Source organism: Microbacterium sp. ANT_H45B (assembly GCF_008369345.1).
Classification (GTDB): domain Bacteria; phylum Actinomycetota; class Actinomycetes; order Actinomycetales; family Microbacteriaceae; genus Microbacterium.
Genome location: NZ_VOBK01000001.1, coordinates 680032 through 794148 on the forward strand (window position 1 = coordinate 680032; position 114117 = coordinate 794148).

The 114117-nt window shown below is 70.0% G+C and carries 102 protein-coding genes (2 of these 102 cut by a window edge); 62 read left to right on the forward strand and 40 right to left on the reverse strand.

Annotated elements, in window-relative coordinates; translation table 11 throughout:
• On the reverse strand, positions 1-53 hold the beginning of the coding sequence (locus tag FQ142_RS03300; RefSeq protein ID WP_235564059.1) for an SDR family NAD(P)-dependent oxidoreductase. It extends 721 nt beyond the left edge of the window; only the first 53 of its 774 coding nucleotides appear in the window; the start codon lies at positions 51-53; its stop codon lies beyond the left edge, outside the window.
• Complete coding sequence (locus tag FQ142_RS03305; RefSeq protein ID WP_149422191.1) at positions 50-910, reverse strand: fumarylacetoacetate hydrolase family protein; 861 nt, start codon at positions 908-910, stop codon at positions 50-52. Before FQ142_RS03305 ends, FQ142_RS03300 begins: the two co-directional genes overlap by 4 nt.
• Before the next feature lie 136 nt (positions 911-1046).
• Here FQ142_RS03305 and FQ142_RS03310 point away from each other — a divergent pair, with 136 nt between their 5' ends.
• Positions 1047-2342, forward strand: coding sequence for an L-fuconate dehydratase (locus FQ142_RS03310; protein WP_149422192.1), 1296 nt, complete (start codon positions 1047-1049; stop codon positions 2340-2342).
• A gap of 145 nt (positions 2343-2487) precedes the next feature.
• Positions 2488-3459, forward strand: coding sequence for an aldo/keto reductase (locus tag FQ142_RS03315; RefSeq protein WP_262492040.1), 972 nt, complete (start codon positions 2488-2490; stop codon positions 3457-3459).
• 116 nt (positions 3460-3575) lie between these two features.
• Here FQ142_RS03315 and FQ142_RS03320 read toward each other — a convergent pair whose 3' ends face one another.
• The gene (locus FQ142_RS03320; RefSeq protein ID WP_149422194.1) at positions 3576-4577 is read right to left on the reverse strand and encodes a LacI family DNA-binding transcriptional regulator; all 1002 of its coding nucleotides are present in this window, start codon (positions 4575-4577) and stop codon (positions 3576-3578) included.
• Between the two features lie 215 nt (positions 4578-4792).
• On the opposite strand from FQ142_RS03320, the gene FQ142_RS03325 reads away from it, so the two are divergent.
• The 4 genes from FQ142_RS03325 to FQ142_RS03340 all read left to right on the forward strand — a co-directional run bounded on the left by FQ142_RS03325 (position 4793) and on the right by FQ142_RS03340 (position 9477).
• Positions 4793-5662, forward strand: a complete 870-nt coding sequence (locus FQ142_RS03325) for a sugar phosphate isomerase/epimerase family protein (RefSeq protein ID WP_149422195.1) — start codon at positions 4793-4795, stop codon at positions 5660-5662.
• A 177-nt stretch (positions 5663-5839) separates the two neighbouring features.
• Positions 5840-7342, forward strand: a complete 1503-nt coding sequence (locus tag FQ142_RS03330; RefSeq protein ID WP_149422196.1) for a sugar ABC transporter ATP-binding protein — start codon at positions 5840-5842, stop codon at positions 7340-7342.
• Positions 7342-8373 carry an ABC transporter permease gene (locus tag FQ142_RS03335; RefSeq protein ID WP_174233215.1) on the forward strand — a complete coding sequence of 344 codons (1032 nt, stop codon included), beginning with the start codon at positions 7342-7344 and terminating at the stop codon, positions 8371-8373. Before FQ142_RS03330 ends, FQ142_RS03335 begins: the two co-directional genes overlap by 1 nt.
• A gap of 102 nt (positions 8374-8475) precedes the next feature.
• Entirely contained in the window at positions 8476-9477 is a 1002-nt protein-coding gene (locus FQ142_RS03340; RefSeq protein WP_045252554.1) for an ABC transporter substrate-binding protein, read from the forward strand.
• Between the two features lie 84 nt (positions 9478-9561).
• Here the strand turns inward: FQ142_RS03340 and FQ142_RS03345 are convergent, their stop codons facing one another.
• The 8 genes from FQ142_RS03345 to FQ142_RS03380 all read right to left on the reverse strand — a co-directional run bounded on the left by FQ142_RS03345 (position 9562) and on the right by FQ142_RS03380 (position 16684).
• Complete coding sequence (locus FQ142_RS03345; protein WP_149422197.1) at positions 9562-9858, reverse strand: putative quinol monooxygenase; 297 nt, start codon at positions 9856-9858, stop codon at positions 9562-9564.
• A gap of 184 nt (positions 9859-10042) precedes the next feature.
• The gene (locus FQ142_RS03350) at positions 10043-11008 is read right to left on the reverse strand and encodes a phosphotriesterase (protein WP_149422198.1); all 966 of its coding nucleotides are present in this window, start codon (positions 11006-11008) and stop codon (positions 10043-10045) included.
• The gene (locus FQ142_RS03355) at positions 11008-11952 is read right to left on the reverse strand and encodes a shikimate dehydrogenase family protein (RefSeq protein ID WP_149422199.1); all 945 of its coding nucleotides are present in this window, start codon (positions 11950-11952) and stop codon (positions 11008-11010) included. The genes FQ142_RS03350 and FQ142_RS03355 overlap by 1 nt, the downstream gene beginning before the upstream one ends.
• 12 nt (positions 11953-11964) lie before the next feature.
• Positions 11965-12921 carry an NAD(P)-dependent oxidoreductase gene (locus tag FQ142_RS03360; RefSeq protein ID WP_149422200.1) on the reverse strand — a complete coding sequence of 319 codons (957 nt, stop codon included), beginning with the start codon at positions 12919-12921 and terminating at the stop codon, positions 11965-11967.
• The gene (gene xylB, locus FQ142_RS03365; RefSeq protein ID WP_149422201.1) at positions 12921-14435 is read right to left on the reverse strand and encodes a xylulokinase; all 1515 of its coding nucleotides are present in this window, start codon (positions 14433-14435) and stop codon (positions 12921-12923) included. The genes FQ142_RS03360 and xylB overlap by 1 nt, the downstream gene beginning before the upstream one ends.
• A 10-nt stretch (positions 14436-14445) precedes the next feature.
• A complete protein-coding gene (locus tag FQ142_RS03370) occupies positions 14446-15036 on the reverse strand; it encodes a glucose-6-phosphate isomerase family protein (protein ID WP_056415269.1) in 591 nt (196 codons plus the stop codon).
• 112 nt (positions 15037-15148) lie between these two features.
• A complete protein-coding gene (locus FQ142_RS03375) occupies positions 15149-16132 on the reverse strand; it encodes an acetylxylan esterase (protein WP_149422202.1) in 984 nt (327 codons plus the stop codon).
• A 15-nt stretch (positions 16133-16147) separates the two neighbouring features.
• Positions 16148-16684 (reverse strand): CGNR zinc finger domain-containing protein, encoded by a 537-nt coding sequence (locus FQ142_RS03380; protein WP_149422203.1) that lies wholly within the window; start codon positions 16682-16684, stop codon positions 16148-16150.
• A 39-nt stretch (positions 16685-16723) separates the two neighbouring features.
• Here FQ142_RS03380 and FQ142_RS03385 point away from each other — a divergent pair, with 39 nt between their 5' ends.
• The 7 genes from FQ142_RS03385 (at position 16724) to FQ142_RS03415 (ending at position 23495) form a co-directional block, all read left to right on the forward strand.
• Complete coding sequence (locus FQ142_RS03385; RefSeq protein ID WP_149422204.1) at positions 16724-17701, forward strand: EamA family transporter; 978 nt, start codon at positions 16724-16726, stop codon at positions 17699-17701.
• Between the two features lie 28 nt (positions 17702-17729).
• Complete coding sequence (locus FQ142_RS03390) at positions 17730-18182, forward strand: hypothetical protein (RefSeq protein WP_149422205.1); 453 nt, start codon at positions 17730-17732, stop codon at positions 18180-18182.
• Complete coding sequence (locus FQ142_RS03395) at positions 18175-18546, forward strand: transcriptional regulator (protein WP_149422206.1); 372 nt, start codon at positions 18175-18177, stop codon at positions 18544-18546. Before FQ142_RS03390 ends, FQ142_RS03395 begins: the two co-directional genes overlap by 8 nt.
• Before the next feature lie 390 nt (positions 18547-18936).
• Positions 18937-19608 (forward strand): GntR family transcriptional regulator, encoded by a 672-nt coding sequence (locus FQ142_RS03400; protein WP_149422207.1) that lies wholly within the window; start codon positions 18937-18939, stop codon positions 19606-19608.
• The gene (locus FQ142_RS03405; protein ID WP_149422208.1) at positions 19605-21131 is read left to right on the forward strand and encodes an MmgE/PrpD family protein; all 1527 of its coding nucleotides are present in this window, start codon (positions 19605-19607) and stop codon (positions 21129-21131) included. Before FQ142_RS03400 ends, FQ142_RS03405 begins: the two co-directional genes overlap by 4 nt.
• Positions 21132-21378: 247 nt before the next feature.
• Entirely contained in the window at positions 21379-22287 is a 909-nt protein-coding gene (gene prpB, locus FQ142_RS03410; RefSeq protein ID WP_149422209.1) for a methylisocitrate lyase, read from the forward strand.
• Positions 22288-22361: 74 nt separating this feature from the next.
• Positions 22362-23495: a bifunctional 2-methylcitrate synthase/citrate synthase gene (locus FQ142_RS03415; protein WP_149422210.1), complete on the forward strand. Its 1134-nt coding sequence runs from the start codon at positions 22362-22364 to the stop codon at positions 23493-23495.
• A 247-nt stretch (positions 23496-23742) separates the two neighbouring features.
• On the opposite strand, the gene FQ142_RS03420 is transcribed toward FQ142_RS03415, so the two are convergent.
• The 5 genes from FQ142_RS03420 to FQ142_RS03440 all read right to left on the reverse strand — a co-directional run bounded on the left by FQ142_RS03420 (position 23743) and on the right by FQ142_RS03440 (position 29672).
• Complete coding sequence (locus FQ142_RS03420; RefSeq protein ID WP_149422211.1) at positions 23743-25266, reverse strand: alpha-N-arabinofuranosidase; 1524 nt, start codon at positions 25264-25266, stop codon at positions 23743-23745.
• 54 nt (positions 25267-25320) lie between these two features.
• Positions 25321-26226, reverse strand: a complete 906-nt coding sequence (locus tag FQ142_RS03425) for a carbohydrate ABC transporter permease (protein ID WP_149422212.1) — start codon at positions 26224-26226, stop codon at positions 25321-25323.
• Complete coding sequence (locus FQ142_RS03430) at positions 26226-27185, reverse strand: carbohydrate ABC transporter permease (RefSeq protein ID WP_149422213.1); 960 nt, start codon at positions 27183-27185, stop codon at positions 26226-26228. Before FQ142_RS03430 ends, FQ142_RS03425 begins: the two co-directional genes overlap by 1 nt.
• Positions 27182-28519 carry an extracellular solute-binding protein gene (locus FQ142_RS03435; protein ID WP_149422214.1) on the reverse strand — a complete coding sequence of 446 codons (1338 nt, stop codon included), beginning with the start codon at positions 28517-28519 and terminating at the stop codon, positions 27182-27184. Before FQ142_RS03435 ends, FQ142_RS03430 begins: the two co-directional genes overlap by 4 nt.
• Positions 28520-28625: 106 nt before the next feature.
• Positions 28626-29672, reverse strand: a complete 1047-nt coding sequence (locus FQ142_RS03440) for a LacI family DNA-binding transcriptional regulator (RefSeq protein WP_149422215.1) — start codon at positions 29670-29672, stop codon at positions 28626-28628.
• Positions 29673-29750: 78 nt separating this feature from the next.
• Between FQ142_RS03440 and FQ142_RS03445 the strand changes: the two genes are divergently transcribed.
• The 8 genes from FQ142_RS03445 (at position 29751) to FQ142_RS03480 (ending at position 42181) form a co-directional block, all read left to right on the forward strand.
• On the forward strand, positions 29751-31010 hold the full coding sequence (locus FQ142_RS03445) for a D-arabinono-1,4-lactone oxidase (protein WP_149422216.1): 1260 nt from the start codon (positions 29751-29753) through the stop codon (positions 31008-31010).
• Positions 31011-31482: 472 nt separating this feature from the next.
• The gene (locus FQ142_RS03450; RefSeq protein WP_262492041.1) at positions 31483-34383 is read left to right on the forward strand and encodes a family 43 glycosylhydrolase; all 2901 of its coding nucleotides are present in this window, start codon (positions 31483-31485) and stop codon (positions 34381-34383) included.
• A 254-nt stretch (positions 34384-34637) separates the two neighbouring features.
• A complete protein-coding gene (locus FQ142_RS03455) occupies positions 34638-35657 on the forward strand; it encodes a LacI family DNA-binding transcriptional regulator (RefSeq protein WP_149422217.1) in 1020 nt (339 codons plus the stop codon).
• On the forward strand, positions 35654-37201 hold the full coding sequence (locus FQ142_RS03460; protein WP_149422218.1) for a sugar ABC transporter ATP-binding protein: 1548 nt from the start codon (positions 35654-35656) through the stop codon (positions 37199-37201). Before FQ142_RS03455 ends, FQ142_RS03460 begins: the two co-directional genes overlap by 4 nt.
• Positions 37202-37381: 180 nt before the next feature.
• Positions 37382-38377, forward strand: coding sequence for a substrate-binding domain-containing protein (locus tag FQ142_RS03465; protein WP_149422219.1), 996 nt, complete (start codon positions 37382-37384; stop codon positions 38375-38377).
• A 92-nt stretch (positions 38378-38469) separates the two neighbouring features.
• Positions 38470-40077, forward strand: a complete 1608-nt coding sequence (locus FQ142_RS03470; RefSeq protein ID WP_149422220.1) for a sugar ABC transporter ATP-binding protein — start codon at positions 38470-38472, stop codon at positions 40075-40077.
• On the forward strand, positions 40074-41141 hold the full coding sequence (locus FQ142_RS03475) for an ABC transporter permease (protein WP_149422221.1): 1068 nt from the start codon (positions 40074-40076) through the stop codon (positions 41139-41141). Before FQ142_RS03470 ends, FQ142_RS03475 begins: the two co-directional genes overlap by 4 nt.
• Complete coding sequence (locus FQ142_RS03480) at positions 41138-42181, forward strand: ABC transporter permease (protein ID WP_149422222.1); 1044 nt, start codon at positions 41138-41140, stop codon at positions 42179-42181. The genes FQ142_RS03475 and FQ142_RS03480 overlap by 4 nt, the downstream gene beginning before the upstream one ends.
• Positions 42182-42261: 80 nt before the next feature.
• Here FQ142_RS03480 and FQ142_RS03485 read toward each other — a convergent pair whose 3' ends face one another.
• The 4 genes from FQ142_RS03485 to FQ142_RS03500 all read right to left on the reverse strand — a co-directional run bounded on the left by FQ142_RS03485 (position 42262) and on the right by FQ142_RS03500 (position 47305).
• Positions 42262-44130, reverse strand: coding sequence for a glycoside hydrolase family 127 protein (locus FQ142_RS03485; RefSeq protein ID WP_149422223.1), 1869 nt, complete (start codon positions 44128-44130; stop codon positions 42262-42264).
• The gene (locus FQ142_RS03490) at positions 44127-45017 is read right to left on the reverse strand and encodes a carbohydrate ABC transporter permease (RefSeq protein ID WP_149422224.1); all 891 of its coding nucleotides are present in this window, start codon (positions 45015-45017) and stop codon (positions 44127-44129) included. Before FQ142_RS03490 ends, FQ142_RS03485 begins: the two co-directional genes overlap by 4 nt.
• A 5-nt stretch (positions 45018-45022) precedes the next feature.
• Entirely contained in the window at positions 45023-45928 is a 906-nt protein-coding gene (locus tag FQ142_RS03495; protein ID WP_056419291.1) for a carbohydrate ABC transporter permease, read from the reverse strand.
• Between the two features lie 81 nt (positions 45929-46009).
• On the reverse strand, positions 46010-47305 hold the full coding sequence (locus tag FQ142_RS03500) for an ABC transporter substrate-binding protein (RefSeq protein WP_045253599.1): 1296 nt from the start codon (positions 47303-47305) through the stop codon (positions 46010-46012).
• Positions 47306-47494: 189 nt separating this feature from the next.
• Here FQ142_RS03500 and FQ142_RS03505 point away from each other — a divergent pair, with 189 nt between their 5' ends.
• Positions 47495-48517: a LacI family DNA-binding transcriptional regulator gene (locus FQ142_RS03505; protein ID WP_045253600.1), complete on the forward strand. Its 1023-nt coding sequence runs from the start codon at positions 47495-47497 to the stop codon at positions 48515-48517.
• Positions 48518-48566: 49 nt separating this feature from the next.
• Here the strand turns inward: FQ142_RS03505 and FQ142_RS03510 are convergent, their stop codons facing one another.
• Positions 48567-49412 (reverse strand): NAD-dependent epimerase/dehydratase family protein, encoded by an 846-nt coding sequence (locus FQ142_RS03510; RefSeq protein ID WP_149422225.1) that lies wholly within the window; start codon positions 49410-49412, stop codon positions 48567-48569.
• A gap of 57 nt (positions 49413-49469) precedes the next feature.
• Here FQ142_RS03510 and FQ142_RS03515 point away from each other — a divergent pair, with 57 nt between their 5' ends.
• The 5 genes from FQ142_RS03515 to FQ142_RS03535 all read left to right on the forward strand — a co-directional run bounded on the left by FQ142_RS03515 (position 49470) and on the right by FQ142_RS03535 (position 55617).
• A complete protein-coding gene (locus tag FQ142_RS03515) occupies positions 49470-50483 on the forward strand; it encodes a LacI family DNA-binding transcriptional regulator (RefSeq protein WP_149422226.1) in 1014 nt (337 codons plus the stop codon).
• 289 nt (positions 50484-50772) lie between these two features.
• On the forward strand, positions 50773-51492 hold the full coding sequence (locus tag FQ142_RS03520) for an L-ribulose-5-phosphate 4-epimerase (RefSeq protein WP_149422227.1): 720 nt from the start codon (positions 50773-50775) through the stop codon (positions 51490-51492).
• On the forward strand, positions 51489-53108 hold the full coding sequence (locus tag FQ142_RS03525) for a xylulokinase (protein ID WP_149422228.1): 1620 nt from the start codon (positions 51489-51491) through the stop codon (positions 53106-53108). The genes FQ142_RS03520 and FQ142_RS03525 overlap by 4 nt, the downstream gene beginning before the upstream one ends.
• Before the next feature lie 29 nt (positions 53109-53137).
• The gene (araA, locus tag FQ142_RS03530; RefSeq protein ID WP_149422229.1) at positions 53138-54661 is read left to right on the forward strand and encodes an L-arabinose isomerase; all 1524 of its coding nucleotides are present in this window, start codon (positions 53138-53140) and stop codon (positions 54659-54661) included.
• Positions 54661-55617: an aldose 1-epimerase family protein gene (locus FQ142_RS03535; RefSeq protein ID WP_149422230.1), complete on the forward strand. Its 957-nt coding sequence runs from the start codon at positions 54661-54663 to the stop codon at positions 55615-55617. Before araA ends, FQ142_RS03535 begins: the two co-directional genes overlap by 1 nt.
• A 608-nt stretch (positions 55618-56225) precedes the next feature.
• Here the strand turns inward: FQ142_RS03535 and FQ142_RS03540 are convergent.
• Entirely contained in the window at positions 56226-56813 is a 588-nt protein-coding gene (locus tag FQ142_RS03540; RefSeq protein ID WP_149422231.1) for an antibiotic biosynthesis monooxygenase, read from the reverse strand.
• A 277-nt stretch (positions 56814-57090) separates the two neighbouring features.
• Here FQ142_RS03540 and FQ142_RS03545 point away from each other — a divergent pair, with 277 nt between their 5' ends.
• Complete coding sequence (locus tag FQ142_RS03545) at positions 57091-58275, forward strand: thiolase family protein (RefSeq protein ID WP_149422232.1); 1185 nt, start codon at positions 57091-57093, stop codon at positions 58273-58275.
• A gap of 213 nt (positions 58276-58488) precedes the next feature.
• Here the strand turns inward: FQ142_RS03545 and FQ142_RS03550 are convergent, their stop codons facing one another.
• Positions 58489-60528: a beta-galactosidase gene (locus FQ142_RS03550; RefSeq protein ID WP_149422233.1), complete on the reverse strand. Its 2040-nt coding sequence runs from the start codon at positions 60526-60528 to the stop codon at positions 58489-58491.
• Positions 60529-60706: 178 nt separating this feature from the next.
• Between FQ142_RS03550 and FQ142_RS03555 the strand changes: the two genes are divergently transcribed.
• From FQ142_RS03555 to FQ142_RS03570, 4 genes are all read left to right on the forward strand, one after another.
• The gene (locus tag FQ142_RS03555; protein WP_149422234.1) at positions 60707-62209 is read left to right on the forward strand and encodes a CoA-acylating methylmalonate-semialdehyde dehydrogenase; all 1503 of its coding nucleotides are present in this window, start codon (positions 60707-60709) and stop codon (positions 62207-62209) included.
• A 29-nt stretch (positions 62210-62238) separates the two neighbouring features.
• Complete coding sequence (locus tag FQ142_RS03560) at positions 62239-63420, forward strand: acyl-CoA dehydrogenase family protein (RefSeq protein ID WP_149422235.1); 1182 nt, start codon at positions 62239-62241, stop codon at positions 63418-63420.
• A complete protein-coding gene (mmsB, locus tag FQ142_RS03565) occupies positions 63417-64316 on the forward strand; it encodes a 3-hydroxyisobutyrate dehydrogenase (RefSeq protein ID WP_149422236.1) in 900 nt (299 codons plus the stop codon). The genes FQ142_RS03560 and mmsB overlap by 4 nt, the downstream gene beginning before the upstream one ends.
• Before the next feature lie 306 nt (positions 64317-64622).
• Positions 64623-65399, forward strand: coding sequence for an enoyl-CoA hydratase-related protein (locus FQ142_RS03570; RefSeq protein WP_149422237.1), 777 nt, complete (start codon positions 64623-64625; stop codon positions 65397-65399).
• Between the two features lie 118 nt (positions 65400-65517).
• Here FQ142_RS03570 and FQ142_RS03575 read toward each other — a convergent pair whose 3' ends face one another.
• Genes FQ142_RS03575 through FQ142_RS03585 form a run of 3 tightly spaced genes read right to left on the reverse strand, consistent with a single transcriptional unit; the run spans position 65518 to position 66966 of the window.
• On the reverse strand, positions 65518-65961 hold the full coding sequence (locus FQ142_RS03575) for a YdeI/OmpD-associated family protein (RefSeq protein ID WP_149422238.1): 444 nt from the start codon (positions 65959-65961) through the stop codon (positions 65518-65520).
• Positions 65958-66428, reverse strand: coding sequence for an SRPBCC family protein (locus FQ142_RS03580; RefSeq protein ID WP_188042289.1), 471 nt, complete (start codon positions 66426-66428; stop codon positions 65958-65960). Before FQ142_RS03580 ends, FQ142_RS03575 begins: the two co-directional genes overlap by 4 nt.
• Position 66429: 1 nt before the next feature.
• Positions 66430-66966: a MarR family winged helix-turn-helix transcriptional regulator gene (locus tag FQ142_RS03585; RefSeq protein WP_149422240.1), complete on the reverse strand. Its 537-nt coding sequence runs from the start codon at positions 66964-66966 to the stop codon at positions 66430-66432.
• A gap of 131 nt (positions 66967-67097) precedes the next feature.
• Between FQ142_RS03585 and FQ142_RS03590 the strand changes: the two genes are divergently transcribed.
• From FQ142_RS03590 to FQ142_RS17645, 3 genes are all read left to right on the forward strand, one after another.
• Positions 67098-67874 (forward strand): electron transfer flavoprotein subunit beta/FixA family protein, encoded by a 777-nt coding sequence (locus FQ142_RS03590; protein ID WP_149422241.1) that lies wholly within the window; start codon positions 67098-67100, stop codon positions 67872-67874.
• Between the two features lies 1 nt (position 67875).
• Positions 67876-68847 carry an electron transfer flavoprotein subunit alpha/FixB family protein gene (locus FQ142_RS03595; protein WP_149422242.1) on the forward strand — a complete coding sequence of 324 codons (972 nt, stop codon included), beginning with the start codon at positions 67876-67878 and terminating at the stop codon, positions 68845-68847.
• A 758-nt stretch (positions 68848-69605) separates the two neighbouring features.
• Positions 69606-70664: a cytochrome b/b6 domain-containing protein gene (locus FQ142_RS17645; protein WP_262492043.1), complete on the forward strand. Its 1059-nt coding sequence runs from the start codon at positions 69606-69608 to the stop codon at positions 70662-70664.
• 112 nt (positions 70665-70776) lie between these two features.
• Here FQ142_RS17645 and FQ142_RS03610 read toward each other — a convergent pair whose 3' ends face one another.
• The gene (locus FQ142_RS03610) at positions 70777-71283 is read right to left on the reverse strand and encodes a GNAT family N-acetyltransferase (RefSeq protein WP_149422244.1); all 507 of its coding nucleotides are present in this window, start codon (positions 71281-71283) and stop codon (positions 70777-70779) included.
• A 130-nt stretch (positions 71284-71413) separates the two neighbouring features.
• On the opposite strand from FQ142_RS03610, the gene FQ142_RS03615 reads away from it, so the two are divergent.
• From FQ142_RS03615 to rocD, 5 genes are all read left to right on the forward strand, one after another.
• Positions 71414-71974, forward strand: a complete 561-nt coding sequence (locus FQ142_RS03615) for an acyl-CoA thioesterase (protein ID WP_149422245.1) — start codon at positions 71414-71416, stop codon at positions 71972-71974.
• Positions 71975-71978: 4 nt separating this feature from the next.
• Positions 71979-72803 (forward strand): SDR family NAD(P)-dependent oxidoreductase, encoded by an 825-nt coding sequence (locus FQ142_RS03620; protein ID WP_149422246.1) that lies wholly within the window; start codon positions 71979-71981, stop codon positions 72801-72803.
• Between the two features lie 134 nt (positions 72804-72937).
• The gene (locus FQ142_RS03625) at positions 72938-76642 is read left to right on the forward strand and encodes a proline dehydrogenase family protein (protein ID WP_149422247.1); all 3705 of its coding nucleotides are present in this window, start codon (positions 72938-72940) and stop codon (positions 76640-76642) included.
• Between the two features lie 391 nt (positions 76643-77033).
• The gene (gene ddaH, locus FQ142_RS03635) at positions 77034-77939 is read left to right on the forward strand and encodes a dimethylargininase (protein ID WP_149422248.1); all 906 of its coding nucleotides are present in this window, start codon (positions 77034-77036) and stop codon (positions 77937-77939) included.
• A gap of 1 nt (position 77940) precedes the next feature.
• Positions 77941-79140: an ornithine--oxo-acid transaminase gene (rocD, locus tag FQ142_RS03640; protein ID WP_149422249.1), complete on the forward strand. Its 1200-nt coding sequence runs from the start codon at positions 77941-77943 to the stop codon at positions 79138-79140.
• Between the two features lie 99 nt (positions 79141-79239).
• Here rocD and FQ142_RS17390 read toward each other — a convergent pair whose 3' ends face one another.
• The 3 genes from FQ142_RS17390 to FQ142_RS03655 all read right to left on the reverse strand — a co-directional run bounded on the left by FQ142_RS17390 (position 79240) and on the right by FQ142_RS03655 (position 81528).
• The gene (locus FQ142_RS17390; protein ID WP_188042333.1) at positions 79240-79668 is read right to left on the reverse strand and encodes a hypothetical protein; all 429 of its coding nucleotides are present in this window, start codon (positions 79666-79668) and stop codon (positions 79240-79242) included.
• A gap of 70 nt (positions 79669-79738) precedes the next feature.
• Positions 79739-81082 (reverse strand): MFS transporter, encoded by a 1344-nt coding sequence (locus tag FQ142_RS03650; protein WP_149422250.1) that lies wholly within the window; start codon positions 81080-81082, stop codon positions 79739-79741.
• 5 nt (positions 81083-81087) lie between these two features.
• Entirely contained in the window at positions 81088-81528 is a 441-nt protein-coding gene (locus FQ142_RS03655) for a MarR family transcriptional regulator (RefSeq protein ID WP_149422251.1), read from the reverse strand.
• A gap of 98 nt (positions 81529-81626) precedes the next feature.
• On the opposite strand from FQ142_RS03655, the gene FQ142_RS03660 reads away from it, so the two are divergent.
• The 8 genes from FQ142_RS03660 to FQ142_RS03695 all read left to right on the forward strand — a co-directional run bounded on the left by FQ142_RS03660 (position 81627) and on the right by FQ142_RS03695 (position 89283).
• Entirely contained in the window at positions 81627-82364 is a 738-nt protein-coding gene (locus tag FQ142_RS03660; protein WP_149422252.1) for a copper homeostasis protein CutC, read from the forward strand.
• Between the two features lie 32 nt (positions 82365-82396).
• Positions 82397-83251: an alpha/beta fold hydrolase gene (locus FQ142_RS03665; RefSeq protein WP_149422253.1), complete on the forward strand. Its 855-nt coding sequence runs from the start codon at positions 82397-82399 to the stop codon at positions 83249-83251.
• A 174-nt stretch (positions 83252-83425) separates the two neighbouring features.
• Positions 83426-84163 (forward strand): DUF1684 domain-containing protein, encoded by a 738-nt coding sequence (locus FQ142_RS03670; RefSeq protein WP_149422254.1) that lies wholly within the window; start codon positions 83426-83428, stop codon positions 84161-84163.
• Positions 84164-84220: 57 nt separating this feature from the next.
• Positions 84221-85270 (forward strand): biotin/lipoate A/B protein ligase family protein, encoded by a 1050-nt coding sequence (locus FQ142_RS03675; RefSeq protein ID WP_149422255.1) that lies wholly within the window; start codon positions 84221-84223, stop codon positions 85268-85270.
• Positions 85249-86238: a DNA-methyltransferase gene (locus tag FQ142_RS03680; protein WP_410477424.1), complete on the forward strand. Its 990-nt coding sequence runs from the start codon at positions 85249-85251 to the stop codon at positions 86236-86238. Before FQ142_RS03675 ends, FQ142_RS03680 begins: the two co-directional genes overlap by 22 nt.
• A gap of 78 nt (positions 86239-86316) precedes the next feature.
• The gene (locus FQ142_RS03685) at positions 86317-87168 is read left to right on the forward strand and encodes a hypothetical protein (RefSeq protein WP_149422256.1); all 852 of its coding nucleotides are present in this window, start codon (positions 86317-86319) and stop codon (positions 87166-87168) included.
• The gene (locus FQ142_RS03690) at positions 87165-87782 is read left to right on the forward strand and encodes a hypothetical protein (RefSeq protein WP_149422257.1); all 618 of its coding nucleotides are present in this window, start codon (positions 87165-87167) and stop codon (positions 87780-87782) included. Before FQ142_RS03685 ends, FQ142_RS03690 begins: the two co-directional genes overlap by 4 nt.
• Before the next feature lie 34 nt (positions 87783-87816).
• Positions 87817-89283, forward strand: a complete 1467-nt coding sequence (locus tag FQ142_RS03695) for a carboxylesterase/lipase family protein (RefSeq protein WP_149422258.1) — start codon at positions 87817-87819, stop codon at positions 89281-89283.
• A 91-nt stretch (positions 89284-89374) separates the two neighbouring features.
• On the opposite strand, the gene FQ142_RS17650 is transcribed toward FQ142_RS03695, so the two are convergent.
• Positions 89375-89509 (reverse strand): hypothetical protein, encoded by a 135-nt coding sequence (locus FQ142_RS17650; RefSeq protein WP_262492044.1) that lies wholly within the window; start codon positions 89507-89509, stop codon positions 89375-89377.
• 216 nt (positions 89510-89725) lie between these two features.
• Between FQ142_RS17650 and FQ142_RS17395 the strand changes: the two genes are divergently transcribed.
• Together FQ142_RS17395 and FQ142_RS03700 are read left to right on the forward strand one after the other, a co-directional pair.
• Positions 89726-89869, forward strand: coding sequence for a hypothetical protein (locus FQ142_RS17395; protein WP_188042334.1), 144 nt, complete (start codon positions 89726-89728; stop codon positions 89867-89869).
• Between the two features lie 98 nt (positions 89870-89967).
• Positions 89968-90288 (forward strand): TraR/DksA family transcriptional regulator, encoded by a 321-nt coding sequence (locus FQ142_RS03700; RefSeq protein ID WP_149422259.1) that lies wholly within the window; start codon positions 89968-89970, stop codon positions 90286-90288.
• A 52-nt stretch (positions 90289-90340) separates the two neighbouring features.
• On the opposite strand, the gene FQ142_RS03705 is transcribed toward FQ142_RS03700, so the two are convergent.
• Genes FQ142_RS03705 through FQ142_RS03715 form a run of 3 tightly spaced genes read right to left on the reverse strand, consistent with a single transcriptional unit; the run spans position 90341 to position 92588 of the window.
• Positions 90341-90688 carry a cupin domain-containing protein gene (locus FQ142_RS03705; RefSeq protein WP_149422260.1) on the reverse strand — a complete coding sequence of 116 codons (348 nt, stop codon included), beginning with the start codon at positions 90686-90688 and terminating at the stop codon, positions 90341-90343.
• Positions 90685-92091, reverse strand: a complete 1407-nt coding sequence (locus tag FQ142_RS03710) for an NAD(P)/FAD-dependent oxidoreductase (protein WP_149422261.1) — start codon at positions 92089-92091, stop codon at positions 90685-90687. The genes FQ142_RS03705 and FQ142_RS03710 overlap by 4 nt, the downstream gene beginning before the upstream one ends.
• Positions 92092-92120: 29 nt before the next feature.
• Positions 92121-92588 carry an Lrp/AsnC family transcriptional regulator gene (locus tag FQ142_RS03715; protein ID WP_056415446.1) on the reverse strand — a complete coding sequence of 156 codons (468 nt, stop codon included), beginning with the start codon at positions 92586-92588 and terminating at the stop codon, positions 92121-92123.
• Positions 92589-92688: 100 nt separating this feature from the next.
• Here FQ142_RS03715 and FQ142_RS03720 point away from each other — a divergent pair, with 100 nt between their 5' ends.
• The 4 genes from FQ142_RS03720 (at position 92689) to FQ142_RS03735 (ending at position 97609) form a co-directional block, all read left to right on the forward strand.
• Positions 92689-94122: a gamma-aminobutyraldehyde dehydrogenase gene (locus FQ142_RS03720; protein ID WP_149422262.1), complete on the forward strand. Its 1434-nt coding sequence runs from the start codon at positions 92689-92691 to the stop codon at positions 94120-94122.
• Positions 94123-94242: 120 nt separating this feature from the next.
• Positions 94243-95382 carry an ROK family transcriptional regulator gene (locus tag FQ142_RS03725; RefSeq protein WP_149422263.1) on the forward strand — a complete coding sequence of 380 codons (1140 nt, stop codon included), beginning with the start codon at positions 94243-94245 and terminating at the stop codon, positions 95380-95382.
• On the forward strand, positions 95379-96287 hold the full coding sequence (locus tag FQ142_RS03730; RefSeq protein ID WP_149422264.1) for a polysaccharide deacetylase family protein: 909 nt from the start codon (positions 95379-95381) through the stop codon (positions 96285-96287). The genes FQ142_RS03725 and FQ142_RS03730 overlap by 4 nt, the downstream gene beginning before the upstream one ends.
• On the forward strand, positions 96284-97609 hold the full coding sequence (locus FQ142_RS03735) for an MFS transporter (RefSeq protein ID WP_149422265.1): 1326 nt from the start codon (positions 96284-96286) through the stop codon (positions 97607-97609). Before FQ142_RS03730 ends, FQ142_RS03735 begins: the two co-directional genes overlap by 4 nt.
• Positions 97610-97616: 7 nt before the next feature.
• Here the strand turns inward: FQ142_RS03735 and galE are convergent, their stop codons facing one another.
• The 3 genes from galE to galT are packed head-to-tail and all read right to left on the reverse strand — an operon-like array spanning position 97617 to position 101068.
• A complete protein-coding gene (galE, locus tag FQ142_RS03740) occupies positions 97617-98594 on the reverse strand; it encodes a UDP-glucose 4-epimerase GalE (protein WP_149422266.1) in 978 nt (325 codons plus the stop codon).
• 33 nt (positions 98595-98627) lie between these two features.
• Positions 98628-99824 (reverse strand): galactokinase, encoded by a 1197-nt coding sequence (gene galK, locus FQ142_RS03745; protein WP_149422267.1) that lies wholly within the window; start codon positions 99822-99824, stop codon positions 98628-98630.
• Complete coding sequence (galT, locus tag FQ142_RS03750) at positions 99821-101068, reverse strand: galactose-1-phosphate uridylyltransferase (protein WP_149422268.1); 1248 nt, start codon at positions 101066-101068, stop codon at positions 99821-99823. The genes galK and galT overlap by 4 nt, the downstream gene beginning before the upstream one ends.
• 142 nt (positions 101069-101210) lie before the next feature.
• Here galT and FQ142_RS03755 point away from each other — a divergent pair, with 142 nt between their 5' ends.
• From FQ142_RS03755 to FQ142_RS03785, 7 genes are all read left to right on the forward strand, one after another.
• Positions 101211-102161 (forward strand): LacI family DNA-binding transcriptional regulator, encoded by a 951-nt coding sequence (locus tag FQ142_RS03755; RefSeq protein ID WP_149422669.1) that lies wholly within the window; start codon positions 101211-101213, stop codon positions 102159-102161.
• 892 nt (positions 102162-103053) lie between these two features.
• Positions 103054-104217 (forward strand): Gfo/Idh/MocA family protein, encoded by a 1164-nt coding sequence (locus FQ142_RS03760; RefSeq protein ID WP_149422269.1) that lies wholly within the window; start codon positions 103054-103056, stop codon positions 104215-104217.
• Positions 104218-104219: 2 nt separating this feature from the next.
• Positions 104220-105449, forward strand: coding sequence for a dihydrodipicolinate synthase family protein (locus FQ142_RS03765; RefSeq protein WP_149422270.1), 1230 nt, complete (start codon positions 104220-104222; stop codon positions 105447-105449).
• Positions 105446-106309: a sugar phosphate isomerase/epimerase family protein gene (locus FQ142_RS03770; protein WP_149422271.1), complete on the forward strand. Its 864-nt coding sequence runs from the start codon at positions 105446-105448 to the stop codon at positions 106307-106309. Before FQ142_RS03765 ends, FQ142_RS03770 begins: the two co-directional genes overlap by 4 nt.
• A 35-nt stretch (positions 106310-106344) precedes the next feature.
• Complete coding sequence (locus FQ142_RS03775; RefSeq protein WP_149422272.1) at positions 106345-107103, forward strand: sugar phosphate isomerase/epimerase family protein; 759 nt, start codon at positions 106345-106347, stop codon at positions 107101-107103.
• An 83-nt stretch (positions 107104-107186) separates the two neighbouring features.
• Entirely contained in the window at positions 107187-108245 is a 1059-nt protein-coding gene (locus tag FQ142_RS03780) for a LacI family DNA-binding transcriptional regulator (RefSeq protein WP_149422273.1), read from the forward strand.
• Positions 108242-109342: a glycerate kinase gene (locus FQ142_RS03785; protein ID WP_149422274.1), complete on the forward strand. Its 1101-nt coding sequence runs from the start codon at positions 108242-108244 to the stop codon at positions 109340-109342. Before FQ142_RS03780 ends, FQ142_RS03785 begins: the two co-directional genes overlap by 4 nt.
• Before the next feature lie 500 nt (positions 109343-109842).
• On the opposite strand, the gene pgm is transcribed toward FQ142_RS03785, so the two are convergent.
• Positions 109843-111486 carry a phosphoglucomutase (alpha-D-glucose-1,6-bisphosphate-dependent) gene (gene pgm / locus FQ142_RS03790; RefSeq protein ID WP_149422275.1) on the reverse strand — a complete coding sequence of 548 codons (1644 nt, stop codon included), beginning with the start codon at positions 111484-111486 and terminating at the stop codon, positions 109843-109845.
• A gap of 62 nt (positions 111487-111548) precedes the next feature.
• Between pgm and pheA the strand changes: the two genes are divergently transcribed.
• The gene (gene pheA / locus FQ142_RS03795) at positions 111549-112499 is read left to right on the forward strand and encodes a prephenate dehydratase (RefSeq protein WP_149422276.1); all 951 of its coding nucleotides are present in this window, start codon (positions 111549-111551) and stop codon (positions 112497-112499) included.
• 60 nt (positions 112500-112559) lie between these two features.
• Here the strand turns inward: pheA and FQ142_RS03800 are convergent, their stop codons facing one another.
• Together FQ142_RS03800 and FQ142_RS03805 are read right to left on the reverse strand one after the other, a co-directional pair.
• On the reverse strand, positions 112560-112766 hold the full coding sequence (locus tag FQ142_RS03800; RefSeq protein ID WP_235564067.1) for a methyltransferase: 207 nt from the start codon (positions 112764-112766) through the stop codon (positions 112560-112562).
• A 499-nt stretch (positions 112767-113265) separates the two neighbouring features.
• A protein-coding gene (locus FQ142_RS03805; protein ID WP_149422277.1) for an endonuclease domain-containing protein crosses the window boundary here: on the reverse strand, positions 113266-114117 show its 3' portion. It continues 69 nt past the right edge of the window; the window shows 852 of its 921 coding nt (coding positions 70-921); its start codon lies off the right edge, out of view; it ends in the stop codon at positions 113266-113268.

Sequence of the window (114117 nt, forward strand, 5' to 3'; positions counted from 1 at the left end):
GTGACGATCGCGACGAGCCCGTCGAGTGCCGGGGTGTGGATCTGCGTGCTCACTTCTGTGCCTCCCAGGCCACGAACTCCTGGCGCTGATGCCCCAGTCCTTCGATCTCGATCTCGACCACGTCGCCCGCCTTCAGGTACGGGAATCTGCCGCCGAACGCGACCCCCTGCGGGGTGCCGGTGAGGATCAGATCCCCCGGCTCGAGAGTGACGTACTGCGACAGGTGGTGCACGATCGTGCGCACGTCGAAGATCATGTCGTTCGTGTTCGAGTCCTGGCGGGGCTCGCCGTTGACCCAGCTGCGCAGCCGCAGCTCGTCGACGTCGACCTCGTCGGGGGTGACCAGCCACGGGCCGGTGGGGTTGAAGCCCGGGGCGATCTTGCCCTTGGACCACTGCCCACCCGAGACCTCCATCTGGAAGGCGCGCTCGGAGACGTCGTTCGCCACCACGTAGCCGGCGATGTGCGCGTCGGCCTCGTCGGGGGAGTCGAGGTAGGAGGCCCGGGCACCGATCACGATGCCCAGCTCCACCTCCCAATCGGTCTTCTCGCTGCCACGGGGGATCGTGACCGCATCATTCGGGCCGACGACCGTGTTCGGCGTCTTCAGGAACATGATCGGCACGGTGGGCGGCTCCGCCCCGGATTCCCTCGCGTGCGCGGCGTAGTTCTGCCCGATGCAGATCACGGCGCTGGGGCGGACGATCGGCGCGCCGATGCGCCGTGCGGCGGCATCCTCGAGCTCGGGAAGCTCACCGGCCGCACGGGCCGCCTCGACGCGTGCGACGACGTCTCCGGCGAGGAAGTCGCCGTTCACATCGGATGTCACGGACCGCAGATCGAGGTAGCGGTCACCCTCGACGAGGACGGGGATCTCGGCGCCGAGGCTGCCTAGACGTGCGAACTTCATGTCTCTCCTGATCAGTGCCGTTTCCGCCGGTGCGGCGGCGCGCTGTCGTAGCGCGGCTCGTTGACAGTATAGACATCGGATGTTTACACTCCAAGAGATCTGCACGAATCCTTCCCCCCGTGCACGAGAGGATCCCGTGAGCCGCATCGTCGCCCTCGACACGACCGACATCCGCTTCCCGACGTCGCTGAGTCTGGACGGCTCGGACGCGATGAATCCCGACCCCGACTACTCCGCCGCGTACGTGATCGTGCGCACGGATGCCGAGGACGGCGTCGACGGCCACGCCTTCGTCTTCACGATCGGCCGCGGCAACGACGTGCAGGTCGCGGCGATCGACGCGCTCGCCGGACACCTCGTCGGTCGTGAGATCGAGCCGCTCCTCGACGACATGGGCGGCACGTTCCGCGACATCATCGGGGACTCCCAGCTGCGCTGGCTCGGACCGGAGAAGGGCGTCATGCACATGGCGATCGGCGCCGTCATCAATGCGCTGTGGGACATCAAGGCCAAGCGCGCGGGGCTCCCGCTCTGGCAGCTGCTGGCGCGGATGACGCCCGAAGAGCTGGTGGACCTGGTGGACTTCCGCTATCTCACCAACGCCCTGACCCGCGACGACGCCCTCGAGATCCTGCGCGCTGCCGAGCCCGGCCGCGCCGAGCGCGAGCGCGAGCTGCTCGCCACCGGCTACCCCGGGTACACGACCAGCCCCGGCTGGCTCGGCTACTCGGACGAGAAGCTCGAGCGGCTCGCCCGCGAGGCGATGGCCGACGGCTTCACCCAGATCAAGCTCAAGGTCGGTGCCGACCTCGACGACGACATCCGCCGTTTCCGCAAGGCGCGTGAGGTCTGCGGACCGGACTTCCCGATCGCGATCGACGCCAACCAGCGCTGGGAGGTGTCGGAGGCGATCGAGTGGGTCACCGCGCTCGCCGAGTTCCACCCGGCCTGGATCGAAGAGCCCACGAGCCCCGACGACGTGCTCGGTCACGCCGAGATCGCGCGAGGCATCGCGCCCATCCGCGTCGCCACCGGCGAGCACGCGCAGAACCGGGTCATCTTCAAGCAGCTGCTGCAGGCCGAGGCGATCTCGGTCATGCAGATCGACGCCGTGCGGGTCGCCGGCGTCAACGAGAACATCGCCAACCTGCTGCTCGCCGCGAAGTTCGGGGTGCCGGTCTGCCCGCACGCCGGGGGAGTCGGTCTCTGCGAGGCCGTGCAGCACCTGTCGATGTTCGACTTCGTCGCCGTCACCGGCACCCGCGAAGGACGCATGATCGAGTTCGTCGACCATCTGCACGAGCACTTCGTGATCCCCACCGACATCAAGGGCGGCTCGTACATGGCGCCGACCGCGGCAGGGTCCGGCATGGAGATGAAGGCCGAGAGCATCGCCGCCTACACGTGGACGGGACGGCATGTCGGTGTCTGAGCCTGCGGAGTCCGTCCCGAGGTCCAACACGTCGGGGGCCGATGGGGTCGGGGCCGACGGGGCCGACGGGGCCGATGGGGCCGACGTTTCGGGGGCCGACACGCCACATGTCGGACGGATCCCGGAAAACGGTCCTACATCTGGCGTGTCGGCGGGCGGGCGGGCGCGCCTGACCGTGCCGGAGCTCGGCTACGGTGCCGCGAACGTCGGCAACCTCTTCCGGGCGCTGAGCGACGAGGAGTCGTGGGGGATCCTCGAGGCGGCGTGGGAGAGCGGCATCCGCTACTTCGACACGGCTCCGCACTACGGGCTGGGGCTCTCGGAGCGGCGCCTCGGCGCCTTCCTGCAGACGAAACCGCGCGACGAGTACGTGCTGTCGACGAAGGTCGGTCGGCTGCTGCGGCCGAACCCCGATCACGACGGCGGCCTCGACACCGCGAACGACTTCCACGTGCCCGACGACCTGCGCCGCGAGTGGGACTTCTCGGCCGACGGCATCCGCCGCAGCCTCGACGAGTCTCGCGAGCGCCTCGGCATCGAGCGCATCGACCTCGTCTACCTGCACGACCCCGAGCGGCACGACCTCGACCTCGCGCTCGCCGAGGCCCTGCCCGCGCTCGAGCAGGTGCGTGCAGGCGGCGAGGTGTCGGCGATCGGCGTCGGCTCGATGGTGTCGGACGCGCTCGCCGCGTCGGTGCGCTCGGCCGATCTCGACCTGATCATGGTCGCCGGGCGGTACACGCTGCTCGAGCAGCCGGCGGCCGAGGACGTGCTGCCGGCATGCCGGGCGACCGGAACGGGGATCGTCGCGGCATCCGTCTTCAACTCGGGCCTGCTCGCGTCGAACGAGCCGCGACGCGACGGCCGGTATGAGTACGGTCAGCTGCCGGATGAGCTGTGGGAGCGGCTGGTGCGTATCGCCGCGGTATGTGCGGCGCACGACGTGCCGGTGCCGGCAGCTGCGATCCAGTACCCGCTGCAGTCCGACGTCGTGCGCTCGGTCGTAGTGGGCGGCAGCCGCGCGGCGCAGCTGCGGCAGAACGCCGAGTACGCGGCGCGGGACATCCCGTCCGCGCTGTGGGAGGAGCTGGCGGCGGAGGGGCTGATCCCCGCCTGAGCGCGGCTGGGCGCGTTCACGATTCAGCAGCGGCGCGCGCGGCACGCGGATTCCGGATGCCCGGCATCGGTGTCAGCGCAACGTCGTGCTGAATCGTGCACGGGGCATCGGCGGGCTCAGGCGCCGACCGTCGACTCGCGGATCACGAGTTCGGCCGCGAACGGAGTCGGTGCGGGCAGCCCGCCCGTCGGATCGGTGAGCTGGCGGATCAGCGCCGCCCCGGCGGCGCGGCCGATCTCGTACCCCGGCTGCCGCACGCTCGTCAGCGGCACGACGCTCTGACGCGCCTGCGTGACGTCGTCGAAGCCCACGATCGCGACGTCCTCGGGAACGCGGATGCCGTGGCGCAGCAGCTGCGTGAGCACGCCGATCGCCACCATGTCGTTCGCGGCGAAGATCGCGTCGGGGCGCTCGGCCGCGGGCAAGGCGGCGACGCGCCCGCCGGCCTCGAGTCCGTCCTCGGTCGCGAGATGCGGCACGTCGATCACCTCGAGCGTGGCGTCGGTGCCCGCGACGGCATCCTCCAGCCCTCTCAGGCGATCGTTCGACTGGCTGACGCTGGGCGCTCCGAGAAAGAGGATGCGGCGACGGCCGAGAGAGAGCAGGTGCTCGCCGGCGAGGCGCCCGCCGCCGCGGTCGTCGAAGCGCACCGACCCGACGCTCGACGACTCGGGGATGGGCCCCACCACGACCGAGCGGATGCCGCGATCGGCGAGCTGTTCGAGTCGGGGCACCACGTCTTCGAGCGGATAGATGACGATGCCCTGCACGCGGTGTGCCTCGAACATGTCGATGTTGCCGCGCTCGGTGGCGGCGTCGCGGTTGCTGTTGCTGAAGAACAGCGACCAGCCGCCTTCGCGCGCGGCATCCTCGACGCCCCGGGAGAGCTCGTGGAAGTACGGCAGCCAGGCGTCGAGCAGGATCAGCGCGAGCGTCTTGCTCGACCCCGCACGCAGCTGGCGTGCCGATTCGTTCGGCACGTATCCCAGTCGATCGATCGCGTCCCTGACTTTCGCGGCGCTGGACTCTCCGAGCACATGCGGGTGGTTGAGGTAGTTCGAGACGGTGGATGAGGACACCCCGGCGAGGGCGGCGACATCCTTGACGCTGGCGGGCATGGAGCTCCTTGTCGACGGCGTCGGTGCGCGCATGCGCGGGGGCGACTGCGCGGCCGCGCGGCACCGACGACTCCACAGTATCCCAGCGATTGGCACGTGCCAAGAAAGTTCTTGACACCGCATCCGCCCTCCGCGTACGGTGACTGAACACGGAGTTGGCACGTGCCAAACCCGGCGAGGCGATGGTGCCCCACACCCGTCTTTCGAGAGGTCTCATGAACATCGGCTGCCACGGGCTCGTCTGGACCGGACACTTCGATGCCGACGGCATCCGTCTCGCGGTCGAGAAGACGAAGCAGGCGGGTTTCGACCTCATCGAGTTCCCGCTCATGGACCCGTTCTCGTTCGATGTCGCCGCCGCCAGAGACGCGCTCGAGGAGCACGACCTGTCGGTCAGCGCGTCACTGGGACTGTCCGAGGCCACCGATGTGACCAGCGCTGACCCCGCGGTCGTCGCGGCTGGCGAGGCGCTGCTGCTCAAGGCGGTCGACGTGCTGGCGGATCTCGGCGGGCAGCACTTCTGCGGCGTGATCTACAGCGCCATGAAGAAGTACATGGACCCGGTCACCGCCGAGGGCATGGCGAGCAGTCGGGCCACCATCGCACGGGTGGCCGACCACGCCGCCGAACGCGGGATCTCGGTGTCGCTCGAGGTCGTCAACCGCTACGAGACGAACGTTCTCAACACGGCGCGTCAGGCGATCGCGTTCGTCGACGAGGTGCAGCGGCCGAACGTCGGCATCCATCTCGACACGTATCACATGAACATCGAGGAGTCGGATATGTTCGCGCCGGTGCTCGATGCGGCACCGTCGCTGCGCTACGTGCACATCGGCGAGAGCCATCGCGGCTATCTCGGCACCGGCACGGTCGACTTCGACACGTTCTTCAAGGCTCTCGGACGCATCGGTTACGACGGGCCGATCGTGTTCGAGTCGTTCTCGTCGGCGGTGGTCGCTCCCGACCTCAGCCGGATGCTCGGGATCTGGCGCAACCTGTGGACCGACAACGTCGAGCTCGGAGTGCACGCGAACGCGTACATCCGCGACAAGCTCGTCGCGGTCGATTCGATCCGGCTGCACTGACGTCCTGTCGAGGGAACCTGTTGCCAACTTGTTATTACAGGCCTTCCCTTCACTCAGGCACTTAGTTACATTTAGATACAACTTGCGCAGAGCGGTGTGCAAGCCGCAGAATTGATCCGATGTTTCCGGTTCGACCGGAATCAGCGGATGACGACCTCCAAGGAAGCAGGTGAGCACATGAGTGACCCCATTCTCAGAGTCGACGGGATCAGCAAGGGATTCCCCGGTGTGCAGGCTCTCAAGCAGGTGCACCTCGAGGTGCGCGCCGGTGAGGTCCTCGTGCTCGTCGGTGAGAACGGCGCAGGCAAGTCCACCCTGATGAAGATCCTCTCGGGCATCTACACCAAGGACGAGGGCACGATCACCTTCGAGGGGTCGGAGGTGGAGCTCACCAGCCCGCTGCAGGCCCAGCAGCTCGGGATCACGATCATCCACCAGGAACTCAACCTGATGCCCGATCTCACCGTGGCGCAGAACATCTTCGTGGGGCGGGAGCCGACCACCGGTCCGTTCCTCTCGGAGCGCAAGCTCAACGCGCAGACGGCCGAACTGCTCCAGCGTCTCGGCATCGGGCTGAACCCGAAGCAGCTCGTGGGCGAGCTCACGGTGGCCGAGCAGCAGATGGTCGAGATCGCCAAGGCGCTCTCCTTCAATGCCAAGGTCCTGATCATGGACGAGCCCACCTCGGCGCTCACCGACTCCGAGACCGAGACGCTGTTCGTGCTGATCGAGCAGCTGCGGGCATCGGGTACCGGGATCGTCTACATCTCGCACCGCATGGACGAGTTGCGGCGTCTCGCCGACCGCGTCACGGTGCTCCGCGACGGCACATACATCGGATCACTGGACCGATCCGAGGTCAGCATCCCGAAGATCATCGAGATGATGGTCGGCCGCGTGATCGACGAGGGAACGCGCCCCGCGGCCCGTGAGCACGCCGACGACCCCATCGTCCTCGATGTGCGGGGGCTCTCGACCCGGAACCTCCTCAAGGACGTGTCGTTCCAGCTGCACCGGGGAGAGATCCTGGGCTTCGCGGGACTCATGGGGGCAGGGCGCACCGAGACCGCCCGTGCGATCATCGGCGCCGACCGCAGCGACGGCGGCGAGATCACGATCGGCGGACGTGCGGCCAGGATCACGCAGCCCGCGGATGCCGTCAAGCACGGCCTCGGGTACCTCTCGGAGGACCGCAAGCTGCTCGGGCTGATGCTCGAGCAGGATGTGACCTTCAACACCGTGCTCGCCTCGCTCGGCACCTACGCCAACGGCATCGGCTGGATGGGCGACAGCAAGGCCAAGAGCCGCACCAAGGAGTATGTCGAGCAGCTGCGGGTCAAGACGCCCTCGGTGAACCAGATCGTGAAGCTGCTGTCGGGAGGCAACCAGCAGAAGGTCGTCATCGCCCGGTGGCTGATGCGCGACTGCGACATCCTCATCTTCGACGAGCCGACTCGCGGCATCGACGTCGGCGCCAAAGAAGAGATCTACCGCCTCATGCAGCAGCTCGCGGATGCGGGCAAATCCATCATCGTCATCTCGTCGGAACTGCCGGAGATCCTCCGCGTCGCGAACCGCATCGCGGTCTTCGCGAACGGACGCATCACCGGCACCCTCCGCAACGAGGACGCCAGCCAGGAGAAGATCATGCAACTCGCAGCACACGGGGAGGAAGACTGATGAGCGCTCCGCAGAACGGGTCGTCCACGACGACGATCATCCAGACCGCCCTCGACGAGAACACCGACAAGCGCGACGTCGTCGGGTTCCTGAAGCGTCAGGTCCAGCAGTCGCTGGCATTCGGCACGCTCATCGTGCTGGTGCTGTTCTTCTCGATCGCCAGCCCCAACTTCTTCACCTTCAGCAACATCGCCACGGTGCTGCTGTCGACGGCGGTCATCGGCATCCTCGCCCTCGGCACGACCTTCGTGATCATCACCGGCGGCATCGACCTGTCGATCGGAACCGGCATGGCGCTGTGCGCCGTGATGACCGGCGTCATCGTCACGAACCTGGGCCTGCCGGTCTGGGTGGGTGTGATCGGCGGCGTCCTCACCGGTGTGCTGATGGGCCTGGTCAACGGCGTGAACATCACGTTCCTCCGGCTGCCCCCGTTCATCGCGACCCTCGCGATGATGATGATCGCCGGCGGTCTCGCGCTGGTGATCTCCAACGTCGCACCGATCTACTTCTCGACCTCGGCTCCCGATTTCAAGAAGATCGCCCTCGGCGTCATCATCCCCGGCATCCCGAACGCCGTGCTGATCACCGCCGCCCTCGCGATCGTGGCCTGGCTGGTGCTGTCGAAGACCCTGCTCGGTCGCTACACGTTCGCGATCGGATCGAACGAGGAGGCCACCCGCCTGTCGGGTGTGAACACCCGCCGCTGGACGATCCTCATCTACATGTTCGCCGGTGCCTTCACCGGGATCGCGGGCATCGTCATCGCCGCCCGCCTCGACTCCGCCCAGCCGCAGATCGGCACCGGCTACGAGCTGCAGGCGATCGCCGCGGTGATCATCGGCGGAACCTCGCTGCTCGGCGGACGCGGCTCGATCCTCGGCACCGTGATCGGCGCGCTCATCATGAGCGTGCTCGTCAACGGCCTGCGCATCCTGTCGATCCAGTCGGAGTGGCAGAACATCGTCGTCGGCGTCGTCGTGCTCCTGGCCGTCTTCCTCGACTCGCTGCGCAACCGCCAGCACACCTGACCCATCCACCACCCGAGAACGCAGCACCAGAGAACGCAGCACCAGCTGCGATCCGCACCACCTCACACGCAGTCCCATCCACCACAGAACAATGGAGTTTTCATGAAATTCGGCAAGAAAACCGCATTCGCGGCGCTCGTGGCCGCATCGGCCCTCGTCTTCGCAGGCTGTGCAGGCGGCGGCGGTGACGTCATCGAAGAAGGAAGCGGCGACGGAGGCAGCGGCGATGGCGAGATGTACATCGCGCTCGTGTCGAAGGGCTTCCAGCACCAGTTCTGGCAGGCCGTGAAGAAGGGCGCCGAGGACAAGGCCGAGGAGCTGGGCGTGCGCATCACGTTCGAAGGCCCCGCCGCCGAGACCGAGATCGCGCAGCAGCTCGAGATGCTCACGAGCGCCATCGACAAGAACCCCGACGCCATCGCCTACGCGGCCCTCGACCCCGAGGCGTGCGTCGCTCCGCTCGAGCAGGCCAAGGCCAAGGACATCCCGGTCGTCTACTTCGACGCCCCGTGCGACGGCGACGTGGGCCTGAGCCTCTCGGCCACCGACAGCAAGGTCGCCGGCGCGCTGGCGGCCGAGCACATGGCGGAGCTCATCGGCGGAAAGGGAGAGGTCGCGATCGTCGGCCACTCGCAGATCAACTCCACCGGTGTCGAGCGTCGTGACGGCTTCGTCGACAAGATCGAGGCCGACTACCCCGACATCGACATCGTCGACATCCAGTACGGAGACGGCGACCACCTGAAGTCGGCGGACATCGCGAAGACGCTGATCGCGGCGCACCCCGACCTCAAGGGCATCTACGGCACCAACGAGGGCTCGGCCATCGGCGTCGTGAACGCCGTGAACGAGCTCGGTCTCGAGAAGGGCAAGATCACGATCGTCGGCTTCGACTCGGGCGCGGCCCAGATCAACGCCATCAAGGACGGCACCATGGCCGGCGCGATCACGCAGGACCCGATCGGCATCGGCGCGCAGGTCGTGCAGGCCGCCTACGACGCCGCCAACGGCGAGTCGGTCGAGAAGTTCTACGACACCGGTTCGTACTGGTACGACAGCACCAACCTCGAGGACAAGGACATCGCCGCGGTCCTCTACGAGTGACCCGAGCAGATCGTCGGAAGCCCCTCGCCTTCGGGCGGGGGGCTTCTTCCGTGTCCGGCGGTGCGGCGGATCAGATGCGGCGGATCAGATGCGGCGGAGGAAGGTGAGGATCGACGACGGCTCGACGATGAGCTGCTGCAGCGCCTCGTTGAACGGCACTCCCGCAGGAGCGGCGATGTGCGACCGGAAGGCCGCCTCGTCGCGATAGACCTCGTAGACGAAGAACCGGTCGGGGTCGTCGACGAGACGGGTCGCATCGAACACGACGTTGCCCTCCTCGGCGCGGACGACATCGGCGAAGTCGCGCAGCAGCGCGGCGACCTCGTCGCCCCTTCCCGGGCGCGCGGTGAACACGGCGTGCAGGATGGTCGGTTCGGTCATGAGGTCTCCTCGGGGTTCGTGGTGCGGCGTTTCGTCTCGGTGCTTCGCTCCTCGCTCAACGGGCGGGGAGGGGCGGTGGGCGTTTCGTCTCGGTGCTTCGCTCCTCGCTCAGCGGGCGGGCGTTTCGTCTCGGTGCTTCGCTCCTCGCTCAACGGGCGGAGGCTGGGGGTGCTTCGCTCCTCGCTCAACGTGCGGGGGTCAGGGTGAGCAGCCGGGCGGGGTTGGCCACCAGCATCCGCTCGACGGCGTCGTCGCCGATCGCGGACCGCAGACGAGGGACGTAGCGCTCGCCGAGGTAGGCGAGGCCGGGCATGCCGCCGTACGAGATGTAGCGGGTGCGGCGGGCGACGTCTCCGCCGAGCACGATGCGATCGACGGCCCCGTACTCGACCACCCGCGCGGTCAGCGCGAGCAGCTCGGCATCGGAACGGGTGCGCGGACGGGCGAACCCGTCATAGCCCAGGTAGGCGCCGCGCTCGGCGAGAGACGCGTGCAGACCCGGATCCGGGTCGCGGTCGGCATGCGCGAGCACCACGCGGTCGGCGGCCACGCCCTCACGCTCGAGCAGATCGAGCACCTCGTGCGCGGCGGTGCAGAATTCCAGATGCACCATCACCGGCGCTCCGGTCATCCGCTGCGCCGCCGCGACCGCGAGCAGCGTCGTGTGCTCGAACGGGCTGATGCGCCAGTAGTCCACGCCGGCCTTCAGCAGACCGGCGCGCACGGGCGCCTCGCCGTCGGGGCCGAGTGCGCGCACACCCTCGGGATCGTCGTCGTGGCGCGGCATCCCCTCCTCGACCTCGCGGATGAAGCGCGCCGACAGCGTCTCGGCATCCGCCGAGCGCGTGGGGTGGTCGGGGCCATAGTGCGCCTCGCGGTGGCGTCCCGTCGAGGCGACGACCTGCACCCCGGTGCCGGCGCTGATGCGCGCGACCCCCTCCGGATCCCGGCCGAGCCCGAACGGGGTGGCGTCGACCATCGCCGTGAAGCCGCTGGCCTTCAGCAGCGCGGCCTCTCGACCCGAGAGGTCTTCGTCGTCGAGCTCGTCGCCGACCAGCAGCGGCGAGATCTGGAAGAGGTGCTCGTGGTAGTCCGTCGGCCCGAGCTGGGCAGGGTCGACGTCGCCGAGGACCGTGCGGACGACGGACATCAGCGCACCGATTCGGCGGCGTCGGCGAGACGCTCGACGATCTCGGGCGTGAGGTCGATCTCGAAGACGTCGGCGACCACCTGCGACCAGCCGTGGATGAAGTACCGCCAGCCGTCGACGACGTGCAGGCCCTGCGCGGCCTCCTGGGCGCGTGCCTGATGCAGGAACTCCAGCGAGCCGCGGTAGTTGAACTCCCACACCCAGGCGCCCTCGGGGAACACGACATCGTCGGGCAGCGGTGAACCGGGGCGATCCTTGCCGAGACCGGTGGCGTTCACGATCAGCGACCCTGTCGGCGCCGAGGCGACGATCGCGGCGGCATCCTGCACCGTGTCGGTGCGCACGTAGGTGATCAGTCCCTCGGGAGTGCCGTGCTGGCGGTGCACCTCGCGCAGGTGAGTGAGGGCGTCGTCGTCGCGGGCGGTCACGGTGATCTTCGCCGGAGCATCGGCCCGTTCCGCCAGCGCCCAGCTGAGGGCGGTGCCCGAGCCCCCGGCGCCGAGGATCACGACCTCGGCCCCCGTGCGGGCGAAGTGATCGGCGGGAAGGAAGTCGTTCAGCGCGAGGTCGACCGTGAGCGGATCCTTGGCCCGCCCGATCAGCCGGTCGCCGCGCTTCGAGATGCTGGAGATCTCGGCGCACGAGACGGCGAAGGGATCGAGCTCGTCGAAGAGGTCGGACGCGGCGGCGAACACGTTCATCTTGTGCGTCGTCACGAGCGCGCCGCGATGGCGGGGGTCGTCGCGGATCCGCTCGACCATCGCGACGTACTGCGCGGGCGTCGCATCCATGGGCAGGTCGTGGCCCACGAGATTCGCGGTGGGCAGGCCCAGCACCTCGGCCCACGCCGGGAACACCCTCATGATCGACGACGAGCCGGTGCTCACGCCGATGAAGCCCATGTAGCCGCCGGTCGTGGTGGCGGGAGTCTCGGTGAGTGTCATTGCCTGGGTCCTTCAGGATCGCGGGGAGACGGGATGCAGGGGAGGGCGGCCCGCGAGCACGCTGAGCACGTCGTCGAGAGACATGGATCCCATGGCGTCGACGGCCTGCGTGGTCTGGGCGCCGAGGTGGGGCGTGACGATCACGCGGTCGGCGAGGTCGTCGGCGAGCAGGGGGCTCGCGCTCGCCGCGGTGTCGCCGTCGAGCGTGTCGGCGGCGTACGCGCCGAGGCGCCCGTCGCGCAGCGCCTCGGCCAGCGCCGACTCGTCGACCAGATCGGGGCGCGCCGTGTTCACCAGGATCAGGCCGTGGCGGATGCCGTCGAGCCGCGCCCCATCGACGAGCGCTCGCCCGCCCGGAGCGTGCAGCGTGATGAGGTCGGCGGTGCGGAACAGGTCGTCGAGGTCGGCGGGTTCGGCGCCCGCGTCCGCGATCACGGCGGCGGGCAGGAACGGGTCGGTGGCGAGGATGCGCGGGCCGAAGCCGCTCAGCCGCCGCGCGACACCCTGCCCGATCCTCCCGAATCCGACGATGCCCACGGTCGCCGCGCCGAGCTCCCTGCCGCGGCGGACGCTCCAGTCGCCGCGGCGCACGCGACGGTCGCCGTCGGCGGTGTACCGGAGTGCCGAGAGCATGAGCCCGACGGCGTGGTCGGCGACGGCATCCGCATTCGCCCCGGGGGTGTTCGTCACCGGGATGCCGCGCCGCACCGCTGCATCGAGATCCACCGCCTCCGTGCCGACGCCGTAGCGCGCGATGACCCTGAGGTTCGGGGCGGCGGCCAGATGGTCGTCGGTCACCGGTCCGGTGCCCGCGATCCAGCCCTCCGCCGCGGCCAGCAGCGGCGCGAGCTCGGGAAGGGCGTGGTGCGCGGGGCCGCGCACGATCTCGTGGCCTGCGGCGTGTGCCAGGGCGACGAGGTCGACGTCACCGTCGGAGAACGAGCGGCTGGTCGTGAGGATGACGCCCATCAGCTCTCGCGGCCGGTGGGGGCGGAAGCGGGGGCGGATGCGAACCACGGTTCGAGGGCGTCGTACGCCGCCGTGAAACGGGCGTGCCGCTGTGCGTGCACGGCGTGCCGACCGGCATCCGGGGTGAACTCGGCCGTGACCTCGCTGAGCGCGCGGGCCGCGGAGAAGTCTGCGAGTCCGAGTCCCACGGCGCCCGTGACGGCCGCGCCGAGGCTGTTCGCCTCTTCGACGATGGTGCGGCGGCGGATCGGCACGCCCCACACGTCGGCGAGGATGCCGAGCCAGGCGTCGCTCTGGGCGCCGCCGCCTACGGCGTCGATGCGGTCGATCGTCGCACCGGATTCCCGGAACGCCTCGATGCAGGTGAGCAGGTTGTACGCCACCCCCTCGAGCACCGCTCGGGTGAGGTGCGCACGGGTGTGGTGGCGCCCGAGTCCGACGAAGGCCCCGCGGGCGTGCGGGTCCCAGAGGGGCGATCGCTCACCCAGCAGGTAGGGGAGGAAGTAGAGATCCTCGGTGTCGAGGTGGCCGCCGGCCTCGGCCGTCAGCCGCGCGGTGTCGGGGTGCGCGGGGTCGGGGGAGAGCGCCTCGGAGATCCACTGCACCGAGGCGCCGCCTGCCTGCATGGTCGCCGTCGGGACGAAGGAGCCCGGCACCACGTTGTCGAACGTCATGGTGCGCATCTGCGGATCGTGCAGCGGCGCGAGGCTCGCGAACGAGATCCACGACGAGGTGCCGAGACACACGTACGCGCCGTCCTCCGGGGCGACGATGCCCGAGCCGACCGCGGCGAGCGGTCCGTCGCCGCCGCCCATCACGACGCGGACGGAGGCGGGGAGGCCGAGGGCATCCGCCGCCTCGACCGTGAGGGATCCGGCGACGGTCGTCGATTCGAGGATCTCGGGGAACAGTGCGGCGTCGAGTCCCGCGGCCGCGAGCACCTCGGTCGACCAGATGCCGCTCTGCTGGTCGTAGGCGTTCGTGCCGGAGGCGTCCGACCGCTCGGTCGCGAGGCGGCCGGTGAGCCGATAGACGATGTAGTCCTTCGCGACGCAGAAGTGGCGCACCCGCGCCCACACGTCGGGCTCGTTGTCGCGCACCCACATGATCTTCTCGACCGAGTAAGTGGGATTCAGGCGGTGGCCGAGCAGGCGGTAGGCGTCGTGGGCGCCGAGACGCTGCTCGAGGGCGTGGGTCTGGGTGCCCGAGCGGGTGTCGGCCCAGATGATCGCCGGCCGCACCGGATGCCCGTGGGCGTCGAGGAGCACCGTGCCCATCATCTGGCCGCTGACGACGAGGCCGCCGATGGTCTCGGGCGCGACGGTGGCGCGGTCGAGCAGCTCGCGGGTGGCCGCGACCACGGCATCCCACCAGTGATCCGGATCCTGCTCGGCGATGCCGCCCGCGGCGAAGTGGGCGGGGTACGGCACGGTGACCGAGGTGACGAGACGCCCGTCGTCGTGGTGCAGCGACGCCTTGTTGCCGGTGGTGCCGAGATCGTGCGCGATCAGCATGGCCCGGCCCTCACTCCGCCGAGGGGGACGCGGAATAAGGACGCAGGTCCACGCCCTCGCTCGCGCGATAGGCGCGTGCGCCCATCCCGTGATCGAGGACCCACCCGTAGTCGTGTCCGGCGCCGCCGGGGTAGACCGCGAGGAAGGCGTAGGGCTCGTCGCCCGTGTTGACCGAGCGGTGGGCCCAGCCCGGCGGGATGTAGCCGATCGTGCCCGGCAGCATGTCGAGCCACTCGGTGCGCTCGCCGTCGAACATCAGCAGGCCCCCGCGGCCCTTCAGTGCGAGGTAGATCTCGCCCTGGTGGTTCGGATGCTGGTGGCCCTTGGTCATCCAGAGCTCACCCGAGGTGTCGCCCGGCATGATCGTCGTGATCGACTGCGGCAGCTCGCGATCCACCTCGGGGACGGGCGAGCTGACCACGGTGTAGACGACGGGGTTCTCGCCGGCCGATGCCGCGGCCCAGGCATCCGCGTCCAGGAACAGGCCCTCGAGGTCGGACATCCGCCGCGTGAGGGTGGGCCCCTCCGGACTCAGCGTGAGCGCCTCTGCGTCGAACGAGATCGCCATCGGCGAGATCGGGGGCGTGTGGAACTGGGGCATCGATGCTCCTCGTACGGATGCTGCGGCGCTGCGCAACCTGTAATGACAAGTCGAGTGTACCTGTGATGACAGGTGGCGTCCAGCGTTCGGAGAGCGCGCGACGCTCCTGGTCTCAGGATGCGGCGCGCAGCGTGCGAGCGAGGTGGGCGCGGCCGCCCCTGACCGCCTCGGCCGTCACCTCGTCGAGTCCCGGATACTCGGCATGGCCGGCCGGGAGGGCGGCCAGCTCGAGCATCCGGGCCGCGTTCGCGACGCCGAACTGCCCCTGCGGCGGCACCGACTGATCCCACAGCGCCGCCTCGACCCGCACCGGGACGCGGGCGACGCCGAGAGCCGTCGACGCGTCGAACCAGCGCAGCACCTCGCGAGCCTCCGGATGCACCGCGATGTGCGCGCGCACCGCCTCGCCGCTGCCGAGACACCGCGCCGCCAGCCGCTCGTCGTACTGCCCGAAGCTGGGCACGATGAGGGTCGCCCCGATGAAGCGGTCGTCCCACGGGAGAGCGAGGGCGCCGATGCCGCCGCCGAAGCTCTCGCCGATGTAATAGAGCGGCAGGGGAGCCACCAGGGCGGTCAGCGCATCCGCGGCGAGCCAGAGGTCGCGGGCGCACAGTCCCAGCACGTAGTGATCGGGATCGTCGATGCCGGTCAGCACGTGCTCGAGCGGCTGATCGGGGGCGCCGACACCCGCGTTCAGCGTCGCGAGACCGCGGGCGACCGGGAAGATCGCGGCGGCGTCGGCGGGCACGCGCGACAGATCGACCGCATCCCGCCCGCCGTACCCGTGGCCGTGCACGACGCCGACGCGGACGGGGCCCTCGAGCGGCTCGACGAGCCAGGCGCGCAGCCGGATGCCGTCGACTCCTGCATGCTCGATGATCGACACCCGTCGGCCGTCCACCGACGAGGTGGAGAGCACGGTGGGGTCGGCATCCGTCGCCCGCGCCTCCTCGCGCCAGCGCATCCATCGCTCGGTGAAGCCCGGCGGCGCGGGGACCGGCGCGATCTCGCGCAGCGTGCTCGGCGTGTGCCCGTACGTGCCGTCGAACTCGGCGTGGGGGAACCAGGTGTCGTAGGGCGAGGGGAAGGACGTCATCGGTCTCCGAGCGGGTCAGGCGTTCGCGCGCCGTGCCCGATACGCGGCGACGGCGTTGCGGTTGGTGCAGGTGGTCGAGCAGTAGCGCTTCGAGCGGTTTCGCGACAGATCGAGGGCCAGGGCCTCGCAGGTGTCGTCGGCGCAGATCGAGATGCGGGAGCCCTCATCGGCGCGGATGACGTCGATCAGGGCCATGGCGGTCTCGATCAGCACGCGCTCGGCGAGCGGACGCTCGTCGTCGACAGCGTGCAGGTGCCAGTCGACGCCGTCGTGGCGCACGAGCCGGGGCGCGAGGTGCGCCTCGGCGAGGGCGGCGTTCACGTGCCGGGCCATGTCGTCACGGGGTGCGAGCAGCATGGCGCGCAGCCGGGGGCGGATCGCCCGCAGTGCGGCGAGCTCGGCGTCATCGCGGTCGAGTCGTCCCGAATAGGGGAAGTCCGTGAGGAAGGCGTCGTGGTCCGCGAGCGTCTCGAAAGTCGCGGGGTCTTCGGCGGAGTTCACCAGCCGGACCGCCGCGCGCAGCGCCTCTTCCGTGTCATCGGTGAAATTCATATTGACACCTTACATCGTGCGCGAGTAACGTCACCTGTCATGAGCCACATTGCGAATGACGCCACGGTGCCGGGCGTGCGCATCGGTCTGCCGCTGGCTATCGGCGCGGCCTTCGCCTTCGGGATGTCGGGTGGCTGGGCGCGCGGGCTCATCGATGCGGGATGGACGCCGGGAGCCGCCGTGACCGCGCGGGTGTGGATCGCCGCGCTCGTGCTCCTGATCCCGACGATCGTGTCGCTGCGAGGGCGATGGGGTGTGCTGCGCAAGAACGCCGCGCTGGTCGCCGCCTACGGTCTGCTCGCGGTGACCGCCACGCAGCTCTGCTACTTCCAGGCGGTCGCCGTCATGGACGTCGGCCTGGCCCTGCTCATCGAGTACACGGCGCCGATCGCCGTCATCCTGTGGCTGTGGCTGCGCAGGGGAGAGCGACCGACCCGCCGCAGCGTGATCGGCGCCGCCATCGCGTTCGTCGGGCTCGTGCTGATGCTCGACATCGTCACGGGCGCGGAGGTGAACGTCGCCGGCATCCTCTGGGCGCTCGCCGCGATGGTGGGGGCGGCGACGTACTTCCTCCTGTCGGCCAAGGCGGACACGGGGATGCCGCCGATCGCCCTCGCCGGGGGAGGGCTGCTGCTCGGCGCGGTCGCGCTGACGGTCGCCGGGCTCGTCGGTATCCTGCCCATGGCGTGGACGACAGACGACATCGCCTACCGCTTCGGCACCGTGCCGTGGTTCGTCCCGGTGCTGGCGATCGGCCTCATCGCGACGGCGCTCGCCTACGTCCTGGGTATCGCCTCGACGCGGATGCTGGGGTCGCGCCTCGCATCCTTCATCGCCCTGTCGGAGGTCGTCGCCTCGCTGCTCTTCGGCTGGCTGCTGCTCGGGCAGTCGCCTGACCTGCTGCAGGCGCTCGGCGCTGCGCTCGTGCTGGTCGGCGTGGTCGTCGTGAAGCTCGGCGAGCCGCGCTCCACAGCGCTCGGGGAGCCGGAGATGGTTTCCTCACGCGCAACGATGTGATAGTTTCTTCACGGGAAACCATTGGAGGATGATCGCAGTGAACAATGACGACGCACAGAAGAATCTCGATCTGGCGCGAGAGGGCCAGCGCCGGGCCGCTCGCACGGGCGCCCTCGCCGCTGCGGCCGTGACGGCGGTGATGATCATCGCGTACGCCGCGGTCGTCGATCTCGACATGCTCTGGCTGTTGGGTGTGGTGACGCTCGCCGTCGTGGTGCTCTCGGTGGCCAGGCCGATCCGATTGCGCCTCGACTGGTCGGATCGACGCGGCGTGGTCCTCTTCGTGGCGAGCATCCTCGCTGTCATCGGCGTCTACGTGGCGACGCAGGCGCTCGTGCGTGCGCTCGACTGGGCGGCGCCGAACACGATCTCGGCTCTGATCGCCGCGGTCGTCATCTTCGTGGTGTGCGCTCCGGCGCTCGTGCGTCTCGCGACGCGCAGGGAGCCGCTCGACGGAGGGGTGCGGCGCGGCGATGCCTGACGGCTCGCCGTCAGAGAGCGGCGATGCGGCGGGAGGATCGGTCTCTCCCGCCTCCGCGCTCGATCCGCTGTTCCATGAACCGGCGCGCCTGGCGGTGCTGTCGGCGCTGTCGCCGGCCGAGTACGTCGACGTCTCGACACTGCTGCGGCTCACGGGAGTGAGCAAGTCGGCGCTGTCCAAGCATCTGTCGATGCTCGCCGGTGCCGGCGTGGTGAGCGTCAGCCAGAGCGCCTCCGACAAGCGGGGGAGGCGCGTGGCCCTCACGCCGCTCGGACGCGCGAGCTTCACCGCCTACCTCGCGGCGCTCACGGCTCTCGTGCGCGACGCTCAGCGGCCGGGCGCAGGGGCTTCGAGCCTCTCGTAGCGAGGCCGCTCCGATCGCCGGCGCATGCCTGGCTTGCGCGGCGTGCCCGCTTCCGTGCGGGGTCGATTTCGTGCGGGGTCGACTTCGTGCGGGGTCGACTTCGTGCGGGGTCGACTTCGTGCGGGGTCGATTTCGCATCCCGGAGCGGCGTTTCGGGTGCGCAACTGACCCTGCACGGATTTCCGGGTGCGTAACTGACCCCGCACGGATTTCCGGGTGCGTAACTGACCCCGCACGGAGGAGCGGATGCCGCCCGCCCGCCGCTCGCGTGGGCCGGACAGGGAGACCGGGTGTCGACGGAGCGACGGCGCTGGAGTCGCTATGTATACGTCGAGGTGCGGTTGATCCCTCGAGGTTCCCTCATGCTGCACTTATGTATACACTGAGGGCATGAGCTCCGTCGCCGATCGCATCACCGCGAGCGATCGCGCGTACGCGGCACTGCTGGAGGACATCCAGTCCGGAACGCTTCCTGCCGGCTTCGTGCTGGGCGAGGTGGAGCAGGCCGCCCGCCTCGGCGTCAGCCGCACCCCGATGCGCGAGGCACTGCGCCGCCTCGCCGCCGACGGGCTGGTCGTGCAGCAGTCCCCGCGGGTCACGGTGGTCGCCGATCTGGATGCCGACGACATCCGCGCCCTGTTCGAGATCCGCCGCGCGCTCGAAGAGAGCTCCGCGCGCCTCGCCGCTCAGCGGGGCGACGCCGCCCTGTTCGCCGGACTCGCCGAGGAGTTCGCGCACGTCGATCTCGGCGCCTCGGCGGGCCGCGACGCGTACTACGCCCTGATCTCCCGCTTCGACGCGGCACTCGACGCCGCGGTCGACAACGACTACATCGCCTCGGCGCTGCGCACCGTGCGCACCCACCTCGTACGGGTGCGTCGCATGGCCCGCGACAAGCCCGCCCGTCTCGCCGCCTCCGCCGCCGAGCACCGCACGATCGCCGCCGCCCTCGCCGCACGCGACGGCGACCTCGCCGCCCACGCCACGCACGTGCACCTGCACAACGCGCTCGCCGGCATCCTCGACTCCCTCCCCGATCCCGCGACCGAAGGAAGATCATGACCGTCACGCACCACGTCCGCGTCCACCGCAGCGACGAGAATCTCGCCCGTGAAGACCAGCTGGCCTGGAAGATCGCCGAGGTCGCGGCCGACCCGGTCGAGGTCGAGCAGGACGTCGTCGACATGATCATCAACCGCATCATCGACAACGCCTCGGTCGCCGCGGCATCGCTCACCCGCGGGCCCATCAACGCGGCCCGCGCCCAGGCGTTCAGCCATCCCGTCTCGACCGGAGGCATCGGGGCCACCGTCTTCGGCGCCGCGCTCGACCACCGCACCAGCCCCGAGTGGGCGGCCTGGGCGAACGGCGTCGCCGTGCGAGAGCTCGACTACCACGACACCTTCCTCGCGGCCGAGTACTCGCACCCGGGTGACAACATCCCGCCCATCCTCGCCGTCGCCCAGCATGTGGGCTCGGACGGACGGGCGCTCGTGCGCGGCATCGCGACGGGTTACGAGATCCAGATGGACCTCGTGCGCGCGATCTGCCTGCACACGCACAAGATCGACCACGTCGCCCACCTCGGCCCGTCGGCCGCCGCCGGCATCGGCACCCTGCTCGGCCTCGACGTCGAGACGATCTACCAGGCCGTCGGCCAGGGGCTGCACACCACCACCGCCACTCGGCAGAGCCGCAAGGGCGAGATCTCGACCTGGAAGGCGCACGCCCCGGCCTTCGCCGGAAAGCTCGCGGTCGAGGCCGTCGACCGGGCGATGCGCGGGCAGACGAGCCCCGCTCCCATCTACGAGGGCGAAGACGGCGTGATCGCCTGGATGCTCGACGGCAAGGATGCCGCCTACGAGGTGCCGCTGCCCGCCGCGGGCGAGGCGAAGCGCGCGATCCTCGACTCGTACACGAAGGAGCACTCGGCCGAGTATCAGGCGCAGGCGTGGATCGACCTCGCCCGCAAGCTCGGCACCGAGAACCCGGCGCTGCGCGACCCCGCGAACATCGAGGCGATCGTGTTGCACACCAGCCACCACACGCACTATGTGATCGGCTCGGGGGCGAACGATCCGCAGAAGTACGACCCCACGGCGTCGCGTGAGACGCTCGATCACTCGATCCCGTACATCTTCGCGGTCGCGCTGCAGGACGGCGGCTGGCACCACGTCGACTCGTACACTCCGGAGCGTGCGGGACGCGAGGACACGGTCGCGCTGTGGCACAAGGTCACCACGGCCGAGGATGCCGAGTGGACGCGCCGCTACCACTCGGAGGACCCCGACGTGAAGGCGTTCGGCGGTCGCGTCGAGTTCCGCCTCACCGACGGCACGACCGTCGTCGACGAGATCGCCGTCGCCGACGCGCATCCGCTCGGCGCCCGACCGTTCGCCCGCGACAACTACATCGCGAAGTTCCGCCTGCTGGCCGAGCCCGTGCTCGAGGCCGCCGAGATCGAGCGGTTCCTCGAGCTCGTGCAGCGCCTGCCCGAGCTCACGGCCGCCGAGGTCGGCGAGCTGTCGATCATCGCGAAGCCCGGCCTGCTCGAGGGTGCCGACGCCCCGAAGGGCCTGTTCTGATGTCGCGTTTCGTCTCGTCGCTTCGCTCCTCGCTCAACGAGCGGGGACTCAGCGACCGGGGACCGTGCCACCGGCTCAACGAGCGGGGACTCGGCCACCGGTCGTTGAGCGGTCGCGGGATCGACCCCCGGTCGTTGAGCGGTCGCGGGATCGGCTTCCGGTCGTTGAGCGGTCGAGGGATCGGCTTCCGGTCGTTGAGCGAGCGAAGCGAGACGAAACGCGCACCCCGCCAGAGAGGGAAGAACTGATGCTGTACTCCCACGTCACGCCGACCGAGAAGCGCCGCCTGTTCCGCGAGCGGCTCGCGAGCGGTGAGCTGCTGAGGTTCCCCGGCGCCTTCAACCCGCTGAGCGCCCGCCTGATCGAGCAGAAGGGGTTCGACGGGGTCTACATCTCGGGCGCCGTGCTCTCGGCCGACCTCGGGGTGCCCGACATCGGGCTCACCACGCTGACCGAGGTCGCAGGCCGCGCGAAGCAGATCGCGCGCATGACCGACATCCCCGCGATCGTCGACGCCGACACGGGATTCGGCGAGCCTATGAACGTCGCCCGCACCATTCAGGAACTCGAAGACGCGGGCCTCGCCGGCACACACATCGAAGACCAGATCAATCCGAAGCGCTGCGGCCACCTCGACGGCAAGAGCGTCGTCGACGAGACCACGGCGATCCGTCGCATCCGCGCCGCCGCCGACGCCCGCCGTGACCCGAACTTCCTGATCATGGCGCGCACCGACATCCGCGCGATCGAGGGACTGGAGTCCGCGATCGATCGGGCGAAGGCGCTGGTGGATGCCGGGGCCGACGCCGTGTTCCCCGAGGCGATGCGCACGCTGGCGGAGTTCGAGGCGATGGCGGAGGCGCTCGACGTGCCGATCCTCGCCAACATGACCGAGTTCGGCAAGAGCGACCTCTTCTCGGTCGAGCAGCTGCGGGATGCCGGGGTGAACATGGTCATCTGGCCGGTCTCGCTGCTGCGCATCGCGATGGGCGCCGCGGGCCGTGCGCTGGATACGCTGAACGAGGAGGGGCATCTCACCTCGAAGCTCGGTGAGATGCAGCACCGAGCCGATCTCTACGACCTGATCGATTACGAGTCCTACACGCAGTTCGACTCGGGCGTCGCAGGCTTCACGGTAGACAGAGGGCGTCCCTGACCGCAGCGAAGGGAACCACGCCGGTTGCTGAGCGAGGAGCGCAGCGACGAGACGAAGTACACGAAGGAGTGAGCATGACCGAGTCGGACATCAAGAAGGGCCTCGCCGGGGTCGTCGTCGACACGACGGCGATCTCGAAGGTCAACCCCGAGACGAACAGCCTGCTCTACCGCGGCTATCCGGTGCAGGAGCTGGCGGCGACCCAGCCTTTCGAGGCGGTCGCCTATCTGCTCTGGCACGGCGAGCTGCCGACATTCGAGGAACTCGCGGCCTTCCGGGCGCAGGAGCGCCCGCATCGCGCCCTGACCGACAACGTCAAGGCGGCGATCGACCTGATCCCAATCGAGGCGCACCCGATGGACGAGGTGCGCACGGCCGTGAGCCTGATCGGCGCGTCCGACACGAACGCCGGCGGTTCGGTGCTCGATGCGGGCGGCAGCCCCGAGGAGAACCTCGAGCGCAGCATCCGTCTGTTCGCCGCTCTTCCCGCGATCGTCGCGTACGGCCAGCGACGTCGCCGCGGCGAGGAGCCGATCGAGGCACGCTCCGACCTCGACTACTCGGCGAACTTCCTCTGGATGACGTTCGGTGAGGAGCCCGACCCGGTCGTCGTCGACGCGTTCAACCGCTCGATGATCCTGTACGCCGAGCACTCGTTCAACGCGTCGACCTTCACGGCTCGCGTGATCACGTCGACCCTGAGCGACCTGTACTCGGCCGTGGTCGGAGCGATCGGTGCGCTCAAGGGCCCGCTGCACGGCGGCGCCAACGAGGCCGTGCTGCACATCTTCGACGAGATCGGCGAGGCGTCGAACGTCGTGCCGTGGCTCGACGAGGCGCTCGCCGAGAAGCGAAAGATCATGGGCTTCGGCCACCGCGTCTACAAGAGCGGCGACTCGAGGGTGCCGACCATGAAGGCGGCGTTGGACACCCTCGTCGCGCACTACGACAAGCCCGAGGTCGCGGCGCTGTACGACGCGCTCGAGTCGGAGTTCGTGGCGCGCAAGGGCATCTACCCGAACCTCGACTATCCCTCGGGCCCGGCGTACAACCTGATCGGCTTCGACACCCTCACCTTCACCCCGCTGTTCGTCGCCGCGCGCGTGACCGGGTGGACGGCGCACGTCATCGAGCAGGCCGGCGCGAACGCGCTGATCCGTCCGCTGTCGTTCTACGACGGGGTCGACGAGCGACACGTCGAGAGCTGAGCGCGCCGGTTTCCTGTCCCGCCCGTTGAGCGCCCTTCGTCTCGTCTCTTCGCTCCGGTTGTTGAGCGCCCTTCGTCTCGTCTCTTCGCTCCGGTTGTTGAGCGAGCGGAGCGAGACGAAACGCGCTCAGGATCCGCGAGCGAGACGAAACGCGCTTGACGTGTGCGCGTTTCGTCTCGGTGCTTCGCTCGCTCAACGGGCGGAGGCTGGTGCTTCGGCCTCGGGCGGAGTGTGGTGCGGTGCCGCGTCAGGCCAGTTCGATGACCGACCACGACAGCGGCGGCAGCGTCGCGCGCACCGCGCCGTCGACGACCTCGGCGCCGGCGAGCGGCACCATGTGCACAGCATCCGGCGTGGTCTCGAGGTTCGCGGTGTGGCGGTCGCCGCCCTCGGGGATCGTCAGGGTCTCGGCGTTCACGACCCGCAGGCCGCTCAGGCCGTGCAGGTCGACGGTGAGGTCGCTCTCCTCGTCGAGTGAGCGGTTCGCGACGAACACGACGACGCGTCCGGTCTCCTCGTCCCAGGTCGCGGCCGCATCGATCGCGTCGACGCCGCCGTAGCGCTTCGTCTCGATCTGCGGAGCCGACACCGCGAGACGCAGGATGCGTCCCTTGGCGAGACGCGCCATGCGCTCGAAGGGCCAGAAGCTCGTCTGGCGCCAGGCCGGGCCGTTCTCCTCCGAGCGGATCGGCGCGATCACGTTGACGAGCTGCGCCTGGTTGGCGATCTTCACGCGGTCGCCGTGCCGCAGCAGGCTGTTGAGCAGCGTGCCCACGACGACGGCATCCGTCACGTTGTAGGTGTCTTCGATCAGACGCGGATGCTTCTTCCACCCGGCCTTCGCGATCTCGACCGACTCGACATCGTTGAACTTCACCTGGTCCCACACGTTCCACTCGTCGAACGAGATGTCGACCTGCTTCGTGTGCTTGCCCGCCGCCTTCACGGCGTCGATCGTCGCGATGACACCGTCGATGAAGGCATCCATGTCGACCGACTCCGCGAGGAACGACTCGGCATCGCCGTCGTGCTCCTGGTAGTACGCGTGCATCGAGATGAAGTCGACCTCGTCGTACGCGTGGGTGAGGACGGTGTTCTCCCAGGTGCCGAACGTCGGCATCGACCGGCCGGAGGATCCCACGGCCACCAGCTCGATGCTGGGGTCGACGAGCTTCATCGCCTTGGCGGACTCCTGAGCGAGCCGGCCGTACTCGGTCGCGGTCTTGCCGCCGATCTGCCACGGTCCGTCGAGCTCGTTGCCCAGGCACCACAGCTTGATGTCGAAGGGCTTCTCGGCGCCGTTCCTGCGACGCAGGTCCGACCAGTACGTGCCGCTCGGGTGGTTGGCGTATTCGACGAGCGACCGGGCCTCCTCGACACCCCGGGTGCCGAGGTTGATCGCCTCCATGACCTCGACGTCGGCCTCCTTCGCCCAGTCCATGAACTCGTGCAGACCGAACGCGTTGGTCTCGATCGTGTGCCACGCGCCGTCGATGCGCACGGGGCGATCCTCGACGGGGCCGACGCCGTCTTCCCACCGGTACCCCGAGACGAAGTTGCCTCCGGGGTAGCGGACCACGGTGGGGCCCATCTCCTTCACGAGGGCGAGGACGTCCTGCCGGAAGCCCCGCTCATCGGCCTGCGGGTGTCCCGGCTCGTAGATGCCGGTGTACACGCAGCGCCCCATGTGCTCGACGAACGACCCGAAGAGTCTCCGGGGGACATAGGCGATGGTGAAGTCGCGGTCGATGGTGATGCGGGCCTTGCTCATTGCACTCCTTGATTCTGGCTCTGCGGATTTTCGGCCCGGGGGCCGGGGGAGGGACTACTGACCGCCGAAGCCGCTGGTCGCGACGCCCTTGACGATCTGCTTCTGGAAGATGATGAACACGATGATCAGTGGCAGCGCCGCGAGCACGGCCTGGGCCATGACCTGCGCGTACTGCACGCCGTAGGCGCTGATCACCGTCTGGAGTCCGACCGGCAGCGTCATCAGGGTGGTGTCGTTGATGACGAGGAACGGCCAGAGGAAGTTGTTCCACGCGCCGATGAACACGAAGATCGCGACGGAGGCGAGGATCGGACGGGAGAGCGGCAGCACGATCGACCAGAAGATGCGGAACCGGCTCGCCCCGTCGACGCGCGCAGCGTCCTCGAGCTCGATCGGGATCGCGTCGAAGAAGCGCTTCAGGATGAAGACCATGGCCGGAGCCACCACCTGCGGCAGGATGAGCCCCCAGTAGGTGTCGATCATGTTGAACGCGAGCATCTCGTAGAACAGCGGGATGATGAGCACCTGGGGCGGCACCACGATCGAGGCGATGATCGCGACGAAGAGCCACTTGCGCCCGGTGAAGTCGAGCCTCGAGAACGCGTAGGCGGCCAGCGCCGAGATCGTGAGGGTGATCAGGGTCACCGCGATCGACGTCCACAGGCTGTTGAAGGCCCAGGTGTAGACGTTGCCCTGCGACAGGATCGCGGTGAAGGCCTCGATCGTCGGACCGGAGGCGCCGATCCACGAGGGGTCTCCGCTGGCGGCATCCGTCTCGGTCTTGAAGGCCGTCGCCACCGCCCAGAGGAACGGCAGCAGCCAGCCGACGGCGAGCACGATCAGCACCACGAGAGCGCTGATGCGGAGTGCGCCGAACGGCTTCTCGCCCGGCAGGTGCGGGCGGCGGGGGCGCGCGGGCTTGGCGGTGGTGAGGGTCTCGGTGAGAGTGGCGGTGGACATCACAGCTGCGACTCCTTCCGGCGACGCGAGATCAGGGCCTGCGCGACGCCGATGATGACGATGAGAGCGAAGAACACGTAGGAGATCGCGGCCGAGTAGCCGAATCGGTAGCTGACGAAGCCGGCCTCGTAGATGTACTGGACGATCGAGCGGGTGGTGTCGCTCGCAACGCCGCCGAGCATCTGGTACGCCTGATCGAACAGCTTCAGCGACGCCAGGATCTGCAGGATCAGGATGAGGACGGTCGCCGGGCCCAGCTGGGGGAGTGTGATCGACCAGAACTGCCGCCAGGGACCGGCGCCGTCGAGGGACGCCGCCTCGTACTGCTGCGGCGGGATGTTCTGCATCGCCGCCAGATAGAGCAGGAAGTTGAAGCCGACGGTCCACCAGACGGTGGCGATGACGATCGACAGCATGTTGGTGTCGGGGTTCTGCAGCCAGGCGATCGGCTCGAGACCGAACGCCTGCAGGATGTTGTTGGCCGCACCGATCTGGGGGTTGAAGATCCACACCCAGATCTGCGAGATCACGGTGGAGGCGAGCAGGTACGGCATGAAGAACGACAGGCGCCACAGCCACTGGCCGGGGATGCCGCGATCGACGAGAGCGGCCATCAGCAGCGCGATCACGACGAGCGGCACGGTGGACAGCAGCGTGAACCAGACCGTGTTGCCCATCGAGCGCCACATGACGGGGTCGGCGAGCGCTTCGGCGTAGTTGGCGAATCCGACGAATGCTCCGCCGGCGCCGGTGAGCGACTGGTCGGTGAAGCTGAGGATGATGCCGTGCACGATGGGCCAGGCGAGGAACAGCACGAAAGCGATCAGGAAGGGCGCGAGGAAGGCCCAGCTGATCAGCTGCTCGCGGTTGCGGGATCCGGCACGCCGGGCCGGTGCGCCGGTCTTCGAACCGGTGACGATCGTGCGGGTCGAGTCGGTGGCCGCGGTGGTGGTCGTCATGATGCGAACGTCCCCTCGGGGTCTGCCGGGTTCGGCTGTCGGAGGAGGGTGTTCACACGCGCCTCGAAGCGGTCGACGGCCGTGGCGGGGTCATCGCCCGAGAGCAGCACGCCCTGCACGGCGGCGCCGAACTCGCCCTGGAAGTTCGATCCGGATCCGGTGAACCACGCGGTCGGGTCGTACACCACCTGCTGCGCGGCCTCGGCGTAGTGCGCCTGCGGGATCAGGTCGGCGTACTCGGCGGATTCGGTGACGGGGAGGAATGCGGGGATGTGCCCCGCCTCCGCCCAGCCGAACGAGCCCTTGAGCATGTCGGCCACGAACCGGTAGGTAAGGTCGCGCTTCTCGTCGTCGGCGTTCGCCTGGTGTGGCAGCACGAACGAGTGCGAGTCGGCGTAGACCGCCGGGGTGCCGTAGAGGGTGGGGATCATCGTCGCGTCGAACGGGATCCCCGCGTTCTGCATGGTGCGCAGCTCCCAGACGCCGGTGAACAGCATCCCGCTCTTGCCGGTCGCGAACTCGGCGACCGCGCTGCCGTAGTCGGCCTGCGCGAGGGCGATCTCGCCGTCGAGTAGGGTGCGCATGAGCGAGAGCGATTCGACGGCGGCATCCTTGTCGATCACGGCCTTGCCACCCGCAGGCAGCTCCATCGCGCCGCCGTGCTGCGAGTAGAAGGTGTAGAAGAGGCGCCACATCTGGGCGCCGTCGCCGAGGTAGCCGTACGAGAGCGCATGGCCCTCGGCCTGGCCGCCGATGGCCCGCAGCTGATCGAGGAACTCCTCGGGAGACGTCGTCTGCTGCAGACGCCCGTCGCTGTCGAGGACTCCTGCGGCGTCGCAGACGTCGGTGTTGAACATCGCCACGAACGGATGCGCGTCGAGAGCGATGCTGTACATGTTCTCGCCGACGAAGCCCTTCTCCCAGATCGGCTTCGGGAACGTCGTGCTGTCGACGCCGAGCGAGGCCAGCCGGTCGAGGTCCCACGTGTCGAGCAGGCCTCCGGGAGCCCAGCCGACCGTGCGGGTGGCGTGCATGATGGCGACGTCGGGGGCGCGGCCGCCGGCTCCGGCCATCGCGAGCTTCGTGTAGTAGGGCGTGCCCCAGGCGAGCACGGTGGGCCGGATGCGATATGCGTCCTGTGCGGCGTTGGCGGTGTCGAGCAACTGCGACATCGTCACACCGTCGCCGCCCGAGAGCAGGTGCCAGAACTGCAGTGTCTGGGCGTTCGTGCCCGGCGTGGTGCCGGGGGCGCAGCCGGCGAGCAGAGCCGCGGCGGCCGTGACCGAGGCGGCAGTCAGAAACTGCCGCCGAGACATATCGAGCGGGGGCGTCATCGTCACTCCTTCGTGACAGCGGTGAGGGTCGACCCATCATTACATCGATGTAATCGACGACGCAAGAGAGTTCCGATGCGGACGCGTCCGCGGACCGGAGCGGTCGTCAGGGGCGGTGGCCGCGCGGGGTGCCGCGTGTGCTGTCGCGCTCGAGCAGATGGTGCGACAGGGTGAGCGACCGCGGCGGGGCGGTGCGGTCGTCCATGCGCGACTCCAGCAGGCCGAGCGCGGCATCCGCGAAGGCGCGACGGTCGAAGGCGATGGTCGTCAGCGACGGAGACGTGTAGCGCGAGAACTCGACGTCGTCGAAGCCGGTCACGATCACATCGTCGGGAACGCTCACGCCGTGATCGTGCAGCGCATGCAGGGCGCCGAGGGCGAGCGTATCGGTGAGGGCGATGATCGCGTCGAAGGCGACGCCACGGCGGAACAGCGTCTGCACGCCCTCGGCGCCACCCGTCATCGACCACGGCATCGGATTGATCTCGAGAGCGGTGTCCCGCGTGATGCCGGCCTCGCGCAGGGCGTCGTGCACACCCTCGAGGCGCAGTCGGCTCGTCGCGGTCGCCACCGCGGAGTCGTCGTCGGCGCCGATCACGGCGATGCGGGTGGCCCCGCGGGAGAGCACGTGCCTGGTCGCCTCGGCCGCTGCGCGCCGGCTGTCGATGCGGACGTGATCGGCCCGGTTCTGCTCGACCTCGCCGAGCACGACGAGAGGGGGCAGGCGGTCGGCGTACTTCAGCACGCTGTCCTCGAGGCGGATGGGGTTGAGGATCAGCCCGTCGACCAGGTGCGCGCGCGCTCGGGAGACGAGCTCGCGCTCGCGCTCCGGGTCGGTCGCCGTCTCTTCGATCTGCACGGCGAGGCCGCGCTCATGAGCAGCCTCGACGAGGCGGTGCACGAGCTCGGCCGAGAACGCCGTCGCGAGGTCCGGGAGCGCCACAGCGATGATTCCCGAGCGTCCCTTGCGCAGCCCCCTGGCGTTGAGGTTGGGGACGAAGTCGAGCTGCGCCATGGCCGCATCGACCTTGCGCCGGGTCTCCTCGCTCACCGCGGTCGTGCCGGTGACGACGTTCGAGACGGTCTTGGGCGAGACCCCCGCGAGCGCCGCCACGTCCTTCATCGTCGCGCGGGGCGGCGGCATCGCTGTCATGCGGTCAGCCTAGCGACGGAGGGGGCGGCCCGAGTCGTACATCGATGTACTCCCTGGAGTGCTGGCTACGATGGCGCCATGACGATCGAACGCAACTGGGCCGGCAATCTCACGTACCGGGCGTCACGGATCGAGCATCCGTCGTCGATCGCCGAGCTGCAGGAGGTGTTCGCAGGCGGCGGGGCGATGCGGATGCTCGGCTCTCGCCACTGCTTCAACGACATCGCCGACACCGACGGGGTGCTCGTCGTGCTCGACCGTCTGCCCGAGGTGTTCGAGGTGAACGCCGCCCGTGACGCGGTGCGCGTCTCGGGCGGGCTGCGCTACGGCGACATCGCCCCGCGCCTCGCGGCCGAGGGTCTGGCGCTCGCGAACCTCGCCTCGCTGCCCCACATCTCGGTCGCCGGCGCGGTCGCGACGGGCACGCACGGGTCCGGAGACGCACTCGGCTCGCTCGCGTCGTCCGTGCGTGCGCTCACCGTCGTCACGCCGGCGGGCGAGGTGCGTGCCCTCTCCCGCGGCGACGAGGACTTCGAGGGTGCGGTCGTGAGCCTCGGCGCGCTCGGCGCGGTGGTCGACGTGACGCTCGACGTGGAGCCGACCTACGACGTGGCGCAGCACGTGTTCGAGCATCCGTCCTGGGACGCGATCCTCGCGGACTTCGACGAGGTCACCGGCGTCGGCACGAGCGTCAGCATCTTCTCGACGTGGACCCGCACCGACATCGCCGACCAGATCTGGGTCAAGCAGCGTCATCCCGAGGCACATGAGCTGCTGCGCGACGACCTGTTCGAACGGCTCGGCGCGGAGCCGGCCGCGAGCACGCGGCATCCGATCCTCGGCGTCGATCCCATCGCCTGCACGGACCAACTCGGCGTGCCAGGGCCCTGGTTCGAGCGCCTCGCGCACTTCAAGCTCGAGTTCACCCCGTCCGCCGGCGCGGAGATCCAGAGCGAGTATCTGGTGCCCCGGGCGGATGCCGTGGCCGCGATCCAGGCGGTGCGCACCCTCGCCGGGCAGATCGCCCCGCTGCTGCTCGTGAACGAGATCCGCACCGTCGCCGCGGACGACCTCTGGCTGAGCTCCGCGCACGGCACGGATGCCGTCGGCATCCACTTCACGTGGAAGCCCGACGAGGCGGCCGTCCGTGCCTTCCTCCCCACACTCGAAGCACTGCTCCCGGCGACCGCCCGGCCGCACTGGGGCAAGGTGTTCGCGCTCGACCCCGCCGAGGTGCGCTCGCGGTACACGCGATGGGACGACTTCGCTGCGTTGGCCGCCCGCTTCGACCCCGAGCGTCGCCTCGTGAACCCCTACCTCGAGCGGCTCGGTCTGTAACGAGCACCCGGTGTTCTGGATTTCACCTTGTGTCCTCCAATCTGTTACCGGTAACATCCGAACCGTAGTGATCATCGCGGCCCGCCAGGGCCACCGGGCTCTCGTCGTGCGAGGCCCCGGCATCTCAAGGAGGAGAGTGCATGAACAGCGTCGCGGTCATCCCGCTCAGTCCACACGGTCGCCCTGTCGCGGCCCGTCGTCCGGAGCGAGCCGTCCGGCAGGGGACTCCCCGACAGTCCCGCTGAGTCCGCCGAGATAAGCGTTCCGCCGAACCGCACCTCGCGACCCCGCGACCCCACGACCCCACAAGGGACCGACGACCGCCTCGGTGATCCACCGCGGCGGAAGACTCGGTCGCATCCCCACCTTCGCCTGAGGTCCCCGCCCTCGACGGCCTCCTTCTCTGAGGGAGCGCCGTCATCGGAGCGCGCCCGCGCGCCCTCGAGCGAATCGATACACAAGGAGAACACCCGTGAAGTCCCAGTCCAGATCCGCCGATCGGCAGCGCAGCCGATCCCTCTCGCGCCCTGCGGCGCTGTGGGGGATCGCTGCCCTCCTCGCATCGTCCGTCACCGCAGTGGCCGCACCGGGAGCGGCAGTCGCCGCTCCCACGAACACCATCTCCCACGGCGCCTTCGAGACCGGGGTGACCGTGACCGAGCCGCCAGCGGTTCCCGGCAACCTCCTGCCGGACGGCAGGTTCGTCTCCGACCTGGCCGGGTGGACCAACGTCCGCGGCGGCACGCTCGCCCTCGGCGATGATGCCGCCAGCGGCGCGCACGCCCTCACGGTCACCGGCCGCGAGAACACCCAGTCGGGTCCGTTCGCGAGCGTCGTCGACAAGATCGAGCTGGGTGCCACCTACCGGCTCACCGGCTCGCTCAAATACGACGAGGGCAACCCGACCCAGCAGTTCAACTTCACGTTCTGCCCCACGAACTTCAACGGCTGCGCCGACTACGGCCACACGTTCACGAAGGGTGAGTGGGGCACGTTCTCGCAGGAGTTCACCGCCGAGGCGAAGCACGTCGCGGCGGGATGGCTGTTCGTGGAGACGCCGTGGGGCTCCGGCGCGCTGCAGGACTTCTCGGTCGACGACGTCTCGCTGGTCAAGATCGCCGACGCGCCGGAGGTGCCCGCCTTCACGAGCCTCGAGAAGGTGCAGACCAAGCCCATCGGCGACCACAACCCTCTCGTCGGGCACAAATTCGGTGCGGACCCGCATCACCTCGTGTACAACGGTCGTCTCTACATCTACTCGACAGACGACACCCAGCAGTACGAGCTGAACAGCAAGGACGAGAACGGCCTGCCGACGCAGTCGAACGGCTACGGCGGCATCACCCGCCTCAATGTGATGTCCACGACCGACATGGTCAACTGGGTCGATCACGGCTCGGTGCCGATCGCCCGTGAAGGCGGCGCCGCCCCGTGGTCGCGCAACTCCTGGGCGCCGGCGGCCATCGAGAAGGACGGCAAGGTCTATCTCTACTTCTGCGACAACGGAACCGGCACCGCGGTCGTCGTCGGCGGCTCGCCCCTGGGCCCGTGGACCGATCCGGTGGGCAAGAAGATCATTCCCGACACCGTGTCGCCCGAGTACATCGCCGGAGGCGGGTTCCCCGCAGGCATGTGGCTGTTCGACCCCGAGGTCTTCATCGACGACGACGGACAGGGCTACCTGTACTTCGGCGGCAACTCGCAGATCGGCACCGCGCCGAACGTGCAGGGACCGCAGAATCCGAAGTCGACCCGGGTGGTGAAGCTGAAGGACGACATGGTCACCCTCGACGGCGACCCGGTCGAGATCGACGCCCCCGGCATCTTCGAGGCATCGAGCATCTTCAAGCGCGAGGGCAAGTACTACTACTCCTACTCGTCGAACTTCCAGGTGAACGAAGTGCCCGGGCAGTATCCGTCGCGCGGGGGAATCGCCTACATGATGACCGATGACCCGATGACGCTCGGCTCGTCGGAGTATGCGGGTGTGGCGTTCCAGAACCAGGGCACGTTCTTCGGTGCGGGCAACGGCGGCAACAACCACTCCGACATGTTCACCTACAAGGGCGAGACCTACTTCACCTATCACGCGCAGACGCGCGGGGCGGCGTGGGCGGCGGCCCTCGGCACCCCCGGCGCGACGCAGGGCTACCGCTCGGTGCACATCGACAAGCTCGAGTTCAATGAGGACGGCACCATCAAGCCGATCGTCGGCACGCGCGCAGGAGTGGAGCAGGTCGAGAGCTTCGACCCGTACCGCACCTTCGAGGCGGAGACCCTCGCCTGGCAGCTCGGCATCTCCACGACCACGACGGATGCCGTCTCGGTCGAGTTCCCCGAGCACAACGGGTCGGGGAACATGGTGCTCTCGAGCGTCGATGACGGAGACTTCGCCGGCATCGCGGGTGTCGACTTCGGCGCAGGCGCCCAGAAGGTGTCGGCGACGGTGAAGCCGCTGGTCGCCGGAGGCAGCATCCAGGTGCGCCTGGACGACGTCGACGGTCCCGTCGTGGCGGAGATCCCCGTCGACGGCGCGGTCGGAGAGTGGGCGACGGTCGAGTCCGAGGTCACCGGTGCCACGGGCGAGCACGATGTGTTCTTCGTCTTCGCCGGAGCCGAGGGCACGGATGCCGGGACCGACCTGTTCGAGGTCGACAACTGGGCGTTCGCCCCGGTCGACGACAGCCCCGAGGTGGAGCTGGAGGCTCAGCTCTCGGTCTCGAAGGTCGCAGCGGGTGGTTCTGTCACCGTGACCGCCACCGGCGTGACGACGGACGAGGTCGAGATCGGCATCGAGAGCACCTACCGCAAGCTCGCGACCGCGACCACCGCCGACGGTCGGATCGAGGCGATCGTGGTGATCCCCGCCGATACGACGGCGGGTGCGCACCACATCGTGCTCCGTGACGGTGAGACGGAGCTCGCACGACTGCCGCTCACCGTCGCCCGCGCCGACACCGGCGGCGGGACCGACGGCGGGACCGACGGTGGAACGGATGGCGGGACCGACGGCGGGACCGACGGTGGTACTGACGGTGGGACCGACGGTGGAACGGACGGTGGAACCGATGGCGGGACCGACGGCGGGACCGACGGTGGTACTGACGGTGGGACCGACGGTGGAACGGACGGTGGCACTGACGGTGGGACCGACGGCGGTGGCCCCGGTACTCCGTCGACAGGCGGTGGCACATCGACCGGCGGTGGTCCGTCCACCGGCGTGGGCACCGACAGTGCCCTCGCGAACACCGGAGGGGACGCGGGTGCGTCGCTGACAGCGGCGTCGCTCGGCGCTCTTCTCCTGGCGCTCGGATCCGGGGTCTGGATCCTGCGTCGCAGAAGCCGCTCGGTCGTGAAGGCCGAGTCGGAGTGAGGCGCGGTCGCCGCTTCCCCGCGGCGACCGACCTCGGGAGCCCGCCTCCTCCTGCTGCCCCCAGAGCAGGAAGGGGCGGGCTCCTCGTCCCTCGGCGAGGAGGGCCCGCCTGTCGTGCGTCCGCCGGCGCTCGCCGGCAGATCCGATCAGCGGATCGACACACGCAATCGTGCGATCTACGCGTGCGCGCCCCGATTGCACGGCCGTGCCTGTTCTCGGTAACATCTCTGCAGGCGGGACCGATGGAGGTGCGCATGCCCAACCTCGGCTCGGACAAGCCCGGCCTCCGTCACGTGGCAGACCTCGCGGGTGTCTCGCACATGACCGTGTCCCGGGTGCTCAACGATCACCCGAACATCAAGCCCGACACGAAGCGCCGCGTCCTCGAGGCGATCGAAGAGCTCGACTATCGCCCCAACCTCGTGGCCAGGGCGCTCGCCACCCAGCGCACGCGCCGGATCGGCGTCATCGTCGAGAGTGCGGTGGCGCACGGGCCGACCAGCGTCCTGCGCGCGGTCGAGCTGTCCGCCCGAGCGGCGGGGTACTCGGTCACGCCGGTGGCGCTGCACGAGGGCGACGCCCTGTCGCCGCAGGAGGCGGTCGACCATCTCGTCACGCAGGGCGTCGATGCGCTGTGCGTGATCGCGCCGCGCTCGTCGTCGGTCGCCGCGCTCCGCCGCATCGCGATCACGGTGCCGATGCTCGTCGTCAAGGCCGACGCCGACCCCACGTTCCTCACCGTCTCGATCGACCAGCACGCCGGCACGACCCTGGTCGTCGACCATCTGGTCGCGCTGGGCCACCGCGACATCCTGCATCTGGCGGGGCCCCTCGACTGGCTGGACGCCAGGGCCAGGGAGCGCGCGTTCCACACCAGGGCGAAGTCGTGGGGCATCCGCGAGCGCCCGATCGTCGTGGGCGACTGGTCGGCCGACTTCGCGTATGACTTCGCGAAGGGGCTCACCCGGCTGCCCGAGTACACGGCGATCTTCGCCGCCAACGACGACATGGCGATCGGCCTCGTCCACGGACTGCATGACCGAGGGTTCGAGGTGCCGACCGACCTCAGCGTCGTCGGATTCGACGACATCCCCCTCGCCCGGCACTTCCTGCCGCCGCTCACGACCGTGCGTCAGGACTTCGGCTCCCTCGGCGCCTCCGTCGTCGAGATGCTGCGGGCGGCGATCGAGGGCCGCGACATCCCCGCGCTCACCCGCATCCCGACGGAGCTGGTGCCCCGGGCCTCGTCCGCCGCCCCCCGGGAGGTGCGATGACCGCCGACCGAGCCCCCGAGCCGGTCGTGCGTCTGGAGAGCATCACGGTCGAGTTCCCCGGTGCGCGCGCTCTCGACGGCGTCGACTTCCGGCTCTTCGCCGGCGAGGTCCACGCCGTGATGGGCGAGAACGCGGCCGGCAAGTCGACGCTGGTCGGCGTGATCACGGGAACCCATGCCCCGGATGCCGGGTCGGTGCTCGTCGACGGCGAGCCGCGCCGCTTCTCCGGCGTCGCCGACAGCCGCGCCGCGGGCATCGCCACCGTCTTCCAGGAGGCGCAGCTGAGCCCGAACCTCAGCGTCGCCGAGAACGTGATGCTGGGGCGGGAGCGCCGAGGGCGCTTCGGGATCGACTGGCGCCGTACGAGGACGGACGCGGCCGAGGCGCTGGCCTGGCTGGGGCTCGAGGATCTCGATCCGAAGACGCCCCTGTCGCTGCTGACCCCTGCGCAGAAGCAGCTCGTGGCGCTGGCTCGGGCCGTCGTCGACGAGCCGAGGGTGCTGGTGCTGGACGAGCCGACGTCGAGTCTCGACGTCGCGGAGGTCGCGACGCTGATGCGCGTCATCCGTGGGCTCCGCGCGCGGGGCGTGGCGATCCTGTTCATCTCGCACTTCCTCGAGCAGGCGTTCGCGATCAGCGACCGCATGACGGTGCTGCGCGGGGGGAGAAGGGTGGGCGAATACGCCACCCGCGACCTGGACCGCGCGGATCTCATCTCGAAGATGCTCGGCAAGGACATCGAGAGCCTCAGGGCGCTCGGATCCGAACGCAAGGCGCACCACTACGCGTCCGATGGGCAGCCCGCCCTGCAGGCGTCGGATCTGGGCCGCCGCGGCGAGCTCGAGCAGATGGACATCGAGATCCAGCGGGGTGAGATCGTGGGCCTCGCGGGGCTGCGGGGGTCGGGGCGCACCGAGGTGGCCTCGCTGCTGAGCGGCACCGTGCGCGCAGACAGCGGCGCGCTCTGGATCGACGGAGAGCAGGTGCAGCTGCGCAGCCCCTCGGTGGCGCTGCGGCATCGGATCGCGCTGTCGGCGGAGAACCGCGGCACGCATGGGATCATCGGCGAGCTCACGGCCAGGGAGAACATGATCCTGTCGCTGCAGGCACTGCGCGGCTGGTCGAGGCCGCTCGCGCCGGCCGAGGCCTCGGCCCTCGTGGAGACCTATGTCGAGGCCCTGCATCTCGATCCGGCCGATCTCGATCGACCGGTCGGCGTGCTCTCGGGCGGTACGCAGCAGAAGATCCTGCTCGCTCGGGCGCTGGCCGTGCGCCCGCACGTGCTGATCCTCGACGAGCCGACCCGGGGGATCGACATCGCCGCCAAGGTCGACGTGCAGCGGCGGATCAGCCAGCTGGCGGGAGACGGGGTCGCGGTGGTCTTCATCTCGTCGGAGCTCGAGGAGGTCGTGCGGCTGAGCGATCGCATCATCGTGCTCAAGGACCGCGAGAAGATCGGCGAGCTCAGCAACGGACCGGGTGTCACGGTCGACACGGTCGTGGAGATGATCGCCGCAGAGCTCGGCCACAGCGTCGAACTGTGATCGGTAACAGAATCGTTAGACACCGAAACCGTTGATTTGAGGAACACCTCTTGTGTTCCAGAAATTGTTCCCGGTAACATCACGGCAGGACACGCGATATCGCGGTCCTGCAATCACGACAGGGACCACGGCGGTCCATCGTTGCCGGAGTGACTACCGGCGTCTCGAAGAGGAGAGAAAATGTCCGCGAAGAAGCGCATCCGCATCGCGTTCGGCCTGGCAGCAGTCGGCGCACTCACCATCGGCCTCGCGGCCTGCTCGACCGGAGACTCCGGGGAAGAGGGCGCAGGTTCCGACGGTGTCACCACCGTCGGCTTCGTCGCCGTCGGACCCGAGGGCGCCTGGCGTGAGGCCAACGAGCAGAACATCCAGGACACGTTCACCGAGGAGGCCGGGTACAACCTCAAGTACGCCCCGGCCACCAACCTCGACCAGAAGTCGCAGATCGACGCGTTCACGTCGTTCGTCGATGAGGGCGTCGACGTGATCCTGCTGTCGGCCACCGAAGCCTCCGGCTGGGAGGACTCCCTCAAGCGTGCGCAGGAGGCCGAGATCCCGGTGATCCTCCTCGACCGCGGTATCGAGCCCGACGACGACAGCCTGTACGTGACCCGCATCGCCCCCGACAACGTCGAGGTCGCGAAGGAGGTCGGCGCCTGGGCCGCCGCCACGTTCCCCGACGGCGGCAACTACGTCGTGCTCGAGGGTCCCGCCGGCGTCGGCGTCGTGAACGAGCGCAACGAGGGCTTCGATGAGGGACTCGCCGGTTCGTCGCTGAAGAAGCTCGACGCGCAGACCGCCAACTGGTCGGCCGAGGAGGGCAAGAGCGTCTTCGAGACCATGCTCAAGTCGTCGGGCAACGACATCCAGCTCGTGTTCGCGCAGAACGACGAGATGGGACTCGGCGCGGCGCAGGCCGCCGAGGAGGCCGGCCTCGTCGTGGGCACCGACGTCAAGATCGCCACGATCGACGGCACCAAGAACGCCATGACGGCCCTCGCCGACGGTGAGCTCAGCTACGTGCACGAGTACAACCCGCTGTTCGGCGACACCGCTCTCGACGTGGTGGAGAAGACGCTGGCCGGCGAGGACGTCGACTCGTACATCGTCGTCCCGAGCGAGGCGTTCGACTCCGCCGAGGCCGCGCAGGCCGTGCTGGCAGACCGCAAGTACTGATCGAGAACCGACCCCGACGCCGGAGGGATCCGGCAGCGAGTCCGGGTGGCGCAGACGCTGCGCCACCCGGACTCTCCCGGACGGAGAGACCCATGAACGAAGAACTTCCCCTCGTCGAGATGCGCGGAATCTCCATCGAGTTCCCCGGTGTGAAGGCCCTCGACGCCGTCGACTTCCGCCTGTTCCCCGGCGAGGTGCACGCGCTCATGGGTGAGAACGGCGCGGGCAAGTCGACGCTCATCAAGGCACTGACCGGCGTGTACCGCATCGACTCCGGCTCGATCGTCGTCGCAGGCAGCGCGCGCAGCTTCGGCGGCGCCGGCGACGCGCAGGATGCCGGGATCTCGACGGTGTACCAAGAGGTCAACCTCGCACCCAACCTCTCGATCGGCGAGAACGTGATGCTCGGCCACGAGCGCAGGGGCGTGTTCGGCATCAACTGGACGGCGACCCATCGCGCGGCCGGCGAGGCGCTCGAGCGTCTCGGACTCGGCCACCTCGACACCCGCAAGCCCCTGTCGACGCTCTCGATCGCCCTGCAGCAGCTCGTGGCCATCAGCCGCGCGATGGCGATCAAGGCCAAGGTCCTCATCCTCGACGAGCCCACCTCGAGCCTCGACGCGGCCGAGGTCGAGGGGCTGTTCACCGTCATCCGCTCGCTGCGCGACCAGGGTGTCGCGATCCTGTTCGTCTCGCACTTCCTCGACCAGGTCTATGCGATCAGCGACCGTCTCACGGTGCTGCGCAACGGACGGTACGAGGGCGAGTACCTCACTCGGGAGCTCGACCGGCACGCCCTCATCTCGAAGATGATCGGCAAGGATCTCGACACCCTCACCTCGCTCGGCGGCAACCGACGCCGCGAGCCGCGCGACCCCGCCGAGCAGCCGCTGCTGTCGGCGACCGGGATCGCCAGACGGGGTGCGGTCGAGGCGACCGACATCGACATCCGCCCCGGCGAGGTGGTCGGATTCGCGGGCCTGCTCGGCTCCGGCCGCACCGAGCTCGCGCGGCTGCTGTACGGCGCGGATCGCGCTGACGAAGGCTCCATCGAACTGCACGGGCAGCGTGTGGATCTCCGCTCGCCCGCCGACGCACTGCCCCGACGGCTCGCCTTCTCGACCGAGAACCGCCGCGACGAGGGGATCATCGGCGACCTGACCGTGCGAGAGAACATCATCCTCGCGGTGCAGGCCGAGCGCGGCTGGGCGCGGCCGATGAGCCGCAAGGAGCAGGACGCGATCGTCGACCGCTACATCGAGCAGTTCCACGTGCGACCGGCCGACCCCGATCGCATGATCAAGAACCTCTCGGGCGGCAACCAGCAGAAGGTGCTGCTCGGACGCTGGCTCGCGACGCAGCCCGAGCTGCTGATCCTCGACGAGCCGACCCGAGGCATCGACGTCGGCGCCAAGGCCGAGATCCAGGAGGCCGTGGCCGAGCTAGCCGAAGAGGGAGTCGCGGTCGTGTTCATCTCGTCGGAGCTGGAGGAGGTCGTGCGACTGTCCGAGCGGATCGTCGTGCTGAAGGACCACCGCAAGATCGGCGAGATCCAGAACGGCCCCGATGTCACCGCACAGGTGATCGTCGACGTCATCGCCGCCCACGGTGTGGACGCCGCGGCCGAGACCCTCGACGACGCCGACGGCGCAGTGACCGATAGCATCGCCCCCACGACCGACAAGGAGGCAGCGCGATGACCGCGTCAGCCGGCACCGCCATCTGGCGGGATCTGATCCACAAGCCCTTCTTCTGGGGGATCGTCGCGATCCTCGCGCTGCTCGCCCTGAACGTCGTCAAGGATCCGACGTACCTCGCGCTCTCGATCAACCCCAACAACGGCAACCTCGTCGGCAACCTCGTCGACATCCTGCGCCAGGCCGCCCCGGTGATGATGATCGCGATCGGGATGTCGCTGGTCATCGCCACCGGCGGCATCGACCTCTCCGTCGGCTCGCTCATGGCCGTCGCCGGCGCGGTCTCGATGGAGTTCCTCAGCGCGGCCGGCGACTCGTTCGGCGCGGCGCTCGCCGCCGTCGGACTGGCGCTGGTGATCACCGGCATCCTCGGTGCGGTCAACGGACTGCTCGTCGCCTACGTCGGGCTGCAGCCCTTCATCGCCACGCTGGTGCTCATGCTCGCCGGTCGAGGGATCGCCAAGGTGATCACCGGCGGGCAGAACACCACCGCCTCGAACGACTCGTTCCGGTGGATCGCGAACGGCTTCGTGATCGGCATCCCCGTCGTGTTCATCCTCGCCGTCCTCATCGTGATCGCGGTCGGGTGGGTGGTCAGGCGCAGTGCGCTCGGGCTCATGATCGAGGCGATCGGCATCAACCCCAAGGCGAGCCGCATGGCCGGCATCAAGCCGAAGGGGCTGCTGCTCACCGCGTACATCATGAGCGGCATCCTCGCCGGGGTCGCCGGCATCATGTCGGTCGGCAGCGTCATGACCGTCGACATCTCCCGCACCGGCTACCAGCTCGAACTCGACGCCATCTTGGCGGTCGTGATCGGCGGCGCCTCGCTCGCGGGCGGCAAGTTCTCGCTGAGCGGCGCGTTCGTCGGCGCCCTCCTCATCGCCACCCTCGACAAGACCGTGCTGTACCTCGGCGTCTCGTCGTCGGCCACCCCGGCCTTCAAGGCCATCGTCATCGTCGTGCTGTGCCTGCTGCAGTCGCAGCGGGTGCGCAGCTGGTTCACACGTCGACGCCGGGAGCGTCCGGTCGAACAGCTGCTGCAGAAGGAAGAGGTGTCGGCATGACCGCCCTGACCGTCGAACCCCGTCCCACCGCACGCTCGACGGAGACGCTCCTCGACCGCGTGCAGCGCATGATCCGTGCCAACCCGTCGGTGCTGCCGACTGTCGCCTCGGTCGTGATCTTCGTCGGCATGGTGATCTTCGGAGAGGTGGCGTACGGTCGCATCCTGCAGTTCAACACGCTGTCGAACCTGCTCATCAACAACGCGCACCTGATCGTGCTGGCCGTCGCGCTGACCTTCGTCATCCTGACCGGAGGCATCGATCTCTCCGTCGGATCGGTCATCGCGGTCTCGTCGGTGGCCGGAGTCATGCTCTCGAATGCGGGATGGAACGCATTCGCCGTCATCGTCGCGATGATCGTCATCGGGATGCTGTTCGGGGTCGTCTCGGGCGTGCTGATCCGATACTTCAACGTGCAGCCGTTCATCGCGACGCTCGCGATGATGTTCCTCGGTCGAGGGCTCGCCTCGCTGCTCAGCACCAAGCCGGAGCGGCTGGGCGAGGACTCCCCGATCCGCTGGATCGGGTCGCAGCTGAAGATCATCGACGGGCCGAAGGTGAACGACCTCGTCATCACCCCGGCGGTGCTCATCGCGGTGATCGTCGTTGCTGTCGCGTTCTTCGTGCTGCACCGCACCCGCACCGGACGCACCGTCTATGCGATCGGCGGATCCGAGAACTCGGCACTGCTGATGGGGCTGCCCGTACAGCGCACCAAGGTCCTGGTCTACGTGATCAGCGGTGGTCTCGCCGGTCTCGCCGCGGTGCTGTACACGGCACGACTGGGCACGGCGCAGAACATCACCGGCATCGGGTGGGAGCTCGACGCGATCGCCGCGGCCGTGATCGGCGGAACCGTGCTGACCGGTGCGTACGGCTACGTGCTCGGATCGGTGATCGGCGCACTCGTGCTCGGACTCATGAACGTGCTGATCACGCGCGACGGCGGCATCCCGCCCGAGATGACGACGATCATCACCGGAGGCATCCTGCTCGTGTTCGTGCTGCTGCAGCGGGCGGTGATCCGCAAGCGGGAGTAGCGGCGTCCGGACGCCATCGACGACGAACGGCCCCCTCTCGATCGAGAGGGGGCCGTTCGTGTGCGCGAGATGCGGCTGCGTCAGCTCGTCGGGATCCACACCCGCATCGTCGACGGGCCGCGCCGAGCCCAGTCGTGGTAGGCGACCAGGGGCGCGTCGGATGCCTCTCCCGTCGAGCGATGCCGCACCGGCAGCACGACGTGACCGTCCCGCTCGACGGGCTCTCCGGCAACGACCGCGTCTCCGACGTCGGCGCCGAGGTCGATCGACTCGAGCGCCAGGACCTCGGGGCCCCGTTCGATCACGACGCTGCCCCGCACGGCATCGACCATCGGATGCGGTGCCGTGGCGCGCGCCACGATCGGCAGCGTCAGCTCGACGACGTCGCCGGCGCGGAACGCCTCAGCGACTCGGAACACGCCCGCGGGCGCAGCGGACTCGCGCGCCTCGTCGCCGCTGTGCACGCGCACCGTCGCCCCCGAGGCCCAGGAGGGCACGCGCAGCGTCAGGGCGAACTCGGCGTCTTCGGTGATCGTGATCCGCACGACCCCCTCGGTGGGGTAGGTGGTCGACACGTCGAACGCGACGACCCGGCCGTCCGGCAGCGTCGTGCGCACGGTCGACGGCGCGTACTGGTGCAGCTGCACGCCGTCGTCATCGGCCGTCGCGACGTAGGCGGCGAGGCTCGCGAAGGTGCGCGCCACGTTCGGGGGGCAGCAGGACACCTCGAACCACGGTGCCCGCAGCGATGACGAGGCGCGGGGGGAGGTCGCGTCCGGGTCTGCGGGAATCCCCGGCGTGCGCTGATGCAGCGTGTTGGCGTAGAAGAACGAGCGGCCGTCCGACCCCGGAGAGGTCGCGACCACATTGAACAGCGTGCGCTCGATCAGGTCGGCGTACTGCGCCTCGCCGGTCGCGAGCAGCAGGCGCCACGAGAACATGATCGATCCGATCCCCGCGCAGGTCTCGGAGTAGGCGCGATCCGACGGCAGCTCCCAGTCGTCGCCGAACGCCTCGTCCTGATGGTGCGACCCCTGGCCGCCCGTGACGTAGGTGCGGCGCTCGACCGTGCGATCCCACTGCGCGCGCAGGGCGTCGAGCAGCGACGCATCCGACAGCTCGGTCGCCACGTCGGCGGCGGCGGCGGAGAGGTAGTTGGCGCGCACCGAGTGCCCGCGCAGCGCCTCGGCGTCGCGCACCGACACGTCGTCCTGGAAGTAGCTGCGTCCCCACTCGATCTCGCCCAGCGAGCCGCGGCCGTGCCGCTCGACGAACAGGGCGGCCTGATCGATGTAGCGCCTCTCGCCGAGCGCTCGGCCCAGCTCCGCCAGGCCCACCTCGACCTCGGAGTGCCCGCAGATCGCGTCGCGTCCGTCCGCGCCGAACTCGCGGCAGACGAGGTCGGCGGCGCGGCGGGCGATGTCGATCAGCCCGTCATCCGCCTCGGGTCGCGTGCGGATCCGCGCGACGGCCGCCTGGAACAGGTGTCCGAGGCAGTACAGCTCGTGGCCCCACTGCAGCGCTGTCCACCGTTCGTCCTGACCCTCGCGTCCGAACATCGTGTCGAGGTACCCGTCGGGTTCCTGCGCGGCGCCGACCCGCTCGACGATGCGACGGAATCGCCGCTCGAGGTCGTCGTCGGCCCCGGCATCCGTGCGGCCGATCTCCCACGCGAGCGCCTCGAGGTACTTGTAGATCTCGGAGTCGGAGAACTCGCGTCCGCGGCGTCCGGCCGGCAGCGAGCCGGCGGCCGCGAGGTCGAAGTTGGGCAGCCAGCCCTCCGATTCGAGTCGCGATTCGATGTGCGCGAGCGTGGCCGACCCGTTGACGGCCTGCCGCTCGCCCCAGAATCCACCGGTGATCGAGACCTCGTCGAGGCCGAGAGGGCGCAGGCGTCCGCGGGTGGGGACCACCGGAGCGGCGGGTGCGGTGGTGTCGAACATGGTCATCCCTTGAAGGCGCCGGACATGAATCCGCGCACGTAGTGTCGTTGCAGGATCAGGAAGAGCAGGATGCAGGGGAGCGCCAGCACGACGACCCCGGCTTCGGTTGCGCCGTAGTCGACGACGCCCTGCACCTGGCCTCGGAGGTTCGCGACCGCGAGCGGCAGCGTCATGCGGTTGGTGTCGTTGATGAGGATCAGCGGTGCCATGAAGTCGTTCCACGCGGTGAGGAACGCGAACAGGCCGACCGTCACGAGCCCCGGCTTGACCGCGGGCAGCAGCACCCGCCACAGGGCGCCCCAGCTGGAGCATCCGTCGACCATCGCGGCCTCGTCCATCTCGCGGGGGATCGACTCGAACGAGATGCGCATCATGAACATCGAGAACGGCAGCTGGAACATCGTGATCACCAGGGCGACGCCCACGAGCGAGTTCTGCAGGCCGACGGCGTTGAGGATCACGTAGAGCGGGATCAGCAGCGTCGCATAGGGCACCATCAGGATCGCGAGCGTCAGCAGGAACAGGGCGTTCTTGCCGGGGAACGAGAAGCGCGCGAACGCGTATCCGCCCAGCAGCGAGATGAAGAGCGTGAGGGTGACCGTGAGTACTGAGACGAAGAGCGAGTTGCCGAGGTACACCCAGATGCCGGCCTGGTAGTCGCCGAGGGCGATGTAGTTGCCGAAGCCCCAGCCGTCGGTCTGACTGGTGCCGGCCACAGGGCTGAGCGACGACACACCCGTCCAGATGAGGGGGTAGAGGAAGATCACGGCGAGTGCGGTTGTGAACACCCAGTACGGGATGCCGAAGATGACCCGCATCGCCGTCGAGCGGTAGCGCGGAGTGGTGGGCTGGCTGTTCGGCGCGACGATCGTGCGGGTGAGCGTTTCGGTCATGGTTCTCAGCTCTCATCCGGACGCCGGAAGGCGCGCAACTGGAAGACGTTGATGACGATGAGTGCGAGGAGCACGATCACCGAGAGGGCTCCGGCGATGCCGAGGCTGTTCTGGCCCTGGAAGGCCACGTTGTAGATGAGCTGCACGACCGTCATCGTGCTGTTGTCGGGGCCGCCCTTGGTGAGGATGTAGAACTGCTCGAAGGCGAGCAGCGATCCGGTCACGCACATCACTGTCGTCAGGGCGAAGGTCGGCTTGAGCAGCGGCACCGTGATGTGGCGGAACGTCTGCCACGGGCTCGAGCCGTCGATGCGTGCGGCCTCGTAGATGTCGTCGGGGATGCCCTGCAGGCCTACCAGCATCAGCAGCATGTAGAAGCCGGCGAAGCGCCACACGATCAGGAAGATCGTCGACCACAGTGCGCCCTCCGGGGTGCCGAGGAACGTGATGCCCCACGACTTCATCAGGCCCGCGAAGGGCCCGGCGATCGGCGAGTAAAGCACGTAGAACAGCAGAGAGGCGGATGCCAGGCCCAGCGCGCTCGGGATCAGGAAGGCGGTGCGCAGGAAGCCCTTCCACCGGGTCGACTCCTGCACGAGCAGGGCGAGCCCGAGGCCGAGACCGATCAGGATGACGGTCGTGATGACGGTGTAGAGCAGCGTGAAGCGGATCGAGTCCCAGAAGAGGCGGTGGGTGACGGCATCCGCGTAGTTCTCGGGGAAGTTGATGCCCCGGTTGCCGCTGAGCAGAGGCCAATCGGAGGCCGACATCTGCACCACCAGCACCAGCGGCACGACGAACAGCAGGGCGACGAAGATCGCGGTGGGGGCGGCATAGAGCCAGCCCTGCACCGGGCCGCCGAACGCGGTGCGCGGTCTGCGGCGCCGCAAGAGGGGTGCGGTCTGGGTCATCTCGGTCTCTTTCGATCGGGAGTGCGGGACGTGCGGGACGGATGCGGGGGCGGCGCGTTCGCTCCGCCCCCGCATCCGTGGTCACTGCGAGAGGATCGCGGTGATCTCCTCGTTGTCGGCCGGCACCGAGTCCTCGCCGTTGAGCACCGCGTTGCGGATCAGCGTGAGCCAGGGGCTGCCCGGAGCGTTGAAGGCCTGCTGGAAGTTGAGCGCCACCGGGGTGTCGCCCTTGGCCGCCACCTCGTTGATCGTGACGAGCCTCGGGTCGGCGGAGGAGTACTCGTTGTCGGCGAGGTCACCGCGCGACACGGCGTTGCCGTCTTTCGCGAGCACCTCGACCTGAGCGTCCTCCGACATCATCCAGTTGAGGAAGTTCCAGGCCTGCGCTGCCTTCTTCGAGTCCTTCGAGATGCCGATCCCGTCGCCTCCGACGAAGGTCGAGACGCCTCCGTCGACACCGGGGATGCCGGCGACGCCGGCGTCGAAGTCGAGAGACGGGAGCAGGGTGGCGGGGAAGGGCATCACGCCGACCTTGCCCTCGCTGAACGCGGCCGTCCACGTCGGGCCGGCCTCGTCGGTCGAGCTGGGGAGCACGGCTCCGGCCTCTTCGAGCCCGGCCCACGTGTCGTACACCGCCTGGGCGGAGTCTCCGTCGAGCAGCGACTCGGTGCCGTCGTCGTTCATGACTTCGTCACCGGATGCCCAGATCGAGGGGAACCAGGTGAACACCAGGCATCCGCCGCAGTTCAGGCCCGTCGCCGTGCCGTAGGTGTCGGGCTTGTTCAGAGCCTGCACGGCCATGGCCGCCTCGGAGAACTCCTCGAGCGTGGCGGGTGCCTTCTCGGGGTCGAGGCCCGCCTCGGCGAAGAGCTCCTTGTTCCAGAAGAGCATCGAGAGGTCGAGGGCGAACGGCAGCACGTACTCCGCGTCGTCGACCGTGCCCGCCGCCAGGTGGCCGGGGTTGATCTCGTCTTTGAAGTCGAGGCCGTCGATCTGCTCGGACATGTCCTGGAAGAGTCCCTGCTGGGCCCAGTTCGGCACATAGACGATGTCGGCGGCGAAGAGGTCGGGCAGCCCTCCCGAGCCGGCTGCGGCGCCGACCTTGGCGACATAGTCGTCGTTGGGCACGACCGTGAGCTCGACCTGGTTCTCGTGGCTCGCGTTGTAGGCGTCGACGAGCAGCTTGGCCTGGCGCTCGATGGGCGCGCGGGTCCACAGCGTCAGCGTCGTGCCGTCGTCGGTCCCCTCCGCCGTGATCGGCTCGTTCGAGGCCTCGTCTGCGGCGGGTGCGCAGGCGGCGAGGCCGCCGACCAGCAGGCCGGCCGCGACGACGGCGGCGGATGCGCGGCGCGCGGCGTGTGTGCGGATGATGTTCATGGGCGGGGGCTCCTCTTGGCTCTTCCTCGAGCGGATGCGGTGTGGCGCTTCGGCAGTGCAGCGCCGGTGTGGAGATGGTGTGGATCCGGATTTTTCGAAACTTACGAAAACCCTTTCGAAAAGGTATAGCGTGGTTGTGACGGGGCCGTCAAGCCTTGTTCCGATAACCTTTCAGCATCAGGGAGTGAGATGAGCGATTCGACCGGAGTGCGGGCTGTGACCCTCGGCGATGTCGCCGCGCGCGCAGGAGTGTCGATCTCGACGGCCTCCAAGGCGCTGAACGATCGCGGTGACGTCTCGGCGGCGACGCGGGCCAAGGTCCGTGCGATCGCCGACGAACTCTCGTTCACGCCCAACGCGATGGCCCGGGGCCTCCTCGCCGGCCGCACGGGCACGGTCGGTCTGCTCACCAGCGACCTCGAGGGTCGGTTCATGCTGCCGATCCTCATGGGCGCCGAAGACGCCTTCGGCGCCGGCCGCATCAACGTCTTCCTGTGCGATGCCCGAGGTGACGCCATCCGCGAGCAGCACCACCTGCGTGAACTTCTGAGCCGCCGGGTCGACGGCATCATCGTCGTGGGGCGGCAGACCGATCCGCGTCCGTCGCTCGGGCAGGAGATCCCGGTGCCCGTCGTCTACGCCTACGCGCCGTCAGACGACCCGCACGACCTGTCGCTGACCCCCGACAACTACGCGGGAGGGCGTCTCGCGATCGAGCATCTGCTCGCCTGCGGACGGCGGCGCATCGCGCACATCTCGGGCGACCCGACCTATGCCGCGGCGCAGGACCGCCTCGCCGGCGCCAGAGCTGCACTCGGCGACGCGGGACTCGAGCTCGTCGGCGAGCCGATGTTCTCGGAGTGGACGGAGCACTGGGGACGCGATGCCGCGGCGATGCTGCTGCAGCGGCATCCCGACATCGATGCGGTGTTCTGCGGGTCGGATCAGATCGCCCGGGGGGCGCTCGACTCGGCGCGGGATCTCGGCCGATCGGTTCCCGACGACCTCGCGGTGATCGGCTACGACAACTGGCAGGTGCTCGCCACCAACGCCCGACCCGAGCTGACCAGCATCGACGCCAACCTGCAGCAGCTGGGTCGCGAGGCGGCGCTGCGGGTGTTCGACGCGATCGACGGCATCGACATCGGTGAGGGCACGCACCGTCTGCCGGTGCGTCTCGTCATCCGCGGATCCACGATCGCCCGACGCTGAGGCGTGCCCGCACGTCCGGTCGATCGTGCGCGCGGCACGGTGCGTCCGATCAGACCTCGTCGCGCCAGGAGTGCTGAGGATCGAAGCCGAGCACGCGGCGGGCCTTGTCGATCGAGAGCAGCGTCTCGTTCGGACCGAACTCGCGGGCGTGCGGCACGTCGGGGAAGACCTCGGCGAGCAGTTCGGCGTTCGGTCGCGACATCACGGTGTCGGCCGCCGCGATGATGAAGGTGTCGAAGCCGGGAGCTGCGACCTCGAGGGCGCGCTCGATCGCCTGGGCGCCGTCCCGTGCGTCGATGTAGCCCCAGAGATTCCACTTGCGACGAAGGGCATCGGCGTCGAAGTCCGGGAACTCCGCGTAGTCCGCGGGGTTCATCACGTTCGAGAAGCGCAGCGCCGTGATCGACAGGTCGGGATGCCAGCGCACGAGCTCGGTCGCCATGCGCTCCTCGAGCGTCTTGACGAGCGAGTAGACCGATTCGGGGCGGGCGGGGTAGTCCTCGTCGACGGGCACGTAGGGCGGTGGCACGTCGAAGGGCAGGCCGAGGACCGTCTCGCTCGACGCGTAGACGACGCGGCGGATGCCGAGGCGCACCGCCGCCCAGAACACGTTGAACGTCGCCGGCATGTTGTTGTGGAAGGTTGCGACGTCGCTGCGGATGCCCGGCGCGGGGATCGCGCCGAGATGCACCACGGCGTCGATGCCGTCATGGCGGTCGCCGACGGCGCCGAGCGCATCCACGACCTGGCCGTAGTCCGTGAGGTCGACCTGCACGAAGTCGGGGCCGCGGGTGCCCGCGACGTCCATGCCGATGACCTCGTACCCGCGGGCGCGGAGCTCCCGCGCGACGACGCTGCCGAGCTTGCCCGATGATCCGGTGAGTGCGATGCGCATGTCACCAGAGTGGCACGAAGGCGGGGAGTCGGGGCCGTGCGGCATACACTCGTCGGCGTGAGTGACACGAACAGCGAGCCCCCGCGCACCGTCGGTGTGCGCGATGTCGCCTCTCGTGCCGGGGTGTCGCGGCAGACGGTCTCCCGGGTGCTCAACGACCATCCCGAGGTCGCGACCGAGACCAGGGAGCGGGTGCTCGCCGCCATGGCCGAGCTGGGATACCGCATGAACAACGCGGCCAGGGCGCTGGGGACCCGGCGCTCCCGCACTCTCGGTGTGCTGGCGACCGACGCGCTGCACTACGGACCCTCGCGCAGCATCGCCGCGCTCGAGGCCTCGGCCCGTGAGGCCGGGTACTGGCTGAGTGCGGCCTTCGCGGACGCGGGTGATGCGGATGCCGTGGTCGCCGCCGTCGACCACCTCGTGATGCAGGGCGTCGAGGGCATCGTCGTCGTCGCACCTCATGCCCACACCCTCGACGCGCTCGACGAGGTGCGCATCGGGGTTCCGGTCGTCACGCTGCACGCGGCCGACCGGGGCGCTCGTGGCCTCTCGGTCGATCAGGCGGCGGGAGCCCGGCTCGCGGTCGCGGCGCTCGCCGACGCCGGTCACACGCGCATCGCGCACCTCGCCGGACCCGCCGACTGGCTCGAGGCTGAGTCCCGCGCCGAGGGATTCGCCGCCGAGCTCGCCGCGAGAGGGCTCGCCGCCGGGCCCGTGTTCGAGGGCGACTGGACCGCGGGCTCGGGCTACGCGGCGGTCGAGGCCGTGCGCGGATCGGGCGTGACGGCCGTGTTCGTGGCGAACGACCAGATGGCTCTCGGGTTGCTCGGCGGTCTGCACGAAGCGGGCCTCGCCGTGCCGGGCGACATCAGCGTGGTGGGATTCGACGACACCCCGGACGCCGCCTACTACTGGCCGAAGCTCACGACCGTGCGACAGGACTTCGCGGAGTTGGCGCGTCGTGCGGTGGCCGCGGTGCTGGCGGGCAGCGCGGAGGCTCCGGCATCCGATCTCCCTCCCGTGGCGCCCGTGCTGGTCACCCGGGATTCGGTCGCTCCGCCGCGCTGACCCGGGATTCGGTGTGCCGACCCGTGCCGTGCCGTCGCGTGCCCTCCCGTCCTGTCCCGTCCCGTCCCGTGCCGTCGCGGCGCGGGGTCGATTTCGCACGGGAATCGCAGGCGGGGTCGATTTCGCACGTTGATCGGCCGTATCCGATGCGAAACTGACCCCGCCTGGGTGTGCGGTGCGAAACTGACCCCGCACGGACGCGGCGACAGCGCGCGTCTTGACCGCCGCCGCACCCGCGTGACACACTTCTGTGACCGGTCACAGTGACCACCGACGACCCGAGGTACCCGTGAGCAACGAAGCCCCCGCCTTCTCCCCCGAGATCGCCGCATCGATCCAGACCGTCCGTGAGGACGTCGCCCGCCTGCACGGCGAACTCGTGCGCTACGGACTCGTGGTCTGGACGGGCGGAAACGTCTCGGGGCGGGTCCCCGGCGCCGACCTGTTCGTGATCAAGCCTTCGGGAGTCAGCTACGACGACCTCGCGCCCGAGAACATGATCCTCTGCGACCTCGACGGCGCCGTGATCGCCGGAACGCCGGGCAGCGATCGCTCGCCCTCCAGCGACACCGCGGCTCACGCCTACGTCTATCGCCACATGCCCGAGGTGGGCGGCGTCGTGCACACGCACTCGACCTTCGCGGTCGCCTGGGCGGCCCGCGGCGAGGAGATCCCCTGCGTCATCACGGCCATGGCCGACGAGTTCGGCGGACCCATCCCGGTCGGGCCGTTCGCGATCATCGGCGACGATTCGATCGGCCGGGGCATCGTGCAGACCCTCTCCGGGCACCGCAGCCGCGCGGTCCTGATGCAGAACCACGGGCCGTTCACCATCGGCGCCGATGCGAAGGATGCCGTGAAGGCCGCCGTCATGGTCGAGGACGTCGCCCGCACCGTGCACCACGCCCGCGAGGCCGGCCCGCTGATCCCCATCCCGCAGGAGGCCATCGACAGCCTCTTCGCCCGCTACCAGAACGTCTACGGACAGAACTCGGACGCCCGACGATGAGCGACACAACCCCCCTCACCACCGCCCGCAGCACCACCGCCCGCGACGACATCGTGGCCGGCCGCACGAGCCTCGGCATCGAGCTCGGCTCGACCCGCATCAAGGCGTGCCTGATCGGATCGGATGCGACCGAGGTGCTCGCCACCGGGTCGTTCGCCTGGGAGAACCGCCTCGAGGGCGGCCTCTGGACCTACGACCTCGACGAGGTCTGGGCGGGCCTGCAGGCTGCGTACGCCGGGCTCGTCGCCGACGCGGAGCGCGCGCACGGCGTGCGCCCCGAGTCGTTCGGTGCCATCGGTATCTCGGCGATGATGCACGGATACCTCGCGTTCGACGCGCAGAGCGAGCTGCTCGTGCCGTTCCGCACCTGGCGCAACACCAACACGGGCGTCGCCGCGGCGGAGCTGACCGAGCTGCTCGGGGTGAACATCCCGCTGCGCTGGTCGATCGCCCATTTGTACCAGGCCGTCGTCGACAGCGAGGAGCACGTGCCGCAGCTCGACTTCGTGACCACGCTCGCCGGATACGTTCACACGGCTCTCACCGGCCGTCGCGTGCTCGGTGTCGGCGATGCATCCGGCATGTTCCCGATCGATTCGGCGACCGGCGACTACGACGAGCGGATGCTGCAGGCCTACGACGCGCTCGCGGCCGACCGCCTGCCGGCGAGCGCCAGAGACCTTCTTCCTGAAGTCCTCCCCGCCGGCGCCGAGGCAGGCATGCTCACCGCCGACGGGGCCGCCCTGCTCGACCCGACCGGCGCGCTGCGCCCCGGCATCCCGCTGTGCCCGCCCGAGGGAGATGCGGGAACCGGCATGGTCGCGACGAACTCGGTGTCGCCCCGCACGGGCAACGTCTCGGCGGGGACGAGCATCTTCGCGATGGTCGTCCTCGAGGGTCCGCTGTCGCAGGTGCACCACGAGCTCGACCTGGTGACGACCCCGGCCGGCGACGCGGTCGCGATGGTGCACTGCAACAACGGGGCGAGCGAGCTCGCCGCGTGGGCCGGACTCTTCACCCGCTTCTCCGCTGCGGCCGGGCAGCCGCTCGACGCCGATGCGGTGTTCGACGCGCTCTTCCGTGAGGCGCTCGAGGGCGAGGCGGATGCCGGTGGCCTGCTCGCCTACAACCATCTCGCGGGCGAGCCGATCGCCGGCCTCACCGAGGGGCGTCCGCTCTTCGTGCGCACCCCCGACAGCGCCTTCACCCTCGCGAACTTCATGCGCGCGCAGCTGTACGGCGTCTTCGGCACCCTCGCGCTCGGGATGCAGGTGCTCACCGACGAGGGCGTCGAGCTCGACCGCATGTTCGCGCACGGGGGGATGTTCCGCACCGCGGGAGTGGCGCAGCGCTTCCTCGCCGGCGCGCTGGATGCCCCGGTCTCGGTGGGCGAGCTCGCAGCGGAGGGCGGGGCCTGGGGCATCGCGGTGCTCGCGTCGTACCTGGCCCATGCCGACACGCGCACCCTGGGGGAGTACCTCGACGGCGAGGTCTTCGCCTCGGCATCCCTCGCCGTGGCCGAGCCCGACCCCGCAGACGTCGCCGGATTCACCGCCTATCTCGACCGCTACCGCGCAGGCCTCGCCGTCGAAGCCGCCGCCACCACCGCTCTCTGAACTGCTCCCGCCAGACCGAAGGATCCGCCATGCCCCGCACCCCGCTCACCACCTCGCTCGACGGCTACGAGGTCTGGTTCCTCACCGGGAGTCAGCATCTCTACGGTCCCGAGACGCTCGCGCAGGTCGCCGAGCAGTCTCAGGAGATCGCCCGCCTCCTCGACGAGGCGGGGGAGGTTCCGGTGAAGATCGTGTGGAAGCCGGTCCTCACCGATTCCGCCGCCATCAAGCGCACCGCTCTCGAGGCCAACGCCGACGAGAGGGTGATCGGACTGATCGCGTGGATGCACACGTTCAGCCCCGCGAAGATGTGGATCGCCGGTCTCGACGCGTTGCAGAAGCCGCTCGCCCACCTGCACACGCAGGCGAACGTCGAGCTGCCCTGGGCCGACATCGACTTCGACTTCATGAACCTGAACCAGGCCGCGCACGGCGACCGTGAGTTCGGCTACATCCAGACGCGTCTCGGCGTGCCGCGCAAGACCGTGGTCGGCCACGCGAGCGACCCCCGGGTGCGTCAGGAGATCGCCACCTGGCAGCGCGCGGCGGCCGGCCTCGCCGCCTCGCGTTCGCTCAAGCTCGCCCGCTTCGGCGACAACATGCGCTTCGTCGCCGTGACCGAAGGCGACAAGACCGAAGCCGAGCTGCGCTTCGGCGTGCAGGTCAACACGTGGGGCGTGAACGACCTGGCGGATGCGGTCGCCGCGGCATCCGCGTTCGAGATCGACGCCCTCGTGGCCGAGTACGAAGAGCTGTACGAGGTGGTGCCCGAACTGCGCCGCGGTGGCGAGCGCCACCAGTCGCTGCGCGACGGCGCCGCGATCGAGATCGGTCTGCGGTCGTTCCTCGAAGAGGGCGGCTTCGGCGCCTTCACCACCTCGTTCGAGGACCTCGGTGCGCTGACGCAGCTGCCCGGCCTCGCGGTGCAGCGTCTGATGGCCGAGGGCTACGGATTCGGTGCCGAGGGCGACTGGAAGACGGCGATCCTCGTGCGGATCGCCAACGTCATGGGGTCGGGCCTGCCCGGCGGGGCGAGCCTCATGGAGGACTACACCTACGACATGACGCCCGGTGACGAGCTGATCCTCGGCGCGCACATGCTCGAGGTCTCGCCGTCGCTCACGACCGCGAAGCCCACTCTCGAGATCCATCCGCTCGGCATCGGCGGCAAGGACGACCCGGTGCGCCTGGTCTTCACGGCAGACCCCGGGCCCGCGATCGTCGTCGCGCTCAGCGACATGCGCGACCGGTTCCGCCTCACCGCGAACGTCGTCGAGAACGTGCCGCCGCGTCAGTCGCTGCCCAAGCTCCCCGTCGGCCGTGCCGTCTGGAAGCCGCAGCCCGACTTCACCACGTCGGCCGCCGCCTGGCTGACCGCGGGTGCCGCGCACCACACCGTGATGTCGACGGCCGTCGGCCTGGAGGCGTTCCGCGACTTCGCCGAGATGGCCGAGGTCGAGCTGCTCGTGATCGACGACGACACCACTCTGCCCGAGTTCCAGAAGCAGGTGCGCTGGAACCAGGCGTACTACCGACTCGCGCAGGGGCTGTGATGACGCAGGGCGCCGCACCGGCCGTCGATGTCGTGGCCGCCGCACGTCTGCGCTCCGGCCGACAGCTGCGCATCGCGGCTCACGGGTACGAGGCGGTCATCGCGAGCGTCGGCGCCTCGCTGCGCGTGCTCACCCACGACGGGCGGGATCTGGTCGTGCCGTTCGACGCCGACGAGGTGCGCCCCGGATACCGCGGCACCACCCTCGCGCCGTGGCCGAACCGCATCGTCGACGGCCGCTACACGTTCGGCGGGGTCGAGCACCGGCTGGCCCTCACCGAGCCGACGCGGGGGCAGGCGCTGCACGGACTTCTGTCGTGGACCGAGTTCGAGGACCGTCTCGTGCTCGACGACCGCGTCGTGCTCGCCGCCGTCATCGAGCCGCAGACCGGGTACCCGTTCCGCGTCGAGGTCGAGACCGAGTACCGTCTCGACGCCGACGGGCTGCATCAGACGGTGACCGCGCACAACCTCGGGGCGGATGCCGCGCCATGGGGCACCGGACCGCATCCGTACCTCGTCGCAGGCCCCGGCCGGGTCGACGACTGGACGCTGGCTCTGCCGGCATCCGACGTGCTCACGGTGACACCCGACCGGCTGAGTCCTGTCGCGGTGGAGGGCGTGACCGCGCATCCGCAGTGGGACTTCCGCGCCGCGCGCCCGATCGCCGACGTCTTCATCGACCACGCCTTCACGGGTCTCGCCCGCGAGGGTGGAGTGGCCGAGGTGCGCCTGGTGACAGATGCCGGGACCGGCGTCGCGATGACCTTCGACGAGCGCTGCCCGTGGGTGCAGGTGCACACGGCCGACAACCCCGAGATCGCCGCGATCCACCGCATCGGCCTCGCGGTCGAGCCGATGACCTGTCCGCCGGACGCGTTCAATTCCGGGACCGACCTGGTCGTGCTCGCGCCCGGGGCTGCGCACGCGGCATCCTGGAGTATCTCCGCGATCTGAGCCGGAGCGGCGGGCTCCGCGTCTCGCGCGGTGCGTTCCGACTGCCGTCTCGCGCGGTGCCGGGCCAGTTCCGCATCCGGCGGTTTGCGGGGTCAGTTGCGCATCCGCACGTTATGCGGGGTCAGTTCTGCATCCGTAACGTTCGATTCCGGTGCGCAAGTGACCCCGCCTGGCGGGAGGTGCGCAAGTGGCCCCGTCTGGCGGGGGCGTGCGCAAGTGACCCCGCCTCGGTGGGAGCTACGCAAGTGACCCCGCCTGGGTGGGCGGGGCGGCGCGAGGCGGCGGATGCGACGTGGGGCGACTGTGGTGCGGTCCGAGCGCAGTTGCGCCCGGCCGCTACGCGGGGTCAGTTCCGCACCCGCACGTTATGCGGGGTCAGTTCTGCGTCCGTAAGGTCCGATTCCGCTGCGCAAGTGGCCCCGTCTGGCGGGGAGGTGCGCAAGTGGCCCCGCCTGGGTGGGAGCTGCGCAAGTGGCCCCGCCTGGCGGGGAGGTGCGCAAGTGGTCCCGCCTGGGAAGGCAGCAGGCGAGGCAGCGCCAGCACGAGCCAGCACGCGGCAGCACGAGGTCGCGACGGATGCGTCGGCCGACGCGTGCGGCGGTCTTGCGTCAGCGGGTGAGCCAGCGGCGCAGCGACCGCGTGACGAAGGGCAGCACCCAGTAGGCCATGATCGGCGTGAGCACCACGGTCGTCGCCAGCACCCGCAGCCAGATGGGCAGCTCGTTCCAGCCGGGAACCGGGCTCATCACGTACGTGAAGGCCAGGTTGACGGGGAAGAATCCGAGCCAGATCGAGATGGCCTGCTTCCACCGCGGCGGCGTGCTCACCATCGCGACCGTGGTCGTCGATCCGTCCGCGCGCGGCAGCGTGATCGTGTCGGTGGTCGGCTCGTCGAACCAGCCTTCGATGCCGGTGCGGCGCTTCACGCGCTCGCTGCGCACGAACTGGTCTCCGGTCGACTTCCACCACTCCCGCTCGCCCGACTGCTCCCACGCGATCAGCGACTTCTCGTCGGTGAAGCGGTAGAGCATGTGCCAGACGTGCGAGTCCTCGCCGTCGCGCACCCAGCCGGAGCCGAGGAATCCCGGGTACCGGTGGGCGAGATTCACGCCGGTCTGCACCCACGCGGTGGCGGCGGCCACGTGCTCGGGGTCGACCTCGCGGCGGATGGAGACGGTGATGGGTTCGCTGGACATGGTGGGTCCTCGGAGAGTGCGGTCGCCCGGGTCACGGACGCCTCGACGGTGGGGGTGTCGCGCCAGGGTGCGGGCGCAGGATCGATTGTATTTCGGATGCCGGGGTCGACGCCTCGTTTTCGCGGCGCGCGAAGACGGCATCCGCTCATCGGCCGCCCGCGACCCCGCACCGGCCTCCTCGCGCCCGCACCGGCGTCCCCGCGTCCCGCACCGGCCGCCCGCGTCCCGCTCCGGCGTCCCCGCGACCCGCACCCCGCGAGGGGAGAGAATGGGTCTCATGAGCACGCGCAGCGAAGCCGTTCTGATCGATGTCGTCCGCACCCCCGTCGGGCGGGGCAAGCCGGGCGGTGCCCTGTCGGGTGTGCATCCGGTCGATCTCGCGGCCGGAGCGCTCGCCGCGATCCTCGCGCGCAGCGGTCTCGAATCGCGGCAGATCGATGACGTGCTGCTCGGGTGCGTGAGCCAGGTCGGCGATCAGTCGTCGAACATCGCCAGGCAGGCCGTGCTCGCCGCCGGCTTCGACGAGGCGATCCCGGCGGCGACGATCGACCGGCAGTGCGGGTCGAGCCAGCAGGCGGTGCATTTCGCCGCGCAGGGGATCATCGCCGGGGCCTACGAGGCGGTGATCGTCGGCGGTGTCGAGTCGATGAGCAGGGTGCCGCTGGGATCGTCCGCCGCGGGCGGGTCCCCGATGTCTCCTCGTCTGCGGGAGCGCTACCCCGAGGGGCTCGTGAACCAGGGTGTCTCTGCGGAGCTGATCGCCGCCCGCTGGGGTCTCGACCGCGCGGCTCTCGACGCGTACGCGGCCGAGTCGCACCGTCGCGCCGCCGCCGCGTGGACCGAGGGATTCTTCGACCGCACGGTCATCCCGGTCGCGGAGGCGCCGGACGCCGTCACCGACGAGACCGTCCGCGCGGGCACGACGGCCGCGGGGCTCGCCGGGCTCCCGGCGGCGTTCCGCACGGATGCGCTCGCGGCCCGCTTTCCCGAGGTGGACTGGCGGATCACCCCCGGCAACTCCTCGCCGCTCACCGACGGGGCGTCTGCCGCTCTGCTGATGAGCGCCGAGCGCGCCGACGCACTGGGGCTCACACCTCGGGCGCGGTTCCACGCCTTCACGGTGGTCGGTGACGACCCGCTCATGATGCTCACCGGGCCGATCCCCGCGACACGGCGCATCCTGGAACGCACGGGGCTCTCGATCGACGACCTCGACGCGTACGAGGTCAACGAGGCCTTCGCGTCGGTACCCCTCGCGTGGGCGGCGGAGGTGGGGGCGGATGCCGCGAAGCTCAACCCGCGCGGTGGCGCCATCGCGCTCGGGCATGCCCTCGGCTCGTCCGGCACCCGTCTGCTGGGCACGCTCATCGATCAGCTCGACGCCGTGGGCGGCCGGTTCGGTCTGCAGACCATGTGCGAGGGCGGCGGCATGGCGAACGCGACGATCATCGAGCGCCTGTAGCCCGCTCCCCGCAGAGCAGAGAAGACCCCCGCCGACCCGATTCGGCGGGGGTCTTTCGCGGTGTGATCACCGCGACGGGAGCAGATGCTCACCGTGTCGCGCGGATGACGTGACTACCCGATCCGGTCTGAGTCTGTGTCCGCGCATGTGCAGTTGTAGTCGGGCGACGTGTCCACGGGGTGAACGGCCGGGGAACGCGAGCCGTCAGAGGTCTCACCGCGCGCCGCCGACGGCGCCTGTGTCGATGAACGCCCATCCGAAGGCGTCGAGCTCGCGGCGCGGTTCGGTCGATCCGCTGAGCAGATCGACGCCCTCGACGTCCACGGCGTACGGCCGGCTGCTGTGGTTGATGACGGTGAGGATGCTGCCGCGGCGGGCGACCTCCACGTGCTCCGGCAGTCCCTCGATCTCGGGGGTGACGCCCGCCTCCGCCGCGAGCCAGCCGAGCACGGCCGCCATGCCGTCGTCGTCGGGGATGGTCGCGAGGTAGTACCCGCGGCCCGTCCCGGACGTGTGGCGGGTGAGTGCGGCGCGCCCGGTGGTGCGGCCCTCGGTGAAGCGGCCGAGCACCTCGGCATCCTGCACCAGCAGCTCCTCGGCGAAGTACTGCCCGACGATGCGTCCGGCAGGGCTGTCGAGCGGCGCCTCGGACTGTCCGGGGCCGCCGACGGATGCGTGGCTGGCGACCTCTCCTGCCGAGTCCGCACCGCGCACCGACGCGGGCGGCACGAGCGCCCCGAAGTCCTCGAGCGCGACGCCGAGCACATCGCGCAGGCTCACGAGGAACCCGCCGTCGCGGAACGCATCGTCCTGGTCGACGACGTCGCTGAACGCCGAGACGAACAGGTGGCCGCCCTGTTCGACGTAGCTCGAGAGGTTCGCGGCCCCCTCGTCGCCGAGCAGGTACTGCTGCGGCGCGACGACGAGCGAGTAGGCGCTCAGATCGGACGTCGTGTTCACGATGTCGACCGAGAGGTTCTGGCGGTGGAGTGCCGCGTGCCACCGGTGGGACAGCGTGAGGTAGTCGAGCACGATCGGGTGGTCCCGGCCATCGATCGCCCACCAGTTCTCCCAGTCGAAGACGAGGGCGATCTTCGCTCCCGAGGTGACGTCGGGCAGATCAGGGAGCTGCGCGAGCTGGGCGCCGAGAGCCGTGACCTCCCGCCAGGTCCGGGTCTCGCGTCCGGCCTGGGGCAGCATCGCGGAGTGGAACTTCTCGCTGCCGCGGCGGGACTGCCGCCACTGGAAGAACATGATGGCGTCGGCGCCGCGGCCCACGGCCTGGGCGCTGATGGCGGCCATCTGCCCGGGCGCCTTCGGCGCGTTCGTCGGGCGCCAGTTCAGGGCGTTCGTGGACTGCTCGGTGAGCAGCCACGGCACCCCTGGCTTCAGCCCGCGCATCAGCTCGCGGGCGAACGCCGCGCCCCGGAACGATTCGGGGTCGTTGGGGTCGGGGTAGTTGTCGTCGCAGATCACGTCGACCTCCGCCGCCCACTTCCAGTAGTCGGCCGGGGGGAACGCGCCCATGAAGTTGGTGGTGATCGGCTGCGTGGCGCCGGCCGCGCGGATGATGTCGCGCTCCATCACGTACAGCTCGAGGAGGGTGTCGGAGGTGAAGCGCTTGAAGTCGAGCACGCTGGTCGGGTTGATGCTGTACGGCGCTTTGCGTGGCGGCACGATCTCGTCGAACGCGGTGTAGCGCTGCGACCAGAAGTCGGTTCCCCAGGCGTGGTTCAGCGCGTCGATGGTCTCGTACTTGCGGCGCAGCCACGTGCGGAAGTGGTCACGCGCCGCGTCGGAGTAGTCGTAGTGCAGGTGGCATCCGTACTCGTTGTTCACATGCCAGAGCGTGACGCCCGGATGCTGCGCGTAGCGCTCGGCGAGGGCGGTGACGAGCTCGGCGGCGAGGCGGCGGTAGATCGGCGACGACGGGGCGAAGGCCTGCCGGCTGCCCGGCCAGAAGGTCGAGCCGTCGGCATCCTGCGGCAGCATCTCCGGGTAGGCCGCCGAGGCCCAGGGGGGAGGGGATGCGGTCGCCGTGGCGAGGTCGACCTCGATGCCGCCCTCGTGCAGCAGTCCGATGATCTCGTCGAGCCAGTCCCAGTCGAACTCGCCCTCGGCCGGCTGGATGCGCGACCAGGCGAAGATCCCCAGACTCACGAGGGTGACGCCCGCTTCGCGCATGAGTCTGATGTCCTCGGGCCACACCTCTCGTGGCCACTGCTCGGGGTTGTAGTCGGCGCCGTAGTGCATGGATCTCCCGGGTAGGTGGTCGTTGCTCGCGCATCCAGCCTATCGGGAAGCGCTTTCCAAGCGCACCCCAGGGAGCGCGGGGACGCCGGACGAAAAATAGATGGATACCCTAGTAAATATCCGGAGGCCGAACTATCATCGTCATAGTGCCAACGACGGCGCGAAGGGACATCGCACAATGACTCGCACCATTCCCCATTTCGTAGGCGGATCGCACCTCACCCCCGAGGGAGGTCGTTTCGCCGATGTGTTCGACCCGAGTACCGGATCCGTGCAGGCGCGCGTTCCCCTCGCGTCCGCCGACGAGGTCCGCGACGTGATCGCCGACGCCGAGGCCGCGCAGGTCGCGTGGGCGGCGACCAACCCCCAGAAGCGCGCGAGGGTGCTGCTGCGGTTCCTCGACCTGGCGCAGCGCGAGATGCAGTCGCTGGCCGAGCTGCTCGCGAGCGAGCACGGCAAGACGGTCGACGACGCGAAGGGAGACATCCAGCGCGGACTCGAGGTCATCGAGTTCTCCGCCGGTGCCCCGCATCTGCTCAAGGGCGAGTACTCCACCGGTGCCGGCGCCGGCATCGACGTCTACTCCATGCGCCAGCCGCTGGGAGTCGTCGCGGCGATCACCCCGTTCAACTTCCCCGCCATGATCCCGCTGTGGAAGGCGGGCCCCGCCCTCGCCGCCGGCAACGCCGTCGTGCTCAAGCCCAGCGAGCGCGACCCCTCGGTGCCGGTGCGCCTCGCCGAGCTGTTCCTCGAAGCGGGCCTGCCCGCGGGCGTCCTCAACGTCGTGCACGGCGACAAGGAGGCCGTCGACACCCTGCTCACCGACGACCGCATCCGCGCCGTCGGATTCGTCGGCTCGACGCCGATCGCCGAGTACATCTACTCGACGGCCGCCGCCCACGGCAAGCGCGCGCAGTGCTTCGGCGGCGCGAAGAACCACATGATCGTGATGCCCGACGCCGACCTCGACCAGGCCGTCGACGCACTGATCGGCTCGGGGTACGGGTCGGCGGGCGAGCGTTGCATGGCGATCTCGGTCGCGGTCCCGGTGGGGCAGGAGACGGCGGATGCTCTCGCCGCGAAGCTCGCCGAGCGGGTGGCGCAGCTGCGGATCGGGCCCTCTCTCGCGCCCGACGTCGACTACGGGCCCCTCGTCACACGCGCTGCGGTCGAGCGGGTCGTCGGGTATATCCAGCAGGGTGTCGATGAGGGGGCCACCCTGCTCGCCGACGGGCGCGGCTTCACGGTCGAGGGCCACGAAGAGGGTTTCTACCTCGGGCCGACCCTCTTCGATCACGTCACGACCGACATGGCGATCTACCGCGAGGAGATCTTCGGTCCGGTGCTCGTGATCGCCCGTGCCGCCGACTACGAGGAGGCGCTGCGCATGGCCTCGGAGCACGAGTACGGCAACGGCGTCGCGATCTTCACCCGCGACGGCGACGCCGCGCGCGACTTCGCCGCCCGTGTCGAGGTCGGCATGGTCGGCGTCAACGTGCCGATCCCCGTGCCGATCGCGTATTACACGTTCGGCGGATGGAAGCGCAGCGGATTCGGCGACCTGAACCAGCACGGCGCCGACGCGTTCCGCTTCTACACGAAGACCAAGACGGTCACGAGTCGCTGGCCGTCGGCGGGGATCCGCGACGGCGCCAGCTTCGTGATCCCCACCATGCACTGATCCCGCGACACCTCCCGCAAGGAACCACGATGACAATGACCACCGTCACCACCACCGCCGAAGAGCGCGAGGCTATCCTCGACGCCGTCCGGGAGTTCGCCGACACCGAGCTCGCCCCCTTCGCCGCCGAGCGCGACGAGAAGCACATCTTCCCCCGCGAGTCGCTGGGCAAGGCCGGCGAGCTCGGACTCGGCGGCATCTACGTGCGCGAGGACTTCGGGGGCACGGGCCTCAGCCGCTCCGACACGGTCGCGATCTTCGAAGAGCTCGCCAAGGGCGATCCCGCGGTCGCCGCGTACATCTCGATCCACAACATGGTGGTCTGGATGATCGACACCTACGGCGACGACGCGCAGCGCGGCGAGTGGCTGCCGACGCTCACGGCGATGCAGGAGTTCGGCGGCTACTGCCTCACCGAGCCGGGCGCGGGGTCGGATGCCGCGAACATCGCCACGAGCGCGGTCCGCGACGGCGACGACTTCGTGCTCACCGGCGTCAAGCAGTTCATCTCGGGAGCCGGCGAAGCCGCCGTCTACGTGGTGATGGCCCGCACCGGCGAGCCGGGAGCACGCGGAATCAGCGCCTTCCTCGTCCCGGGCGACGCCGAGGGACTGAGCTTCGGCGCTCCCGAGAAGAAGATGGGCTGGCACGCCCAGCCGACCCGTCAGGTCATCCTCGACGGCGTCCGCATCCCTGCATCCGGAGTGCTGGGCGACGAGGGCCGCGGCTTCGCGATCGCGATGTCGGCGCTCAACGGCGGCCGGCTCAACATCGCCGCCTGTTCGCTCGGCGGAGCCCAGTGGGCGCTCGACCGGGCCGTGCAGTACGTGCACGAGCGGGTCGCGTTCGGCGAGCCCCTGGCCGAGAAGCAGTCGATCCTCTTCGCGATCGCCGACATGCGCACCGACCTGCAGGCTGCGCGCCTGATGGTCCGCGACGGGGCGCGAGCGGTCGACGAGCAGGCGCCCGACGCCACGATGCGGTGCGCCATGGCCAAGCGCTTCGCGACGGATGCCGGCTTCGACGTCGCGAACCGCGCACTGCAGTTGCATGGCGGCTACGGCTACCTGCAGGACTACGGCATCGAGAGGGCCGTGCGCGATCTGCGGGTGCACCAGATCCTCGAGGGCACCAACGAGATCATGCGTCTGATCGTCGGCCGCGAGATGTTGAGGCCCGCAGGTTCCGTGTCGATGCGGAGCGCCTCATGACCGCGTCGTCGAGCCGGGTCGCGTTCCTCGGCCTCGGCCATATGGGTCTGCCGATGGCGAAGAACCTGGTCGCGGCAGGCCATGAGGTGCACGGCTTCGATCTCGTGCCGGCGGCGATCGAGGCGGCCGAGGCCGCCGGCATCCCGATCGCGGCGAGCGGGGCGGATGCCGTCGCCGACGCCGATGTCGTCATCACGATGTTCCCCGCCGGCCGCCATGTGATCGACGCGTACCGCACGGAGCTGCTGGCCGCCGCGCGTCCCGACACCCTGTTCATCGAGTCGTCGACGATCGCGGTCGACGAGGCCCGCGCCGCGCACGCCCTCGCGCTCGCCGCGGGGCACCGCAACATCGATGCTCCCGTCTCGGGTGGCGTCGTCGGGGCCGAGAACGGGACCCTGGCGTTCATGGTCGGCGGCTCCGACGAGGACGTCGCCGCGGCGATGCCGCTGCTCGAGGTCATGGGAAAGCGCATCGTGCACTGCGGCGGACCCGGGCTCGGTCAGGCCGCGAAGGTCTGCAACAACATGGTGCTCGCGGTGTCGCAGATCGCCGTCGCCGAGGCGTTCGTGCTGGGAGAGCGGCTCGGGCTCGAGCATCAGGCGCTGTTCGACGTCGTCTCGCAGGCATCCGGCCAGTGCTGGTCGATCACGACGAACTGCCCGGTGCCGGGGCCGGTGCCGGCGAGCCCGGCCAATCGCGACTACCGGCCGGGCTTCGCCGGAGCATTGATGGCGAAGGATCTGGGACTCGCGCTGCAGGCGATCGATCAGACCGGGACCGATGCCCGCATGGGGCGGCTGGCGCAGCAGCTGTATGCGGCATTCGCCGCGGGCGAGGGGGCGACGCACGACTTCTCGGGCATCATCACCGACATCCGCGACGGCGCCGTGTGACTCGTGAGCCGGCATGCGCGTTTCGTCTCGCTGCGCTCGCTCAACGGGCGGAGGTCTGCGCGGCCGGCTCAACGGGCGGAGGTCTGCGCGGCCGGCTCAACGGGCGGAGGTCTGCCCGGCCGGCTCAACGGGCGGAGGTCTCCCCGGTCGGCGAGCGAGGCCGCGGAGCGCCCCAGACCCGCCCGTTGAGCGAGGCCGCGAAGCGCCCCAGACCCGCCCGTTGAGCGAGGCCGCGAAGCGCCCGAGACGAAACGCGACGATCACCCCGCGACATACTGAGATGACCACGACGGAGAGGGCTTCACGATGACCGAGTACGAGACGATCCTGGTCGAGCAGCGCGGACGAGTCGGGTGGATCACCCTCGACCGACCCGAGGCTCTGAACGCACTGAACAGCCGGCTCGCCGAAGAGGTCACCGCTGCCGCCGTCGCCTTCGATCTCGACGACGGCGTCGGCGCGATCGTCGTCACAGGATCCGAGAAGGCGTTCGCCGCCGGGGCCGACATCAAGGAGATGGAGGGCATGTCCGCCGCCGGGATGCTCGAGACCGACCACTTCGGGGTCTGGCGTGACTTCGCCGCCGTGCGCACGCCCGTGATCGCCGCCGTCTCGGGCTTCGCCCTCGGGGGAGGATGCGAGCTCGCGATGATGTGCGACATCATCCTCGCCGCCGACACGGCGAAGTTCGGCCAGCCGGAGATCAACCTCGGTGTGATCCCGGGCATGGGCGGCACGCAGCGACTGATCCGCGCGGTCGGGTATTACAAGGCCGCCGAGCTCGTGCTGTCCGGTCGCTTCATGGGCGCCGAGGAGGCCGAGCGCGCAGGGCTCGTGTCGCGCGTCGTGCCGGCATCCGACCTGCAGGATGAAGCCACCACGCTCGCCCAGACGATCGCGTCGAAGTCTCTGCCGTCGGTGTTCGCCGCTAAGGCCGCGCTCGACGCCGCGATGGAGACGACTCTCGCCGAGGGGCTCGCTCACGAGAAGAGCGCGTTCGCCGCGCTGTTCGACACCGAAGACCAGAAGGAGGGCATGTCCGCCTTCCGGGAGAAGCGTGCGCCGGACTTCCGGAACCGCTGAGCGCGCTCGGGCGGGGTTCACGATTCAGCACAGAAGCCGCGGAATGCCTACCTCGACACCGATCCGGCACTCGGAGCACCCGCTCATGCTGAATCGTGAACGGCGCACGCCCGAGACCTCAGCCGCGGAGCGCGTCGACGATCTTCTCGACGCGGCGCTCCCGGGTCGCGTCCTGCTTCGCCTCGGCGACCGAGCGCGCGTGCTCTTTGCGCGCCGAGTACGACAGCGCGTCGAAGGCGGTGCGCAGCGCGGCATCCGTGTCGAGCGCCGCCGCGAGGGCGGGCGGGATCTCGACCTCGCGTTCGGCGGAATCCACGCGGATGACCGCATCGACGTCCTGGCCGATCTCGACCCCGAACTCGGTGCGCACGGCCTTGCTGAAGCCGATCATGTTCTGCCCACCCATGCGGGCGAGGCGCAGCCGACCGGAGTGGCCGCCGATCGTGACGACGACGGGGAACGCCTTTCCGGCGCCGAGCTCGGCGCCCTGCTCGTCGGTGAGGATGATCGCGGCGGCGGGGCCGCGCCCTTCGAGGGTGGTGTGCAGCCGCAGTTCACTCATGCGGGCAGTGTACGCCCGCGCTCCTCGGCCTCGGAGGCCAGGTGGTCGTTGCGCTCCTCGATCAGCCTCCGCATGTACTCGCGCAGGAACACGCGGTCGACGAGGCGCCCGATCGGACCGAGAGGCGAGTGGAAGATCACGGTGTCGCGCAGCAACGTCCCGGTGGGATGCTCCTCGAACGCGTGCACGTGCAGGAACGCCCCGAAGGGACCGGAGAGCTGCCGATCGCGGAACCCGCTCGGGGCGTCGACGTCGTACACCATCGTCCGCAGCCGGAACGGGATGCCGAAATGCCGCGCCCGCCAGGTCACGGTCGATCCCTCCGTGAACACGCCGCCGTCGGGCGCCTCGAGCATCGTCTCGCCGTATCGGGCCATCGATCGCAGGTGCAGTCCGGGGTCGAGCGCGAGCGCGAACACCGTCTGCCTCGGCGCGGCGATGACCTTCTCGAGCACGAACTCGGCCACGTCAGAGCGGATCGGGTTGGGGCTTGGGGTCGGTGAAGTCGCCCGCGGCCTTGCGCATCCGCGCGACGATCGCGACGAGCTCGGCGGCATCCGCGCTGGTCATACCGGGGTCGGCGAAGACCTCGGCGTTGAGGGCGTGCGTCGCGCGGTCGACGAGCTCGCGACCCGACGGGGTGAGGGCGAGCAGCGCGGCGCGACCGTCGTGCGGGTGCGGTTCGCGCACGATGAGTGCGTCGCGCACCAGCCGTTCCGCGGTGCTCGTGACGGTCGTCGCGTGCACCTGCAGTCGGGCGACGACGCTCGACAGGGGCAGACGGCCCGACCGGCTGAAGGCCAGCAGCCGCAGCATCTCGTACCGGGCGAAGCTGAGTGCGAAAGGCTTCAGCGCCGCATCCACTCGCGCGAGCAGCAGCTGCTGAGCCCGCATGACCGAGGTGACGACGGTCATACCCTCGGCGGCATCGGACCAGCCGTGCGCGAGCCACTGCCGCTTCGCCTCGGCGAGCGGATCGACGGGCAGAGGGCGGGGTCGGACCACGGTTCTACGGTAGGGCATCCGCTCGCTGCTCCGGGGATGCGGGGCGGTGCGCATCGCGTGGACCTCAGTTGCTCAGCGGCTGGGACTCAGTATCAAGGGGCTAGAATCAAGGCAGTCGTGAGGAGCAATCGATGAAGATCTTCGTCCTGGTCAAAGAGGTGCCTGACACCTATGGCGATCGCAAGCTGGATCTCGAGACCGGCCTCGCCGACCGCGGTGCCGGTGACCTGGTGCTCGATGAGATCACCGAGCGCGCGCTCGAGGTCGCGCTGAGTCATGCCGACAAGAACGAGGGCACCGAGGTGGTCGCGCTCGCGATGGCTCCGGCCGGGTCGACGGCGTCGGTGCGACGGGCGCTCGCGATCGGCGCAGGGTCGGCCGTGCACATCGCCGACGAGCAGCTCGCGGGCGCCGATCTCGGCCTCACCGCCGAGACGCTGGCAGCCGCGATCCGCCGCGCCGAGCCCGACCTCGTGATCACCGGCAACCTCTCGACCGACGGATCGGGCGGCGTGATGGCGGCGATGCTCGCCGAGCATCTCGGCTGGTCGCAGGCGACGGCGCTCACGAGCGTCGAGATCACGGCCGACGCGGTCTCGGGCATGCGAGGGGCGGATGCCGGCGGCCAGTCGATCTCCGCATCGCTGCCGGCCGTGATCTCGATCACCGAGGCGCTGCCCGATGCGCGCTTCCCGAATTTCAAGGGCATCATGGCGGCCAAGAAGAAGCCGCTCGAGGTGCTCACCCTCGACGACCTCGGGGTCTCGGCGGATCCCGCCGCGGCACCGCGAACGATCATGACCGCGGTGGCCGAGAAGCCCCCTCGCGCCGCCGGCGTCAAGATCGTCGACGAGGGCGACGCCGCCGACAAGCTCGTCGAGTACCTCGTGCAGAACAGGCTGGTGTGACATGTCGTATCCCGAGAACCCCATTCTCGTCGTGGTCGATCTCGACCCGGCCGGCGACCCCGCCAGCAGCACGGCGGCCCTGATCGGCGCCGCCTCGACCGTCGGAGCACCCGTCGCCCTCGTGGTCGGTGGATCCGCGGAGGCGGCGTCGAAGGTCGCCGCCCTCGGCGCCTCGATCGTGCTCACCGCCGATGCCGACGCGACCGTCCTCACGGTGCCGGTCGTCGATGCGCTGCAGGCGGCCGTCGCCCAGGTGCATCCCGACGCCGTGCTGATCTCGAACTCGATCGCCGGGCGCGACGTCGCCGGACGTTTCGCCGTGCGCGCGCGGCTCGCGCTCTCGGTCGACGCGGTCGGCGTCTCCCGCGACGACGAGGGGGTGCTCGCCCACCATTCCGTGTACGGCGGGGCGTACCTCACCGACTCGGCGCCCACGTTCGGTGCGCCGGTGATCACGGTGCGCCAGGGCGCGGTCGAGGCCCGCGCCGATGCTGTGTCCTCGCCGACCGTCGAGGCGCTGAACGTCGAGGCGTCCGGTGCGCCGAGCGCGACGGTCGGCGCGGTCGAGGCCGTCGAGGCGACGTCGTCTCGGCCCGAGCTCCGCGGCGCGACGCGCGTGGTCTCGGGTGGACGCGGACTCGCCTCGAAGGAGAAGTTCGTGCTGGTCGAGGAGCTGGCGGATGCTCTGGGGGCCGCCGTCGGCGCGTCCCGCGCCGCGGTCGACGCCGGCTACATCCCCCAGTCGCATCAGGTCGGCCAGACCGGTGTCTCGGTGTCGCCGCAGCTGTACGTCGCGCTCGGCATCTCCGGCGCGATCCAGCACCGGGCGGGCATGCAGACCGCGAAGAACATCGTGGCGATCAATAAGGACGCGGAGGCGCCGATCTTCGACGTCGCGGACTTCGGCATCGTCGGCGATCTGTTCACCGTCGTCCCGAAGGTGATCGCCGCACTCGAGGCGCGGAACAAGTAGTCATGGCGACGCGGATGCTGAGGCGCGGGCTGCCCCGCGTGCGCGGCGGCGAGCCCTGGCCCCCCGGCGACATCGCGGCGCATGCTGCTGTGCCGGACCCTGCCGTGCCGGACCCTGCCCTGTCGGGCCCCGCCGTGTCGGGCCCTGCCGTGTCGGGCCCTGCCGTGTCGGACCCTGCCGTGTCTTCCACTTCGGGGGCCGACACGCCACTCGCAGGATCGTCTGTCGGCGAGCATCCTTCATCTGGCGTGTCGGCCCCCGTTGTGAACAACGCGGCGGCCTCGGGCTCTGCGGCACTTCGTCGGGGGCTGCCGCGCGTCTCGGGTGGCGAGCCCTGGCCGCCGGCGGGCGCGGTCGCATCGGCGGTCGCGAGTGCACACGACCTTGTCGCCCCGGGTCCTGCCGTTTCGGATCGTGCCGTACCGGGTCCTGCTGCTCCGGGGGCCGCCGATTCGAGTCCTGCCGTTTCGGGTCCTGCCGTTTCGAGTCCTGCAGGGCCTTCCGCTTCGGGGGCCGACACGCCACCTGCAGGATCGTCTGTCGGAGAGCATCCGTCATCTGGCGTGTCGGCCCCCGTTCCAGACGGCGTGGCGACGCGGCCCTCGATGTCCGTCCGTCGCGGGCTCCCGCGGGTGACAGGCGGCGCGCCGTGGCCACCGGAAGGGACGGCGCCGGTTCTGCCGACCCCCGCGTCGTCCACTTCGGGGGCCGACACGCCGCAATCCGGACCCATTCCCGGCGGAAGCCCTACGGGTGGCGTGTCGGCCCCCCAAGTGGAGGGCACCGCGTCGGCACCCGCCGTCGCTGCCCCGGCCCGAGTGCCCGTGCTCGGCGACCCGTCGGTGCCGCTGCCGGCGCCGCGAACGGTCTGGAACGGCAGCGCCCCTCGGCACATCACGGCGACGTCGACGGCGTCCGGTCGGCGGAGGCCCTCATGGACCCAGGCGATCGCCGCTCTGCTGGGGGCTGCGGCTCTCGGCATCCTGGCGGCCGCGGCCGTCGCCTTCGTGCGTGCACTGCTGAGCTTCCCGTTCATGCAGGACTTCCTCGCCGCGTTCCCGGGGGAGTACACCCCGGCCATCGCCGTCGAACCGGGATTCGCGCCCTGGGTCAACTGGGCGCACTTCTTCAACGCGTTCCTGATCGTGCTGATCATCCGATCGGGTCTGCGCATCCGCAACGAGAAGCGGCCGACCGCGTTCTGGACCCCGCGCAACAACCCCAAGGGCAAGGTCAGCCTGACGATCTGGTTCCATCAGGCACTCGACATCCTGTGGCTGCTGAACGGCGCCGTCTTCGTGGTGCTGCTCTTCGTCACCGGGCACTGGGTGCGCATCGTGCCGACGAGCTGGGAGGTGCTGCCGAACGCGCTGTCGGCGGCGCTCCAGTACGTCTCGTTCGACTGGCCCACCGAGCACGGCTGGGTCAACTACAACAGCCTGCAGCAGCTGGCGTACTTCGTGACGGTCTTCATCGCCGCCCCGCTGGCCGCGGCCACCGGCTTCCGGATGTCGGGGATGTGGCCGAAGCGCGCCGAGCGACTGTCGAAGGCGTATCCGATCGAATGGGCCCGCGCCCTGCACTTCCCGGTGATGATCTACTTCGTGGTGTTCATCATCGGCCACGTCGCGCTCGTGTTCCTCACCGGGTTCCTGCGCAACCTGAACCACATGTACGCCTCGTCGGATGCCGTCGGCTGGACCGGGTTCTGGGTGTTCGTCGCCTCGATGGTGGTCATCGCCCTCGGCTGGGTGGCGGCGCGGCCGCTGGTGATCGCCCCGATCGCCAAGCTGTTCGGCAGCGTATCGGGTCGCTGAGCCGTTCCGTCTTCAGCATCGACACCGTCCGCGGACGCGGAACGGCCCCCGGATCGGAATCCGGGGGCCGTCGCTGCTGAATCGTGAACGCGGGGTTCGCGAGGCGCCGGTCTCAGCGGGTGAAGCGCACCTCGGTCAGCGTCTCGCCCAGGAACGGCTCGGTGTGGCTGGCGCCGTCGAGCGTGAATCCGTTGCGCGTGTAGAAGCGGTGGGCGCGGGGGTTGTCCTCGGCGACCCAGAGGTACAGCGACTCGTCCTGCTCGACCGCGGCGTCGAACAGCTTCTGGCCGATGCCGGTGGAGTGGTACGCGTCGAGCAGATAGATGAAGTAGAGCTCGCGGAAGGCGGGAGCATCCTTGTCGCGGGCGGGGCCGGAGCCGACGAAGCCGACGATCTCGCCGTCGACGAGCGCTGCGCGCATCGTGAACTCGGGACCCTGCGACGCCCAGTGCGTCCACAGCTCGGCCATGCGACGAGGCGAGACCTTCTCGAGAGCGGCCTTGCTGATCAGGTGGTCGTAGGTCTCGTGCCAGCACTGCGCATGCACGCGACCCAGAGCCTCCGCATCCACATCACGGACCGGACGGACGATGACTTCAGGCTGGGCTTCGGCGCTCATAGCGCGACTCTACGCGCGGCCCCGGGGAACCGGAAATCGAGCGGGGACCCTTGCGGCGGCCGATCCCGCCAGTGGAGGATTCGCACAACGATGTTCGTGATCCCTTCCGCGATGGCTACGATCGATCCTCGTGAACGTGATCTGGCGCACCCTCCTCGTCATCCTCCGTGCTCGTCGTCGCCTGCGCCGGGAGAAGACGCTCGACGTCTCGTCCGTCGGACGCATCCGGCTGACGACGCTGCCCACCGACATCGACATCCTCCGGCACATGAACAACGGCCGATACCTGTCGCTGTTCGATCTCGGTCGCTGGGATCTGCTCATCCGCACGGGGCTGCTCGACGCGATGACCGAGCGCGGCTGGTACGCGGTCGTGTCGAGCGAGACGGTGACCTTCCGCAAGTCGCTGCAGCTGTGGCAGCGGTTCGACGTGGAATCGCGTTTCGTCGGTCACGACGACAAGGCGGTGTTCCTCGAGCACAGGGCCGTGGTCGACGGAGAGATCTACGCGCGGGTGATCGTGCGATCGCGCATGCTGCGCCGCACCGGCGGCACGGTCAGCAACGAAGAGCTGTTCGCCGCGGTCGGCAGACCGGAGGGCGTGCCGGAGATCGACCCGTGGGTGCACGACTGGGCGGCGGCCTCCGCGCTGCCGCCTGTGCGCACTCCGGCGCCGAGCGTGTGGAGCTGACGGCATGACGGATCCCTGGGGTCTCGGAACGCGTGCGCCCGGCGCGACGCTGCTGGTCGGATGCGGCAAGCTCGGCGTGCGGCTCGGTGAGCGGCTGATCGCGCAGGGCGCGGAGGTCACCGCCATGCGGCGCCAGGCGGGTGCCGTGCCGTTCCCGACGATCGAGGCCGATCTGCGGCATCCGCTCGCGCAGGCGCTGCCCGCGTTCGATTCGGTCGTGATCACGCTGCCGCCGAGCACCGAGGGGGAGTCGATCTATCCGCCCGCGCTGCGCGGTCTCGCCAGGGCGCTGCCGACGATGCCCGACAGGGTCGTGTTCGTCTCGTCGACCCGGGTGTTCGAGGGGCGCCCCGGTGGCACGCCGCTGACCGAACGCGACGCCCCGAAGGTGTCCACCGAACGTGGCGGCGACCTCGTCGAGGGGGAGCTGCTGGCGACCGAGCTCTTCGGCGCGCGGATCGTCCGCCCGGCCGGCATCTACGGCCCCGGCCGCGACTACCTCATCCGCCGCGTGCTCGAGCAGGCGCCCGTGGATCACACTCGCCGGACGAACCGCATCCACGAGACCGACCTCGTGCGGCTGCTCGAGGCGGTGCTGCGGGCGGATTCCGCACCGCCGCTGATCCACGCGGTGGACCGGGAGCCGGTGCTGCTGGGCGAGGTCGCCGCGCACATCGCCGCGAGACTCGGCGTGGCGCCCCCGCCGCACGCGGATCCCGAGGAGGGAGGCGGCACCGTGCTCGACGGGCACCTGCTGCAGGAGTTCCTCGGCGCTCTCGACTACCCGACCTTCCGCGAGGGGTATGACGAGATGATCGCTGCCCGCTGACCCAGGAACGACATCCCGGAACGACACGAACGGCACCCGGAACGGCACTCGAAACGACACGGACGGCACCCCGGGAACGATCCGACGCGCTGTCGTTCCCGGGTACGCGTGCATCGCCGTCCTAGGCTGAGGTCATGGCCGACCCGATGCCCTCGGCGGAATCCGGAACGGATCCCGCATCCGACTCTCTCGAGGCCCGCGCGGTCGCGCTCGCTCGGCGCTGGGCGGTCGACGCCGCCGCCGCCGACGTGGACCCCGCCGCCGCGCGTCTGGCCGGCGTGCTGCAGGATGCGAACGGGCTCCCGTTCACGCTGGGATTCGTCGACGGGGTGATGCGTCCGGAGAGCCTGAGCGCGGCGGCCTCGCAGCTGCACCGGATCGCGCCGATCGTGCCGGGGTTCCTGCCCTGGTACCTGCGCTCCGCGGTACGGCTCGGCGGCGGGCTCGCGCAGGTGCTGCCCACTCCGGTCGTCCCCATCGCGCGGCGCGTGCTGCGCGAGATGGTCGGACATCTCGTCGTCGATGCGCGCCCCGCCAAGCTCGGCCCCGCCATCGCGAGGATCCGCGAATCCGGCGCCAGGCTCAACCTCAACCTGCTGGGCGAGGCCGTGCTGGGCGAGGCCGAGGCGCAGCGCCGGCTCGACGGCATCCACGACCTGATCCGTCGACCCGACGTCGACTACGTCTCGGTCAAGGTGTCGGCGATCATCAGCCACATCTCGATGTGGGCGTTCGACGAGGTCGTCGACGCGGTGGTGGAGCGGCTGCTCCCGCTCTATGCGACGGCGGCCACGGATCGCACCTTCATCAACCTCGACATGGAGGAGTACCGCGATCTCGATCTGACGATCGCGGTGTTCACCCGCATCCTCGAGGATCCGCGTCTGGCCGGACTCGAGGCGGGGATCGTGCTGCAGGCGTATCTGCCCGACGCCCTGCCCGCTCTGCAGCAGCTCACGGCGTGGGCGCGCGAGCGGGTCGAGCACGGCGGTGCGCCCATCAAGGTGCGCCTGGTGAAGGGCGCGAACCTCGCGATGGAGAACGTCGAGGCGCGCATGCACGGCTGGACGCCCGCGACGTACGACACCAAGGTCGACACCGACGCCAACTACCTGCGCTGCCTCGACTGGGCGCTGCGACCAGAGCACATCGGGGCCGTGCACCTGGGCATCGCCGGACACAACCTGTTCGGCATCGCCTACGCCTGGCTGCTCGCCGGAGAGCGTGGACTGCGCGATCTCACCGCGGTGACCGAGGCGGGGCAGCCTCCGATCGAGTTCGAGATGCTCCTGGGCATGGCGCAGGGGCAGGTGCAGGCGGTCTCGCGCGAGGTCGGTGAGGTGCTGCTGTACGTGCCCGTCGTGAAGCCCGACGAGTTCGACGTCGCGATCAGCTATCTCGTCCGGCGGCTCGAGGAGAACGCCTCGACCGACAACTTCCTCTCCGCCGCCTTCCGCCTCGGCGACGAGGAGGCGCTCTTCGCCCGGGAGCGCGACCGCTTCCTCGCCGCCGTCGAGCGCTCCACGTCGCCGACCCTGCGCGAGGGGGCGCGGCGCACTCAGGACCGGCTCGCTCCCGTGCATGAGTCGATGCGGCCTGTACCCGTGGCCCCCGCCCCCGAGGAGGGGCTCACGAAGGCCGTGCTCGGCATCTCCCGGGGGTCTGCAGAGGCGACGGGGCCGTTCCTGGAGACCGCGGTGTACGCGCCGAGGGAGCTCGAGGAGGGCGCCGGCGGCGCTCCGGGCTTCGCCAACACCCCCGACAGCGACCCCTCGCTGCCGGCCAACCGCGAGTGGGCGCGCGGCATCCACGCGCGCATCCCGGAGTCCCCGCTCGGGGTCGCGACCGTCGAGGCCGCCCGCATCGACGACCCCGAGGTGCTGGAGCGCACGATCTCCGAGGTGCGCGATGCCGGCGCCCGGTGGGGATCGCGCCCGGCCACCGAGCGGGCCGAGGTGCTGCTGCGGGCCGCGGCCGCGTTGGAAGGCCGGCGGGGCGAGCTCATCGAGGTCGCCGCATCCGAGACCGGCAAGGTCTTCGCCGAGGCGGACGTCGAGGTCAGCGAGGCCGTCGACTTCGCACGCTACTACGCGGCCAAGGCCAGGGAGCTGGATGCCGTCGCCGGCGCCTCGTTCGAGCCCGCGCGGGTGACCGTCGTGACCCCGCCCTGGAACTTCCCCCTCGCGATCCCGGCCGGCGGCGTGCTGGCGGCGCTCGCCGCGGGCTCCGGAGTGGTGTTCAAGCCGGCGCCGCAGTCGCGCCGGTGCGCCGCGGTGATCGCCGAGACGCTGTGGGAGGCCGGCGTGCCCCGTGACGTGCTCGCCCTCGTCGACATCGAGGAGGGCGACCTCGGCCGCGCGCTGATCACGCACGACGCGGTCGACCGCGTCATCCTCACGGGTTCGTGGGAGACCGCCGCGCTGTTCCGCTCGTGGCGTCCCGACCTGCCGCTGCTCGCCGAAACGAGCGGCAAGAACGCGATGATCGTCACCGCCTCGGCCGATCTCGACCTCGCGGTCTCCGACCTGGTGCGCAGCGCGTTCGGGCATGCGGGGCAGAAGTGCTCGGCCGCGTCGCTGGCGATCCTCGTCGGGCCGGTCGGCCGCTCGCATCGCTTCGCCCGCCAGCTGGCCGATGCCACGCGCTCGCTGCACGTGGGCTGGCCCTCCGATCCGCTCGCCGAGGTGGGGCCGGTGATCGAGCGTCCCCAGGGCAAGCTCGCCTGGGCTCTGACCGAGCTCGAGGGGGAGGAGAAGTGGCTCATCGAGCCGGCCGTGTCGGCCGACGACCCGAGCGGGCGGCTGTGGCGTCCCGGCATCCGCGTCGGTGTGCAACCGGGATCCCGCTTCCACCTCGAGGAGTTCTTCGGGCCGGTGCTCGGGGTGATGCACGCGCCGACGCTGGAGCGGGCGATCGAGCTGCAGAACGCCGTGGCCTACGGGCTGACGGCGGGGCTGCACACGCAGGATCCCGCGGAGCTCGCGCTCTGGCTCGACCGGGTGCAGGCAGGCAACCTCTACGTGAATCGCGGTATCACCGGCGCCATCGTGCAGCGACAGCCGTTCGGCGGGTGGAAGCGCTCGTCGGTGGGGCCCGGCGCGAAGGCGGGAGGACCGAACTACCTGATCGGCCTCGGATCCTGGCGCTCGAGCGGATCGGGACCGGTGTCGAGCACGCTGCACCTGCGCGGCCTCGACTCCCGCATCACCGAACTGATCGAGTCGGCTCAGCCGTCGCTCGACTACGAGTCGTTCGAGTGGCTGCGCCGGTCGGCGCTGTCGGACGCCCTGGCCTGGGACCGCGAGTTCGGCCAGGTGCGCGACGTGTCGCGACTGGGCGTGGAGCGCAACCTGTTCCGCTACCGGCCCGTGCCCGTCTCGATCCGGGCGACGGCGGATGCCGGATGGCAGGAGCTCCTGCGCGTCGTGATCGCCGCCGTGCGCGCCGGTGCGGCGTTCGTGCTGTCGACCCCGGTCGGGCTGCCGGCCGAGGTGCGTCGGGCGCTCGGCGACGTCGGCGCGGTCGTGTACATGGAGAGCGACGACGAGTGGATCGCGCGGATGCGGGGCCGCGGCGCCGACTCCGATGCGGCGTCGGAACTGCTCGACGCCGACACCCGGCCCGGCCGCGTGCGCCTCGTCGGACCGCGGACCTCCGTCGCGACGTTGCATCGCGCGTTGGCGGAGGCGGTCGAGGGCGACCCCGATCTCGCGGTGTACGACGGGGAGGTCACCTCCGCCGGTCGCATCGAGCTGCTGCCGTTTGTGCACGAGCAGGCGATCGCGATCACCGCGCACCGGTACGGCAACCCCGACGACTGGAGCGCCTCGGTCATCTGAGCGCTGCGTCGCGCCGGCGTTCGCGTCATCCGCGGCATCCGCCTCGGCCCCGGCATCCGCCTCGGCCCCGGCATCCGCCTCGGCCCCGGCATCCGCCTCTCCGCGCCTTCCCCGCGGGGTCAGAAACGCACCGGCGAACTGTGCGGGGTCAGAAACGCACCGGAATCGGGCGTTGAGGATGCGTTTCTGACCCCGCCTGCGTGCGGCGATGAACTTTCGACCCCGGCTGAGCGCGGGCCCCGGCTCTGGCGGCGTCCAGGGGCGGATGACACAATGGAGCCTGGCGTGCCCGAGTCGCATCTTCCCCGGGCGTCGGCTCTCATCGAGCGGCGCGGGTCGAAGGACCGTCGGGCCCCTGGACAGCGTCCGCCGCATCCGTTCGAGGAGCCCCATGTCTGTCGAGACCACCACGTCGACGTCCGAGACCACGCCGGTCCGCACCGCCCATCACCGTCGCTACCTGATGTGCATGCCGTCGCACTTCACGGTCAACTACTCGATCAACCCGTGGATGGAGCCCTCGCGTCCGACCGACACCGCCAACGCGGTCGCCCAGTGGCAGAAGCTGCATGATCTGTACCTCGAGCTGGGGCATGAGGTCGAGCTGATCGAGCCCCTCGCCGACTACCCCGACATGGTCTACACCGCGAACGGCGGCTTCGTGATCGACGGCCGCGCCTACGTCCCGAAGTTCCGCTTCGTCGAGCGGCAGGGTGAGGCGCCCGCATTCGCAGACTGGTTCCGCGAGGCCGGCTACGACACCGTCATCCCCGAGGAGGTCAACGAGGGCGAGGGCGACTTCCTGCTCGTCGGCGACGTGATCCTCGCGGGCACCGGGTTCCGCTCCACCGGCGACAGCCACCGCGAGGTCGGCGAGGTGTTCGGCCGCGAGGTCGTCTCGCTCACCCTCGTCGACCCCCGCTTCTACCACCTCGACACCGCCATCGCGGTACTCGACCCCGTGCAGGGCGCCGAGAACGGCGGCCCGGAACGTGCCAACATCGCCTACCTCCCCGGAGCCTTCGACGACGCCAGCCGCGCGATCCTCGAGGAGCGGTTCCCCGAGGCGATCCTCGTGTCGGACGAGGACGGGTCGGTGTTCGGCCTGAACTCGGCGAGCGACGGCTACAACGTGGTCATCTCGCCGCGCGCGGTCGGATTCGAGAAGCAGCTGCGCGAACGCGGCTACAACCCGATCATGGTCGACCTGTCGGAGCTGCTGCTCGGCGGCGGGGGTATCAAGTGCTGCACCCTCGAGCTGCGCTCGTCGTCTCGGCGCTCAGGAACCGGTGAGTGACATGACGACGTCCGAGCCCGCACAGCAGGCCGAGCCGCACGTCGCCCACAACTACCACCCGCTGCCGGTCACGATCGCGCGCGGTGAGGGTGCCTGGGTGACGGATGTCGAGGGCAAGCGCTACCTCGACCTGCTCGCCGCGTATTCGGCGGTGAACTTCGGGCACCGGCATCCCGCCCTCGTGGCGGCGCTGACCGAGCAGCTCGGGCGGGTCGCGCTGACCAGCCGCGCCTTCCGGAGCGACCGTCTCGAACCGTTCGCCGCCGCGCTCGCGGCGCTGGCCGGCAAAGAGATGGTCCTGCCGATGAACACCGGCGCCGAGGCCGTCGAGACCGGCATCAAGGTCGCCAGGGCCTGGGGCTACCGGGTCAAGGGCATCGCCGAGGGCCGCGCGCGCGTCATCGTCGCGGCCGGCAACTTCCACGGTCGCACGACCACCATCGTCAGCTTCAGCGACGATGAGGAGGCCCGCGCGGACTTCGGCCCGTACACGCCGGGGTTCGACACTGTGGCGTACGGAGATGCGGATGCCGTCGCCGCCGCGATCACCGACGACACCGCCGCCGTGCTCATCGAGCCCATTCAGGGCGAGGGCGGCGTGGTGATCCCGCCCGAGGGCTACCTGCGCCGCATCCGTGAGATCTGCGACGAGAAGAACGTGCTGTTCATCGCCGACGAGATCCAGTCCGGTCTCGGGCGCGTGGGCGAGACGTTCGCGTGCGACCGCGAAGGCGTCGTGCCCGATCTGTACCTGCTGGGCAAGGCGCTGGGCGGTGGGATCCTTCCGGTGTCGGCCGTCGTCGGCGATGCCGACGTGCTCGGCGTGATCCGCCCGGGGGAGCACGGGTCGACGTTCGGGGGCAACCCGCTCGCGGCGGCCGTGGGCCTGCGGGTCGTCGAGATGCTCGAATCGGGGGAGTTCCAGGAGCGCGCCCGTGCCCTCGGCGCGCACCTCGGCACCGCTCTCGAGCCGCTCGTCGGTCATGGTGTGGCCGAGGTGCGCATCGCGGGACTCTGGGCCGGAGTCGACATCGACCCCGCCAAGGGGACAGGGCGGCAGATCGCCGAGCGGCTCCTCGACCGCGGCGTCCTGGTGAAGGACACGCACGGCCAGACCATCCGCATCGCCCCGCCGATCGTGATCCGCGCGACGGAGCTCGACTGGGCCGTCGAGCAGCTCAAGCTGGTGCTCGGGGCCTAGTCCTCCGCGCCTCGTCCTCGCCCTCGGGGCTTAGTCCCAGCCCTCGTCTTCAGCGGTGCGGTCCGCGTTCCCGCGGGCCGCACCGACGGTTCTCCTGCGTCAGGCCGGGGCGTCGTCCGGATCGAGAGTGCGCAGGGTGTCGCGCTCGACGTCGGTGTCCGCCGTGAGCTGGTCCTCGGTGTTCTCGTCACCGCCGAGAGCGGCACCGCGGTCGGGGCTCGCATCGCCCTGGATCGCGCCGTGCGGCGACTCGCCGTGCGAGCTGTCGCCCTGGATGGCGCCGCCCTGCGCCGAGCCCTGGGGGTCGCCGTCCTCGGCCTCGCCCTGGATCGCGCCGCGGGGAGATTCGCCGTGCGAGCTGTCGCCCTGGATGGCGCCGCCCTGCGCCGAGCCCTGGGCGTTGCCGTCGAGCTCGTCGCGCTCGGACGAGGGCTGGCCGTCGGGCGCGGTGTTGTGCGCGGGGTTCTGCTCGGTCGAGCCCTCGGCGGGCTCTTCGGCGTGAGGGGTGCGTCCTGTGTTCTGGTCCATGGGCCGACGCTACGTCCGTCCAGAGGCTCCGTGCAGGGGATTGACAAACGGCGTCGCCGCGGGAGGTCCGTCAGTACTTCTTCGGGAGGCGGATCGGCGAGGTCGCCGCGACCCCGTCCGTGAACTGCACGGGGTCGGTGCGTTCGAGGATGTCGGCCTCGTCGACCACGTTCAGCGGTCTGGTCTCATCGAGCGTCATCAGGAAGCGGCTGTCCTCCGACCGGTGCAGACGGCCGGAGGTGATGACCCAGACGGCGCCGATCGCGCAGGCGATGAAGCCCGCCGTGCCGCCCAGCATGATCGCGCTGCGCGGACCGAAGGTGTCGGCCACCCAGCCGGCGATGGGCGCACCCACCGGCGTCGAGCCCATGATCACGGCCATGTAGAGCGCGAGCACGCGTCCGCGCAGTGCCGGGGCGGTCGTCATCTGCACGTAGCCGTTCGCGGTCGTCAACAGGGTGACGATCATGAATCCGGTGAAGGTCAGGGTGATCGCGTAGGTGAGATACGTCGGCATCGCGGACGACACGAAGGCGGCGATGCCGAAGCCGCCGGCAGCCAGGATCACGACCCGCACGCGGGCCCGATCGCGGCGGGCCGAGAGCAGCGCGCCGGCGAGCGAGCCGATCGCGAGCACCGAGCTCAGCACGCCGTAGCCGTCGGCCCCCGCGCCGAACTCGAGCGCCATCGTCGAGGCGAAGATCGGGAAGTTCATGCCGAACGCGCCGATCAGGAACACGGTCACGAACACGACGCGCAGGTCGCTGCGGCCCCAGACGTAGCGGAAGCCCTCGGCGAGGCCGCCGGGGCGGCGGTTCTTCGGGCGGGGCGCGAGCTGGGAGGTGCGCAGCAGGAGCAGGGCGACGAGCATCGCCAGGAACGTCACCGCGTTCGCGATGAACACCCAGCCGGATCCGATCGCCACGATCAGCAGACCGCCGACGGCGGGCCCGATCATGCGGGCGAGGTTGAAGGATGCCGAGTTGAGGGCGACCGCGTTCGAGGTGTCGCCGGCCGAGACCATGTCGGACACGAAGGCCTGGCGCGCGGGCGCGTCGAAGGCGTTCACGACACCGAACGCCGCGGCGAAGCCGAACATCATCGGGAGGGTCATGACGTCGTTCAGCAGCAGCACGCCCACCGCGATCGCGAGCAGCAGCAGAGCGGACTGGGTCGCGAGCAGGATCCGTCGCCGCTCGAACCGGTCGGCGACCCAGCCGGTCAGGCTCACGAGCACGAGCGGAGGACCGAACTGCAGGGCCATCGTGACACCCATGGCGGCGGCGTCATTGTCGGTGAGCTCGGTGAGCACCACCCAGTCCTGGGCGGTCGCCTGCATCCATCCGCCGACATTGGAGACGAGTGCGCCGGCGAACCAGATGCGGTAGTTGATGTTCGAGAACGAACGGAACATCGCGCTCATCGCTCGACCACCCGGCGCATCAGTTCGCTCGCCTCGCGGAGGGTCGAGAGCTCGTCGGGCGTGAAGTCCAGCTCGGCGAGCATCTCGGCGAGCAGCTCGTCGCGGCGCCGAACGGTCTGCGCGACGATCTCTGTGCCGGCGTCGGTGATGTCGACCTGCACGCGGCGGCGGTCGTCGCTGTCGGGCGTGCGCGCGACATATCCCTGCATCTCGAGGCCGTTGATCATGCTCGTCATGGACGGCGCGGTGACCCGCTCCCGCTCCGCGAGAGCGGAGATCGTGCGGCGCCCGTGCAGGCGCAGCGTGGCGAGCACGGCGAGCTGCGCGTCGCTCATCTCGTCGACCGCGCGGGCGCAACGGAGGCGTCGGGCCAGGCGGAAGGTGGCCATGCGCAGGTCGGTCGCGGTGAGCTGGAGCAATTCATCGGAGGCAGACATTACTTAGACAGTCTATCTAATCCGAGTCTGCACAGGGCCGCCATGCTGGAGATCCGCACGCTGCCAGGTCGCGAGTCCGGCTCGGGCACAATGGTCGGGTGACCCGAACCCCCGCGATCGAGATCGCCGTCCAGGATCCCGCCGGCGTCCGCATCGCCCGAGCCGTGGGCGCCGCGCGAGTGGAGCTCGCTCAGGCGCTGCCGCTCGGCGGGCTGACGCCCTCGATCGCCACCGTCGAGCTGGCCGTGGAGACGGCCCGCGCAGACGGACTCGAGGTGCACGTGCTCATCCGGCCCCGAGCGGGCGGCTTCCGCTACGACGGCGACGAGATCGCGCTGTCCGAGCGCGACGTCCGCCGGGCCGTCGACGCCGGAGCCGACGGGGTCGTGATCGGAGCCCTCGCTGCCGACGGGCACCTCGACCTCGACGCCATGGCACGTCTGCGCGATGCGGCCGGCGGGGCGTCGGTGACCCTGCACCGTGCGATCGACGTCACCCCCGATCCGGTCGCCACTCTCGTCGCCGCCCGGGGACTCGGACTGCGCCGCGTGCTGACCTCGGGCGGGGCATCCGCCGCGATCGACGGCATCGAGACCCTGCGTGCCCTCGTCGTCGAGGCCGCAGGCGGGATCGAGGTCATGGCAGGCAGCGGAGTGGGGGCTGCCAACGCCGTCGATCTCGCCGCCGCCGGCGTCGATGCGCTGCACTTCTCCGCCAAGCGCACGGTGCACGAGGCCGGCGGGGTGCGGATGGGGGCGGCCGCCGAGGGCGTCGGAGGGTACGACGTCACCGATCTCGCGATCGCCCAGAGCGTGCTCGCCGCCCTCGCCGACTGACGGCTGCCGCTCGCGCTCAGTAGTGTGGGGGCGTGACGGATACCCGAGAATTCACGGATGCCGACGGCATCGCCATCGTCTACGACGTGCACCCGGCGGCAGGTGATGCCCGAGGAGTGGTGCAGCTGCTGCACGGGGTGGGCGAGCATGCGGGTCGGTACGGGCGGCTGATCGCTGCACTCACCGACGCCGGATTCATCGTCTACGCCGACGATCATCGCGGGCACGGTCGCACCGGCATCCGCCAGCACGGCGGACCCGAGAAGCTCGGCCGACTCGGCAAGGGCGGTCTGCGCGCGGCGGAGGCGGCGATCTGGCAGCTCACCGGCATCATCACCGCCGAGCACCCCGACCTCCCCCTCGTGCTGCTGGGGCACTCGTGGGGGTCGTTCCTCGCACAGATGCTCGTGAACGACCACCCCGAGGCCTGGGATGCGGTGATCCTCTCGGGATCGGCTCTGCGCACCCCCGGCTCGCTCAATGCCGCGCCGCTGAATGCGCGGTGGGCGGGCGACGACGCGACCGGGTTCGAGTGGCTGAGCCGCGATCCCGCGGTGTGGAAAGAGTTCGACGAGGATCCGCTCACCACCGGCGAGCCGCTGCTGAAGCTGTTCGGGCCGATCGAGGCCGCCAAGATGTACGGCCGCCCGCGCAAGGACCTCGACCACGACATCCCGTTGCTGCTGCTGGTCGGCCGCGACGATCCGGTCGGCGGTCCTCGGAGCGTGCACAAGCTGGCTGACGAGTACCGCACGCGCTCGGGCCTCACCGACATCACCACGCTCGTCTACCCCGATGCGCGCCACGAGATCTTCCAGGAGCTGCAGCAGGACGAGGTCCGCGCCGACATCCTGTCGTGGCTCGACGCCCGCATCCCCGCCCGCTGAGCACCCGCATCTCCTCCCGCTGAGACCCGCATCCTCTCTCGCTGAGCACCTGTGGGTCCTCGCATGACGCCCGATGACCCCGTGTGACAGCGGGTGAATGCGCATGACGTCGCGCGCTCCTCCCCTTCCCGCCCCCGCATATTTTCGTGTGAGGGGGCGAGAGGGAGGTGAGCGGTGGGTTTCGAGGAGGAGTGGCGCAGCTGGCACGAGACGCGGGAGCGCTACGCGGGGGCGGAGTACGGTCCGGCGGCACTCGAGTCGACGAACTGGCTGATCACCGAGCCCGCCGCCGTGGAGGGTGTTCCGGGCCTCTGGGCGCTGACGGGCGACGGCGGTATCCGCGGAACCGACCTCGGCACGTCCGGATCGGTCGTCACGCTGCACGGTCCGCAGACGCTGCGGCTCGGCAGGCGCGAGCTGCGCGTGTTCGATCGTCGGGGGGCGGTCGCGCTGCGGGTGTTCAATCCGGGGCGTGCCGAGCGCGAGGCGTTCGGCGGCATCGACGCGTATCCGCCGCGGCAGGGGTGGCGGATCCGCGCCTCGTTCACCGAGACACCCGGGGAATCGGCGACCATCACCGCGGTCGACGGCTCGGTGCACCAGCAGACGCTGGCCGGACGGCTGCGCTTCGAGCTCGACGGCATCCCGCTCTCGCTGTCCGTGACGCGCACCGAGCGGGGCGGTCTCACGGCGGTCTTCGCCGACGGCACGAACGGCATCGAGACGTATCGGTTCCGGTTCCTGCCGATCGGCGAGCCCGACGACGACGGCACGGTGATCGTCGACTTCAATCGGGCCTACCTGCCGCCGTGCGCTTTCTCCGACCAGTACCTGTGCCCGCAGCCGCTCGCCGAGAACCGTTACTCGCTGCCCATCCGCGCGGGGGAGCGCGCGGTCGTGCGGGGGCGGTGACCCCGCCGGCGCCGCACCCGCCGCCCCGGCGGGAGCCCTGCGCCTTAAGCTGTACTCGTGCACGGAGAATACAAGGTCCCAGGGGGCAAGCTCGTCGTCGTCGACCTCGAGGTCGACGACGGCAGGATCGCGGAGTTCCGCCTGGCGGGTGACTTCTTCCTCGAACCGGACACCGCGCTCGACGCGATCAACGACGCCGTGAACGGGCTGCCCGTCGAGACGGATGCCTCGACGATCGCGGCCGCCGTGCGTGCGGCCCTGCCCGAGGGCGCGCAGCTGCTCGGCTTCACGCCGGAGTCGGTCGGCACCACGGTTCGCCGTGCTCTCGTGACGGCCCCGGGCTGGCGCGACTTCGACTGGGAGATCGTGCACGACAAGGCGGTCTCGCCCCAGATGAACCTCGCCCTCGACGAGGTCCTGACCTCGCGCGTCGGCGAGGGCCGTCGCCGCCCGACCCTGCGCATCTGGGAATGGGACGGATCGGCCGTGGTGATCGGCTCGTTCCAGTCGTACCGCAACGAGGTCGACCCCGAGGGGGCGGCCCGGCACGGTTTCGACGTGGTGCGTCGCATCTCCGGCGGTGGCGCGATGCTCATCCCCGCAGGGCAGATCATCACGTACTCGCTGTACGTGCCGGCATCCCTCGTGCAGGGCATGACCTTCGCCGACTCGTACGCGTTCCTCGACGACTGGGTGCTGCACGCGCTGCGCTCGGTGGGCATCGACGCGGTGTACCAGCCGCTCAACGACATCGCGAGCCCCTCGGGCAAGATCGGCGGCGCCGCGCAGAAGCGCCTCGCCAACGGAGGAGTGCTGCACCACGCCTCGCTCTCGTACGACCTCGACGGTCAGATCATGACCGAGGTGCTGCGCATCGGACGCGAGAAGCTCAGCGACAAGGGCACCACGTCGGCGGCCAAGCGGGTCGACCCGCTGCGTCGGCAGACCGGTCTCACGCGCGAGGAGATCATCGAGAGCTTCATCGAGACCTTCCGCTCGCTCACCGACGCGGAGACGGGCGAGATCACGGCCGACGAGTACGCGGCGGCCGAGGCGCTGGTGGAGTCGAAGTTCGCCACCGACGCGTGGCTGCACCGCGTTCCGTGACCGCGCAGCCGGGGCCGGACGCCCCCGGCGCGGTCTCGATCATCCAGGGCGACAACCTGGCCGTCGCCGCGTCGCTGCCGTCGGCGTCGTTCACGCTGGTGTACCTCGATCCGCCGTTCAACACGGGTCGCACTCAGGAGCGCCAGGTCGTCACCGCCCGCCGCTCGTTCACGATTCAGCAGGAGTCGGAGGCAGAGGCCGGTGCGGTCGCGGAATCCCGCGGATCCGATGCCGCGGCAGACTCGGCCGTGCGGAGAACGGAACCGGCGACGCCGCCGTCCGAGGTGCGGTACGGGTTCCACGGGCACGCCTACGAGCGGGTCCGCGGGATGCTGCGCGCCTACGACGACCGCTTCGACGACTACGGTGCGTTCCTGATGCCGCGGCTCGAGCAGGCGTGGCGGCTGCTCGCCGACGACGGCACGCTGTACCTGCATCTCGACTACCGCGAGGCGCACTACGCCAAGGTCATGCTCGACGCGGTGTTCGGCCGTGACTGCTTTCTCAACGAGCTCATCTGGGCCTACGACTACGGTGCCAAGTCGCGCCGCCGCTGGCCGACCAAGCACGACACGATCCTCGTGTACGTGAAGAACCCGCGCGAGTACGTCTTCAACTCCGACGACATCGACCGTGAGCCGTACATGGCACCGGGTCTCGTCACACCCGAGAAGGCCGCCAGGGGCAAGCTGCCCACCGACGTGTGGTGGCACACGATCGTGCCGACGACCGGGCGCGAGAAGACCGGGTACCCGACCCAGAAGCCTGAGGGCATCCTTCGGCGCATCGTGCGCGCGTCGAGCCGACCGGGAGACCGCGTGCTCGACCTCTTCGCCGGCAGCGGCACGACCGGGGCCGTCGCGTCGGCGCTCGGGCGGGATGCGGTGCTGGTCGACGACAACCCCGAAGCCGTGCGCGTGATGACCGTGCGGATGCCGCACGCCGAGGTCGCAGCCTTCGACGAGTAGCACGCAGGTGCCCGCCGGCCGGCCGCACGGCCGAAGCGGTGGTCCTGGAGCACCGGGGGTGCCGGATAGGCTCGACGCATGCGACGTATCCGGGGGGTGGTCGTCATCGCGCTCGCGATGACACTGGTGGGCTGTGCCGGGCAGGAGGGCGACGCGGATCCCGCGTCGGTCGATGCGATGCTCGACGTCGAGAAGGTTCCCGGCGTCGTCGTCGCGCCGTACGAGCACTTCGTGCAGATCGACCCCGATGCGCCGGAGGACGAGATCGTGACGACGGCGCTCGCGGTGCGCGACATCGTCGACGGGATGGGCGAGGACCGCCCGCGCGACCTCGAGATCGTCGCCGTGTACCCGGGTGATCCCTACGTGAACACGACGTTCACGACGTCCACGTACCACGACCCCGACCGCTTCGAGGACGACGTCCGTCTGTGGGCGGGATTCCTCGACGACGGCTTCACCGAGGTCAGTTATGTCACCGCTTCCGAGGGGGCGGGCCCCGGAACCCTGGCGGTGTTCTCGGAGGGTCAGGGCGATGCCGGAAAGACGCTGGCCGAGGCCTACGGCGCGATCGAGCAGGCCGTGAGCGAACCGCCCTACTCCGATGCTCCGCCGTCGCTGTACGCGTCCGTCGATCACGCCTCGATCTCGAACAAGGCGGGTCGGGCCGATCTCGGAGACGCGTGGATCGAACCGAGCGAGGAGCTGGCGAGTCTGGACTACCTGACCAGCGCCAGAGTGAGCCTCACTCCCGACGAGACCTGGGTCTCTCTCGTCGGAGACACCGACCTCACCGCCGAGCAGACGGCGCAGATCATGGCGGTGCTCACGGACAGAGGGGTGCTCGGCCCCGCCGTGAATGTGATCCACACCAACAGATCCGCGCTTCCGAAGGACTCCAAGACCACGCTGTACGGAGTGGCCGAATGAGCCGGCGGATCGCGGCCATCGCCGCCGCGGCCGCCGTCGTCGCCGCGCTGCTGCTGACGGGCTGTGCGCCGCAGTACGCGACCCCCGACGAGCGTTCGGAATCGTTCGCCGAGCCGGTGGCAGAAGCGGTGAACGAGCTCGACTCCGCCCCCGACGACGTGCAGGTCAGGTCGTCCTTCGACGGGATCGTGCTCGAGGCCCGCCTGGGCGACATGTCGTATGCCGAGACGCGGGCGTTCCTCGAGCAGGCGCTGCCGATCGTCGAGGAGTCGCCCCTGGGCGCCATGCCGGTGCGCCTGCTTCTGAGCCACACGCAACAGGGGTCCGGGCAGCAGGGAGCCGTGGCAGGGTCGACCACACTCGAGTGGCGGGGGTACGACCCCGAGCGCGCCGACCGCTACTTCGCGGCGGTGCAGGTGTGGCTCGACACCCTGGCAGACCCGGGGGTGCAGTTCGACGAGACGTTCCAGGTGCAGGCGGCCGCCGTGTTCGGTGACATCAGTGTGCTGGACGGTCGTGACCTCGACGCGTACAGCGCCGAGATCACCGCACAGCTGGAGAAGGCCGGATACGTGGAGCCGAGGATCATCGTCGCCGCGCGGCCCGCGCCGTAGTCTGTCGGACCCCCGCCGTGAGAGTGTGAGGTGCATGACCGAGTACGTCGACGTGCAGACCGCCGCGGGGCGGGTCCGAGGGCGCTGGCGCCCGACCACCGGAGGGCGCGGGGCCTCGCGCTCGGCGGCATTCCTCGGCATCCCGTTCGCTGAGGCGCCCACCGGCGATCTGCGATTCCAGGCGCCGGTGCCGAAGGCGCCGTGGGAGGGCGTGCTCGATGCGCTCGAGTTCGCCGCCACCGCGCAACGCGGAGACCCCGGAGTGACGCTCATTCCCGAGCCGAGTGTCGAGGGCGACTCGACGCTGAACGTCAACGTCTTCACCCCCGATCCGACGGCTGCAGGTCTCCCGGTGCTCGTATGGATCCACGGCGGCGGATACTTCGCCGGGTCTCCCGCGAGCCCCTGGTACGACGGGCGCAACTTCAATCGAGATGGCGTCGTCACCGTCTCGATCTCGTACCGGCTCGGATTCGACGGCTTCGGGTGGATCGCCGATGCCCCGTCGAACCGCGGGGTGCGCGACTGGCTGCTCGCGCTCGAATGGGTGCAGCAGAACATCGCCGCGTTCGGAGGTGACCCCGGCCGGGTGACCATCGCCGGGCAGTCCGCCGGGGGAGGGGCGGTGCTCACTCTGCTCGGGATGGAGGCGGCACAGCACCTGTTCCACGGGGTGTACGCGATCTCGGGTGCGCTCGGCGACGTCGCGCCTGCGAGGGCCGAGGCGTTCGGGCGGGCGCTCGCGGCTGCGGCCGGCGTCGAGCCCACGGTGGCCGGCTTCGCGACGGTGGCGGAGGATCGTCTGCTCGCACTGCAGAAGAAGGCGACCCAGCTCGGGCCGTCGTCGATGACGACGATGATCGATGAGGGCCTTCCGCTCGGGCCGGCGATCGATGGAGACCTTCTCACACGACCGACGCGGGAGTCGCTGCGCGCCGGCGTCGGCGCCGACAAGCCGCTCGTGATCGGGGCGGCCGACGACGAGTTCACCATGGCGTTCACGGGCAAGGCCGCGACAGCGCTGCGGTGGGTGCCGCAGTCGGTGCTGTTCAACCGGCTCGGGCTGCCCCGGAGCATCCGTGCCGAGTATCTCGCGGCGAACGCCGACATCGCGCGTCTCGGCAAGGCGCGGCTCGCGGGGCGTGTGCTCACCGACCGGATGTTTCGCCGCGCCGTGCCGCGCATCGCCGCCGACAGGGCGGACGCGCCCACCTGGCTCTACCGGTTCTCCTGGCCGTCCGGTCACTTCGGCTTCGCCGAGCACTGCCTCGACGTGCCGTTCTTCTTCGACTGCCTCGACGGGCCGTCGATGGAGGCGCTGGCCGGGCCGAACCCGCCGCAGACCCTCGCCGACGACCTGCACGGTGCGGCCGTCGCGTTCGTCACCACCGCAGACCCGGGGTGGCCGAGGCACGAGGGCGATGCCGGCACCGTGCGGGTCTACGACGTGCAGACCCGCGACGTCGCCGATGCGTACGCGTCCGTGCGCGCTCTGATCTGAGGCGTTCCGCCGCAGAGGCACCGCGGCCGATGGCCGGCCGCTCCCGCAGGGGCGTGCGGCCGGCCATCGGCATGATCGAACGGTGGTCGGGTCAGCGGGCGGCGGCCTTGCGCGGCTTCAGGAATTCCTCCGGCTCACGCTTTTCGCGTTTTGCAGCGCGCTTTTCCTTGATGGTCATTTGCGGGGCTTTTTTTGACCCTCGGACGTGTGGTGTCTTTGCGGACATGAGAAACTCGCTTCCCCTCGTGGCTGGCGTGCGTCCTCTGACCATAGCCCGCCGGTGCACGAAGTCAAATCGCCTCTGACGAGGTTATTTTCTCCTCACTCCGCACCGCTGTCCGCACCGGGACATTTACGCATCGCGTCATCGATAAATGCACGATCCGCCACGTCCGGGTTTTACCGAATTGCTTTTTCCGGGCATCCGGCTATGGTGATGCACATGACGATATCGACCGTTCTCCCGCGCAGTGAGCGTCTTCGCGACGCTTCCGTGGTGACGACAGCGGTCGACATCGCCGGTGCCCGGCACGAGGTTCTTCCGCCTCGGCTGATCACCCTCCGCGGACTGCCGATCTCCTTCTGATCCCCCGCCGCGACCGCGTCGACCGCTGATCCCGGCCGTCGCGACACCCCACCCGAGACGCCGCGCCTGCGGCGTCCTTCCGCCTGCAAGGAGCAGCCATGCCCGATCTCACTCCCGTCGCCGATCTCCCGCCGTCCGCGGCGATCACCTCCCGCCTCGAGAGCCTTCTCCGCGATCGCGAGACGGTTCTGCGCGAGCTCGAACCGCGCGCGCTCCCGAGCGTCGACCCGGTGGCGTATCAGACCGCGGCGTCACACCGCGCCGTGATCCGTCAGCTCACCGATGCGCTGGAACGGGTCGCCGCGGGTACCTACGGGCTCTGCGGGCGATGCGGAGAGCCGATCGCGCCCGCCCGTCTCGAGGTGCTGCCCCAGGCGTCCGCCTGCATCGAGTGCCAGAGTCTCGTCGACGCGGCCTGATCCCGAGCGTCCGGCGGGCGGCGTGCGAGGGGGCACGCCGCCCGCCTCACCCTCAGGCGATGTAGATCTTGCGCAGCGTCTCGGTGACGGTCCACACGGTGCGCTGGCCCTCGGCCAGGCGCACGACGGAGCCTGCGTCCACCTCGATCGCGGGCAGCGGCGAGTCGACGAACTCGATCCGCGCGTGGCCGGCGAGCACGACGAAGACCTCATCGACCTCGGTGTCGGATGCCGTGCCCGGCGTCATCTCCCAGATGCCGACCTCGACGGCGCCGACCGTCGCCAGAGCATGCACGGCGGTGGTCGGCCGGCCGAGGATCACCTCGTCGACAGGCAGGGACGCGTGCACGAGCGGCAGTGCCGCGGCACCCACTGCCTCGCCGGGCGCGAGCGTGCTCATGAGTCGAATCCCATGCCGACGGCATCCAGCGTCTTGAGGAACAGGTTGCGCCGGCCCTCGTTGTGATCGGCCCTGTCCATCGCCGCGCGCACGAGATTGACGCCGATCGAGGCGAGGGGCTCGGGAGGGAACGGGATCGGCTTCTCGCGCACCATGGCGAGCTCGGTGCGCTCGGTCGGCTCGCCCGAGAGCTTGTCGAGCATCACGTCCGCGGCGAACCGCGCGGCGCCGACGCCCAGACCGGTGAATCCGGTGGCGTAGGCGACCCGGCCCCTGCGGGCGGTGCCGAAGAACGCGCAGAAGCGGCTCGACGAGTCGATCGCCCCGGCCCAACGGTGCGTGAAGCGCAGGCCCTCGAGCTGCGGGAACGTCGTGAAGAAGTGCGAGGCGAGCTTGCGGTGGCTCTCCATGCGGTCCTCGTACTCCGGCCGCACCTTTCCACCGAAGTGGTAGACGGCGTCATAGCCTCCGAAGAGGATGCGGTTGTCGGCCGTGAGCCGGTAGTAGTGGAACTGGTTGGCGCTGTCGGCGAGGCCCTGGCGGTTCGACCATCCGATGGAGGCGAGCTGGTCATCGGTCAGCGGCTCGGTCATCAGCACGTAGTCGTACACCGGCACCGTCATGAGCCGGTTGCGCTTCAGCAGCGACGGGAACACGTTCGTGCCGAGCGCGACGGCATCCGCGACGACCCGCCCACCCCCGCGCGTCACGAGCGTGACGGGGCCCGCGCCGTCACCCTCGAGCGCCCGCACGAGCGAGTGCTCGTAGATCTCGACACCCAGCTCCACCGCGACCCGTGCGAGCTCGAGTCCGAGCTTGGCGGGGTGCACGAGGGCGGAGCCCTCGCGATCCCAGGCGCCGGCGAGGAACGTGTCGGAGTGCACCTCGGCCTGCACGGCGTCGCGGTCGAGGAAGCCCTCCTCCTCGCGCAGCCACTCGACCTGGTGCGGTTCGACGGCCACCGCGAGCTGGCCGGTGCGCTCGAAGTCCACGTCGAGGGAGTAGCGCGACACGGTCTGCTCGATGCCGTCGAGGTTCTCGCGTCCGAGCTCCTCGAGGCGGTCGATCTCGTCGGGCCAGCGCGTCAGGCCGTTCTCGTGTCCGTGGGTGAGGCTCGCCTCGCAGAAGCCGCCGTTGCGACCGGAGGCCGCCCACGCGATGCGCGAGGCCTCGAGCAGCACCACACGGCGATCGGGGTCGCGCTCCTTGGCGCGGACGGCGGTCCACAGTCCCGCGTAGCCGCCGCCGACGATCGCGAGGTCGGCGGTGACGGTGCCCGACAGGGCGGGGTGCTCGGGGCGCTCCACATCGTCGAGCCAGAACACCCCGAGGGCGGTGTCTCGCAGCGACCGCTCGATCGCGACCGGCGCGGGAAGGTGACGCTCGAAGACGGTGGTTCCCATGATTCACTCCCGGTTTCCGGGCCCGCGCCTCAGCGCGTGCCCCAGTTGTAGAGGTCCTTGTAGAGCCCCGCGTAGAGCAGGCTCTCGGTGTGCGCGACCCCGGGGATCGTGCGGATGCGGGTCGCGATGAGGTCGAGCAGATCGGCATCGCTCTCGCACACCGCCTCGACGAGGATGTCGAAGGTGCCGAGCGTGACGACGACGTAGGCGAGCTCGGTGATCTTCGTCAGCTCCTCGGCGATCAGCCGCGGGTCGCCGGTGACGCGGATGCCGATCATCGACATCCGGTGGAATCCGAGCTGCATCGGATCGGTGACCGCGACGATCTGGATGATGCCGGCCTCGGTCATCCGCTGCACCCGCTGGCGTGCCGCCGCCTCGCTGAGCCCGACCTCCCGACCGATCTCGGCGTACGGTCGGCGTCCGTCCTCTTGCAGCAGCTCGACGATCCGCTTCGAGATGTCATCGAGGACCGGCTGCTTCGGCGTCGCGCTCATGTGTCGATATTGACAGGACGAGTACGCTTTGGCAACTGATTCCATCGCCCAGATCAAGAGACTCTTCTGTATTCGCAAGCAAATCGCTAGCATGGCGGTCATGGCGACAGAACTCCTCCAGAACTTCATCGGCGGTCGATACGTGGCCGTCTCGGGCCAGGGGCGGATGCCGCTCATCGACCCCGCGACCGAGCAGAGCTACGGCGAGCTGCCCGTCTCCGACACCTCCGATGTCGATGCCGCGTATGCCGCGGCCGCTGCGGCGTTCCCGATCTGGCGCGACACCACCCCCGCCGACCGCCAGCTCGCCCTGTTCCGCATCGCCGACGCGATGCAGGCCCGAGCCGAGGAGTTCGCCGACCTGGAGTCGAAGGACACCGGCAAGCCCAGGGCGACCCTCGTCGACGACGAGATCCTGCAGTCGGTCGACCAGCTGCGCTTCTTCGCCGGTGCCGCGCGCAGCCTCGAGGGGCGCGCGGCGGGGGAGTACCTCGCCGGGCACACCTCGTTCGTGCGCCGGGAGCCGATCGGCGTGATCGGCCAGGTCACCCCGTGGAACTACCCGCTGAACATGGCCGTGTGGAAGATCGCCCCGGCGCTCGCCGCGGGCAACACGGTCGTGCTCAAGCCCGCAGAGTCGACGCCGCTGACCACGCTGCTGCTGGCCGAGATCGTCGCTCTGCACACCCCCGCGGGCACGCTCAACGTGGTGCTCGGCGATCGTGACACCGGGGTGGCGCTGGTCGAGCATCCGACGCCGCAGATGGTGGCGATCACCGGGTCCGTGCGCGCCGGGATGGCGGTCGCGCGGTCGGCGGCGGACGACGTCAAGCGCGTGCATCTGGAACTCGGCGGCAAGGCGCCGGCGATCGTGTTCCCCGATGCGGACCTCGACAAGGCGGCATCCGGCATCATCACGGGAGCCTTCTTCAACGCCGGACAGGACTGCACCGCGGCCACCCGGGTGCTCGTCCACTCCTCGGTGCACGACGAGTTCGTCGCGGCGCTCGTCGAGAAGGCGAAGACGGATGCCCGCACCGGCGGTCCTCACGAGAAGGACGTGCTCTACGGGCCGCTCAGCAGCGCCGCGCAGCTCGCCCAGGTGCAGGGATTCATCGACCGGCTGCCCGCGCACGCCTCGATCGAGACCGGCGGGTCGCGACAGGGCGACACGGGGTACTTCTTCGAGGCGACGATCGTCTCGGGGCTGCACCAGGACGACGAGGCGGTGCAGGGTGAGATCTTCGGACCCGTGCTGACCGTGCAGTCCTTCGAGACACCAGAGCAGGCACTCGAGATGGCGAACGACGTGCCGTACGCGCTGGCGTCGTCGGTGTGGACGACCGATCACGCCCGTGCGATGCGCTTCTCGCGCGACCTCGACTTCGGATGCGTGTGGATCAACACCCACATCCCGTTCGTGTCGGACATGCCGCACGGCGGATTCAAGCACTCGGGCTACGGCAAGGACCTCTCGCAGTACGGCTTCGACGACTACACGCGCATCAAGCACGTGATGTCGGCGCTCGATTGAACGGGTCGCGCGTCGCGCATCCGGCGTCTCGGCGGAGCGTCGTCCTGAGCCCGTGATCAGGCGTGCGCGGGTGAGACGCGATGTGTCATGCTGGGGCGGACGCCGACTCCGGGGGGATCCATGGCACGACCGCTCGCAGGTCCGCAGGGCCTGCTGCGCACGCTCAACGGGCGTGCGATCCTCGAGACGCTCGCGCGTCGGGGACCACTGACCCGCACCGAGCTGATGACCGAGACGGGGCTGTCGCGCACCGCGGTGACCCAGGTGCTGCGGATGCTCGAGAGTGCGGCCGCGGTCGCACCGGCCGGCGTGGATCGCGAGACCCGGGGACCCGCTGCCGGCCGCGTCTCCCTGCATCCGCAGCTCGGGGTCGCCGCCGCGGTGCACGTCGACGTCCATGCCGCGCACGTCGTGCTCGTCGATCCCACCGGTGCGGTGCGCGCCGAGAACCACGCGCCCTTCCCGATCCGTGGCGACCGGGTGGATCACATCGCCGGACTCGTGGACGCGTGCCGTCGTGCGGTGGGTGCGACCGTGCAGCTGGCGGTCGTCGGGATCCCCGGGATCGTGACCGCCGACGGCGGCATCCGTGACGATCAGGGTCCCGACGGGGGCGCGTTCAAGAACGCGCTGTCGACCAGGCTCGGGTGCCCGGTGCGTGTCGAGAACGACGTCAATCTGGCCGCTCTCGCCGAGCTGACCTCGGGCACCGGTGCCGACCTCGACAGTTTCGCCCTGCTGCTGCTCGACGAGGGGCTCGGAGCCGGGATCGTCATCGACGGCCGGCTGCACCGCGGCTTCTCGGGGGTGGCGGGCGAGGTCATGTACCTGCCACAGACCCCGGTGCCGATCGGCGCCCCCGTGCTCGGCGACGACGTGGTGCGCGATCTCGCCCTCGCCCACGGGCGCGACCCCGAGCTGACGATCGATCAGCACCTCGACGCCGCGAGCGACGGCGACAGGGGAGCGCTCGCGATGGCGACCGAGATGGGCCGACGGCTCACACTGATCGCCGGGACGATCGCGCTCGTGCTCGATCCCCAGGCGTTCATCCTCAGCGGATCCGCCGCGCATCCCGCGATGGTCGAGGCGACCGCGAGGGCCGCCGAGGACCTCGCCCCGCGGCTGCCGCTGAGCATCCTCGCATCGTCGTTCGGGCCGGAGGCCCCGCTCGTCGGTGCCGTCGGCGAAGCGGCCGCGGCGCTGCGGGCGACGGTCTTCTCCCGCCTTCTTCCCGGATCAGAGCGGAGCCGCCGGTGACCTCCGATCTGGCCGATCGCCTCGGCCTCGCACCGGGCGCCCGTGCCATCATCATCAACGCCGACGACTTCGGGATGTGCCACGCGGCCAACACGGCCATCACCGGACTGCTCAGCGCCGGGCACATCGATTCGACCACGGTGATGATGCCGTGCGCGTGGGCTCCCGAGGCGCTGGCCTTCGCGGCGGCACGGACCGACCTCGACGTCGGCGTGCATCTGGTGCTCACGAGCGAATGGACCGACTACCGGTGGCGCCCGCTCACGGGGACCGGCACGACTCTGGTCGATGCCGCAGGGTGCTTCCCGGCCGACACTCTCTCGATCGAGCAGAATGCCGACGAGGCCGATGTGGAGGCAGAGGTCGCCGCCCAGCTGCAGGGCGCGCTGGATGCGGGAGTCGACGTCACTCACCTCGACAACCACATGGGGTCGGTCTACGGACTGCTCACCGGTCGCGACTTCCTCGCGCCGGTGTTCGCGCTCGCCGCGAGGCACGGTCTGCCAATCCGGCTGCCGCGCAGCATGGAGGGCACGGCCGACGATGCCGCGCTGCAGGCCAAGCTCACCGAGGCCGCTGCCGCCGCCGACGCACTCGGCATCGAGATCATCGACCGGCTGTGGAGCCACCCGTTCGACGCGGCACCCGACGAGTCGTACGAGCAGGTGCGCGACGGATTCATCGCACTGCTGCGCGCGGTGCCCGCCGGGGTGACCGAGATCTACCTGCATCCGATGGTCGACGACGACGAGCTGCGCGCGGTGGTCGACTTCGGTGCCGTCAAGCGCGGTCACGAGCTGCGGCTGCTGTCCGACCCCGCGGTCCTGCGGGCGATCGCCGACGAGGGACTGGTCAGGATCGGGTGGCGTGCGCTGCGCGACCTGCAGCGGAGCCGCCACGCATGACCTCGATGCTCGCCGGCCTGCGTGACCGGCGCCTGCACGCCGCGCCCACGAGGATGCAGTCGATCGCGTTCGGAGCATCCGGGTTCCCGACGCAGCTCATGACGCAGACTTTCTCGGCGTTCGTCGTCTACTTCTACGTCACGCGCCTCGGCGTCGAGCCGACCTGGGTGGCGGCGGCGATGATCGCCCACGGCATCCTCAACGCCGTTCTCAATCCGCTCGTCGGCACCCTGTCCGACCGCATCCGCACTCCGTGGGGCCGCCGCGTCCCGTGGATCGGTCTCGGCATCGTCCCTCTCGTCGTCGCCTTCGCTCTGGTCTGGATGCCGCCGCCGCTGCCCGCCGCGGGGCTGATCGTCTGGTTCCTGGTCGTCGTCGCGGTGTACGACGTCGCGTTCGTGGTGGTGGTGCTGAACATCTCGGCGCTGTTCCCCGAGATCTTCCGCACCACCGAGGAACGGGCGCGCGGCAACGTGCCGCGGCAGATCTTCGCGATCCTCGGCATCGTGCTGGGCACCGCGGGGGCGCCGCTGCTCTACGACCGGATCGGCTGGTCGGGCATGGCGCTGGTGCTCGCGGGGGTCTGCCTCGTGCTGCTCGTCGTGTCGTTCCTCGGCGGGATGCTCGAGCGCGATGTGCCGGAGGCGGCCTCCGAGGCCATGCGGTGGCGGGACCAGCTGCGGTACACGTTCGCCAACCGCGCGTTCGTGCCGTATGTGCTCGGTTCGCTGCTCATCCAGACCTCGATCGCCGTCATCCTCGCCGCGATCCCCTTCTACGTGCGGTACTCGCTGGGCGCCGCCGAGGGCGAGGGGAGTCTGCTGCTGGGGGCGATCTTCGTGACGGCGATCCCGTCGATCGTGCTGTGGAGCGCGGTCGTGCGTCGCACATCGCCGCGCACGGCGCTGCTGTGGAGCGTCGCGGTCTTCGGCCTCGCGGTGCTCGGCTACCTGCTGCCGTCGAGCGTGACGGGGGCCGCGCTGATCGGGGTGGCGGTCGGCGTCGGGGTCGGCGGGCTGCTGCAGCTGCTCGAGGTGGTGCTCGCCCAGATCATCGACGAGGATGCGGTGCGCACCGGCCATCGCCGCGAGGGCGCGTACTTCGGGGTCAACGGCTTCGTCGTGCGCGGTTCGGTGGTGCTGCAGGCCGTCGTCGCCGCGGCGGTGCTCACCTCATCGGGTTTCGACGCGTCGCTCGGCAATGCGCAGCCCGAGGCGGTCGACGGGGCGATCCGCGTGATGGTCGCCGTCGTGCCGCTGGTGTTCGCCGCGCTGGCGTGGCTGTGCTTCTGGCTCTACCCGATCCGCACCCGCGACCTCTGATCCGACGTCAGGACGCGGCCTGACGCGCCTCCCAGCCGGTGCGCACCATCTCGTCGACCGTGTACCGCATCTTCCAGTCGAGGTCGCGGGCAGCGAGCTCGCCGGTGGCGACGATGCGGTCGGGGTCTCCCGGGCGCCGGGGGCCGATCTCGGGGGTGAAGTCGATGCCGGTGACGCGGGCGACCGCGTCCATGATCTGCTTCACGCTGAGGCCGTCGCCCGAGCCGAGGTTGTACGCGGCCTCGATCGGCTCGCCGCCGGCGAGACGCTTCGCAGCCGCGACGTGCGCGGCGGCGATGTCGCCGACGTGCACGTAGTCGCGCACGTTGGTGCCGTCCTCGGTGTCGTAGTCGTCGCCGTTGATGCGCGGAGTCTCGCCCGCGATCAGCTTCTCGAACACGATCGGGAAGAGGTTGTGCGGGCTCACGTCGTAGACGGTCGGATCGGCGGACCCGACGACGTTGAAGTACCGCAGCGAGGTGTGACGCAGCGGGGCATCGGAGTCGGCGGTCGCGATCGCCTGGTCGCGCAGCAGCCACTCGCCGATGAGCTTCGACTCGCCGTACGGGCTCGCCGGCTTCTTGGCGGTGTCTTCGACGACGAGCGCCGTATCGGGCGTGCCGAACACGGCGGCCGACGAGGAGAACACGATGTTCGCGACGCCCGCGGCATCCATCGCCTCGAGGATCACGCGGGTGCCCTCGACGTTCTGCGCGTAGGTATGCAGCGGCCGCTGCACCGAGACGCCGGCGTACTTGTATCCCGCGACGTGAATGACGCCCTCGGCGTCGTGATCGCGCAGCGTCTTCTCGACGAGCGCGCGATCGAGGATGCTGCCCTGCACGAAGGCCACGCCCTCGGGCACGAACGAGGCGACCCCGCTCGAGAGGTCGTCGAGGATGACGGGTGTGAGCCCGGCATCCGCCAGTGCGCGAACGACGTGCGAGCCGATGTAGCCGGCGCCGCCGGTCACGATCCAGGACATGGTGCTCCTCAGGGTGGGGAAGTGTTCAGTATCTCAGGAGTCGCGGTGCGCGCCCGCCGCCGGCGTGACGGTGAAGATCACCGGGGCGGTGAACCCGGATGCGGCGAACGCGGCGGTCACGGCATCCGTCACCTGCTGCACGGCATCCTGCTCGATCAGCGCGATCGCGGCGCCGCCGAAGCCTCCACCGGTCATCCGCGCGCCGAGCGCGCCGGCGGCGAGGGCTGCCTCGACCGCCGTGTCGAGCTCGGGCACCGAGATCTCGAAGTCATCGCGCATCGAGGCGTGTGAGGCCACGAGCAGGTCGCCGATCGACCGGGCGCCCTCGTCGCGCAGCACGCGGACGGTGTCGAGCACGCGCTGGTTCTCGGTGACCACGTGCCGCACGCGGCGGAACGTCACGTCGTCCATGAGCTCCTCGGCGCGCGGCAGGTCGTCGACCGAGACGTCGCGCAGGCTCGGCGCGCCCATGATCGCGGCGCCGCGCTCGCAGGCGGCGCGGCGCTCGCGATAGCCGCCCGTGGAGTGCGCGTGCTGCACGCGCGTGTCCATCACGAGGATCGCGAGGCGCGCCTCGGCGATGCCGACCTGCACGAGGTTCGCATCGAGCGAGCGGCAGTCGAGGAAGATCGCGGCATCCGGCTCGCCGAGCATCGAGGCCATCTGATCCATGATGCCGGTCGGGGCGCCCACGGCCTCGTTCTCGGCCGTGCGGCCGACGCGGGCGAGGGCGATGCGGTCGAGTCCGGCATCCCAGAGGTCGTTCAGGGCGGATGCCGTCGCACCCTCGATCGCGGCCGACGACGAGAGCCCTGCGCCGACCGGCACGTCGGAGGCGATCGCGATGTCGAGTCCGGTGCCGGCGGCGGCCGAGGCCGAGATCCCGTCGGCCTGACGCAGCGCCCAGGCGACGCCGAGCGGGTAGGCGGCCCACTCCGGCACGCGCGGGGCGGTGCCGGTCGGGGTCGGGAACAGGTCGTCGAGGTCGTCGAGTGACACTTCCACCGGCTCGTCGGCGAAGGTCGACGCGACGCGGATGCGGCGGTCGTCGCGCCGGCCGACGGCGGCGACCGTGCGATGCGGGATCGCGAAGGGCAGCACGAAGCCGTCGTTGTAGTCGGTGTGCTCGCCGATCAGATTCACGCGGCCGGGGGCCGACCAGACGCCCTCGGGGGTGCGGCCGGTGAGGTCGGCGAAGAGTGCGCGCGCGGTGTCCTGGGTGGTGGTCATGCGGAGGCCTCGTCTGCATGGTCGGCTGCGGTCGGTGCGGTGTCTGCGGTGCGGAGTGCGTCGCCGTGTGCGGCGTCGGCCTTCGCGATCGCCTCGCGGATGCGGGCGGCGCCCTGCTCGGGGGTGACCTCGGCGGCCCACGCCCACATCGCGGCCTCGGATCCGGCGAGGAACTTGAGCTTGTCGGCGGCGCGGCGGGGGCTGGTCAGCTGCAGGTGCAGGCGCACGCTGTCGCGACCCACGTGGACGGGGGCCTGGTGCCACGCGGCGATGTACGGGGTCGGGGTGTCGTAGAGCGCATCGACGCCACGCAGCAGGCGCAGGTAGAGGGGCGCGAGCTCGTCGCGCTCGGCCTCGGTCGTCTCGGCGAAGTCCGGGACGTGGCGGTGCGGCATCAGGTGCACCTCGAGAGGCCACCGCGCGGCGAAGGGCACGAAGGCGGTCCAGTGCTCGCCGCGGAACACGACCCGCTCCGAGGCCTGCTCGGACTCGAGGATGTGCTGGAACAGGTCGGGGGCGGTGCGGTCGATCGAGTCGAGCACTCTCGTGGTGCGGGGTGTGACGTACGGGTAGGCGTAGATCTGACCGTGCGGATGCGGCAGCGTGACGCCGATCGCCTCACCGCGGTTCTCGAACGGGAAGATCTGCTCGATGCCGGGGAGCTGCGAGAGGGCGGCGGTGCGGTCGGCCCAGGCCTCGATGACCGTGCGCGCGCGGGTGACGGACTGCGTGCCGAAGGATCCGGTGTGCTCGGGGCTGAAGCACACGACCTCGCACCGACCGACCGAGGTGCGCGTGCGCCCGAGTCCGAGGGCCGCGAGATCGTCGAGGCCACGCGGAGCGTTGGATGCCTCGGGGGCTGAGCCGATCGCCTCGGCCAGCGCGGGGCCGAACGCGGGGGAGCGGTTCTCGAACACGGCGACGTCGTACATCGACGGCACCTCCGACGGGTTCGTCGCAGACTGCGGTGCCAGCGGGTCGGCGTCGGCGCTGGGCATCATGACGCGGTTCTGACGGTTCGCGGCGACCGTGATCCAGTCTCCGGTCAGCACGTCGAGGCGCATCGTGGCGGTGGCGCCGCGCGGGTCGAGCGTGCGGGAGTCGACAGCGCGCTCGGCACCGAGCGTCGTGTCGGGGTCGTCGAAGTAGATCAGTTCGCGGCCGTCGGCGAGGGTCGTCGCGCGCTTGGTGATCCCCGCCGAGAGGGACTCGGTTCGCAACTCAGGCAATTCGTGCGTGTTCACGTAAACATGGTACGCACAGGGCCGTGGTAACGTCAACACTGCTGAGTTGTGAACGCGAGGCGGGGGTGAGGGGATGGACGACGACCCGCTGCGCGCGCCGGATGCTCGCCGCCGGCGCCGCCCCGCATCGGGGCGCGTCTCGATGGCGATGGTCGCGTCTCGCGCGGGCGTGTCGGGACAGACCGTCTCACGCGTCGTCAACGACAGTCCGCGGGTCGATCCCGCCACACGTGAGCGTGTCGAGACCGCGATGGCCGAGCTCGGATATCGGCCCCATCGTGCGGCGCGCGCGCTGCGCACCGGGCGCTCGCAGACCATCGGTCTCGTCGTCACCACGCTCGCCACGGTCGGCAATTCGCGGATGCTGCAGGCGACCGCCGAGGCGGCCGCCGAACGCGGATACGCGCTCACGCTCGTGACGGCCGGTGACAGCGTCGCGGACGCGTTCGAACGCCTCTCGGAACAGGAGGTCGACGGGGCGATCGTGCTCAACGAGGCGTCGGCGCTCGTTCCCGCGGCCGACCGGCCCGCAGGTCTCCGGCTCGTCGTGGTCGATGCCCCGGCCACCGCCGACCTCGCCGTCGTGCACAGCGATCATGTCGGCGGGGCCGCAGCGGCGACCGCGCGTCTTCTCGAGATCGGGCACCCGACCGTGCACCATCTCGCGGGCCCCGCCGACTCGTTCGCCGCGGGTGAGCGCGAGCGGGGCTGGCGCGACACCCTCGTCGCCGCGGGTGTGGAGCCGCCGCCGATCGTGCGCGGCGACTGGACCGCGGAGGCGGGCTTTCTCGCGGGCGAGGCGCTGCTCGCGGCATCCGCCGTCTTCTGTGCCAACGACCAGATGGCGCTGGGGCTGCTGCGGGCGCTCGCCGACGCCGGGCGTCGGGTGCCGGAGGACGTCAGCGTGATCGGCTTCGACGATGTGCCGGATGCCGCGAACTACCGCCCGCCGCTGACGACGATCCGGCAGGACTTCACAGCCCTCGCGCATCGCGCTGTCGGCCTGCTCGTCGCAGAGATCGAGGGGACGCCCGGGGCCGAGGCATCCGCTGTCGTGCCGACCCTCCTGGTCGAGCGCGCCAGCACCCGCTGACCCGGTCTCGGCGCCCGCATCCGTTCTCGCGTCCGTCGGTGTCGCCGCCGCGTCTGTCGGTGTCGCATCCGTCGCCGTCGTCGTCGCCGCCGCGTCTGTCGCTGTCGCGGTGCGGGGTCAAAAGCGCACGGGGCCTGTGGTCGGGGTCAGTTCGGCATCGAGAGCGGCGGTTTCGGATGCGCAAGTGGCCCCGTCTGGCGTGGCGGCTGCGAAAGTGGCCCCGCCTGGCGTGATGGATGTGCCCGTTCTCCCGCACCCGATCCCCTGCATCGGTCGCCGCCGCGTCTGTCGCTGTCGCGGTGCGGGGTCGAAAGTGCACCGGGCCTGTGGTCGGGGTCAGTTCGGCATCGGTAACGGCAGTGGCGGATGCGCAAGTGGCCCCGCCTGGCGCGCGGGATGCGCCCGTTCTCCCGCACCCGATCCCCTGCATCTGTCGCCGCCGCGTCTGTCGCTGCCGCGGTGCGGGGTCGAAAGTGCACCGTGCCTGTGGTCGGGGTCAGTTCGGCATCGGTAACGGCAGTTTCGGATGCGCAAGTGGCCCCGTCTGGCGTGGCGGATGCGTAAGTGGCCCCGCACGGCGTGGCGGATGCGAAAGTGGCCCCGCCTGGCGCGCGGGATGCGCAAGTGGCCCCGTCTGGCGTGGCAGATGCGCAAGTGGCCCCGCCTGGCGCGCGGGATGCGCAAGTGGCCCCGCCTGCCACGCACGCCGAGCACGAGCGAGCGCATGCTTTTCGCCCCGTGTGGATCTCCGGCGCGGAGCGCGCTGAAGGAGAGCGTTTTCCACCGGTCCTTGCGTCCGGCCGCTCAGCATGGCATGCTGTCGGAAAGCGCTTACCCGCGCGGCCTCCATGCGGAGGACGCGGGCGACGGAGATAGAGAGAACGGATCAGCAATGTCACAGGCGACGACCCGCGAGATCGGGATCATCATGAACGGCGTCTCCGGGCGCATGGGCTACCGGCAGCACCTGGTGCGGTCGATCCTCGCGATCCGTGACGGGGGCGGCATCGAGCTGCCCGACGGATCCCGCATCACGGTGAAGCCGATCCTCGTCGGCCGCAACGAGGCGAAGCTCGCCGAGCTCGCCGCGAAGCACGGCATCGAGGACTACACGACCGACCTCGACGCAGCGCTGGCCGATCCGAAGTGGGAGATCTACGCCGACTTCCTCGTGACCAAGGCGCGCGCGTCGGCGCTGCGCAAGGCGATCGCGGCAGGCAAGGCGATCTACACCGAGAAGCCCACGGCGGAGTCGCTGGAGGAGGCTCTCGAGCTCGCGCGCCTCGCGGATGCCGCCGGCGTCAAGACCGGTGTCGTGCACGACAAGCTCTATCTTCCGGGTCTGCAGAAGCTCAAGCGCCTCATCGACTCCGGCTTCTTCGGCCGCATCCTGTCGGTCCGCGGCGAGTTCGGCTACTGGGTCTTCGAGGGCGACTGGCAGCCCGCGCAGCGCCCGAGCTGGAACTATCGCACCGAAGACGGCGGCGGCATCATCGTCGACATGTTCCCGCACTGGAACTACGTGCTCGAGAACCTCTTCGGCGAGGTCACGAGCGTGTACGCCCAGGCCGCGGTGCACATCGCTGACCGCTGGGACGAGAACGGGGAGCACTACACCGCCACCGCCGAAGATGCCGCGTACGGCATCTTCGAGATCGAGGGCGGCATCGTCGCCGAGATCAACTCCAGCTGGACCGTGCGCGTCAACCGCGACGAGCTGGTCGAGTTCCAGGTCGACGGCACCCACGGGTCTGCCGTGGTCGGCCTGTTCGGCGCCAAGATCCAGCCCCGCAACGCGACGCCGAAGCCGGTGTGGAACCCCGACCTCGAGGACTCCCACGACTACGACGCCGACTGGCAGGACGTCCCGACCAACGACGTGTTCCTCAACGGCTTCCGTCAGCAGTGGGAGGAGTACCTCGTCTCGTTCGTCGAGGGCACGACCTACCCGTTCGACCTGCTCTCGGGCGCGCGGGGCGTGCAGTTCGCCGAAGCGGGCCTGACCTCCAGCGCCGAGGGTCGCAAGATCGCTCTCTTGCCGCTCACGCTGGGCTGATCATGAGCACTCTCCGACTCCTCGACGCCGCGGGTGCGGTGACGGATGCCGAGCTGCACGAGGGCGGCGGGTACACACGACCCGCTGCCCCCCTGCAGAGTCGTGTGGCCTACGCCGCAGCCCACGTCGTGCCGAAGGTGCATGCCGACAACACCCCCGGCCGGCCCGCCGACATCGACTGGGATTCGACCCTCGCATTCCGTCGCAACGTGTACTCCTGGGGCCTCGGCGTCGCAGACGCCATGGACACCGCGCAGCGGAACATGGGGCTGGACGCCGCGGCGACCCGAGAGCTGATCGCTCGCAGCGCCGAGGTCGCCAGGGAGGAGGGCGGCTCGGCCGTGGTCGGCGTCAACACCGACCACATCGCCGAGTCGCACATCTCGCTCGACCAGGTCATCGACGCCTACACCGCACAGCTGCACTTCACCGAGGAGCAGGGGGCCGGCCCCGTGCTGATGGCCTCACGCCACCTCGCCCGCGTCGCAGAGAACGCCGACGACTACCGTCGCGTCTACCGGGCGGTGCTGGAGTCGGCCACCGTGCCGGTCGTGCTGCACTGGCTGGGCCCGGCTTTCGACCCCGAGCTCGCCGGCTACTTCACCTCGGCTTCGCCCAGTGCAGGCGGAGCCCCAGACGACTGGCAGGCGGCATCCGCTGTGCTTCTCGACATCATCGCCGAGAATCCCGGCAAGGTCGCAGGCGTGAAGATGAGCCTGCTGAACGCCGAGTCCGAGATCTCGGTGCGCGAGCGTCTGCACTCTCAGGACTCGACGCGGGGCGTGCGCATGTTCACGGGTGACGACTTCAACTACGTCGGGCTGATCGGCGGCGACACCGTGGGGCAGGGCGAGGGGCACTCCGACGCGCTTCTCGGTGCGTTCGCGGCGATCACCCCGGTGGCGTCCGCCGCGATCCAGGCGCTGGATGCCGGAGACCCGGCACGCTACCTCGAGATCCTCGGGCCGACCGAAGAACTGAGCCGTCAGGTGTTCGCGGCCCCGACCTTCTACTACAAGACGGGCGTCGCGTTCCTCGCGTGGCTCAACGGGCACCAGCCGGCGTTCCAGATGGTCGGCGGCCTGCATTCCGCACGGAGCCTGCCGCACCTGAGCCGCATCGTCGAGCTCGCGAACGCCTCGCTGGCGTTGGAGAATCCCGAACTCGCACGCGAGCGCTGGCACGGGATGCTGCGCCTGAACGGCGTCGACACCGGGAGCGTGGCGCGGTGACCGTCGATCCTCGCCTGTCGATCAACCAGGCCACGATCAAGCACGCCGACCTCGCGACCGCACTGCGGGTGACCGCGGATGCCGGTGTCCAGGCGATCGGTCTGTGGCGCGAGCCCGTGAACGAGGTCGGACTCGACGTCGCCGCGCGCATGCTCGCAGACTCGGGTCTGCGGTTCACGACGCACTGCCGCGGCGGGTTCTTCACCCTCCCCGAGGGGCCGGAGCGCGTCGCCGCACTCGACGACAACCGCCGTGCGATCGAGGAGACCGCGACCCTCGCCGCCGCCGGTGCCGACGGATCGACAGCCGTGCTGGTCCTGGTGGCGGGCGGACTGCCTGCGGGCTCCCGCGACCTCATCGGCGCACGCGAGCGGGTCCGCGACGCGATCGGCGCGCTCGCCCCCGATGCGGAGGCGGCGGGCGTGACGCTCGCGATCGAGCCGCTGCATCCGATGTATGCGTCCGACCGCGCGGTCGTCTCGACCCTCGGTCAGGCGCTCGACGTCGCCGCCGACTTCGATGCCGATGTCGTGGGCGCGGCGGTCGATACCTTCCACATCTGGTGGGATCCGCAGGTGCTCGAGCAGATCGCACGCGCCGGCCGCGAGGGCCGCATCGCGACCTACCAGGTGTGCGACTGGAAGACCCCGCTCGCCGCCGATGTGCTGCTGTCTCGCCACTACCCGGGCGACGGCGTGATCGACTTCGGCTCGCTCACTCGTGCGGTGATCGAGACCGGATACGACCGCGACATCGAGGTCGAGATCTTCCACGCCGACATCTGGGCGGATGCTCCCGACAACGTCGTGCGGCGCACGGCCGCCGCCTTCGCCGCCGCGGTCTCACCCCACCTCCGGTGACGGAGTCGTTCGCGGCGCCGCTCGAGGATGAACACATGACGAGGATTCGGCCGGGACTCTGCTCGGTGACCTTCCGGTCGCTGCCCGCAGAACGGGTGATCGAGCTCGCGGCGCAGGCGAGCCTCGAGATCATCGAGTGGGGCGCCGACGTGCACGTCGCCCCGGGCGATGTCGAGCGCGCCGCCGCCGTGGCGCAGATGACGACGGATGCCGGGTTGACATCGTGCTCGTACGGATCGTACTTCCGGGCGGGCGCAGACGAACCGCTCACGCCGATCCTCGACACCGCGGCGGCGCTCGGCGTCGATCGGGTGCGGGTCTGGGCCGGCGAGCTCGGGTCGGCGGAGGCGTCACCGGGGCATTGGGCGGATGTCGTCTCGCGCCTGCGCGACGCGACGGCGGAGTCGGCCGCACGCGGGATCGACCTGGCGCTGGAGTTCCACTCCGGCACTCTCGCCGACACGGCGCCGACGACGTTGCGCCTGCTCGCCGAGGTGGCCAGTCCCGCGCTCAGCACGTACTGGCAGCCGACGGTCGCGGCGAGTGTTGACGATGTGCTCGCCGAGTATCGGATGGTCGCCGCGCACACCAGCGCGGCGCACGTGTTCTCGTGGTGGCCCGCGCAGGAACGACGTCCGCTGCGGGCGCGGGACGCCCTCTGGACGCGCTTCTTCACCGAGGCGCTCTCCGCCCCGAGGCCGCCCCGCGAGGCGTTGCTCGAGTTCGTGCCGAACGACGACCCCGCGCTGCTGCCCGGCGAGGCGGCGGCCCTGCGCTCCTACCTCTCGAACTGATGGCCGACATCGCCGCGATCACGCGGGTGCGGGATACCGGTCCGCTCCCCGGTGCGGAGCCCGCCCCGCAGTATGCTCAGGGCATGAGTCAGCAGGAAAGCCCTTCCCGCGCGCGTCAGCCGCGCCACTCCCGAGGGGCGGCGCCGACCCTGCACGATGTGGCACGCGAGGCGGGAGTCTCGCTCGCGACGGCATCCCGCGTCCTCAACGGGTCGGAGCGCAAGGTCGCGGAGTCCTTCCGCGAGCGTGTGGAGCAGGCAGCCGCCGAACTCGGATACACCGCCAACGCCTCGGCGCAGGCGACCGCCCGCGGCAGCTCGCCGGTGATCGCCCTGCTCGTGGCCGACATCGCCGACCCGTACTTCGGTCTGATCGCCGCAGGAGTCGCGCGCGGCGCCGACGAGCAGGGACTGGTGGTGACGATCGCGATCACCGAACGCGACCCGGCCCGCGAGGCGCGCATCGTGCGTGCCTTGCGCGGACAGCGGCCCCAGGGACTGATCCTCGCCGCCTCCCGCACCGATGAGCCGACCGATTCCGACACCGCCCGTGAGCTCGCCGAGTATGCGCGCTTCGGCGGACGCGTCGTGACCTTCGGAGCGGGCAGCGCCGAGAACCGCCACGTCGAGATCGACAACCGCGCGGGCGCCGCAGCCCTCGGCCGGCGCATGGCGTCACTCGGCTACCGTTCGGCGATCGCGATCGGCGCCGCCGAGGGAGTGCTGACCTCCGATGAGCGTCTCGCCGGCTTCCGCGCCGGCTTCGAGTCGGGCGGCGGGAGCATCGACCGCGTGCTCCGGGGCGACTTCCGACGGGAGTCGGGAGCCCGCGCGATGTCCGACGCCCTCGAGCAGGGCGTCGAGCCTGGCACCCTCGTGTTCGGCATGAGCGACGTCGTCGCTATCGGCGCGATGGCGGCGATCCGCGACGCAGGACGCGAGATCGGCTCCGACATCGCGGTGTGCGGTTTCGACGACGTGCCCTCCAGCAGCGACGTGAGCCCGGCGCTGACGACCGTGCGCGTGCCGCTCAGCGAGGTCGGATACCAGGCCTTCCGCGCGACGGTCGACGCCGACTGGGAGCAGGCGCCGCTGCCGCTCGAGGTCACCGTGCGCGCGAGCACCCCCGGCCCCACCCGATGACCCGAGTGGTCCTCGCGCCCGACAGCTTCAAGGGCACGATCACGGCGGCGGATGCTGCGGCATCCCTCGCCAAGGGGTGGGCGTCGGTCGATCCCTCCGCGACGTTCGTGCACCGGCCGATGGCCGACGGGGGCGAAGGCACCGTGGCGGCGTTCGCGGCTGCCGTGCCGGGCGCTCGGAGGATGCCGGTCGCGGTCGACGGACCCACGGGCCACGTCGTCGATACGGGCTGGCTGCTGTTGCCGCCCACCGGCGAGACGCCCGGCGGCACCGCCGTCGTCGATCTCGCCTCGACCTCGGGGATCGAGCTGCTCGAGGAACTGCGGCCCTGGGACGCCGACACCACCGGTTTCGGGCAGGCGATCGTCGCCGCCCTCGATCATGGCGTCTCGCGCCTGGTGGTCGGCATCGGGTCCAGCGCGTCGACAGACGGGGGCACCGGGATGCTGACGGCCCTCGGCGCCCGATTCCTCGACGAGGGAGGGATCCCGGTCGCCCGCGGCGCGAGGGGACTCTCCGACATCGCCTCCGTCGATCTGTCGGGGCTGCGCGCCGCACCCGAGGTGCGGGTGCTCACCGACGTCACCAACCCGTTCATCGGCGATCGCGGAGCCGCGGCCGTGTTCGGCCCGCAGAAGGGGCTCGCCGCTGACGACATCGCCGGAGTGGATGCCGCGCTCGCGCGCCTCGCGACCCTGCTCGGCCTCGACCCGCAGCTCGCAGGCACGGGTGCGGCCGGCGGAACCGGGGGAGCACTCGTCGTGTGGGGGGCGACCCTCGCTCCCGGTGCGGCCGCGGTGGCTGAGCTGATCGGACTGGCGGATGCCATCGCCGACGCCGACGTGGTCATCACAGGGGAAGGGTCGTACGACGGGCAGTCCGGCGACGGCAAGGTGCCCTCGTTCATCGCGGGCATCGCGACCGAGGCCGGGGCGGCGCCCCTGCTCGCTGCCGGACGCATCACCGCCGACGCCGACGCGGGTGTCTTCGCGGCATCCGCATCGTTGACCGACCTCGCGGGGTCATCCGCCGCCGCGCTCGCCGAACCTGCGCGGTGGTTGCGCGAGGCTGGCGCCGTGCTCGCCCGCTCGCTCTGATCCGGCGCATCCGCATCCGGGCGCATCCGCCCACCAGGCGGGGTCGCCTGCGCATCGCGGATGCCGTGCGGGGTCACTTTCGCACCCCGGATGCCGGGCGGGGTCACTTTCGCACCGGGATCGGCCTATCGGGGTGTGTTTTTGACCCCGCGTGGAGTTCGACCCCGCCGGCGAGCTGTGCAGGAGCGTTTCGGCCCGGCGTTGGCCCCGCCCACCAGGCGGGGCCACCTGCGCATCGCGGATGCCGGGCGGGGCCACTTTCGCACCGGGGGTGCCGGGCGGGGTCACTTTCGCACGGGAATCGACCGACTCCGGTGCGAAAGTGACCCCGCACCCGTGGTGAGCGGGAACGCCCGCGCCGCACGCACCCGTGGGGAACGCGCACCCACGCCGCACGCACGCCCGCCCGCCCGCACAGGAACTTGTTCCCGCCCCCGGAAGCACTCTGCCCCCGCACGTGGTGACGTGCGGGGGCAGAGGCGGCGGGACGAGTGCGGGACTCAGCCTCCGAGAGCGGCCGACACCACGGCGCGGGCCTCGGCCTGCACCTCTGCGAGGTGCTCGGGTCCGCGCAGGCTCTCGGCGTACAGCTTGTAGACGTCTTCGGTGCCCGACGGGCGAGCGGCGAACCAGGCGTGCTCGGTCTGCACCTTCAGCCCGCCGATCGCGGCGCCGTTGCCCGGTGCGTGCGAGAGCTTGGCCGTGATGTCCTCGCCGGCGAGGGTCGTCGCCGTGACGGCATCCGGGGCCAGCTTGCCCAGCGTCGCCTTCTGCGCGGGCGTCGCCGGAGCGTCGACCCGCTGATAGGCCGAGGATCCGAAGGCCTGCTCGAGTTCGGCGTACCGCTCCGACGGCGTCTTGCCCGTGACGGCGATGATCTCCGCGGCGAGCAGGCACAGCAGGATGCCGTCCTTGTCGGTCGACCACACGGAGCCGTCGAACCGCAGGAACGACGCACCGGCCGACTCCTCGCCGCCGAACGCCACCGACCCGTCGAGCAGTCCGGGAACGAACCACTTGAAGCCCACGGGGACCTCGAGCAGGCGCCGACCGAGCGACTCGGCCACCCGGTCGATGATCATCGACGACACGAGGGTCTTGCCGATCGCGGCGTCGCGGGGCCACTCGGAGCGGTGCGAGAACAAGTAGTCGATCGCGACGGCCAGGTAGTGGTTGGGGTTCATCAGCCCGGCGTCGGGGGTGACGATGCCGTGGCGGTCGGCGTCGGCGTCGTTGCCGGTCAGCACGTCGAAGTCGCCCTTCTTGGCGACGAGCGAGGCCATGGCCGAGGGGGAGGACGGATCCATGCGGATCTTCTCGTCCCAGTCCAGCGTCATGAAACGCCAGGTGGGGTCGACCTCGGGGTTCACGACGGTGAGGTCGAGGTCGTACACCTCCTTGATGAGCGCCCAGTACTCCACGGACGCGCCGCCGAGGGGGTCGGCGCCGATGCGCACGCCGGCGTTGCGAATGGCATCCATGTCGATGATCGTCGCGAGGTCGCGCACGTAGGCGTCGCGGAAGTCGTAGCCCGGAATCGCATCCCAGTCGACGTCGGCGAAGCGCTCGCGCTTCACATCGACCAGTCCGCCGGCGATCAGCTCGTTGGCGCGGTCGGCGATCCACCCGGTCGCGTCGGTGTCGGCCGGTCCGCCGTGCGGCGGGTTGTACTTGAAGCCGCCGTCGCGCGGGGGGTTGTGGGAGGGGGTCACGACGATGCCGTCGGCACGGCCGGCGGCATCCGCGGGAAGGTCGCGATTGAAAGTGAGGATGGCGTGGCTGAGCGCAGGGGTCGGGACCCAGGCGTCGCGGGAGTCCACGCGGACGTCGACCCCGTTCGCGACCAGCACTTCGATGGCGCTGCGCTCGGCGGGCAGCGAGAGGGCGTGGGTGTCGCGACCGAGGAACAGGGGGCCGGTGATGCCCTGACCTGCGCGGTAGTCGACGATCGCCTGCGTCGTCGCGAGGATGTGGTTCTCATTGAAGCTGCCCGTGAGCGACGAGCCGCGGTGGCCGCTCGTGCCGAACGCGACCCTCTCGGCGGCGACGCCGGGGTCGGGGATGCGATCGTAATAGGCGGCGATCAGTTCGTCGACATCGATGAGGTCAGTTTCCTCCGCGGGGAGGCCGGCACGGCTCGTCATGCAGACAGTCTGCCCCCATCCGGGTCTGCGCGCATCTTCTGGGCGTCTGCGGGTGCCCTAAGGTGAAACGCGTGACTGCACGCCGCACCTACAGCTATCTCGGCCCCGCTGGAACGTTCACCGAAGCGGCACTCGATCAGGTCGCCGAGGCACGCGGTCAGGACCGGCGTGCCGTGCACAACGTGGGCGAGGCGCTGGCGGATGTGCTCGAGGGACGCAGCGACGCGGCGATGATCGCGATCGAGAACTCGATCGAGGGCGGTGTCTCGACCACGCAGGATGCTCTGGCCACCATGCCGGGTCTGCGGATCATCGGGGAATACCTGGTGCCGGTGAACTTCGTGCTGGTCGCCCCGCGCGGCACCGTGCTGTCAGACGTGCAGGTCATCGCCGCACACCCCGTGGCCTATGCGCAGTGCCATGGCTGGCTCGGCGCTCACCTGCCGACCCATTCCCATGTGCCCGCCGCGAGCAACGTCGCCTCGGCGATCGGGATGCTCGACGGGAGCCTCCCGGTGCAGGCGGCCATCGCCGCACCCGGCGTCGTGAAGCACCTCGACGTCGACGTCCTGGCGGAGGGGATCGGCGACAACGCGCAGGCCGTCACACGCTTCGTGCTCGTGACCCGCACCACCACGGCTCCCGCGCCGACCGGCGCCGACAAGACCTCGCTCATCGTCGAGCTCCCGAACGACCACCCCGGGTCGCTGCTCGAGATGCTCGAGCAGTTCTCGACGCGCGGCATCAACCTGTCGCTGATCCAGTCACGCCCGATCGGGGACGAACTCGGCCGCTACCGGTTCGTGATCGATGCCGACGGGCACATCGAGCACGAGCGCATGGCCGACGCGCTGCTCGGCATCCGTCGTTTCAGCCCGCGCGTGGTGTTCCTCGGGTCGTACCCGCGTGCCGATCGTCAGATCGTGCAGTACCCGGAGCGGTACTCCGACGAGATCTTCGTCGAGGCGCGCGACTGGCTGCGGGGGATCCTCTCGGGCGAGCCCGACACCTGAGCCTCGCGGCCGCCTCGCGTCGCTGCGCGTCCGCCTCGCGTCGCCGCGGTCGCGCGGCCGTCAGTGCTCTTGGAACCTCGGCCAGGCGCTGCCCGGCCGCATCCGCGCGTGCAGCGCGCCCTTCGCCGACTCGAGGGTCGGGTACACGCCGGATGCGGCGTCGGATCCCGCCATCACGACCGTGTAGCCCTCGTCGTCGTGGCGGACGCTGCCGACCACGCCGTTCGTGCCGTAGGCCACCCAGAGTGCCAGGGTCTTGGTGCTCATCATCGAACCCCTTCCGTTGAGGCTGACGCTACGCCTCGGGGCATCGGAATACCAGCCCCGCGGGACGTGTCGCGCTCACCTCCGCCCGTGTCGGTTCGGGTTCGCGTCACGATCCGCGATCTGCGCGGGGTCGATTTCGCATCGCGATCTGCGCGGGGTCACTTTCGCATCGGAAATGGCGCTTGGGGGTGCGGAAGTGGCCCCGCACAGACAGCCGGATGCGGAAGTGGCCCTACTCGGAGAGGGTGCGGAAGCGGAGGCTCGGGTAGTCGGGTAGCCGGGTAGTCGGGTAGCCGGGTAGTCGGGTAGCCGGTGGGTCGGCGGGTCAGTTTCGCATCGCGATCTGCGCGGGGTCGGTTTCGCATCGGAAAGGGCGCTTGGGGGTGCGGAAGTGGCCCCGCACAGACAGCCGGATGCGGAAGTGGCCCCGCTCGAAGAGTCGGAGGGCGACGGGCCGCGGCGGGCCGGGGCGAGGACGCGAGGGAGGAGAAGGCGGGAGTCAGCGGCGGGATGCCATCGCGTGCCGGATGCGCTCCAGCAGCGGCCGTGTGTCGGCGAGGTCGAGCTGGGTCACTCGGATGACGATCCATCCGAGACCCTCGAGTTCTCGCTGTCGCTGAATATCGCGCCGCCACTGGTCGCGGCTGGTGCGGTGGCCATCGCCCTCGTACTCGATCGCGATCCTGAGGTCGGGATAGGCGAGATCGCTTCGCGCGATGAGCACGCCGTTCTCGTGGATCTCGTGCTGTACGACGGGTTCGGGAAGACCGCCCGTGACGAGGGCCAGCCGCGTCTCGGTCTCCTTCGGCGATTCCACTCCATCACGTGTGCGGGACAGCGCATCTCGGATTCGTCGGGAACCGGGAAAGCGGACCCAGGCCTGCAGACGCTGCTCGATGTCGGCCGTGGTGAGCGTCGGACGCCCCACCCGCAGCCCGGGGTAGTTGTCCGCCGTGGTGATAATGGCGTCGAGCGCGATGACCACCTGATCGTCGGTCAGCGTCCCCGCGCACATGAACAGCGCCGTGACCGGATCGACGAGCGGGATCTCGCCGATCCGCCAGGGATCCGCGCGTCCCTCTGCCAGGCGTAGGCCGGTGACGCCGTGGCTGCGGACGCGGGCCGAACCGGTCGCCACGACCACGGTGATCGGTGCATCGATGCTCCACTTGCCGGGATGCGGATACCCCCACACCCGCATCGCCGTCTCCCCGCCGATGAGCTGACCGCGTCGAAGCCGCGGTGCGAGCGCGGCCACGCGCTCGAGCGCCGTCTCCGCCGTCGTGATCGACCGGACCCCGCGGAACGGACGGTCGAGATCACGTGCGGCCAGGCGACCACGGCCTACACC

Excerpts from the sequence above, each read along its gene's own strand:
- FQ142_RS03305 (WP_149422191.1), bottom strand. The coding sequence starts at position 910 with ATGAAGTTCGCACGTCTAGGCAGCCTCGGCGCCGAGATCCCCGTCCTC.
- FQ142_RS03320 (WP_149422194.1), bottom strand. The coding sequence starts at position 4,577 with ATGCCCGCCAGCGTCAAGGATGTCGCCGCCCTCGCCGGGGTGTCCTCA.
- FQ142_RS03325 (WP_149422195.1), top strand. The coding sequence starts at position 4,793 with ATGAACATCGGCTGCCACGGGCTCGTCTGGACCGGACACTTCGATGCC.
- FQ142_RS03330 (WP_149422196.1), top strand. The coding sequence starts at position 5,840 with ATGAGTGACCCCATTCTCAGAGTCGACGGGATCAGCAAGGGATTCCCC.
- FQ142_RS03335 (WP_174233215.1), top strand. The coding sequence starts at position 7,342 with ATGAGCGCTCCGCAGAACGGGTCGTCCACGACGACGATCATCCAGACC.
- FQ142_RS03340 (WP_045252554.1), top strand. The coding sequence starts at position 8,476 with ATGAAATTCGGCAAGAAAACCGCATTCGCGGCGCTCGTGGCCGCATCG.
- FQ142_RS03345 (WP_149422197.1), bottom strand. The coding sequence starts at position 9,858 with ATGACCGAACCGACCATCCTGCACGCCGTGTTCACCGCGCGCCCGGGA.
- FQ142_RS03350 (WP_149422198.1), bottom strand. The coding sequence starts at position 11,008 with ATGTCCGTCGTCCGCACGGTCCTCGGCGACGTCGACCCTGCCCAGCTC.
- FQ142_RS03355 (WP_149422199.1), bottom strand. The coding sequence starts at position 11,952 with ATGACACTCACCGAGACTCCCGCCACCACGACCGGCGGCTACATGGGC.
- FQ142_RS03360 (WP_149422200.1), bottom strand. The coding sequence starts at position 12,921 with ATGGGCGTCATCCTCACGACCAGCCGCTCGTTCTCCGACGGTGACGTC.
- xylB (WP_149422201.1), bottom strand. The coding sequence starts at position 14,435 with ATGCTGATCGCGCACGATCTCGGCACCACCGGCAACAAGGCGTCGCTG.
- FQ142_RS03370 (WP_056415269.1), bottom strand. The coding sequence starts at position 15,036 with ATGCCCCAGTTCCACACGCCCCCGATCTCGCCGATGGCGATCTCGTTC.
- FQ142_RS03375 (WP_149422202.1), bottom strand. The coding sequence starts at position 16,132 with ATGACGTCCTTCCCCTCGCCCTACGACACCTGGTTCCCCCACGCCGAG.
- FQ142_RS03380 (WP_149422203.1), bottom strand. The coding sequence starts at position 16,684 with ATGAATTTCACCGATGACACGGAAGAGGCGCTGCGCGCGGCGGTCCGG.
- FQ142_RS03385 (WP_149422204.1), top strand. The coding sequence starts at position 16,724 with ATGAGCCACATTGCGAATGACGCCACGGTGCCGGGCGTGCGCATCGGT.
- FQ142_RS03390 (WP_149422205.1), top strand. The coding sequence starts at position 17,730 with ATGATCGCAGTGAACAATGACGACGCACAGAAGAATCTCGATCTGGCG.
- FQ142_RS03395 (WP_149422206.1), top strand. The coding sequence starts at position 18,175 with ATGCCTGACGGCTCGCCGTCAGAGAGCGGCGATGCGGCGGGAGGATCG.
- FQ142_RS03400 (WP_149422207.1), top strand. The coding sequence starts at position 18,937 with ATGAGCTCCGTCGCCGATCGCATCACCGCGAGCGATCGCGCGTACGCG.
- FQ142_RS03405 (WP_149422208.1), top strand. The coding sequence starts at position 19,605 with ATGACCGTCACGCACCACGTCCGCGTCCACCGCAGCGACGAGAATCTC.
- prpB (WP_149422209.1), top strand. The coding sequence starts at position 21,379 with ATGCTGTACTCCCACGTCACGCCGACCGAGAAGCGCCGCCTGTTCCGC.
- FQ142_RS03415 (WP_149422210.1), top strand. The coding sequence starts at position 22,362 with ATGACCGAGTCGGACATCAAGAAGGGCCTCGCCGGGGTCGTCGTCGAC.
- FQ142_RS03420 (WP_149422211.1), bottom strand. The coding sequence starts at position 25,266 with ATGAGCAAGGCCCGCATCACCATCGACCGCGACTTCACCATCGCCTAT.
- FQ142_RS03425 (WP_149422212.1), bottom strand. The coding sequence starts at position 26,226 with ATGTCCACCGCCACTCTCACCGAGACCCTCACCACCGCCAAGCCCGCG.
- FQ142_RS03430 (WP_149422213.1), bottom strand. The coding sequence starts at position 27,185 with ATGACGACCACCACCGCGGCCACCGACTCGACCCGCACGATCGTCACC.
- FQ142_RS03435 (WP_149422214.1), bottom strand. The coding sequence starts at position 28,519 with ATGACGCCCCCGCTCGATATGTCTCGGCGGCAGTTTCTGACTGCCGCC.
- FQ142_RS03440 (WP_149422215.1), bottom strand. The coding sequence starts at position 29,672 with ATGACAGCGATGCCGCCGCCCCGCGCGACGATGAAGGACGTGGCGGCG.
- FQ142_RS03445 (WP_149422216.1), top strand. The coding sequence starts at position 29,751 with ATGACGATCGAACGCAACTGGGCCGGCAATCTCACGTACCGGGCGTCA.
- FQ142_RS03455 (WP_149422217.1), top strand. The coding sequence starts at position 34,638 with ATGCCCAACCTCGGCTCGGACAAGCCCGGCCTCCGTCACGTGGCAGAC.
- FQ142_RS03460 (WP_149422218.1), top strand. The coding sequence starts at position 35,654 with ATGACCGCCGACCGAGCCCCCGAGCCGGTCGTGCGTCTGGAGAGCATC.
- FQ142_RS03465 (WP_149422219.1), top strand. The coding sequence starts at position 37,382 with ATGTCCGCGAAGAAGCGCATCCGCATCGCGTTCGGCCTGGCAGCAGTC.
- FQ142_RS03470 (WP_149422220.1), top strand. The coding sequence starts at position 38,470 with ATGAACGAAGAACTTCCCCTCGTCGAGATGCGCGGAATCTCCATCGAG.
- FQ142_RS03475 (WP_149422221.1), top strand. The coding sequence starts at position 40,074 with ATGACCGCGTCAGCCGGCACCGCCATCTGGCGGGATCTGATCCACAAG.
- FQ142_RS03480 (WP_149422222.1), top strand. The coding sequence starts at position 41,138 with ATGACCGCCCTGACCGTCGAACCCCGTCCCACCGCACGCTCGACGGAG.
- FQ142_RS03485 (WP_149422223.1), bottom strand. The coding sequence starts at position 44,130 with ATGACCATGTTCGACACCACCGCACCCGCCGCTCCGGTGGTCCCCACC.
- FQ142_RS03490 (WP_149422224.1), bottom strand. The coding sequence starts at position 45,017 with ATGACCGAAACGCTCACCCGCACGATCGTCGCGCCGAACAGCCAGCCC.
- FQ142_RS03495 (WP_056419291.1), bottom strand. The coding sequence starts at position 45,928 with ATGACCCAGACCGCACCCCTCTTGCGGCGCCGCAGACCGCGCACCGCG.
- FQ142_RS03500 (WP_045253599.1), bottom strand. The coding sequence starts at position 47,305 with ATGAACATCATCCGCACACACGCCGCGCGCCGCGCATCCGCCGCCGTC.
- FQ142_RS03505 (WP_045253600.1), top strand. The coding sequence starts at position 47,495 with ATGAGCGATTCGACCGGAGTGCGGGCTGTGACCCTCGGCGATGTCGCC.
- FQ142_RS03510 (WP_149422225.1), bottom strand. The coding sequence starts at position 49,412 with ATGCGCATCGCACTCACCGGATCATCGGGCAAGCTCGGCAGCGTCGTC.
- FQ142_RS03525 (WP_149422228.1), top strand. The coding sequence starts at position 51,489 with ATGAGCGACACAACCCCCCTCACCACCGCCCGCAGCACCACCGCCCGC.
- araA (WP_149422229.1), top strand. The coding sequence starts at position 53,138 with ATGCCCCGCACCCCGCTCACCACCTCGCTCGACGGCTACGAGGTCTGG.
- FQ142_RS03535 (WP_149422230.1), top strand. The coding sequence starts at position 54,661 with ATGACGCAGGGCGCCGCACCGGCCGTCGATGTCGTGGCCGCCGCACGT.
- FQ142_RS03540 (WP_149422231.1), bottom strand. The coding sequence starts at position 56,813 with ATGTCCAGCGAACCCATCACCGTCTCCATCCGCCGCGAGGTCGACCCC.
- FQ142_RS03545 (WP_149422232.1), top strand. The coding sequence starts at position 57,091 with ATGAGCACGCGCAGCGAAGCCGTTCTGATCGATGTCGTCCGCACCCCC.
- FQ142_RS03550 (WP_149422233.1), bottom strand. The coding sequence starts at position 60,528 with ATGCACTACGGCGCCGACTACAACCCCGAGCAGTGGCCACGAGAGGTG.
- FQ142_RS03555 (WP_149422234.1), top strand. The coding sequence starts at position 60,707 with ATGACTCGCACCATTCCCCATTTCGTAGGCGGATCGCACCTCACCCCC.
- FQ142_RS03560 (WP_149422235.1), top strand. The coding sequence starts at position 62,239 with ATGACAATGACCACCGTCACCACCACCGCCGAAGAGCGCGAGGCTATC.
- mmsB (WP_149422236.1), top strand. The coding sequence starts at position 63,417 with ATGACCGCGTCGTCGAGCCGGGTCGCGTTCCTCGGCCTCGGCCATATG.
- FQ142_RS03570 (WP_149422237.1), top strand. The coding sequence starts at position 64,623 with ATGACCGAGTACGAGACGATCCTGGTCGAGCAGCGCGGACGAGTCGGG.
- FQ142_RS03575 (WP_149422238.1), bottom strand. The coding sequence starts at position 65,961 with ATGAGTGAACTGCGGCTGCACACCACCCTCGAAGGGCGCGGCCCCGCC.
- FQ142_RS03590 (WP_149422241.1), top strand. The coding sequence starts at position 67,098 with ATGAAGATCTTCGTCCTGGTCAAAGAGGTGCCTGACACCTATGGCGAT.
- FQ142_RS03595 (WP_149422242.1), top strand. The coding sequence starts at position 67,876 with ATGTCGTATCCCGAGAACCCCATTCTCGTCGTGGTCGATCTCGACCCG.
- FQ142_RS03610 (WP_149422244.1), bottom strand. The coding sequence starts at position 71,283 with ATGAGCGCCGAAGCCCAGCCTGAAGTCATCGTCCGTCCGGTCCGTGAT.
- FQ142_RS03620 (WP_149422246.1), top strand. The coding sequence starts at position 71,979 with ATGACGGATCCCTGGGGTCTCGGAACGCGTGCGCCCGGCGCGACGCTG.
- FQ142_RS03625 (WP_149422247.1), top strand. The coding sequence starts at position 72,938 with ATGGCCGACCCGATGCCCTCGGCGGAATCCGGAACGGATCCCGCATCC.
- ddaH (WP_149422248.1), top strand. The coding sequence starts at position 77,034 with ATGTCTGTCGAGACCACCACGTCGACGTCCGAGACCACGCCGGTCCGC.
- rocD (WP_149422249.1), top strand. The coding sequence starts at position 77,941 with ATGACGACGTCCGAGCCCGCACAGCAGGCCGAGCCGCACGTCGCCCAC.
- FQ142_RS17390 (WP_188042333.1), bottom strand. The coding sequence starts at position 79,668 with ATGGACCAGAACACAGGACGCACCCCTCACGCCGAAGAGCCCGCCGAG.
- FQ142_RS03650 (WP_149422250.1), bottom strand. The coding sequence starts at position 81,082 with ATGTTCCGTTCGTTCTCGAACATCAACTACCGCATCTGGTTCGCCGGC.
- FQ142_RS03655 (WP_149422251.1), bottom strand. The coding sequence starts at position 81,528 with ATGTCTGCCTCCGATGAATTGCTCCAGCTCACCGCGACCGACCTGCGC.
- FQ142_RS03685 (WP_149422256.1), top strand. The coding sequence starts at position 86,317 with ATGCGACGTATCCGGGGGGTGGTCGTCATCGCGCTCGCGATGACACTG.
- FQ142_RS03690 (WP_149422257.1), top strand. The coding sequence starts at position 87,165 with ATGAGCCGGCGGATCGCGGCCATCGCCGCCGCGGCCGCCGTCGTCGCC.
- FQ142_RS03695 (WP_149422258.1), top strand. The coding sequence starts at position 87,817 with ATGACCGAGTACGTCGACGTGCAGACCGCCGCGGGGCGGGTCCGAGGG.
- FQ142_RS17650 (WP_262492044.1), bottom strand. The coding sequence starts at position 89,509 with ATGTCCGCAAAGACACCACACGTCCGAGGGTCAAAAAAAGCCCCGCAA.
- FQ142_RS17395 (WP_188042334.1), top strand. The coding sequence starts at position 89,726 with ATGACGATATCGACCGTTCTCCCGCGCAGTGAGCGTCTTCGCGACGCT.
- FQ142_RS03700 (WP_149422259.1), top strand. The coding sequence starts at position 89,968 with ATGCCCGATCTCACTCCCGTCGCCGATCTCCCGCCGTCCGCGGCGATC.
- FQ142_RS03705 (WP_149422260.1), bottom strand. The coding sequence starts at position 90,688 with ATGAGCACGCTCGCGCCCGGCGAGGCAGTGGGTGCCGCGGCACTGCCG.
- FQ142_RS03710 (WP_149422261.1), bottom strand. The coding sequence starts at position 92,091 with ATGGGAACCACCGTCTTCGAGCGTCACCTTCCCGCGCCGGTCGCGATC.
- FQ142_RS03715 (WP_056415446.1), bottom strand. The coding sequence starts at position 92,588 with ATGAGCGCGACGCCGAAGCAGCCGGTCCTCGATGACATCTCGAAGCGG.
- FQ142_RS03720 (WP_149422262.1), top strand. The coding sequence starts at position 92,689 with ATGGCGACAGAACTCCTCCAGAACTTCATCGGCGGTCGATACGTGGCC.
- FQ142_RS03725 (WP_149422263.1), top strand. The coding sequence starts at position 94,243 with ATGGCACGACCGCTCGCAGGTCCGCAGGGCCTGCTGCGCACGCTCAAC.
- FQ142_RS03735 (WP_149422265.1), top strand. The coding sequence starts at position 96,284 with ATGACCTCGATGCTCGCCGGCCTGCGTGACCGGCGCCTGCACGCCGCG.
- galE (WP_149422266.1), bottom strand. The coding sequence starts at position 98,594 with ATGTCCTGGATCGTGACCGGCGGCGCCGGCTACATCGGCTCGCACGTC.
- galK (WP_149422267.1), bottom strand. The coding sequence starts at position 99,824 with ATGACCACCACCCAGGACACCGCGCGCGCACTCTTCGCCGACCTCACC.
- FQ142_RS03755 (WP_149422669.1), top strand. The coding sequence starts at position 101,211 with ATGGCGATGGTCGCGTCTCGCGCGGGCGTGTCGGGACAGACCGTCTCA.
- FQ142_RS03760 (WP_149422269.1), top strand. The coding sequence starts at position 103,054 with ATGTCACAGGCGACGACCCGCGAGATCGGGATCATCATGAACGGCGTC.
- FQ142_RS03765 (WP_149422270.1), top strand. The coding sequence starts at position 104,220 with ATGAGCACTCTCCGACTCCTCGACGCCGCGGGTGCGGTGACGGATGCC.
- FQ142_RS03775 (WP_149422272.1), top strand. The coding sequence starts at position 106,345 with ATGACGAGGATTCGGCCGGGACTCTGCTCGGTGACCTTCCGGTCGCTG.
- FQ142_RS03780 (WP_149422273.1), top strand. The coding sequence starts at position 107,187 with ATGAGTCAGCAGGAAAGCCCTTCCCGCGCGCGTCAGCCGCGCCACTCC.
- FQ142_RS03785 (WP_149422274.1), top strand. The coding sequence starts at position 108,242 with ATGACCCGAGTGGTCCTCGCGCCCGACAGCTTCAAGGGCACGATCACG.
- pgm (WP_149422275.1), bottom strand. The coding sequence starts at position 111,486 with ATGACGAGCCGTGCCGGCCTCCCCGCGGAGGAAACTGACCTCATCGAT.
- FQ142_RS03800 (WP_235564067.1), bottom strand. The coding sequence starts at position 112,766 with ATGAGCACCAAGACCCTGGCACTCTGGGTGGCCTACGGCACGAACGGC.